This is a genomic window from Micromonospora sp. NPDC085948 (assembly GCF_040686315.1).
Taxonomy (GTDB): Bacteria; Actinomycetota; Actinomycetes; order Mycobacteriales; family Micromonosporaceae; genus Micromonospora.
Genome location: NZ_JBFBJW010000008.1, coordinates 1 through 113,057 on the forward strand (window position 1 = coordinate 1; position 113,057 = coordinate 113,057).

The window sequence follows — 113,057 nt, forward strand, 5'->3', positions numbered from 1 at the left end:
GGTGCGCGGCGCCGGGGTGCGCGGCGCCGGGGTGCGCGGCGCCGGGGTGCGCGGCGCCGGGGTGCGCGGCGCCGGGGTGCGCGGCGCCGGGGTGCACGGCGCCGGGGTGCACGGCGCCGGGATAGGCGGCGCCGGGGTGCGGAGGTGCGGGGCGCCGGGGTGCGGGGGCACCGACGGGTAAGAGCCGGACCCGTTCGGGTCCGGCTCTTACGCGTACACCTGGGGGGTCAGCGGCCCCGCGACTGGCGGGAGGCGCCCGGCGGCCGCATGTTCTTCGGGATCGCGCCCTTGGGCATCTGCGGACGGGCGGTGAGGGCCTTGAGCCGCTTGTCCAGCGAGTTGACGTCCTTGCCGGAGAGCGCGCGGGGCAGACGCAGCAGCGTCGTGCGGAGCTTGCGGATCGGCAGTTCGCCCTCTTCCTGCCCGATCACGTAGTCGTGCAGGGGCGCGGAGCCGATCACCTTCGACAGCCGCCGCTTCTCCTGCCCGAGCAGGCCGCGCACCCGCTGCGGGTTGCCCTCGGCCAGCAGGATCACGCCCGGCCGGCCGATCACCAGGTGGATCATGTCCATCTGGGTGGTCGAGCTGACCGCCGGGGTCACCCGCCAGTCGCCGCGCATGTTCTCCATGATCTGCGCCGCGGCGCCGGGCTGCCCCTCGGCGGCGTTCATCATCGCCTTGTTGGACCGCAGGTTGAGCACGATCAGCACCGCGAGCAGGACGAACAGGATGCCGATCGGCAGCCAGATCCAGCTCCAGAGGATGACCGCGACCACGGTGAGGGCGAGCGGGATGAGCACCGCGGCGGCGACCAACGGCGCGAACCACCGGTCCTGCTTGGCGGTGAACTGGAACACCATCCCGATCTGCTTCAGCCGTTGGCCGAACGAGACCTTCTCCTGGGGCTTTGCCATGTCGCAGAGTCTAGTGGTCGCCGCCCGCCCCGTTGATCCGCGTCCGGGTGCCGGCCGACTGAGTACCTTACGTCGCCTCGCCGCTGCCGCCTGGCCGAGTAAGGAGGGTGCCGGCGGTGAAGATCAGGCGCTGTGCCCATGCCCGGGTGGGGCCTTCGCGCGGAGAGTCATCGGCAGAGGACGACGCCACGACGAAGGAGACCGACATGTTCGGCAACGACGCGGAATTCCTGCTCTCCCTGCACCGTACGCACGCCGCCGAGCTGCGCGCCGAGGTGGACGCGGACCGGCTCGCCCGCGCGGTGTCGCGACGTTCCGGCCGCACCTGGCTGGGCCGCCGTCAGCAGACCCGCCGCCTCGGCGACGACCGCCGGTGAGCGCGCCCGCCCCGGCGGCCACGCCCGCGGCACCCGACCGCCGGGACGGCCGACCGCCGGCCGTCCCGCCGATCGGTGGGGCCGGCGCGGGCGGCCGTCATGGCATGCTCGCTTCCGTGACCGTACGCGCCGCCAGCTCCGTTATCGTCGGCCGCCAGCGTGAGCTGGCGACGTTGCGGGAGGCGCTGGCTCGCGCCGGGGCGGGGGAGCCGACCACCGTGTTGGTGGGTGGCGAGGCGGGGGTGGGTAAGACCCGGCTGTTGGAGGAGTTCTCGGCCGGGACCACCGACGGCGGGGCGCGAGTGCTTGTCGGCCAGTGCCTGGAGCTGGGCGAGGCGGGTCTGCCGTTCGCCCCGTTCGCCGCCGCCCTGCGCGCGGTGCTGCGCGTCGATGGTCCCGAGGTGTTCGCCGGGTACGAGGCGGAATTCGCCCGGCTGCTGCCGGAGCTGGGCCGGGCGCCGCTGGCCGCGCCGGGCGCCGCCCCGGTCGGTGACGCCCCGCGCGGCTACCTGTTCGACCTGGTCGCCGAGCTGTTCCAGCGGCTCGCCGAGGTCCGGCCGCTGGTGCTGATGATCGAGGACCTGCACTGGGCCGACCGCTCCACCCGCGACCTGATCGGCTTCCTGGTCCGGGCGGCCCGACCGGGCCGGCTGCTGCTGGTCTGCACCTACCGCACCGACGAGTTGCAGCGCGGGCACCCGTTGCGCCCGTTCCTGGCCGAGCTGGACCGGGTCCGTGGCGTGCACCGGGTCGAGCTGGGGCGGCTGGACCGCGACGGCACCGGCGCGGTCCTCGCGGATCTGCTCGGTGTCGAGCCGTCCACCCGTGCCGTCGACGACGTCCACGGGCGCACCCAGGGCAACCCCTTCTTCATCGAGGAGTTGGCCGTGGCCGGCGATCCGCTCGGCTGCGCGGCGCTTCCCGAGACCCTGCGCGACCTGCTGTTGGCCCGGGTGGACCGGCTGCCCGAGCCGTCCCAGCGGGTGCTGCGGATCGCCGCGGCCGGCGGCACCCGGTTCGCCCACGACCTGCTCGCCGAGGTCGCCGGCCTGCCGGACACCGAGTTGGAGGACGCGCTGCGTGCCGCCGTCGCCGCCCAACTCGTGGTAGCTGACCCGGACGGCGACTACGAGTTCCGGCACGCGCTGGTCCGCGAGGCCGTGCACGACGAGTTGCTGCCCGGCGAACACGCCCGGCTGCACGCCCGCTTCGCCGCCGCGATCGAGGCGCAGCCGCACCTGGTCGCCGTCGGCCGGGCACCGGCGGAGATCGCCCACCACTGGTACGCCGCGCACCACCACCCGCGTGCCCTGGTCGCCGCGCTCTCCGCGGCCCGCGACGCCGCCGACCGGTACGCCTACGCCGAGCAGCGTCGACTGTTGGAACGGGCGCTGGAGCTGTGGGAACTGGTGCCCGATGCCGCCGACCTGCTCGGCATCGACCACCTGGGGCTGCTGGAGCAGACCCTGGACGCCGCGATCACCGCCGGGGACTTCAGCCGGGCCATCACCCTGACCCGGGCCGGGCTGGCCGAGGTGGACGCCGACGCCGCGCCGCTGCGTGCCGCCCGCCTGCTGGACCAACGGGGTCGACTGATGGCCCTGCTCGGCAAGAGCGACGGCAGCCGTGAGCTGGACGAGGCGTACCGGCTGGCGGCCGGCGGCCCGATCGGCGTGGAGCGGGTCCGGCTGCTCGCCGACATCGCCACCCACCTGGCCAAGATCGCTCCTCAGCGGGCCGCCCAGGTGGCCGCCGAGGCGGGTGCCGCCGCCGCGGCCCTCGGCGAGGAGTTGGCCCTGCTGCCGACGCGGATCGCCATGCTCTGCCACGGTGAACGGGATCTGGAGGATGGGCTGGCCGGGCTGGCCACGGTCGAGGCCGCCGCGCGTACGGCCGGGGACACACCGACGCTCGTGCTCGCCAAGGTGTTCCAGTCGGACATGCTCTGCGAACTGGGCCGCTACGCCGAGTCCGCGCAGGCGGCGGAGGCCGGTGTGGCCGAGGCGCGGCGGGTGGGGATCAGCCGCTCGACCGGGGCGTACCTGCTGTCGAACCGGGCCGAGGCGCTGATCGCGCTGGGTCGGTGGGACGAGGCCGAGGGGGTGTGCGCGGAGGCCGCCCGGATCGACCTGTCCGGCGTCACCGGGCTGCACTGGCTCCAGGTGGGCGCCGGGCTGCGGCTGGCCCGCGCCCACCCGGGGGCCGAGGAGTTGGTCGACCGGGCGTTGGCCTTCCTGGGCCGGCCCTACCTGTGGCCCAACCACCGGCTGCCCCTGCACGAGCTGGCGATCGAGGCGGCGCTGGCCGCCGACGACAAGATCGAGGCGGTACGCGCCGCTCGCGTCGCGGTGGCCGACGCGCATCTGCCGCAACTGCCCCGGGAAGGCTGGCCGGTGCTCAGCGCCGTCGCCCGTACCGCCGCCCGGGTTGGTGATCGGGACCTGGCCGCCGCCGTCAGCGCGCTCGCCGCGGACCTGCCGGTCCGGCACCCGGCGGCGCGGGCGCACGCCGCCCAGGTCACCGCGCTGCTGGCGATCGGCGACCAGGCGCTGCCGGCCTGGCGGGCGGCGGTGGACGCGTGGCGTGCCGACGGGCAGCCCTACCCGCTCGGTCGGGCGTTGTTGGCGCTGGCCGAGACGGCCGCCGCCGGCGGCGAGCGGGACGAGGTGTCGGCGGCGGTCACCGAGGCCACGGAGATCGCCCGGCGGTTGGGCGCGACACCGCTGGCCGAGGCGGCCGCGACCCTGGCGCGGCGGGTCGGCCTGCGTGGGACGGGTCAGGGTGGGGCCGGCGCCGATCTGTTGACCGCCCGGGAGCGGGAGGTGCTGCGGCTGGTCGCCGAGGGGCACAGCAACAGCCGGATCGCCGAGCAGTTGTTCATCTCCCCGAAGACGGCAAGCGTGCACGTCTCCCGGATCATCGCGAAACTCGACGTGACGAACCGGGGGGAGGCCGCCGCGCTTGCCCACCGCCTCGGCCTGCTCGCCGAGCCCGCGCCACCCCGCTGACGAGCGCGCCAGCGGTCACCGCCGGGCCGGATGACCACCGACGGGCCGCATCCGGCGGTCAGGCCGACGGCAGGTAGATCCGCCAGCCGTCGATCGTGACCAGGTCCAGGCTGCCCGGGGCGGCGTGCAACCGCTCGTCGAGCGTGTGCGCCAACGGCGAGCCGGTCGGTGCGACCCAGGCGGGCGCCGCCGCGCCGTCGACCTCCCGCCGGTACGCGGGGTAGCGGTCGAAGCCGGGGCGCAGCGCGTCGTCGACGACCGCGCAGACCACCTGCTCCGCCGTGGCGAAGGTGAGCCGGTTGCAGGTCCAGTAGCCGGCGCGGACGTGTCGTACGCCGAGCTGACGCAGGGTGGTCACCAACTCGGTGTGCCGGGCCTCGGCGGTCCGGGTCGCGGGCGCGGTCCGCGCCGCCTGCCAGGTGGCGTGGCCGGCGGTGCCCAGGGTGGCCACGAGCAACGCCAGCGCGACCGGGCGGGCCAGCGCCGACCCGACACCGCGACGGTCGCCCGCGGACCGTCGGAGACCGCCACGGGCCGCCGCCCAGACCGGCCACAGCAGTGCCGGCAGGGAGATGAGCAGGCAGGACAGATAGCGGGAACTCTCCACCGGCGTGAGCCCGGCGGAACTGCTCACGGTGTACGCGCCGAGGGTGCCGACCGCGGCCAGCACCAGCGCCAGCCACACGGCCGCCGCCACCCGAGCCGGGACCTCGGCGACGCCCCCGGGGCCGCCGGCGGCAGGGACCGCGGGGTCGGTCGGGATGGCGGACGCGCGGCGCAGGGTGTGCCAGGCGGTGGCGGCGGCGAGGGCCAGCAGCAGCGGCAGGGCGAGCGCCCACCACAGTTGCCAGGTGGCGCACCGCCCGGGACCGCAGAACCCCATGCCCAGCGCAGGGCCGAGCACCAGGCCGCCGTGCAGCCGGTCCGCCCATCCCGCGCTGGCGTTCGCACCGCTGGCGGCAAGCACCGCGTGCAGCGGGTTCCGGCCGGTCAGCAGGCTGTCCAGCAGCAGCGGTGCGGCGCCCACCACGGCGGCGGCCCCGAGCAGCGCCCCGGCCGCGCCCCGCATCTCCCGACGGCAGAACCCGACGAGCACCGCGCCGAGCGCCACGACGTACGGCAGCACCAGCGGGTCGACCCAGACCATCAGGCCAGCCAGGAATCCCCACACCGCCCAGCGGGTCAGCCGCCGCCCCGGTCGCCCGGTGGCCAGATCCACCGCGAGTACGGCCAGCGCCATCCCGGCCGCGTTCATCTCCGGATAGCCACCACCGGCGATCAGCTGGTTCTTCACCACCCGGTCGGAGCCCAGCGCCAGCAGCGCCACCACCAGCAGCCCGAACCACCGGTCCCCGGTCAGCCGCAGCGTCAACCGCCAGGCCAGCAGCAGGAACAGCACGTACAGCGCGAGCGTGGGCAGCCGCAGACCGAGCAGCGACGGCCCACCGGCCAGGGCGAACACCGGCGCGGCCAGGTACGCCTCCAGCGCGCCCATGTACTGCTGGCCGTAGAACCAGACCGGGAAGTCCTCAGCGCGGGCGATGTGCAGCGCGGCCAACCCCATGGCGGCCTCGTCGCTGTTGGTGGGCGGCGCGGCGTGACCCAGCAGCCAGAGCCGGTAACCCACCCCGACGAGTACGACCAACCCGGTCAGCCAGCCGACCAACCCGAGGCGCGAGCCGGGCCGTGGGTGCGGGGAGCCCGCGCCACGCGGCTGCTGGCGTACGCCGAGGGTCATCGCACGATCATGACATCCGGACGCCGAACGGCCGCGCGGCGCTGCCGGCGGGGTCAGCCCGCGGTGGTGGCGACCGGGGTGGCGGCGCGGGCGTCGAGCGCCTGCTTGTAGAGCCGCCCCGCCCGGTACGACGAGCGCACCAGCGGCCCGCTCATCACCCCGGCGAAGCCGATCTCCTCGGCCTCCTCGCGCAGCTCCACGAACTCCTCCGGCTTGACCCAGCGGGTCACCGGGTGGTGCCGGGGGGTGGGACGCAGGTACTGCGTGATGGTGATCAGCTCGCAACCGGCGTCGTGCAGGTCGCGGAGCGCCTGGGTGACCTCGGCGCGCTCCTCGCCCATGCCCAGGATGAGGTTGCTCTTGGTGACCAGACCGTCGGCGCGGGCCTGGCGGATCACGTCCAGCGAACGGTCGTAGCGGAACGCCGGCCGGATGCGCTTGAAGATGCGCGGCACGGTCTCCACATTGTGGGCCAGCACCTCCGGGCGGGAGCCGAAGACCTCGGCGAGCTGCTCGGGCACGGCGTTGAAGTCCGGGATCAGCAACTCGACGCCGCAGCCGGGCTGGAGGAGGTGGATCTGTCGGACGGTCTCGGCGTACAGCCAGGCGCCGCCGTCGGGCAGGTCGTCACGGGCGACACCGGTGATGGTGGCGTAGCGCAGCCCCATCGCGACCACCGACTCGGCCACCCGACGCGGCTCGTCGGCGTCGAACTCGGCCGGCTTGCCGGTGTCGATCTGGCAGAAGTCGCAGCGCCGGGTGCACTGGTCGCCACCGATGAGGAAGGTGGCCTCCCGGTCCTCCCAACACTCGTAGATGTTGGGGCAGCCGGCCTCCTGGCAGACGGTGTGCAGCCCTTCGCGCGAGACGAGCCCGCGCAGCTGGGTGTACTCCGGTCCCATCTTGGCCTTGACCTTGATCCACGGCGGTTTGCGCTCGATCGGCGTCTCGGCGTTGCGCGCCTCGATGCGCAGCAGACGCCGCCCCTCGGGGGCCGCCGTTGCGGTGCGCGCTGCCTGGCCGGTCGTCGGCGCGGAGTGCTCGATCGTCACGAAATTGAGCCTACGCTGGACGGCAGGCGTCTATGTACGCCAGGCGACCGGCGTCACGCTCCAAACGTTGTGACGCCGGACACCGGATAGTCGAAAATGAGCGTCACACACGTGGGGATCTGGTGCTACGGTCTCCGCCAACAGCGACGACGGAGCCGAGTAGCGCGCCGACCCGCCAGTGCAGAGAGCCGCCGGTGCTGAGAGGCGGTCTGGCGCCGGTGCGCGAAGACCCTCCCGAGCTGCGGGAAGAACGGTTGCGGGTCACCCGTGCCCAGTAGAGCCCGCCCGGCTGGCCCCGGTCATCAGGCGACGAACGAGGCCCCCGCTTCGGCGGGGGTGAAGGTGTGGTGGCACCGCGAGGTTCCCGCTCGCCCACACCTCCCTGGGGCTGATGCGACGCGTCGCCACCGCAGGGCGGCGACGGCGTGGCGATCGACCGAGGAGCAGCCCGCCATGCAACGAACCCTGTCCCACCACCTGCCCACCCGGATCGGCACGACCGTGCGGATCGCCGGGTGGGTGCACCGACGCCGACTGTTGAAATCGGTGGCCTTCCTGATCGTGCGCGACGCCACCGGCCTGGCCCAGGTGGTCGTCACCGACCCGGCCATCCGCGCCGAGCTGGAGAAACTCCCCGAGGAGACGGTCGTCGAGGTCACCGCGACGGTGACCGCGAACGACACGGCGCCCGCCGGGGTCGAGCTGACCGACCCGGAGGTACGCCCGCTCGGGCCGCCCGCCGTGCCGCCACCGTTCGACCTGTACCGTCCGACGCTCACCGCGAGCCTGCCCACCCAACTCGACAACGCGCCGACCGCGCTGCGCCACCCCACCCGGTCGGCCGCGCTGCGGATCTCGGCGGCGGCGGTGGCCGGCTTCCGGGCCGCACTCGACGTCCACGACTTCGTGGAGATCCACACTCCGAAGGTGGTCAGCTCCTCCACCGAGAGCGGGGCGAACGTGTTCGCGCTGGACTGGTTCGGCGGTCCCGCGTACCTGGCCCAGTCGCCGCAGTTCTACAAACAACTGATGGTCGGCGTCTTCGAACGCGTCTACGAGGTGGGGCCGGTGTTCCGGGCCGAGCCGCACGACACCGTCCGGCACCTCGCGCAGTACACGTCGCTCGACGCCGAGCTGGGCTTCGTCACCGACCACCGCGACGTGATGCGGGTGCTGCGCGACACCCTGGCCGGGATGCTGGGCACCGTGGGCGAGCGGGCCGGCGCCGCCCTGGCGACGCTGGGCGTCACACCACCGGAGGTGCCCACGGAGATCCCGGCGGTGCACTTCACCGAGGCGTTGAGGATCGCCGGCGCGCCCGCCGACGAGCCGGACCTCGCGCCCGCCCACGAACGGGCGCTGGGCGAGTGGGCCCGCCGCGAACACGGCTCGGACTTCCTCTTCGTCACCGGCTACCCGATGGCGAAGCGACCGTTCTACACGCACCCGGACCCGGCGCGGCCGGCGTACTCGAACGGTTTCGACCTGCTCTTTCGTGGGTTGGAGCTGGTCACCGGCGGGCAGCGGCTGCACCGGCACGCCGACTACCTGGCGGCGTTGGCGGCCCGGGGTGAGCCGGTCGAGCCGTACGCCGGTTACCTGGACGCGTTCCGGCACGGCATGCCGCCGCACGGTGGCTTCGCCATCGGCCTGGAGCGTTTCGTGGCCCGGCTGGTCGGCGCGGCCAACATCCGGGAGGTCACCGCGTTCCCGCGCGACCTGCACCGGCTGACCCCGTAGGACCCCGTGCCGGCTGCGCGCCTGATGCCGGTGAGTCATCTTGATGACTCACCGGCATCACAGCCGACACCTGTCGACAGTCGGCGAGTCGATCGCGCAGCCGGGCCGCCTGCGGGCCGTTGGCGCGCGTGCCTCGGCGGTCACAGCCCCTTGAACAGGTGGGAGGTGGTGATCAGGACGGTCCGATCGCCAGCCGGGATGACGTCGCGTCGCCGGAGGACGTCGTAGGCGGCCAACACGGTGCAACTGCTGATCTCCCAGGTGTGCCCGTGTCGGCTCGCCCGCTCGTACCAACTGGTTGCCACGTCCTCCCGCACCACCACGACGCTGCCCGCACTCCGGGTCACCGCGGCCCGGGCCTGGACGGTCGTGCTGTCCCCGGCGATCGAGTGGAGGCTTCCGGCGCTGTCGGAGAAGCGCGTGGTGATGTCCTGGCCGGCCAGTACGGCGGACAGCCTGGGGAAGGGTTCGACCAGGTGAAGGCGTGGCAGGCGGCCGCCGGTCAGGGCGGACCACTGGGCGAACCCGAGGTGGATGCCCCAGGCCAGATCGCCACGGCTCGACGGGATCACGACGTGCTCCACCCCGGCGGGTACGGCGGCCGCCATCTCCCAGGCGATGGCCTTGTAGCCCTCGATCCCGAAGCAGCTACTGCCGATGACGATGTCGGCGACGTTGGAGACGGCCAACGTGTCGGGACGGTCGGCCGCCTCCTTGACGTACCGGATGCGTTCCTCGTCGGTGTCGAAGGTGCGCAGGTCCGCTCCGAGCCTGCGCAGCGGCTCCGCGAGCGATTCGGGCAGCCAGGTGAAGCCGGCCACCACGGCCCGGAGGCCGACGGCGGCGGCGAAGGCGGCGGTGGCCAGCCCGGCGTTACCTGACGATCCGACGACGACGCGCTCGTAGCCCGACGCCTTCGCGTGGGTCACCGCCATCGCCGCGAACCGGTCCTTGTGGGATCCGGTCGGATTCGCCGCCTCGTTCTTGACGAGCACCCCGTCGAGCCAGGGCAGCGGGAACAGCGGTGTGCGCCCCTGGCCCAGATCCGGAACGACGGGGTACGGCACCAGTTGGTCCTGGCGTACCGCCTCGGCGGGGTAACGGCAGAACAGGTTCGAGCCGTGGCCGGCGGCCGCGCAGGAGGGGCACCCGAGCGGGTAGTCGCCGACCGGATGGTGGGCACCGCAACGAACGCACTCCAGGGACGTGACCGCGGTACCGGTCGGTGGTCGTACCGCGTCCGTCATGTCACGTCCCGGCAGCGTGGGTGCCGCGCGTCGGTCAGGCCGCGACGAGGGTGGCGAGTCGGCGCTCGACCACCGGGAGCACGTCGGCGACGGTGATCGGGCGGCCCAGTTCGGCGGTGAGCGAGGTGACGCCTGCGTCGCGGATGCCGCACGGCACGATCCGGTCGAAGGAGGTCAGGTCGCAGTCGCAGTTGATCGAGAAGCCGTGCAGGGTGACGCCCCGGGCGACCCGGATGCCGATGGCGGCCACCTTGCGGGCCGGCCCCCGGTCGTCCTCGGGCACCCAGACGCCGCTGCGCCCCTCGACCCGGCCGGCGGTCAGCCCGAACTCGGCGCACACGTCGATGAGCAGCTCTTCGGTGCGGCGCACGTAGGCGATCACGTCCACCGGGTCGGGCAGCCGCAGGATCGGGTAGCCGACGAGCTGCCCCGGCCCATGCCAGGTGATCTTGCCGCCGCGGTCCACGTCGACGACCGGGGTGCCGTCCGTCGGCCGGTCCCACGGCTCGGTGCGCTTGCCCGCGGTGTAGACGCTCGGGTGCTCCAGCAGCAGCACGGTGTCGCCGCGCTCGCCAGCCACCACCGACTCGTGCAGGCGTCGCTGCTCGTCCCAGGCGGCCCGGTAGTCGAGCAGGCCGGCGCGGACGGCGGTGAGGCCGGAGATCGTCGTTGTCACGGTGTCCAGCCTAATCCCGCTCCCGGCGATCGTCCCTGGTGAGCCGTCTCACGAGGAACGCGGCGCGGCGGCGACGAACGACGAAGGCGGTGGCGAGCAGCAGCGGCACGGCCAGCGTGAGGTAGACCCAGAGCGGGGCGGCGAACGGTGACGGACGGGGCTCCGGCCCACCGAACGCGGCCCGGGTCAGCAGGTCGCCCGGCACCATCAGGTCGGTCGAGCCGACCGGCGTGGTCACCAGCACCTCGCGACCACCGTCGGGCGACAGCGCGGCGAGAACAGCCTGCCGGTCGGTGTCCTGCTCCGTTGCGCTGACGTACCGCAGGACGGGGTCGTCGCCGCGCCAGCCGATGACCTCGCTGACCGAGGTGCCGGCCGGCAGGGCCCGGCCGACGGCGCGGCCGGTGGCCGTGTCCAGGAACTCGATCCGCCAGGTGCGCGCCGCCGCTTCCTCGGATGTGCACCGGGGCCCGGCGCAGCCGTCGAAGGCGAGCAGCGCGAGCCGCCGACCGTCGGGATGCCAGGCGGCCGGGCCGGCGAGTTTGCGTCGGTCGCCCAGGTCGACCTGCCAACGAGGGCCGCCGCCGGCCGGGTCGACGACAACCAGTCGCCCGTGTTCGGCGAGCTGGGCCGGCACATCCGGCGAGCCGGTGACCGCCACCAGGTCGCCACCGGGTGACCAGGCCGCTGCGGTGTGCGACGCGAAGGTGCCGACGTCGAGCGTCCGCTCGGTGTCCCGGAACGGGTCGACGACGAGCAGGTCGTCGGGCTTCTCCGGGTCGTTGAGCTGCTGATTGTCCGGCCCGTAGGTGATCACGTCGTCGTCGTTGTTGCGGGTGATCAGCACGTGTTGCCCGTCCGGTGCCCAGGCCATCGGGTAGACGCCGGTGCTCCTCGTGCGGCGCTGCCGGCCGGTGGTGAGATCCAGCAGCTCGCCGGAGTACGGCCGCAGGTAGTGCCGTCCATCCGGGGAGAGCAGCCCGTGCCCCTCGCCGATGGGGATCGGGATCAGCCGGTACGCGCCGTTCCGGTCGACGAGCACCCCTGTCGACTCGAAGTAGCGGGTGCGGTCGGTGAAGAACACCAGCGCGGCCGGGCCGGCCGGGCGTTGCCCCACGGTGGCCTGCCACAGCCACGGATCGTGCACCCGGGTCGGCACCACGCCGGCCGTGCTGCCGGAAGCCGTGGTGCGGCCGGTGACAGTGCCGTTCGCGGCCGTGGCGGCCGGCGCGCTGACGGCCACCAGCCCGAGCGCGACCCCGGCCGCAGCGGCGCGCCGCAGTCGCCTGCCGATCTCTCCCATCAGCCCATTAGACGCGACGCAAGCCGGACACGATGCCCCACTCGGTCGTGCCGCGCGCTACCGGTCGGCCGGTGGGATGCGCCAGAGCCAGACGTCGTCGACCCGCTGCGGCTCGCCGAACAGGGCGGTGCCGGTACGCAGCAGCGCCTCCTCGTCGACCTCGAACTTCGCACCGTGCACCTGGTCGGCGAGCACCACCGTCTCGATCCGCCAGTGCCGCAGGTCCGACTGCACCTCGCGGATCGTCCCGTCGGTGACGATCGGCACCAACCCGGTGCGGCCGGCCTGGTCCATCAACGCGCTCAGGGTGCGCGGCACCGGGCCGATCCGGCCGCGCCCGTCCGGTCCGCCGGGGCCGAGGAAGAAGCCGCCGGGGATCTCGAACTCGCCCTGCCGGTGCGACAACGCGTACGCCTGCCAGCGCTGACCGTCCGGGTAGATGTCCACGGTCAACGGCACCGGGGTGAGCACGCCGTCCGGTGAGACGTAGTCCCGCCAGGTGCCGGAGGTGATGAACTCCGGGATGGGCTCCCGCTCGTCGGTCAGCAGCGGGGTGGGCAGCAGCGGCACCAGGGCCGCCGCGAACCCGAGCACCCAGGCCAGCTCGGTGGGGCGGTACCGGGGTGGCGCGGCGCGCAGTTGGTCGACGGCGTACGCCAGCAGCACGCCGATCACCGGTGCGACCACGAGCGCCAGCCGGGCCGGCAGCGCGGCGTTCACGACCGGCAGTTGCCCGAGCAGGTCGAACGGCATGGGCAGGTCGGTGCGCTGTCCGTCGACCTTGGCGACCGGCCCGAAGGAGAGCACCGTGAAGATCAGCGCGACGACACCCAGCGCCCAGAGGGTGGCCCGGCGGCCGGCGTCGGCCCACCGCCACAGCGCGACGAAGCAGACCACGGTGAGCACCAGCAACGGGATGCCGAAGAACGAGTTCTCCTCGGTCGGGTTCGGTGCCAACGAGGTGCCCAGCCCCGCCTCGCCGGCGAGCGAGCGGCGCGGGAAGGCGGCGAACGCGGCGATGTCCTCGGAGTGGATCACCGGGTCGAAGCCGGTGCCGTGGAACCGTTGCGGCCCGGCGAAGTGCAGCCACAGCGGGTAGGACAGCAGTACGCCGGCCACCACGGCGGTCACCCCGAGTCCGCGCAGGAAGGTGGGCAGCGCGGCGCGGGCCTCGGCCCGGTTGGCCGGGTGCAGCGCCCAGATGGCGACGAACACCCCGAGCGCCAGCGCCGTGAAGAAGAGCCCCTCGGCGGCGATCGAGAACGCCACCGCGACCAGCACGCCGAGGATCACCCCGTCGCGCAGCCAGTGCCCCGCTCGGCGCAGCGCGAACAGCCGCCAGATCAGCAACGGCACCAGCCAGCCGGCGGTCCAGTTCAGGTGGGCGTTGGCGTGCGAGACCATGCCGGGGGAGTAGGCGATGAACAGGCCGCCGACCCCGGCGGCCAGCCGACTGCGGACCAGGTGCCGGGAGAGCAGCCAGTACCAGGCCAGCGCGGTGGCGAGCAGGTTCAGGGTGAGGATCACCAGGAACGTGGCGGGCGGCCCGATCAGGTACGTGAGCGGAGCGAAGACCACCGCGTACACCGTGATCGAGGTGTTCACCGCGAGGTTCACGCCGTCCGGGACGTTGATCAGATACGTGAAGAGCGGGTTGTCCCCGTGGGTGACCGCGTGCCCGCCGAACGCCAGCAGCCACTCGAAGAGCGCCTGGTCACTGGAGTTGACGGTGATGGTGCGGACGTTCGGGTCCCGCCACAGCCCACTCGTCACCCAGACGGCGAGCGCGAGCGCCACCAGCACGACGATCAGGTCGGCCCGGCGGTCCCGGACGACGCGCGGCGGTGACGCGGGTGCGGGCCCGGTGGCCAGCGACGGGGAGGACGGCACGCAGCGGACGTTACCAACCGGACCTGGACAGGCCGGTCAGACCTGCAAGGAGGGGACCGTTGTTGTCGCGTGGGGTTGGGGAGGACTCGCGTCGACGGTCCGGCGTACACCTCGGCGGCCGTGAATGTGTGAGCGCGCCCCATGTCATGGCGGCGACACATCGTCGTAACGTCACGGCAATTCGACCGTGACCCAGTTCACAGTCCGCCCCTTCCAGGAGGCCGCCGTGCGCCGCTCCTCGTCCATCCTCACCCGCCTGATCGGCGTGGGCGCCGGGCTCGTCCTCGCCGCAGCCGGCGCGGTCGCCATCGCCGCACCCGCCCAGGCCGCGACCCTCACCCAGGTCACCGGGTTCGGCTCCAACCCGGGCAACCTCGCCATGTACGCCTACCGGCCGGACAGCCTGCCGGCCAACTCCCCGGCCGTGGTGCTGCTGCACGGCTGCACCCAGACCGCCGCCGGTTACTTCTCCGGCTCCGGCTGGCAGAAGTACGCCGACCAGTGGAAATTCTCCCTGATCGTCGTCCAGCAGCCGTCCGGCAACAACGCCAACTCCTGCTTCAACTTCTTCGAGGCCGGCGACACCGCGCGCGGCCAGGGTGAGGCGCTGTCCATCAAGCAGATGGTCGACCACGCCAAGGCGAACTTCGGGGTGGACGGCTCCCGGGTCTTCGTCAGCGGGCTGTCCGCGGGCGGGGCGATGAGCGCGGTCATGCTCGCCACGTACCCGGACGTCTTCTCCGCCGGATCGATCATCGCCGGCATCCCGTACCGCTGCGCCACCAGCATGGTCAACGCCTTCAGCTGCATGAACCCGGGCGCGGACAAGACCCCGGCCGCCTGGGGCGACCTGGTGCGGGGGGCGTACTCCGGCTACACCGGTCCGCGGCCCCGCGTCGCCATCTGGCACGGCACCTCGGACCCGACGGTCGCCCCGCTCAACGGCACCGAGTCCCGCGACCAGTGGACGAACGTGCGCGGCATCTCGCAGACCCCGACCAGCACCTCGTCGCTGCCCGCCAACACGAGCCTCGAGGTGTACGGCAACGACGAGGTACGGCTCTACCGGGTCTCCGGCATGGGCCACGGCACTCCGGTCGACCCGGGTTCCGGGGCGGACCAGTGCGGCACCGCCGGGGCGTACTTGCTCGACACCATCTGCTCGACGTACCGCGACGCGCTCTTCTTCGGCCTGAACGGCGGCGGCACCACCCCGACCCCCACTCCCACGGCGACGCCCACGGCCACCCCCACCCCCACCCCGACGCCGACGGCGACGCCCACGACGCCCCCGACCTGCGTGACGGCCAGCAACTACGCGCACGTGGCGGCCGGTCGGGCGTACCAGTCCGGTGGCTACGCCTACGCGAACGGCTCCAACCAGCGCATGGGCCTCTACAACACCTTCTACACCAGCATCCTCAAGCAGACCGCCCCCAACCACTGGGTAATCGGCTGCTAACGCCCCCACCGCACTGTTGCTCCTGTTGATCAAGAGGTTTGCGTCATCCGGAAGCCGGGATCTGACGCAAACCTCTTGATCAACAAGGTGGGTGCGGGCTCAGGGCAGGCGGGCGGCCCGGCCGGCCGCGCCGGCGGCCACGCAGGCCAGCTGCGCCTCGATCTGGTCGGCCCGCCACCGCGCCTCGTGCTGGTGGCCGTCGGCGAGGGTACGCCCGAACCCGGTCAGCCCGACCACGTCGGCGTGTGCGCCTGCCCAGCGCAGCAGCGTCGAGTTCGCCGTACCCATCGTCAGTGGGATCCGGTCCTGCACCGGCCGGGGTACGCGCAACACCGCCTCGCGCATCGTCAGCTCCACCGAGTCGACGGTGACCGAGGCGCCGTCGAGCAGGGCACGGACCGCCTCGGCGGCGGCCACGCAACGGCGGACCCGGCCGGCCACGTCTGGGCGTTCCCGGCCCACCGCGCGCCACTCCGCCGGGGTGTGACCGGCACCGACACCGAGCCGCGCCCGGCCGCCGGAGATCAGGTCGAGGGTGGCCACGTCGGCCGCGAGCAGCATCGGCTCCCGTACTCCGAGGTTCGATACGTACGAACCGAGCCCGATCGTCGAGGTGACCGGGGCGGCGGCCGCCAGCGCCACGAACGGTGACGTCACGTCGCCGGGATGGTCGGCGGCGAGCAGGGCGTCGAAGCCGGCGGTCTCGGCTCGGCGGGCCAACGCGGCCCAGCTCGCCGCGTCGGTCGGGGTGGCATGGAGGGAGAAGGTCGCCATTGGTCCAGCATCGGTCGACGCCAGCCCACGGGCGACCCGCCGACCGCCGATTCTGCCGAGGGCCGAACCGCCCTCAGGGCGTCAGGGCTTTTTCAAGGGCTTGGGGGAGGGTGGGGTGCTGGTACGGGTAGGCCGCGCGGGCCAGGACGCCGGGGAGGACTCGGGCGCTGGTGAGGGCCTCGTGGGCGAAGCCGCCGAGCGCCACCTTGAGCGCCAGTGCGGGGATCGGGACGATCGCCGGGCGGTGCAGTTGTCGGGCCAGCTCTCGGGTGAACTCGGCGTTGGTGACCGGGTTGGGTCCCACCACGTTGACCGGGCCGGCGATGTCGTCGTGGTCCAGCAGGAAGCGGGTTGCGTCCAGCCAGTCGGCCATCGAGATCCACGGCAGCCACTGCCGGCCGCTGCCCAGCCGGCCAGCGATGCCCAGCTTGAACGGCAGTAGCTGCGGCTTGAGCAACCCGCCGTCGCGGTCCAGCGGCAGGCCGGTGCGCAGCCGGACGACGCGTACCCCGGCGTCCTCGGCCGGCCTGGTCGCGGCCTCCCACACCCGGCAGACGTCGGCCAGGAAGCCCTCGCCGGCTGGCGCGTCCTCCTCGACGGCCCGGTCGCCGGTGTTGCCGTACCACCCCACGGCCGAGGAGTTCAGCAACGCCCGCGGACGGTCGGCGGCGGGGAGCCCGGCGATGGTGGCGGCCAGGATGGTGGTGCTGTCCACCCGGCTGGTTCGGATCAACCGCCGGTAGTCGTCGTTCCAACGCTTGTCGCCGACGCCCGCGCCCGCCAGGTTGACCACCGCGTCCGCCTCGGCGACCACGGCCGGGTCGAGCTGCCCGGCGGCGGGGTCCCACCGCCGTTCCTGCGGATCGCGCGGTGACCGACGGACCAGCCGGGTGATCTGGTGCCCGTCCGCCGTGAGCCGGTCGGCCAGCCGGGTGCCGAGGAAGCCGGACGCGCCGGCCAGAAGGATGCGCATACCCCCATCTTCGTCCAGAACGCCACCGACGGATGCGTCGAGCCGGCGACGGTGGGGGTGTTCCGGCAAGAAATCTGCGCCCCCACGCCGTGCCGCACGGAAAGCGCAGGTCAAGGGGCTTCCGGCCAGCGAAAAAAGGCTTCCACGCAGATTCGACGGTCACCGCGTTTCCGCAGGTCAGAGCGAACGTGAATGCAGTGTTCACGATTGCTTCCGGCATCGATCTGGCTGACCATGAGTCATCCGAGAGCGCTCCCGATTGGCGGGGTCGACTCGCCGTGCCCGCCGTCGGGCGGAACCTGAGGAGGAACCATGCCGATCCTGGTGACCGGAGCGACCGGGACCGTCGGCGGCAGCCTGGTTCGGCAACTGGTGAGCGCCGGGCACGACGTACGCGCGCTGACCCGTGACCCCGCGTCGCCGGCGGCCACCGCGCTGCCCGGCGGGGTGGAGGTGGTGGCGGGCGACTTCGCCAGCCCCCAGACACTGGTCGCGGCGCTGCGCGGCGTGACGCGGATGCACCTGGTCGCGATGGACGGATACGGGCCGCTGACCACCGGCGCGGAGATCCTGGAGCTGGCCCGGCAGGCCGGTGTGCGTCGGGTCACCCATCTCGGCCACAACGATCCGAGCCGGGCGGACGACGACCCGATCGAGGCACCCCACCGGCCGCTGCACCGGGCCGTGGAGAACTCGGGCCTGGAGTGGACGCACGTCTTTCCGGGCGAGTTCATGGCGAACACCCGCGATTGGGCGGCCGACATCCGCACCGAGGGGGTGGTGCGGGCGCCGTTCGGGGACTGGAACAGCGCGCTGGTCCACGAGGCGGACATCGCCGCGGTCATCGTGGCCGCGCTGACCGAGGACGGCCACGCCGGTCGGGTGTACCAGCCGACCGGGCCGGAACCGGTCCGCCGCCGGGACGCGGTCCGGATGATCGGTGAGGCGATCGGCCGTCCGGTGCGCTTCGACGAACTGACCCCGGAGCAGGCCCGCGAGCACTGGAAGGGCCTCTACCCGACCGAGGTGATCGAGTGGTTCCTGGAGATGGGTAGCTATGCCGAGGACAGCGGCTGGGTCGCCCCCGACGTCGAACAGGTGACCGGACGCCCCGGGCGCACGTTCCGGCAGTGGGCCGCCGAGCACGCGGACGACTTCCGCTGACGACGCCCGGGGCGAAAGCCGGCAGGTGGTCCGGCTACGCGGACCGGCCTGAGGGGTCAGGCCGCGTGGACCGGGCGCAGGTCGGCGAGCAGTCGCTCCACCTCGGCGTACGCCTCGGCGCTCAGCGGGCCGAGCGCCAGGGTGGCCAGGTTCTCCTCGGCCTGGGCCACAGTGCGCAGGCCGGGGATCGGGACGGTACGCGGGCTACGCGCCAGCAGCCAGCCGAGCGCGCCCTGCGCGAGGGTCCGCCCGTCGGCGGTGAGCGCCGCCCGGACCTGGTCCACCCGGGCCGCCCAGCGCGGCGTCGGCCGACCGTCGGTGAACCACTCCAGCCACTCCGGCGCGCGCCCGCGCACGTCGTCCGCCCCGACCGCCCGGGTCGACCCGGTGAGCAGACCCATCGCCAGCGGCCCACGGTTGAGGCTGGCCAGCTCGTGACTGTCGCAGACCGCCAGCACCCCTGCGTTGTCGCGCAGCACCGACTCGTCGTGCTGGATCGCGGCGCAGTGCGGACCGGCGGCGGCGAACGCCTCCGCCGAGGCGGGGTTGTCGGTGCTCCAGCCGTACGCCCTGATCTTGCCCTGGTCGACAAGGCCCTCCAGGGTGTCGACCAGGTCGAGCGCGGCGGGCACCGGTAGCTCGTTGATGTGCAGTTGGTACAGGTCGACGTGATCGGTGCCGAGCCGGCGCAGCGAGTCTTCCAGGCTGCGGACCGCGAACGCCGGGCTGGCGTCGGTGCCGAGCGCCCTCCGGGTGCTCTCCTCGCTGACGTTGCCGAACTTGGTGGCGATCACCGCGCCGTCCCGCCGGCCGGTCAGCGCCCGGCCGAGGATCCGCTCGCTGTGCCCGGCACCGTAGTTGCTGGCCGTGTCGAAGAAGGTCACGCCGAGATCGAGCGCCCGGTGGATGGTGCGGATCGATTCGTCGTCGTCCACCTCACCCCAGCCGTACGGCTGTCGGTCGTCGCCCCAGAGCGGTCCACCGATCGCCCAACACCCCATGCCGATGGCGCTCACCTCGATGCCGCTGCGTCCCAGCGTCCGTGTCGTCGTCATGGCGACCAGCCTCCAACCTGGAGCGCGCTCCAGGTCAAGCACTACGATCTGGCACATGAGCGGTTACGCCCCCTCGGAGGCCGCCCGCCGCAGCGGCTTCAGCCTGGACACCCTGCGGTACTACGAGAAGATCGGCCTGCTCGCCGACGTGGAGCGGACGGCGGGCGGGCAGCGGGTCTTCACCGATGACGACCTCGGCTGGCTGGTGCTGTTCCGCTGCCTGCGCGACACCGGGATGCCGATCGCGCAGATGTGCCGCTACGCGTCTCTGGCCCGCGAGGGCGAGCACACCGTCGCCGAGCGACGCGAGCTGCTGGAACAGCACGCGGTGCGGGTGGAAGAGCAGATGCGCCTGCTCCAGCGCCAGTACGACCACCTCCGGGAGAAGATCCGCTTCTACGAGCGGCTGCCCGAGCCGGTGCCGGAGGCCGAGCACCCCGCCGCGATCGGCTCGGCCGTCAGCCGGTGACGCGCCTCGACCCCTTCCAGGATCCCTGCTGTCCCCGCGCCTTCATGCCCACGACGGCCTTCGTGCCGGGTACACCGCGACGCTGCGCCGGAGTCTATCGGCGAACCGGTCACGGCGTGGTGGGCTCGTCGGTCTCCCGGACGTCGTGCCACCGGGCACGCCAGGCGGCCTCGTGGGCCTCGTGGGTGGTGCGCTCCTGGAAGACGGCGGCCCGCAACGCGTGCCGGGAGTCCGACATCACCATCACCTCGACGGCTACCAGCGCCACGCAGATCACTGTCGCGAGGGTGAGTGCCCCCAGCGCCGGCAGGTGCTGCCCGACCGGCAGGGCCGCCGTCAGCACCACGATGACGCCGACCCGGGTCCAGGTGACGGTGTGCAGCGTCCGCAGTTGGAACAGCATGTTGACGGCGAAGTAGCAGACCAGCCCGCCGAACAGCATCGGCACGGCCGGTCCCTCGACCCGCTCGGTGATCCCGCCGGCCGGGTCGGTGATCTTGTGCAGGACCTCCTCGTTGCCGATCGAGAACAGGATCACCCCGGCGATCATCGGCAGGTAGAGGTACGCGTACGCGTCGCGGGCCATCGCCACCCGGGGGGCGCCCTCCGCCGCGTGCAGGGCGATCCGGGCGGCCGGCCCGACGAAGTCGAAGTGCGCCCACCAGAGAGCGGCCGTGATCACGATGCCCAGTGCCGCGGCCGCCACCGCCGGCCAGGTCACCGGCTTGCCGAGCAGGTTGCCGCCCACTCCGGTGGAGATGATGGACTCACCCAGCGCGATGATCAGAATGAGGTCGTAGCGCTCCGTCCAGTGCTCGGCACTCGTCACCCCCCAGCCCCAGGTGCCGACGATGAAGCCAGTCGCGTACTGCACCACCACCACGGAGATCCACAACGCGTCGCGGATCAGCGCGGCCTGGTCCGGATCGGTGATCCGCGGCGGGATCAACGCGGCGGCCAGCAGCAGCACGATGCTCACCGCCAGCTCCGGGGCGAAGCGGCGCAGTTGCCGCCGCTCCTGCGGGCTGTCCCGCACCACGTGCTGGTAGAGGATCATGTGGACGGCCCGGACCACGACGTAGCTGACGGCCACCAGCATCGGGCCGCCCGCGCTCTCCTTCGGATCGCTGAACGCCTGCGGCAGCGCCAGCGCGAACGCGAACAGGGCCACCATCGCGATCACCATGAGCACCGGCACGTAGCCCTCGCCGAGCCGGACTCGCGTGGCGACCAGGCTGTGCACCACCCAGATCCACCAGAGCACGGCGAGCACCAGAGCGGCGTGCAGCAACTGTCGGCCGGAGATATTGGCGGCGGTCGCCCGGGTGATGATGAAGAACGAGAAGACGAAGACCAGGTCGAAGAAGACCTCGAACTTGTCCACCCGGGCACCGGGGGCGATCGGGACGGCAGGACCCAGTTGCCCACCCCGCCGGTAGCTGCCCACGGTCCCACTCTGGCAGCGTCCGGCCTGGTCCAAGGCCCGAACAGCAATGGCGGGGCGGTCGAGCGTTACCTCCGGCCCGGGGCGGGAAAACGCCTGGACCGGCCTTCATTCGGTCCGGAGCGCCGTCGGTCGGCGCGGAGGCCGAATCATGGTCGCCAGCGGCCCCGGCAGACGGGCCGGCCGGTCCGACCCACCCTGGACAAGGATGGATCATGACGACGAATAACCCGATCACCACGTCATTCGCCCATACCTCCACGGCCATGGACGTGATCCGGGGCGTGGACCTCGTCGGCCGGCGGGCCATCGTCACCGGCGGATCGTCCGGCATCGGCGTGGAGACCGCCCGTGCCCTGGCCAGCGCCGGCGCGGAGGTCACCCTGGCCGTCCGCAACCCCGACGCCGGCCAGCAGGCCGCCGACGACATCACCGGCACCACCGGCAACGACCGGGTCATGGTCGCGCCGCTCGACCTCGCCGACCAGGGGTCCGTCGCCGACTTCGTCGCCAACTGGGACGGACCGCTGCACATCCTGGTCAACAACGCCGGCATCATGGCCGCGCCCCTGAGCCGGACTCCGCAGGGCTGGGAGATGCAGTTCGCCACCAACCACCTCGGGCACTTCGCGCTCGCCACCGGGCTGCGCCCGTCGCTCGCGGCCGCCGACGGGGCCCGGATCGTCTCAGTCAGCTCCGCCGCCCACCTGCGCTCACCCGTGGTCTTCGAGGACATCCAGTACGACAGGCGGGAGTACGAGCCGTGGCAGGCGTACGGGCAGTCGAAGACGGCAAACGTGCTCTTCGCCGTGGAGGCGAGCCGCCGCTGGGGCGACGACGACATCATGGCGAACTCGCTGATGCCCGGCGCGATCCGGACCAACCTCCAGCGCTACGTGAGCGAGGAGGAGCTGAACCGGCTGCGCGCCGGGAACGCGGCGGCCTGGAAGACCGTCGAGCAGGGTGCCGCCACCTCGGTGCTGGTCGCCGCGTCACCGCTGCTCGACGGTGTGGGTGGGCGCTACTTCGAGGACTGCCAGGAAGCCGCCCCGGCCACGCCGGGCGGTCGGACGGGCGTCGCGGAGTACGCGTTGGATCCGGAGGCCGCCGAGCGGCTCTGGAAGGTCTCGACCGATCTGCTCAAGAGCTGAGGACCGCAGACGGAAGGGCGCCCCGGTCGATGACCGGGGCGCCCTTCTCGGCGTTGTCGCTAAATCAGGACAGGCCCAGCTCCGCCTCGAAGTTGCCGGCCTCCAGCCGCTCCTTGATCGCGCTCAGGAAGCGGGCCGCGTCGGCGCCGTCGATCAGCCGGTGGTCGTAGGACATGGCCAGGTAGACCATCGACCGGACCGCGACGACCTCGCCCAGATCCGGGTCGTTGACCACGACCGGCCGCTTGACCACGGCACCCGTGCCGAGCATCGCCGACTGCGGCTTCGGCACGATCGGGGTGTCGAAGAGCGCGCCCCGGCTGCCCGTGTTGGTAAGCGTGAAGGTCGCCCCGGCGATCTCGTCCGGGCTGATCTTGTTGGTCCGGGTCCGCTCGGCCAGATCCGCGACCCGCTTGGCGATGCCACCGAGGTTGAGGTCACCGGCGTTGTGGATGACCGGCACCACCAGGCCCCGCTCGGTGTCCACCGCGACGCCGAGGTGCTCCGCGGCCGGGTAGGTGATCGTGCCGCCGTCCAGGTCGAGCTGGGCGTTGACGATCGGGTACGTCTGCAGCGCCTCGACGGCGGCGAGGGCGAAGAACGGCAGGAAGGACAGCTTCACGCCGTGCCGCTGCACGAACGAGTCCTTCGCCTGCGCCCGCAACTTGGCGACCCGGGTGACGTCCACCTCGACCACCGTGGTGAGCTGCGCCATCTCGTGCAGCGACTCCTGCATCCGCTTGGCGATGGCCTTACGGATGCGGGGAAGCTTCTCGGTGCTGCCCCGCTTGCCGCTCGGCTGCGGCTTCGCGGCCGGCTTGGCCGGGGCGGCCGACGGTGCGGCGGCCGGCTGCGCGGCGGCGGGAGCGGCCTTGGCGGCCTTCGCCTTCTCGGCCGCCTCGAGGACGTCCTGCTTGCGGATCCGGCCACCCACGCCGGTGCCGTTGAGCGAGGACAGGTCGACACCGTGCTCGCCGGCGAGCTTGCGCACCAGCGGCGTGACGTAGCCGGCTGCCTCTTCGCCACCACCCTGCGCGGGGGCGGACGGGCGCGGCGGCGTCGAGGTCGGCGCGGCCGGCTGCGCAGCCTGCTCGGTCTTCGCCGGCTGTGCCGAGCTCTCGGTCTCGGCCGCCGGCTCGTTGTACGACATGCCCGGCGTCGGCTCCTCGACCTTCGGCTCCGGCTTCGGCTCGGCCTTCGGCGCCGGCGCGACCTCCGCCTTCGGCTCGGGCTTCGGCTCGGACTTCGCCGGCGCGGGGGCGGCGCCGGAAACGCCGATGATCGCCAGGTCGGCGCCGACCGCGGCGGTCTCGTCCTCGGCGACCTTGATCTCCAGCACGGTGCCGGCGACCGGCGACGGGATCTCGGTGTCCACCTTGTCGGTGGAGACCTCGAGCAGCGGCTCGTCGACCTCGATGGTCTCGCCGACCTGCTTGAGCCAGCGCGTGACCGTACCCTCGGTGACGCTCTCACCCAGGGCCGGCATCTTCACCGCGGTGCCCTCGCCCGACGAGGCGGCGGCCGGAGCCGGGGCCTCGGCCGGGGCCTCGTCCTGGGCCACCTCGTCGGCGGTGCCCTCGGCGGCGGCCGTCGGCTCGGTGACCGGCTCGACCGACTCGGCCGGGGCCTGCTCCTGCGGGGCGGCCTCGCCACCGCCGGTCGACTCGCCCTCACCGGCGATGACCGCCAGCTCGCTGCCGACCTCGGCGGTCTCGTCCTCGCCGACCACGATCCGGCTCAGCACGCCCGCAGCGGGCGACGGGATCTCGGTGTCGACCTTGTCGGTCGAGACCTCGAGCAGGGGCTCGTCGACCTCGACGGTGTCGCCCTCCTGCTTGAGCCAGCGCGTGACGGTGCCCTCGGTGACGCTCTCGCCGAGCCGGGGCATGGTGACCGATACCGGCATGTTCTCCAGACTCCTTCATTCCCCTGGGGGGATCTTCGCCCGTCGCCGGACGCCGCGGTTGTGGGTGATCAGGCGTGCGCGTGCAGCGGCTTGCCGGCGAGGGCCAGGTGCGCCTCGCCCAGGGCCTCGTTCTGGGTCGGGTGGGCGTGCACGAGCTGGGCGACCTCCGCCGGGTAGGCCTCCCAGTTGTAGATGAGCTGCGCCTCACCGATCAGCTCACCGACCCGCGCGCCGATCATGTGCACGCCGACCACCGGGCCGTCCTCGACCCGGACCAGCTTCACGAATCCGGTGGTCTTGAGGATCTGGCTCTTGCCGTTGCCACCGAGGTTGTAGTTGTACGTCTTGACCTTGTCGGCGCCGTACTGCTCCTTGGCCTTCGCCTCGGTGAGGCCCACCGACGCCAGCTCCGGGTCGCAGTAGGTGACCCGCGGGATACCGACCTCGTCGATCACGGCGGGGGTCTGCCCGGCGATCTCCTCGGCGACGAAGATGCCCTGCTGGAAGCCGCGGTGCGCGAGCTGGAGGCCGGGCACGATGTCGCCGACCGCGTAGACGTTCGGCACGCTCGTGCGCAGCCGCTCGTCGGTCAGCACGTAGCCGCGGTCCATCTTGACGCCCTGCTCCTCGTACCCGAGGTTGGCGGTGTTCGGGCCGCGACCGACCGCGACCAGCAGCAGCTCGGCCTCGACGGTCTCGCCACCCTGGATGGTCAGCTTGACGCCGTTCTCGGTCTTCTCGACCTTCTCGAACGGCTTGCCGACCTTGAAGTTGATCTTCCGCTTGCGGAACGCCCGCTCCAGCGCCTTCGACGACTCCTCGTCCTCGGCGGCGACCAGCCGGGGCAGCGCCTCGACGATCGTCACGTCCACGCCGAAGGACTTCCACACGCTGGCGAACTCGACGCCGATCACGCCGCCGCCGAGCACGATCACCGACGACGGCACCCGGTCCATCGTGAGGGCGTGGTCGCTGGTGACGATCCGCTCGCCGTCGACCTCCAGGCCGGGCAGGCTCTTCGCGTACGAGCCGGAGGCCAGGACGATGTTGCGGCCGGTGTAGCGCTTGCCGTCCACCTCGACCACGTTCTTGCCGACCAGCTTGCCGTGGCCCTCGATGATGGTGATCGCCTTGTTGCTCTTCAACATGCCCTGCAGGCCCTTGTAGAGCCGGGCGATCACGCCGTCCTTGTACGAGTTGACCCCGGCCATGTCGATGCCGATCAGCTCGGCCTTCACGCCGAACTGCTCCGACTCGCGGGCCTGGTCGGCGATCTCGGCCGCGTGCAGCAACGCCTTGGTCGGGATGCAGCCGTTGTGCAGGCAGGTGCCTCCGAGCTTGCCCTTCTCGACCAGCGCGACCTTCAGGCCCAGCTGGACGGCGCGCAGCGCGGTCGCGTAGCCGCCGCTGCCAGCTCCGAGAATGACAATGTCGAAGGTCGCTTCGTTCGGCTCGCTCACGTCCAACTCCCAGGTCGCGTCGCTGCAATGGGGGGTCACGGGGGTGTAACACAGACACACCCCACCTCGGTCATCTTGTCACCACCGGGCACAGGGTGCGTACCGAGGTGCCCAACGACACGTCATCGACACGTACCCTTGGCACCGTTGTCGATGACGCACGGTGGGGGAGAGATCCGTTGGGCTTGTTCCGGCGCCGCAAAAAGGCGGCTGTGCCGAGCCATGACCGTGCGGCGAGTCGCGGCGACCTGGACCATTTGGAGAACTTCATCCGGAGTCGGCGCGGCGTCGAGGCGTTCATCGAGCCGCGGACGACGGTGACCGAGACCACGGTCATCCTGATCGCCGACGACGGGGAGTGGACCCGGCGCCGCATCGACGGCCCGGACGGCGCGCGGCGCTTCGCGTACCGGATGGGCATCCCGGTGTACGACGTCCGGCTGATGGGCTACCCGCAGCGGATGCGCGACTTCAACGAGCGGCGTAAACGCCGCCCCGAGCGGTAACGAGCGGCGTACCCGCCGCCCTGAGTTGTCCTGAACGCGACCGGGGCGCCCTCCGGGAGGAGGACGCCCCGGGTCGGCGGATCATCAGCCGTTGGCGGCGACGTCCTCGACGAGCTGCACCAGCGTGCGGACCGGGACGCCGGTGCCGCCCTTGGTCCAGTAGCCGGTCGCCTCACCGGAGTGGTAGCTCGGTCCGGCGATGTCGATGTGCGCCCAGGCCACGTCGTCGGCCACGAACTCGCGCAGGAACACCCCGCCCTGCAACATGTGACCGGCCCGGTCCATCCCGGCGTTGACCTGCGAGATGTCCGCCACGTCGGACTCCATGCCCTTGCGCACGTCGTCGGGCAGCGGCATCGGCCAGGCCGGCTCGCCGACCGCGTCGCCGGCCACCTGGACCCGCTCGCACAGCTCCGGAGTGCCCATCACGCCCGCCACCCGCTTGCCGAGCGCGACCACCTGGCCGCCGGTCAGGGTGGAGGTCTCGAACAGGTAGTCGGTGCCGTCCGCGCAGGCGCGGGCCATGGCGTCGCCCAGGACCATCCGACCCTCGGCGTCGGTGTTGAGCACCTCGACCCGCTTGCCGTTGAACATGGTGATCACGTCACCCGGCCGGTAACTGGTGCCCGAGGGCATGTTCTCCGCCATCGGCAGGTAGGCGCTGACCGCCACCGCCGGCTTCAGCGCGGCGATCGCCAGCATGGCCGCGCCCACCGCGGCCGCGCCGCCCATGTCGGACTTCATCTCCCACATGCCCTGCGCCGGCTTGATCGAGATGCCGCCGGTGTCGAAGGTGATCCCCTTGCCGACCAGGGCGACCCGCTTGCCGTTGCCGCCGTCCTGCGGCGTGTAGGTGAGCTTCACCAGCCGCGGCGGGGCCTCCGAGCCCTGACCGACCGCCACGATGCCGCCGTAGCCGCCGGCGGCCAGCTCCGCCTCGTCCAGCACCTCGACGCCGAGGCCCGCGTCCCGGGCGGCACCGGCGACCGCGTCGGCGAACGACGGCGGACGCAGCTCGTTCGGGGCGGTGTTGACCCAGTCCCGGGTGAGCCGGACCGCACCCGCCACCACCTGTGCCCGGGTGACCTCCGCCTGCGCGCCCGCGTCGCCCGCGTCCGGCACCGCGATGAGCACCTCGGTCACCGGCTCGCGCCGGGTCGGCTGCGGCCGGGTCTTGTAACCGGCGAACCGGTAGCCACCGAGCAGCGCGCCCTCGGCGACCGCGCGCAGCTCAGCCGACGCGTCCGTGTCGTCCGGCAGCGGCATCGCCAGCGCGACCCTGGGCGCTCCCGCCAGGGCCCGGATCGCCGAACCGGCGGCCCGGCGCAACGTCTCCGGGGCCGGGGCGGCACCCGACGGCTCCGGGCCGAGCCCCACCGCGGCGACCAGTGGGGCGGTCACGGTGCCCAGCGTGGCCAGCTTGATGACCTCACCCGGCCCACCGGTCGCGCCGAGCAGCGCCAGCGTCTCGGTCAGCTTTCCGTCGAACGCGGCGGCGATGCTCTCCGCGCCGCTGGCGAGCAGCAGGGTGCCGGCGAGGCCGCTGGTGGCGCCCTGCTCTCCGGTCTGGCTGTGCACGCCGATCACGATCGCGTCGACGGCGAGCTCGGCCGGGTCGGTGTCGACCAGGCTCAGGTTGGTCGTGCGGGGTGATGTCACTGAAGCTACTCCGGGCGGGCCGGGCCGGTCGCGACGTCGCGTACCAGCGGTGAAGGTCTCCGGCGGAACGTACCCGCCGAACGTCATGGCTGTCCCGCCGACAGCGCCAGCGGGCTCCCGCCGATGCTAACCAGCGACGTTGCCCCCGGTAAGTTGCCACCCATGACCGACGTGACCTTCGACGCCGCCGCGACCCGGCTGCGCCGTTCCCCGCTGCACGAGCGGCACATCGCCGCCGGCGCCAAGTTCGCCCCCTTCGGGGGCTGGGAGATGCCGCTGGAGTACGCCGGCGGCGGGGTGCTCAAGGAGCACACCGCGGTGCGTACCGGGGTCGGGGTCTTCGACGTGTCGCACCTCGGCAAGGCCCGGGTGAGCGGCCCCGGCGCGGCCGACTTCGTCAACTCCTGCCTCAGCAACGACCTGGGCCGGATCGGTCCCGGCCGGGCGCAGTACACGCTCTGCTGCGACGACGCCACCGGCGGCGTCGTCGACGACATCATCGCCTACCTGTACGCCGACGACCACGTCTTCCTCATCCCCAACGCGGCGAACACCGCCGAGGTGGTGCGCCGGTTGCGCGCCGCCGCGCCCGCGCAGGTCACCGTCACCGACGAGCACGAGGGGTACGCCGTGCTGGCCGTGCAGGGTCCCCGCTCGGCCGAGCTGCTGGCCGCCCTCGACCTGCCCACCGAACACGGCTACATGAGCTTCTCCGCGGCGAGCCTGGCCGGGGTGGAGCTGACCGTCTGCCGCACCGGCTACACCGGCGAGCTGGGGTACGAGCTGGTGGTGCCGGCGGAGTACGCGGTGACCGTGTGGGATGCGCTGTTCGCCGCAGGCGAGGCGTTCGAGTTGCGGGCCTGCGGGCTGGCCGCCCGGGACACGTTGCGTACCGAGATGGGGTACCCGCTGCACGGGCAGGACCTCTCGCTGGACATCACCCCGGTGCAGGCCCGCTCGGGCTGGGCCGTCGGTTGGGACAAGCCGGCCTTCTGGGGCCGCGACGCGCTGCTCGCCGAGAAGGCCACCGGCCCCCGGCGTACGCTGCGCGGCCTGGTCGCCGTCGACCGGGCCATTCCGCGCCCGGGGATGACCCTGCACGTGGGCGACAAGCAGGTGGGCGAGGTGACCAGCGGCACCTTCTCGCCGACCCGCAAGCAGGGCATCGCGCTGGCCCTGCTGGACACGGACGCGAACCTGTCCGAAGGCGACGAGGTCGAGATCGACATCCGAGGTCGCCGAGCCCCCCTGAAGCTGACAAAACCCCCCTTCGTAACCCCCTCAGTCAAGTAACCTGCCTTGCCTTGCCTTGCCTTGGTGATCAAGAGGTTTGCGTCATCTTCGGACGAGATTCTGACGCAAACCTCTTGATCAACTAGGGTGGGGGGTTAGGGGGCGGGGGTTGGGGGTTCGCCGGAGTCCAGGACTGCCTGGGTCCAGCCGCCCTCGATGACGCCTGTCGCATCCAGGATGGCCCAGTCGACAACGTCGGTGGCCTCCACCACGACCGGGGCGCCGATCCGCACGCTGGGGTCCGTGCTGGCATCGCTGGCGCTCACGCCGACGATCCGTTCCGGGGTCTCCCACGAGGTGACGCCCGCCCAGACGTACTCCGGACCGTCGTCGCCGGGCAGGCCGTACTTGACCACCAACTGCGACTCGGCGGGCAGCTGACCGGCCACGAACCGGGCCCGCGCCTCGCCCAGCGCCGCCCGCGCGGTGGCGACCGCCCGGCTCATCGCGTCACCGGAGCGGGCGTAGCGCACGTCCGGCTGGATCCCGGAGAACAGGGTGGCGCAGGCGGCGGCGAAGTAGCGCCCGTCCGGACCCGGGTGCCCGGCCGGCGGGCGCAGGCTCAGGAACGAGTCGGCCTCCGGGTCGGTCGCCGGGTCCAGCTCCAGGCGCAGCAGCACCGGGGCCGTCGCGCCGTGCTGCTCCGGATTGCCGTACGCCACCGCGATGTCGTGCCCGGTGACGGTGGCCAGCACCGGCAGCTGCACGAACGCCGGGACCTCCTCGCCGGTGAGCCCGTCGGTCCAGTCCCGCAGCAACCGACGGGCCGCCCCGGTCATCACCGCACCCCAGGCGCGGGTGAGGTGGTCGGGCACCCCCTGGGTCTGCAACTCCAGCAGCCCGAAGCGGCGCAGTCCCTTGGTGGTGAACCACAGCCCTTCGCTGTCCGAGGAGTAGGGCACCAGCACCCAGTCGACGAGTCGGATGCGGCCCTGCTCGTCGGGGAGGGAGCGCAGCGCGGTCGCCGGGTCGAGGAACTGCAGACCGAAGACGTCCACCACGTCGCTGTCGACGGATTCCGCCACCGCGGCCGCGACCGCGCGGGCCGCCCACTCGTGCGCGGGCGGCCAACCGGGCCGGTACTCGGCCTGCACGACCACCAGGTGGGTCGCCGCGGCCAGCCGGGCCAACTGCTCCTCGGTGGCGCCGAACGCGGTGAGCAGGTCCGGCGGCAGCTCGGGGAAATCGGCGATCGGCCGGGTGTCGACGCTCATCAGCGGGCTGTCCAGCATCTGCCGGGCCAGCCCGTGCACCGGCTCGGCCAGCCGGCCGCTCAGCGCCGCCACCGCGGTCTTCGCGCTGACCTTCGGCAGCCCCGCCATCGGCACCAGGTAGGTCGCGCTGAGCGACTCCGGCACCGGTACGGGCAGGAAGTCGTCCGTGATGAGCATGCTGGGTCCCCCGGTGGCCGTGCCGGTGCTGTCGAGCCGAACGCTACCCGGCCCGCCGCGCCCGGTTCAGGCGGACAGCACCAGACCCAGGTAGACCAGCGTGGTGACCACCTCGACGGTCGCGCCGAGCACGTCGCCGGTGATCCCGCCGAGCCGGCGTACCACGTGGGTCAGCAGCGCGAGCGCGACGGCGAGTGCGGCGGCGACGGCCAGCGGCCCCTGCCACGGGCGGCCCGGCACCGCGGGCACCGCCAGCAGCACGACGGCGACCGCGCCGACCGCCAGTGCCATCGGGCCGACCGTGCCCGCCACCAGCGCGCCGAGCCCGTCCGGCCGGGCCGCCGGCACTCCCCGCCGGCACGCCAGCGTGACGCCGAACCGCCCGGCGGCGGTCGCCGCGACCACGGCCGCGAGACACGCCGGCCCGGACCGTCCCACCAGGTCGGCCAGCACGGCAGCCTGCACCAGGAGTACGACCACAAGGGCGACGACCCCGAACGGGCCGACGTCCGGCTTCTTCATGATCTCCAGTGCGGCCGCCCCCCGCCGGTACGAGCCGAGCGCGTCCACGGCGTCGGCCAGCCCGTCCAGGTGCAGCCCGCGGGTGAGCAGCGCGGCCACGCCGACCGTCACACCCGCGGCCACCAGCGGTGGAGCGAGCGCGCCGGTCAGCAGCAGCACACCGGCCAGCAGGGCGCCGAGCAGCGCGCCGACGGCCGGGGCGAGTGCCATCGCGGTGCCGGCGACCGGGCGGTCGATCCGCCCGGCCCGCACCGGCAGCGTGCTGAACGTGGTGAGCGCCAGCCGGGTTCCCGCGAGGAGCCGCGACTCAGCCGGCACGCCAACCCGACGCCGGCTGCTCGTCCACCCCGGTGCTGGCCGGGCCTGGACCGGCCGGCTCCGGCTCGGCGAAGTCGGACTCGTCGAGGGTCTCGTCGAGGTGGTCCGGCGCGTCGGCGTCCGGGTCGTCGTCGCTGCCGAGCGACGGGTGGACCGGCAGGGCGGCGGCCAGGGCGAGCACCGAGCGCAGCAGCGGGAGCGCGACAAGGGCGTTCGCGCCCTCGCCGAGATCCATCCGCAGGTCGAGCAGGGGAGTGAGGCCGAGCACGTCGGCGGCGAGCCGCACCGCCGGGTGACCGCCGTGGTCGGCGAGCAGGCACCAGTGCCGCGCCTGTCCGGCCAGATCGCGGCTGACCATGCCGGCGGCCAGCCCGACCGGCCCGTCGAGCAGCACCGGGACCCGGCGGGCGGTGGCGCCGAGCAGCACACCGCTGGCCACGGCCACGTCGCCGCCGCCCAGCTCGGCCAGGATGTCCTTGGCCCCACGCGACGAGCGGCGGGTGCGGTGCAGCGCGTCGCGGACCGCCGCGCAGCGGACCATCCACGCCGCGTCGTCGATCTCGCCGGAGCCGGTGATGACCCGGCCCAGCACGGCGGGCGGCTCCGCGCCCGCGGTCGCCGCGAGCACCGCCGCGGCCGCCGCCTCGGTGCCGGCTCCGCACGCCCCCAGCACCAGCAGCTGTACGCCCGCGTCGGCGGCCTGCTCGGCGAGCCGCCAGCCGTAGCGCAGCGCGGATTCCACCTGGTCGAGCGAGAGCGCCGGCTGGTCCTCCATCGGGGCGGCGGCGGGAGTGTCCACCACCTGAAGGCTGGCCCCACTCTCGGCGGCGAGTCGCGCCAACGCGCCCCGTCCGGCGCGAGCCTGCGCGGCCCGCCGCGCCGACTCACCGGCGACGGTGCCGGCCGACGCCCCGCCGGCGTGGTCGCCGTGCAGCAGCAACACCCGCACCGAACCCCAGGCCTGGGGGGTGACGGTGCCCTGGGTGGCGGCGGCGAAACCGACCACCCGGTCCAGCACGCCCAGCCCGGCGCCCGGTACGTCCAGCGTGGCCAGTCGGTCCACCGCCTGCGGGCCCGCGTACTCGTCGGGCATCGGCAGCTCCATGCCCGGCTGGATGACCAGCCCGGTGGCCACCATCGGCAGCGCCATGGTCGGGGCCGCCCAGGGGTTGCCGGGCTCCTGGTTCGGCACGACCGGCGGTTTGTGCGTCAGCACGTCGGGCAGCTGCACCTCGGGGGTGGGTTCGGCGTCGGCCAGGCTGCCCGGGATGGCCGGTGCGGTCGCGCTGTCCGCAGCGGCCGGGACGGCGGTGCTGTCGGTGGTGGCCGGGACGGCGGTGCTCCCGAGGGTGGCCGGGACGCTCGCGCTGGCGGGGGCCGCGGGGGCCGTCGCGCTGGCGGGGGCCGCAGGGGCGGTCGCGCTGGCGGCCGGCTTCAGCCAGACCGGCTGGCCGGCGACCACGAGCACCACCGCGTCGCAGGCGTCGGCGACCGCGCGGTTGGCCGCGCCCAACGCGTCGGTGAACGCCCGACCCAGCGGGGTGGTCGGCACCAGCGACAGCCCCACCTCCGGGCTCACCAGCACCACCCGGGCCGAGCAGGTGCGGATCGCCTCGGCCAGCTCGGCGATCGTCGCCACGTCGTCGGCAGGCTGGTAATCCGGGTCGAGCAGCACCGTCACCCAGCCGCCCAGGTCGTCGACGAGCAGCGTCTCGTTGGGCTCGGCGGAGGCGAGCACGTCAGCCAGCCGGCGCGGGTCCTCGGTGGTCTCCTCGGTGGTCCAACTGCCCGGCCGTCGGGCGCGGTGCGCCGCCAGCCGGGTCGCCCACTCGGTGTCCTCCGGGTCGCCCTCGGGCGCGGTGGCGACGTAACGGACCACCGGCGCGTCGGTGACCAGGGACTCGGCGAACTCGGACTTGCCAGATCGGATACCGCCGAGCACCAGGACCGTGTTCCACCCGTCTACGGACATGCCCGTACCTTAGTTCGCCTCGTCCGAGTCCGGGCACGTCGCCCCAGCCCTAGCGAAGATCGAAAACCCGCCCCGACTCCCGTCCCGCCTCCAGCCGCGCCGATCTTGCAGTTTCTGTCGCCGTGATGCGTGGAATGCCTCCTATGTCGCGGCAGAAACGCAAGATCGCGGAGGGTCGCGGTGGTTCCACGCCGCTGCCGGGATGATCTGGCCCGGGGCGAGCGAGCGGCCGTCACGCGCTGGGCCGACTACGCTTGCGAGGGTTCGTCCCACGGGGACATCAGCGGCGAGGGGAGACGCGGCATGGCGTGGAGCTGGCGGTACGAGGGCACGGACGGCCAGACGGTCGAGGGACCGGCGGAGTCGTTCAGCAGCCAGGCCGACGCCGAATCCTGGATCGGTCAGACCTGGCGGGAGCTCGCGGCGTCCGGCGTCACCTCGGTCGCACTCGTGGAGGACGACCGGGTGGACTACCGGATGAGCCTGCTGCCCACGGCCGAGTGATGGCCTACGACCGGCCGGGCGCCGACGGGCTGGTGCTCGGCGTGCCCAAGGCGGCGTTCCGGCCCAGCCCGGTCTTCCTCGGCCTGGTCGCCCTCTTCGCGGTCAGCGGGGTGCTGGCCTGGAACGAGTACGGCAACGCCCGATTCAACGTGTTCCTGTTCGTGGTGTCCGGCTGGCTGGTCTCGCTGTGCCTGCACGAGTACGCCCACGCGGTGGTCGCCTACCGGGCCGGCGACCGGGACATCGCCCACCGGGGCTACCTGACGCTCAACCCGTTGAAGTACACCCACCCGCTGCTGTCGATCGTGCTGCCGGTGGTGGTGCTGCTGCTCGGCGGCATCGGTCTGCCCGGCGGCGCCGTCTGGGTGGACCGGCACTCCATCCCGGGTCGACTGCGGCACACCCTGGTCAGCCTCGCCGGCCCGGCGACAAACGTGGTGTTCGCGCTGGTGTTGGTGGCGGTGCTGCGGATCGGCACCGAGTCGGCGGGCGGCCCGGTGGAGTTCTGGGCCGGCGTGGCCCTGCTCGCCTTCCTGCAACTCACCGCGAGCGTGCTCAACCTGCTGCCGGTGCCGGGCCTGGACGGCGGCAACATGATCCAGCCGTGGCTCAACCCGCAGTGGCGCAAGATGTACGACCTGTTCGCCCCGTACGGTTTCCTGCTGCTCTTCGCGCTGCTGTGGAACCCGCGCATCGGCGGCTGGTTCTTCGACGCGGTCTTCGCGATCGGCGACGCCCTGGGCCTGCCGTCCTGGCTCTACGCCACCGGCCTCGACCTGATCCGCTTCTGGCAGGGCTGACCCGGTCCGGCCGGCGCGAACCTCTCGCGCCGGCCGGACCGCAGCGGCGTCAGGGACGCTGTGCGGGGGACTCGGTCTTCGCCGGGTCCCGTTCGGTGACCGGCTCGACGATCTCGTCGATGGCCTTGAGTAGCCCGGCGTCGAGCTTCACCCCGGCCGCCTTGACGTTGTCGTGCACCTGCTCGGGGCGGGACGCGCCGATGATCGCCGACGAGACGTTCGGGTTCTGCAGGACCCACGCCACGGCGAGCTGGGCCATGCTGAGCCCGGCCTGCTCCGCGAGGGGCTTGAGCTGCTGGACCCGGGTGAGCACGTCGTCGTTCATGAACCGGGAGATGAAGTTCGCACCCGACTTCTCGTCGGTGGCCCGGGAACCGGCCGGCGGCGGCTGCCCCGGCAGGTACTTGCCGGAGAGCACGCCCTGGGCCATCGGCGACCAGACGATCTGGCCGATGCCCAGCTCCTCGCTGGCCGGCACGACCTCGGTCTCGATGACCCGCCACAGCATCGAATACTGAGGCTGGTTGGAGACCAGCGGGATGTGCAGCTCACGGGCGAGCGGGTGGGCGGCGCGCAGCTGCTCGGCGGTCCACTCGGAGACGCCGATGTAGTGCGCCTTGCCGGAGTGCACGACGTCGGCGAACGCCTCCATCGTCTCTTCCAGCGGGGTGCTGTAGTCGTACCGGTGGGCCTGGTAGAGGTCGACGTAGTCGGTGCGCAGCCGGCGCAGCGAGCCGTTGATCGACTCCATGATGTGCTTGCGGGACAGGCCCCGGTCGTTGCGGCCCGGCCCGGTCGGCCAGTAGACCTTGGTGAAGATCTCCAGACCCTCGCGACGCTCGTTCTGCAACGCCCGGCCGAGCACGTCCTCGGCCCGGGTGCCGGCGTACACGTCGGCGGTGTCGAAGGTGGTGATCCCCGCGTCGAGGGCGGCCCGGACGCAGGCGTTCGCCGCGTCCTCCTCGACCTGTGAACCGTGGGTGATCCAGTTGCCGTACGAGATTTCACTGACCAGCAGGCCTGAACGGCCCAGGTGTCGGAATTCCATGTACCCGACCCTAGCCCCGGTGGATCACCATCGTCGAACGGCCGCTCAGAGCACCGGGTTGGCATCGGTCAGCAACCGATCGATCTCCGCCAACACCTCGTCGCGATCGCGGTGCACCAGGTCGATCAGTGGCTCGCCGCGCCGGTCCAGCGCACCCCACCGGCCGCCGCTGCCGACCAGGAACGCCACCGGGTGGATGACCAGCATCGGGTGCGTCGGCGGGACCAGCACCGCGCCGGTGCGATCCACCACCCCGCGCCGGCCCGCCACGTCCACCACGGCGAGCCCTTCGTCGGTGAAACCGTCGACCCGCTGGCCGTCGGCCAACTCGGTGACGAACCCGTGGTAGCGGGTGGGCACGACGATCCGGCCGGTCCGGTCGACCGCCCCCCACCCCTCGCGCCGCACCGCGGCCAACCCGCGGCGGAACTGCCGTACCTCGGCGAAGTTGGGCGCGACCTGCACCGCGCCGGTCGCGTCGATGGCCGTCCAACCGCCCTCGCCGACCACCCAGGCCAGGCCGTCGCTGAAGGGGTGCGCCGTCCGGTAGGACGGCGGGATCACCGTCGTACCGAGCAGGTTGATCAACGACCACCGGTCGGTGTCCGGCCGACGAACCCAGGCCAGACCGTCGTGGAACGGCTGCGCCTCGGCGTAGCGGGCGGGGATGACCAGGTCGCCGTCCTGGCCGGTGTAACCCCACAGCGGCCCGTCCCGCTCCGGCACCGGGGGTCGGTCCCGGTCGAGCACCTCGTCCCGACCCCGGCGGTACGGCCCGAAGCCGTCGGCCGTGGCTCGGACGGCCACCGCGTCGAGGGCCACCCGGACCCGGTCCAGCAGTTCGGCGTCGCCGGCGCCACGCAGGTCGAGCGCCTGCTCGAAGTGCTGGCAGGCCTCCATGAGCCGTCCCTGGTCGTAACACGACCGTCCGGAGTGCTCGTGTAGTGCGGCCCGCAACCGGTCGGGTAGCTCGACCGAGTTGGCCTGGGCGAAGAGTTGGTCAGCCTCGGCGAAGTTGCCCCGCCAGCGCAGGACGTGGGCCAGCCGGGCCTGGGCCAACGAGGTCCGGCGCAGCTCGCCGGTCGCCTCGGCGTAGGTGAGGGCGAGCCGGCCGTCGGCCAGCGCGTCGTCGAGGTCGCCGAGGATCCGCGAGGCCACCGCCCGCAGGCTGAGCAGCCGGGCGCGGGCGCGGTTGTCGATGGCCGAGCCCAGCTTCTCGGTCAACCGCCGCCGGATGGCCCGCAGGTGGTCCGGCTCGGTCAGCTCCTCGCGCAGGGTGACCGGGTCCAACCGCCAGCGGTACGCCGCGAGGACCTGCTCCGGATCACCCGGGTCGGCCAACGAGGGGCGGTTCGTCGCCGGTGCGGCGTCGCCGGGTGGTGCGGAGACCGGCGCGTCCTCCCCGCGCGGGCCGATCCTCGGGCCGGGAACGCTGGCCGCGGGTCCTGCGCGAGTCGGCGGTGTCGGCGCGGGCGGTGCGGAGATGGGCGGCGCGTAGGTCGGCTCTGCGGGCGCGGGCGGCGAGGAGACGGGCGGCGCGTAGGCCGGCTCTGTCGACGCGGGCGGTGCGGACACGGGCACGGGGGTGGCGGGTGGTGCGGAAACGGGCGGTGGCACCGACGCCGGTGGTGCGGACACCGGTTCTGCGGAGACTGGTGGCGCGGAGACCGGTGCTGCGGCGAAGGGCGGCGTAGGTGCCGGGGGTGCGGAGACGGGCGTCAGGGTCGACGGCGTGTGGTCGGCCGAGACCGGTGCTCCCGAGACCGGTGCATCGTTGTCATCAGACATCGCGGACGGGGCCGGTGGGGCCAAATCGTCCGGCCGGTCGTGGGTTCGCGAGCCGTCCGTCGAGGCGGTGGCGTGCGGATCGGCCTCGGCTTCGGACGGCCAGACGTACGCCTCGGCGTCGACAGTGGTGTCGTGCGCGACGGGATCGGTGCCCTCGACCAGTTGAGCGGTGACCATCGGCTGGTCGGCCTCGGCGATGACCTCTGCCTGCTGGTGCGACGTCGCGGTGGCAGGTGCGCCGGACACGGGTCGGTCGTCGTGCGCCGTGCTGGGTCCGCCAGCCGTCGGTGCATCGTCCTGCGGCTCGTCGGCCCGGGCGTCGACTGTCGGGCGTGCTGGTGGCGTGGACACGGGCTCGGGAGCGTCAGCCGGTGCCGACCCGCCTCCGTGCTCGTCACTCGGCTCGTGGGTGACGTCGGTGGGTGGTGCCGACGGGTCGTGGTCCAGCGGGTCCCGATTCACCGGGTCCCGATCCACCGGGTCGTGGTCCACCGTGGTCGGTGTCGTGGACAGGTCGGGCTCGCTCACCGTCGACTCGTCGTCGGCCGGCGCGGACGACTGCCGGTCCGGCGCGGGCTCGCGCGGATCCGGGTCGGCGGGCTGAGCGGGGCTGAACCACGCGTCCGGCCCGCGAACGCCCGCGACCTCGTCCGCGCCTCGAACGGGCGCGAGCGGCCCTTCCGAGGGTGGCGGCGGTACGTAGCGGCGTGGCGTGCCAGGGGCGAGCGGGAGTGCCGCCGCGTCGGCTTCCGGCACCGGGGGCTCCGGTGCGGCAGGCGTCGGAGCGGGCGGGGTCGCCGCCGGGTGCCGGACCTGCCAGGTGGGCGGCGGCGCGACCGGCGGGCGTGCGTCCGCCGAAGGGGCCATCCGATCCGCCGAGTCCGGGCGCTGCCCCGAGGCGGGCCGCTCCGTGGGGTGCGGCCGGTCTGCGGGGTGCGGCCGGTCCGTGGGGTGCGGCCGATCCGCCGAGTCTGGGCGCTGCCCCGAGGCCGGTCGGTCGGGAGAGTGTGGCGTCGGGCGGCGGTCGGTCGGGGTGGTGCTGCCCGAAGGGTCGCCGAACTGGCGGCGCTCCGGGGTGGGCTCGCCAGCTCGCCGCTGGTCCGTCGGGCGGGCGGTGGTGTCCGGGCCGGGGTAACGCGGCGGCGCGGTGGGGTGTGCCCCGACAGTCGGTGCCGGTTCGCCAGGCGTCCGGCGCTCCGGCGGAGGTGGCACCTCCGAACGCTCGTCGGGGGCGGGCGGGTCCACGGGCGCGGGCAGGTACTCCAGCCGAAGGCGTGCGGCTGGTGGACCCGAGACGGGCACGTCGGGGGCGGGGGAGATCGGAGCGGCCGGGACCTGTCGGTCCCGGTTGGGCGCGGCGGGGGAGACCGGTGACGGCGGTGGGGGGACGGGAGTGGCACGGCGAGCCGTCGACGGGGCCGTGGCGGCCGGGCGGGCCTGTCGCTCGTCGTAGCGGGACGGGGTGACCGCCTGTCGCTCGGGCCGAGCGTCCGGCCGCGACGGGGTGACCGGCTCGGCGCCGCGGTGTGGGTCCGCGCTGCGGTGCGGGTCGGTGCGCTGGCCCGGCTCCCGCGTGCGGTCCGGGCGCACGGGACCCGGCGGCGGCCAGGGCAGGCTGCCGTCCGGACGTGGGCCGGGCTGCGCACGAGACTCCCGGTACGCATTGCCGTCCGGCCGCTCCTCGCGGTACGCCTGGTCGCGAGGTCCGTCCTCGCGGTACGCGCCCGGTCGGGCCTCCTCGCGGGGACGCCGGTCCGGGTACGCCTCGGCGCGTGCCGCGGTCTCGCGGGGCTGCTGCCGGCGCGGGTCGCTGTCGGGCCGACGCCGATCGTCGTCGCGCCGGGGATGGTCGGGCAGGTCCGGCTCGGGCCGGTGCCGTCGTCCTCCGTTGGGCGACGGCGCTGCGCCGGCTCCCTCGTCCGCGCGGTAGCGCCGTTCCGGGCGGCGGCCGTCGTCGCCGGTCCGGTCCGGGTAACCGTCGGCACGGTGTCGCGTGTGGCCGTCCACGGGTGCCCACTGGTCGGCTCCGTCGGCGGTCCGGTTGTCGCCGGTCCGGCCGTCGGCCGTCCGGCCGTCGTGGTCCCGGGTGGCGCGGCCGGCGTACCCGTCGACGGGGTGGCGGTCGTAGCCGGCGGCCGGTCGCTCGTGTGTGCCGCGTCGACGCGGCACGTCGTCCGGCTCCGGCATCCAACCGGAATCGGAGCGGGGCGCGGGGGAGACCGGTGGCGTGCCGGGGTAGCCACGGTCCCGCTCGGTGGGCTCCGGGCGCTGGCGTCGCCCGTCGTACCGGTCGGGGGAGGGCTGGTCCCGGTGCCAGGCGGCCTCCCGCGCCGGACCTCGCTCGTCGCCGGGCCGGCGGTCGGACCAGGCGGTACGCCGGTCCGACTCGGCGGAGCGGCGATCGTCGCGCCGGGGCGGTTCGGGTAGTGGCCGGCGGTACGGCTCATGGTCGTAGGTGCGGGGGTCGGCGCTGTCGTTCCGGCCGTAGCTGGACGCGTCGACCGAGCGTGCGTCGCCCCGGGCTCGGCCGTAGCTCGGTGTCTCGCCCGGCTCGTCGTCGGCCCAGGATCGGCCGTGGACCGCCGGCTCCTCCGGCGGTTCGTCGGCCCAGGATCGGCCGAGGTACGTGCCGTCCGGACGGGTGGGTGCGAGCGGCGGCACCTCGGCCCGGCCGGTCACCGTCGCCCGGCCGCGCGGTGGCGGTTGGTGGGTCACCCCGATGTCGCCGGGATAGCGCTGGCCGGGGTACTGGGGGTGCCACTCGGTGGTCGGTTCGACCACCCAGGCCGGCTCGTTCGGGTCGGACCACCGGTCGGCGTAGCGGCCGCTCATCGGCCGCGCCCGTCGCCACACCCGGCCACTCGGCCGATTCTCGCCGGAGGTGAGCCGTCCGCAGCCGTCACGGACTGGTCGCCGGGCGTCCGGTCGCCGCCTGCCACGCCCCGGTGGCCGGCTCGCGTCCGCTCGCTCACGGCGTTGTCACCTCGTTGCAAATTGTCGTGCTGGGGCCTCGCGTGCCGGTCAGGTCGCCCGCGCCGGCAGGCCGTGGCTGCGGATGGAGGGTAACGGCGTGGGCTCGCTCACCGCCACTGTGGTGCCGCAAACAGGGCAAACGTTATCCGTACTGTTTCCGGCATTTAGTCCCATAACCGGACCTGGTCTCCGACCCTACCGCATTCGACGGCCGCCGGGCTCGGGCTGATCGTCGTCCTTCGGTCAGGGATGTTCGAGGATGAGGACGGCGAACGTGCCGGAGGCGAGCGCCTCGTAACGGTGCGGGGCGTCGCCGGGAAACGCCGCGTAGTCACCGGGTCCGAGCTCGATCGGGGTCGTCTCGGGGCCGACCCGCAACCGGCCGGCGGCGACCACCACGTGTTCGATGCTGCGCGGGGTGTGTCCGTCCGCGGTTCGGGCCGCTCCCGGCTCCAACTCGATCAGGTAGAGGTCCCGGCGCAGGTGCGCCGCCCCGGCGCTGAGCAGCGTGCCGGCGAAGTCGGCCTGCTCGGAGCGGACCCGGGGGCCGTCCCCGGCCCGGATCACCCGGACGGCGTCGTCGGCGGGTTCCACCAGTCGGCTGAACGGCACGCCGAGCGCCACGCCCAGCGCCCAGAGTGTCTCCACGCTCGGGTTGCCAGTGCCCGACTCCAACTGGGAGAGGGTGGATTTGGCCACTCCCGCCCGGCGGGCGAGCTCGGTCAGCGAGATGCCCACGCGTTCCCGCTCCCGGCGCAGGGCGGCGGCGATGGTGGCCAACGGGGCGGCCGGTTCCGGAGGCATGTGTCCGCTCCTCGGTTCGGCGTTCGTTGCGGCGAACAGCAGCCTGTCCAGCAGGGTGAACCCTGCGTACGGTACAACGAACAGCGCCCGCTCGGATGCCGCACGGGCGTGCTTGCCCCCGACCCGCCCGCAAACGTCAGTCGACCAGCGCAGCTACGGCGAAACCGCTGCCGTCGGGGGTGCCGGGGACAGCGGTTTCGCCGATGGTGGGGCGGGGGTGGAAGTCGGGCTCAGACCTTGTCGCCGAGCTTCACCTGCGGGGCCGGGGCGCGCATCCGTCGGAAGGTGATGGACCGCATGACCGCGTAGAGGTAGAGCGAGCCCATCCGCTGGCCGGTCTTCGGGAAGCGCTCCCGGACCAACTTGCCGATCTTGCGGCAGATCAGCACCGAGTCGATGATCAATCCCAGGGCCAGCACGCCCCAGAGCACGTTGGAGATCAACCGGACCAGCGCCGGCATCTGCCCGTTCGATCCGATCAGCACGATGAACGCACCGCCGAAGAACCAGGTGCCGACGGTACGCCGTGAGTCGACCACGTTGCGGGCCAGCAGCCGCTCCGGGCCGCGGTCGCGGGGGCCGCCCTCGCGGCGGAACTCCGACGCGGCCTCGGCGCGCAGTTGGCGGCGACGTTCCCGCTCCTCCTCCTTGGTGAGGGGGCGGCTGGGACCGGCCGGGCGGCGACCGACGGTCGGCCGCTTGGGCGTCTCCCGACCCTTGGCCGGGGTGTAACCCCGGGACCGCTCGGCGGTCTCCTCGGGGGTCACCGAGGAGACGGCCTCGTCGACGAGGTCGGTGGACTTGCGGCGAAAGAGCGACGGCACGCGGCAAGGGTAGCCAACGGTCCGCGCCCGGTGCACATCGCGGTACAACGGCCGACGGCTCCAGGTCGCAGCGCGACCTGGAGCCGTCGTGGTCGAACGTCGGGGTGAGCGGGTTACGGACGCTCGGCGTGCGCGCCCAGGTCGGCGAGCTTCGCCTCGAAGTCCTCGTAGCCCCGGTTGATCAGGTCGACGCCGTACACCCGGGAGGTGCCCTCGGCGGCGAGTGCCGCGATCAGGTGGCTGAACCCGGCCCGTAGGTCCGGGATGACCAGGTCGGCGGCGTGCAGCTTGCTCGGCCCGGCGATCACCGCGGAGTGCTTGAAGTTGCGCCGGCCGAAGCGGCACGGGGTGCCACCGAGGCAGTCCCGGTAGACCTGGATGTTGGCGCCCATCGAGTTCAGTGCCTCGGTGTAGCCCAGCCGCTGCTCGTAGACCGTCTCGTGGACGATCGACAGCCCGCGGGCCTGGGTCAGCGCCACGACCAGCGGCTGCTGCCAGTCGGTCATGAAGCCGGGGTGCACGTCGGTCTCCAGCGCCACCGCGTTCAGCTCGCCACCGGGGTGCCAGAAGCGGATGCCGCCCTCCTGGCCCGGGTCGCCCAGCTTCGGCGCACGGGCGTCGGTGACCTCGTACTCGCCGCCGACCGAGCGGAAGATGTTCAGGAAGGTCATCATGTCGGCCTGCTGCGCGCCGAGCACCTCGACGTGACCACGGGTGGCCAGGGCGGCGGCCGCCCAGCTCGCCGCCTCGATCCGGTCCGGGATCGGCCGGTGGGTGTAACCGTGCAGCTTCGGCACACCCTGGATCTCGATCACCCGGTCGGTGTGGACCTTGATGATCGCGCCCATCTTCTGCAGGATGCAGATCAGGTCGATGATCTCCGGCTCCACCGCGGCGTTACGCAGCTCGGTGACGCCCTCGGCCATGACCGCGGTCAGCAGCACCTGCTCGGTGGCGCCGACGCTCGGGTACGGCAGGGCGAACTTCGTGCCGTGCAGCCCGTTCGGTGCGGACAGGTGCAGACCCTCCGGCCGCTTCTCGACCGTGGCACCGAACTCGCGCAGCGCCTGGAGGTGGAAGTCGATCGGGCGCGGGCCGATGTGGCAGCCGCCCAGGTCCGGGATGAACGCGTGCCCGAGCCGGTGCAGCAGCGGGCCGCAGAACAGGATCGGGATCCGGCTGGAACCGGCGTGCACGTTGATCTGGTCGGTGCTGGCGCTCTCCACGTTCGCCGGATCGAAGACGAGCTCGCCGTCCTCGGTGCCGTCGGTGACCTTGACGCCGTGCAGACCGAGCAGACCTCGGACCACCTCGACGTCGCGGATCTTCGGCACGTCGAACAGCCGGCTCGGGGTGTCGCCGAGTAGCGCGGCGACCATCGCCTTCGAGACCAGGTTCTTCGCGCCGCGCACGCGGATCCGCCCTTCGAGCGGAGTGCCTCCGTGAACGACCAGGACGTCGTCGGTCAACGCAACCTCCAGCGCGTCGGTGCTGCAGTGTTATTGGTGGGGCGCCTGAGCTTTCTCGCTACCCCGGATGCGGCCATGTCGAAACGGCCCGCTTGTGTCGTCGCTCCGGGCAGCATAGCCCTCGGTGACGAAAAAGGACTCGGTCACATCGGCGTGTGTGGCATTAATCGGTGATCCGGCACTTTTGCGTACCAAGAACGCTACTGACCGTGATCAGGGCGCCGTGGGTGGTGGGGTGTCCGCGCCGGGCAGGGCGAGCATCTGGTCCAGTGCCACCCGGGCGTGGTACGCGGTGTCGGGGTCCACCGTGATCTGGTTGGCGACCCGGCCCGCGACCAGCTCCTCCAGGGCCCAGACCAGGTGCGGCAGATCGATCCGGTTCATCGTCGAGCAGTAGCAGACGGCCTTGTCCAGGAACATGATCTGCTTGTCCGGGTGCGCCAGCGCGAGCCGGCGGACCAGGTTCAGCTCGGTGCCGAGCGCCCATGCCGAACCGGCCGGAGCCGCCTCGATGGTCTTGATGATGTATTCGGTCGAGCCCACGTAGTCGGAGGCGGTGACCACCTCGTGCCGGCACTCCGGGTGGACCAGGACGTTGACCCCGGGCACCCGCTCGCGGACGTCGTTGACGCTGTCGAGGGTGAACCGGCCGTGCACCGAGCAGTGCCCCCGCCAGAGGATCATCTTGGCGTCGCGCAGCTGCTCCGGGGTGAGCCCGCCACCGGGCTTGTGCGGGTCGTAGAGCACGCAGTCGTCGAGCGACAGGCCCATCTCCAGCACCGCCGTGTTGCGGCCCAGGTGCTGATCGGGCAGGAAGAGCACCTTCGACCCCTGCTCGAACGCCCAGTCCAGGGCGCGCTTGGCGTTGGACGAGGTGCAGACCACGCCGCCGTTGCGGCCGACGAAGCCCTTGATGTCGGCCGACGAGTTCATGTACGTCACCGGCACGGTCTCACCGGCGATCCCCAGGTCGGAGAGTGTGTCCCAGGCGGCCTCGACCTGATTCAGCACCGCCATGTCCGCCATCGAGCAGCCGGCCGCGAGGTCGGGCAGGATCACCCGCTGGGCGTCGGTGGTGAGGATGTCGGCGCTCTCGGCCATGAAGTGCACGCCGCAGAACACGATGTACTCCGCGTCCGGACGGGCCGCGGCCTCCCGGGCCAGCTTGAACGAGTCGCCTGTCACGTCGGCGAACTGGATCACCTCGTCGCGCTGGTAGTGGTGCCCCAGCACGAAGACCTTGCTGCCCAGCTTCGCCTTCGCGGCCGTGGCGCGGGCCACCAGATCCGGGTCACTGGGCGCCGGAAGGTCGCCCGGACACTCGACGCCGCGCTCGGTGTCGGGGTCGCTGCCCCGGCCGAGCAGCAGCAGAGCCGTCGCGGTGTTGGAGGGTTCCAGCCAGGTCGAAGTCACGTAGCCCATGGTCCCACAGCACGAGCGCGCCGCAGCTCCGCTCGGTGTGGGCTGCCACACTGCTCGGCATGCGCGTGCTGCTCTGCCCGGACAAGTTCGCCGGCACCCTGTCCGCACCGGAGGTGGCCGCCGCGGTGGCCGACGGCTGGCGCACCGTCACCGACCGCGACGAGCTGCTGATCCGGCCGCTCGCCGACGGTGGGCCCGGCTTCGTGGAGGTGCTCGCCGGAGCCCTCGGTGGCCGGCGGGTGCCGGTGGCGACCGTCGACCCGCTGGGCCGGCCGGCCGCCGGTGAGATCCTCCTCACCACCGACGGCGCGACCGCCTATCTGGAGAGCGCGCAGGCGTGTGGGCTGCACCTGCTCAGCGCCGCCGAACGGGACCCGAAGACCACCACCTCGTACGGGCTGGGCCTGCTGGTGGCCGCCGCGGTGGAGAGCGGCGCGCGGACCGTGGTGATCGGGCTGGGCGGCTCCGCCACCAACGACGCGGGAGCCGGAATGCTCACCGCGCTGGGCCTGACCCCGCTGGACCCGGGCGGCGCGGCGCTGCCGTACGGCGGGGCGGCGTTGGCCCTGGTCGACGCCCTCGACGGCGTACCCCGGCTGCGGGGCGTTCGGCTGGTCGCGGCCACCGACGTGGACAACCCCCTGCTCGGCCTGCACGGGGCGAGCAACGTGTTCGGCCCGCAGAAGGGCGCCGACCGCGCGGACGTGCTGCTGCTCGACGCCGCGCTGGAGCGCTTCGCGGAGGTGCTGGAGCGGGATCTGCCCGGCTGCCCGGCGGGGCTCGGCACGGTGCCCGGAGGTGGGGCCGCCGGTGGCATCGGCGCCGCCATCCTCGCCCTCGGCGGCGGCTGCGAGTCGGGAATCGGCCTGGTCACCCAGGCCACCCGACTGGACGCCGCGCTGGACAGCGTCGACCTGGTGATCACCGGTGAGGGGTCGTTCGACCACCAGTCGCTGCGCGGCAAGGTCGTCGCCGGGGTGGCCGGCGCCGCCCGCGACCGGGGAGTCCCCTGCGTGGTGGTGGCCGGGCAGGTGAGCACCGGCCGGCGGGAGGCCGCCTCGGCCGGGGTGACCGACGCGTACAGCCTGGTCGAGCAGTTCGGCGGTGAGGAGCGCGGAGGGCTCGACGCCGCCCTGAGCCGGCCCGCGGCGGGGCTGCACGAGCTGGGCGCCCGGCTGGCCCGGCAGTGGAGCCGCTGAGGCCGCCGACCGCCCACCACCGGGGCCGACCTGCGGCGGCGATCACGCCACGCGGGTGGGTCCGGCCGAGGCGGCGTAGGATCGGAAGCGGACCACAACCGGGAATGACTGGACGGCGCACGGCGTTGGCCAGTGCGTCCGGACCCACACCGCGCAGGGAGACTTCCACGTGACCACGCCAGCGCAGACCGAGTCGACCGAGGCCAAGGCCCCTACTTCCGTCGTCCTCACCGACGTCGCAGCGCAGAAGGTCAAGGCCCTGATCGAGCAGGAGGGCCGCGACGACCTGCGGCTCCGCGTCGCCGTGCAGCCGGGCGGCTGCTCCGGCCTGCGGTACCAGCTCTTCTTCGACGAGCGTTCGCTCGACGGTGATGTCGTCACCGACTTCGACGGTGTCGGGGTCGTCGTCGACCGGATGAGCGCCCCGTACCTGTCCGGCGCGACGATCGACTTCGCCGACCGGATCGACGCCCAGGGCTTCACCATCGACAACCCCAACGCGGGCAACTCGTGCGCCTGCGGTGACTCGTTCAACTGAGTCACACCACACAGCAGCACTGGCGGGGCCGTCCTTCGGGGCGGCCCCGCCGCGTGCTGGCCGGGAGCGGTCCCGGAGCTGGTGACGACCGGTCACCGATGTCCGACCGACGGGACGCGGACGCCGCCGGATGGCCGGGCCGGTAGGCTGACCGCGCCCTGCTCCCGACCCCGAGGGTTGACATGAAGATCGCCGTGACCGGCTCGATCGCCACCGATCACCTGATGAGCTTCCCCGGTCGCTTCGCCGACCAGCTGATCGCCGATCAGCTGCACAAGGTGTCGCTCTCCTTCCTGGTGGACGATCTGGTGCTCCGTCGCGGCGGAGTGGCCGCGAACATCTCCTTCGGCATGGGCCAGCTGGGCCTGCGCCCGGTGCTGCTCGGCGCGGTGGGCGCGGACTTCGCCGATTACCGCTCCTGGCTGGAGCGCCACGGCGTCGACTGCGACTCCGTGCACGTCAGCGAGGTGGCGCACACCTCCCGCTTCGTCTGCACCACCGACACCGACATGTGCCAGATCGCGTCGTTCTACGCAGGTGCGATGAGCGAGGCCCGCAACATCGAGCTCGCTCCGGTCGCCGACCGGGTCGGCGGACTGGACCTGGTGCTGGTCGGTGCCAACGACCCCGAGGCGATGCTGCGGCACTCGGCCGAGTGCCGCACCCGCGGGTACGCGTTCGCCGCCGACCCGTCGCAGCAGCTCGCCCGGATGCCCGGCGAGGACGTCGTGGCGCTCATCGAAGGCGCCGACTACCTGATGACCAACGACTACGAGAAGTCGCTGTTGCAGAGCAAGGCGAAGCTGAGCGACGACCAACTGCTGGACCTGGTCAAGGTCCGGGTCACCACGCTGGGCAAGCACGGTGTGGAGATCGCCGGGCGGGGCATCGACCCGATCCACGTACCGATCGCGCGGGAGATCCGGGCGGTCGACCCGACCGGGGTGGGCGACGGCTTCCGGGCCGGGTTCTTCACCGCGCTGTCCTGGGGGGTCGGGCTGGAGCGGGCCGCCCAGGTCGGCTCGCTGCTGGCCACGCTCGTCCTGGAGACCGTCGGGACCCAGGAGTACGACGTCCGCCGCGACCTGTTCGTCAAGCGCCTGGCCGAGTCCTACGGCGACGAGGCAGCAGAAGAGGTCCGCCCCCACCTGCTCCCGGCCTGACCCAACCCCCCACCCTCGCCGATCTTGCACTTTGTGTCGCCGGATCGCGACTTCTGCGCCCTTTGTCGGGGCAGAAAGTGCAAGATCGCGGGGGCGGACGGGTGCGTCAGTGGAGGCGGCGGACGTCGTAGGCCGGGCCTTCGGGGCCGTTGACGGCTCCCAGATACTCGTGGCCGCGCATCCGGCACCAGGCGGGAATGTCGACCGCCGCCGCCGGGTCGTCCGCGAGCACCCGGACCACCGTGCGCACCGGCACCTGCGGCAACCGTCGGGCCGCCGCGATCACGGGCAGCGGGCACCGCTGTCCCCGACAGTCGATCACCTCGTCCGGCATCGTCACAGCCCCACCACCCCCGCCTCGGCGCGCAACTCGGCGACGATCCCGGGCAACTCGCCGAGGAACCGTTCGACGTCCGCGTCGGTCGTCTCCCGATGCAGGCTGACGCGCACGTTGCCGTGCGAGAGCACCCCCATCGCCTCCAGCACGTGCGACGGCCGCAACGTGGACGACGTGCACGACGAACCGGACGACACGGCGAAGCCCCGCCGGTCCAGCGCGTGCAGCAGCGCCTCACCGTCGACGTAGAGGCACGAGAAGGTGACCAGGTGGGGGAGTCGGAGCACCGGGTCGCCGACCACCTCCACGTCGGGCACCTCCACCGCCACCCGCGCCCGGATCCGATCCACGAGCGCGGCCAGCCGGGTCGCCTCGGCCGCCGCGTCCGCCGCCGCCGCGCGCAGGCTCGCCGCCGCCGCCACCACCGCCGGCAGGTTCACCACCCCGGGGGTACGACCACCCTCCCGCTCGTCGGCCGGCCAGGGTGACTCCCAGCGGGTGCCCTTGCGCACCGCCAACAGCCCCACCCCGGGAGGGCCGCCCCACTTGTGGGCGCTCGCGCTGAGCACCGACCAGCCGGCCGGCAGGGGCACCCGGCCGACCGACTGCGCGGCGTCCACGTAGAGCGGCACCCCCACCTCGGCGCAGGCGGCAGCCGCCTCGGTGACCGGTTGCACGGTCCCCACCTCGTGACTGGCAGTGATCAGCGCGGCCAGCGCGACTCCGGGCGCGCGAACGGCGGCCGACCACGCTGCCAGGTCCAACCGGCCCAACCGGTCGACCGGCACGCCGGTCGCGGTCCCGCCCGCCGCCACGTGTCGCTCCGCCGCGTGCAACACCGCCGAATGCTCGATCGCGGAGTGCACGAGCGTCGACCCGACCCGGTGCCGGGCCGCCAGGCCGCCGAGCACCGCGCCGTGGGCCGCGGTCGTACCGCTGGGGGTGAAGGACACCTCGTCCGGGCGGACGCCGAGCGTCAGCGCGGTGGCCTCGCGGGCGGCGTCGAGCAGTTGTCGTGCCCGGCGGGCCTGGGCGTAGAGCTTGCCCGGGTCGGCCCAGCCGTCGTCGAAGGCCGCCAGCAGCGCCTGCCGCGCGACCGGATGCATCGGCGCGGCGGTCGCCGCGTCCAGGTAGACCGGGGATGCGCTCACAGATCCGCCTCTTGTTCGCGACTGCGGGGCTCGCAACCCCGGCTCACTCCTCGCGCTCACAGATCCGCCGTTTGTTCGCGACTGCGGGGCTCGCAAACCCGGCTCACTCCTCGCGCTCACAGATCGACACGGTATCGCGGCGGTATGCCCATCATCCCCCCAATGGGGGGTGGACAGTGACCCCACCACGGCCGAGCCCGTCATGGTCGAGTAATCTGCGACCGTCGGTGACGCCTTTGCCGCCGGTGCTGAGGAAAGACGCACCGCGGCGCGCTAGGGAGGCAGGACCAGGTGGTCGCAAGGAGTTCGGAGGTACGGCCGTCGGCCGTACGGCACAGCGCTTCGCCAGGGGTCGGTGGACGCCGGGGGCGTGGTGCTGGTCGGTTGGCCGGGCTCGGTCTCAGTGGCGTGGCGCTGCTGATCCTGCTCACGGGCTGTGATGTGGGCCAGGCGTTTGACGGCTTCGGTTGGCCGCAGGGCGGCATCTCGCCGGAGTCCAAGCGGATGTACGACCTGTGGATCGCCTCCTGCATCGCCGCGCTCGCGGTCGGCGTCTTCGTGTGGGGCCTGATCTTCTGGTGCGTCGTGCGCTACCGCAAGCGTGGCAACGCGCTGCCGGTGCAGACCCGCTACAACCTGCCGATGGAGTTCCTCTACACCATCGCGCCGATCCTGATCGTCTCCGTGCTCTTCTACTACACGGCGATCGTGCAGACCGACGTCGACAAGTTGTCGAAGAACCCGGACGTCACGGTCGAGGTCGTCGCCTTCAAGTGGAACTGGCAGTTCAACTACCGCGACGGCCAGGGCACGGAAGCCCGCACCACCGCGTCGACGCTCGGCACCAGCGAGGTCATCCCGGTGCTGGTGCTCCCGACCGGCCGGTCCATCCGCTTCGAGGAGACCAGCCGCGACGTCATCCACTCGTTCTGGGTGCCGGAGTTGCTGTTCAAGCGGGACGTCATGCCGGGCAAGATCCGCAACGTGTTCGAGGTGTCCAGCCTGGACGCCGAGGGCGCCTACGTCGGACGCTGCGCCGAACTGTGCGGCAGCTACCACGCGTTCATGAACTTCGAACTGCGGGTGGTCTCGCCGGAGAAGTACGACCAGTTCCTGGCTGCCAAGCAGAGCGGCAAGTCGACCCAGGACGCGCTGACCCAGATCGGTGAGCAGCCGTACGCGGAGACCACGCAGCCGTTCGACACCCGGCGGACGCAGGACAACTTCAACCCGGACAAAGTTCCGGCCCGCACGGGAAGCTGAGGCAGCCGCATGAAGACCGAGTGGCGTATCTTCCTGATCATCGCCGGGTTCCTCTTCGGTGCCACCATCCTCTACGGCGCCTGGACCAACGGTGCGTCCGGTGGCATCGAGTGGGTGGGCACCGTGGCCCTGCTGCTGTCGTTCCTGCTCTGCTCGATGTGCGGCGGCTTCTTCTGGTTCGTCTCCCGCCGCATCGACCTGCGGCCCGAGGACCGACCGGACGCCGAGATCGCTGACGGCGCCGGTGAGGTCGGCTTCTTCAGCCCGGGCAGCTACTGGCCGTTCGGTCTGGCGCTGGCCGCCGCGATCGCCGCGCTCGGCATGGTGTTCTGGCAGTTCTGGCTGATCGGTGCCGGTCTGTTGGCGGTCATCTTCTCCGCCTGCGGGTTGCTGTTCGAGTACTACAGCGGCACCCGGCGCACCGCCGAGCACTGATCCACCCGGTCGCCGTCGCGACCGACCCGTACGCCACGAAGGCCCGCCTCCCACGGGGAGCGCGGGCCTTCGTCGTGGGGGTGCTCGTCGTGGCGCCTTGGTCGTGGCGTTCGCCGGGCGGTGCCCAGGTGCGTGCGGTCTGGGTGCTGCGGCGCGGGTGCGGGGCGGTGCCGGTGGTGTGGTGCCGGTGCTGGGTGGTGAGTGTCAGGCGGCGTGGCGGTGGGTGGGCTGGTGGCGTCGGCGCTCAGCCAGCCGGGTGACCGGAAAGGTGAACGTGGCGATCACCACGGCGACGCCGCAGCCGGTGCAGATCAGCTCGGGACAGTCGGTGTCGTGGCCGTCGACGCAGGGCGGCATCTCGAACGGCGTCACGTCCTGGCAGACATCGCAGTAGAGCTCGCGGTGCGACACGGGTGTCTCCTTCTCACTCCAGGTGAACCACCCCCGGATGCGACAACGACGCACAACGGAAGCGGAGAAGTACTCGCCTGTAGTTTTCCACCCGGGTCCGACAAATCTCCGCCGGGTGCCGCCCGGGAGGCCAACGCAGGCTCGCCGCTGCCGCATGATCAACTCGAAATCATTGCGGTCGGGGTGTCCAGGGCTGCCGGACAGCACCGGTCAGACGGGCGCCGGCCCGAGGGCGGCGGCGGTCTTGATCCAGCGGTCCAGGGTCGCGGCGGCCGCGCCGGAGTCGATCGACTCGGCCGCGCGGCTCATGCCCGCTCGAAGCGCCTCGGTCAGGTCGCCGTCGAGCGGACCCTGGGTGGCCAGCGCCGCGGCGGCGTTGACCAGCACCGCGTCCCGGACCGGACCCGTCTCACCGGCCAGCAGGCGACGGGCCACACCGGCGTTGTACGCGGCGTCACCGCCCCGCAGGTCCTGCAGGGTGGACCGGGGTACCCCCAGGTCCGTCGCGTCCAGCACGGCCTCGCGTACGGCGCCGTCCTGGGCCACCCAGACGCGGGTCGGTGCGGCCGTCGTGAACTCGTCCAGGCCGTCCTCGCCGCGCATCACGATCACCGAGTCGCCGCGGGCGGCGAAGACACTCGCCATCACCGGGGCCATCCGGGCGTCGAAGCAGCCGACCGCGCCGGCACGGGGGCGGGCCGGGTTGGTCAGCGGGCCGAGGAAGTTGAAGAAGGTGGGCACTCCCACCTCACGGCGGACCGGGCCGGCATGCCGCATGCCGGGGTGGTGTCGGGCCGCGAAGCAGAACCCGATGCCCGCCTCCTCGACGCAGCGGGCCACCTGTTCGGGGCCGAGATCCAGCGGGATGCCGAGGAACTCCAGCAGGTCGGCCGTGCCGCAGAGGGAGGAGGCGGCCCGGTTGCCGTGCTTCACCACGCGTACGCCCGTGCCCGCGACCACGAGCGCGGTCATCGTGGAGATGTTGACCGTGTGGGCGAGGTCACCGCCGGTGCCGACGACGTCGAGCGCGGTGCGGCGCACCTCCTCAGGAAGCACCACCGGCACGGCGCGACCCAACATCGCCTCGACGAGACCGGCCAGCTCAGCCGGGGTCTCACCCTTGGCCCGCAGCGCGATGGCGAAGCCCGCGATCCGCGCCGCGCTCGCCGAACCGGTCATGATCTCGTCCATCGCCCACGCGGTGTCGGCGGTGGACAGCTCCTCGCCGTGCAGCAGCGAGCTGAGCAGGTGCGGCCAGGTCCGATCGCCCATGGCGGGCCTCCCGAGCGTGCGAAGTGCGGGTGGGCTGGAACGGGCGCCGGCGGATCCGGCGCCGCGACGGTGCCGGACAGCTGGGAGACGTCAGGCGGGTGCGTGCGTCCGCAGCAGCTCGGCCACCGTACCGCCGGTGGTCACCGGGTCGAGCGGGTGCACGAGCGTGGCGTCGACCTCGGCGTACGCGGCGAGCCATCGGTCGGCGGCGCGGGCGATCACCAGGCAGGTCGGAGGAGCGTCGTCCCGGTCGTCCTTGATCTGGCGGGCGATGCCGATGCCGCCACCCGGGCTCGCCTCACCGTCGAGCAGCAGCAGGTCGATCTCGTAGTCGTCGACCAGCCGGATGGTCTCGGCGTAGGTCGACGCGTCGACGAACTCGATCTGCAGACCGGGCGCGGGCCGGGTGCCGACGGCCATCCGCATCCGATCACGGACCTGCGGGTCGTCGCTGTAGAGCAGGACGGTGCAAAGACGATCGCTCATGCCGGCACTCCGCTTCCAACCTCGTAGCTGCCCGCCGATCGTACCGGTCGACGTGACGTAGCCGACATCCCGCCCGGCGGCACCCGTCGGGCGTACCGTCCGGGCAGCTCAGGCGGGCGCGGCGTCGGCGGCGCGCTCGCGGGCCTCCTGGCGGTCCAGCTCGCGGTCGACCCGGCGGGCCTCCCGTTCGGACTGCTTGACCCACTGCACCACCAGCACCGCGAGCATGGTCACACTGACGAACTCACCACCGGCCCAGAGGATGCCGCCGGCGACCACCTGGTCCGCCTTGGGGTCGGACCAGCTCAGGTTGAGCGACGGGTACCAGTCGCCGCCGAAGAGCGTGGTGCTCTGCATGATGGTGAGGCCGAGCACCGTGTGGAACGGCACCGACAGCAGCATCAGGAGCGCACGCGCCGGGTACGGCCAGCGGCCGGGCAGCGGGTCGAGGCCGAGCAGCGGCCAGAAGAACACGCAGCCGGTCATGATGAAGTGCGCGTGCACCAGCTCGTGCGCCCAGGCGTGTTCGAGGGTGAAGCGGTACAGATCACTGAAGTACAACACGAACGGGTTGACCACGAAGATGGCGAACGCCACCAGCGGGAAGCTGTAGACCCGGGCGACGCGGCTGTGCACGATCGCCAGCAGGCGCTTGCGCGGCCCGACCGGCAGGGTGCGCAGGGCCAGGGTCATCGGCGCACCCAGCGCCAGGAAGATCGGCGCCACCATGGACAGCACCATGTGCTGGATCATGTGCACGGACAGCAGCGCGGTGTCGTAGGCGTGCAGCCCGCTGACCGTGACCAGCGCGATGCCGCCCAGCCCGGGGCCGAGGAAGAACACGGTACGGGCGACCGGCCAGCGGTCGCCCCGCAGGCGCAGCCGGTACACCCCGTAGAGGTACAGGCCGGCGGCGAGCACCAGGCCGAGGGCCAGCCAGCTGTCCAGCCGGGTCTCGGTCAGCACCGCGCCGACGGTGAACGGCGGCGGGGCCGAGGTGGCGGCTAAGATCGAATCGACGTGCAGCACGCTTTTCAGGCTAGGCCAGGCGAACCGGACCCCGTCGGTCGGGCCACGGAAGGCGCAGGTTTGCCACCCCGCTGATGGGCGGCCCCGGTCAGGGGCAATAATGACGGCGTGACTGCGGCCCCAGCCATTGACAAGAGCCGGATCCACTCTCTGACCCGACCGAACATGGTCAGCGTCGGGACGATCGTGTGGCTCTCCAGTGAACTCATGTTCTTCGCGGCGTTGTTCGCGATGTACTTCTCGATCCGCGCAGCTGCGCCGGAGCAGTGGGAGAAGCACACCGAGGCGCTGAACATCCCGTACGCGACCACCTTCACGGTGATCCTGGTGCTGTCCTCCGTGACCTGCCAGCTCGGCGTCTTCGCGGCGGAGAAGGGCGACGTGCACGCGCTGCGGCGCTGGTTCACCGTCACCTTCGTGATGGGCCTGATCTTCGTGCTCGGCCAGCTGAACGAGTACCGGCACCTGGTCGAGGACGGCATCAAGATCAACGGAGACGGGTACGGGTCGGTGTTCTACCTGACCACCGGCTTCCACGGCCTGCACGTGACCGGCGGTCTGATCGCCTTCATCATCTTCATGGTCCGTACGACCATGGGCCGGTTCACTCCGGCGCAGGCGACCTCGGCGATCGTCGTGTCGTACTACTGGCACTTCGTCGACGTCGTGTGGATCGGCCTGTACGGCATGATCTACTGGCTTCAGTGATCTTGCGCGTCACGTTCCGTGCTGCTGCTCCGTCCCCTGAGACAGGTCCAACCGGTTAAGGACACCGCTCATGACTTCTGACAACGACCGCCGACGCGGTCTGCTCGCGCGGTTGCGTGAGCGGCCCGCCGCGCGCAGCAGGGGCCGCCGCCGGCTGGGCGCCGCGGTCCGGCTGATCGCCGCGCTGATGCTCGCCGGCGGCGCCTACACCGTCTTCGCTCCCGGTGCCCAGGCGCAGGACAATCCGCAGCTGACCGGCGCCGCCGCCGAGGGCAAGGCGCTGTTCGACGTGAGCTGTGTGACCTGCCACGGCCGTAACGCCCAGGGCGTGGAGGGTCGCGGCCCGAGCCTGATCGGCGTCGGCGCGGCCTCGGTCGAGTTCCAGGTCAGCTCCGGGCGGATGCCGCTGGCCCGCCAGGAGGCCCAGGCGCACCGCAAGCCCCCGGTCTTCACCCCGGATCAGGTCACCCAGCTCGGCCAGTACATCCAGGAGCTCGGCGGCGGTCCGGTCGTGCCGGGCACCGAGGAGAACCTCCACGAGAACGGCAACGTCGCCGCCGGTGGCGAACTGTTCCGGATCAACTGCTCCCAGTGCCACGCCTTCGGCGGCGGCGGCGGTGCGCTCTCCTCGGGCAAGTTCGCCCCGAGCCTGCACCCGGCGACCGACCGGCAGATCTACGCGGCGATGCTGAGCGGCCCGCAGAACATGCCGGTGTTCGGTGACAACCAGATCACTCCGGAGCAGAAGGCGAACATCATCGCCTACATCCAGGAGACGCTGAAGCACGACCAGGACCCGGGCGGTTTCAACCTCGGGCGGTACGGCCCCTCCACCGAGGGTCTGGCGATCTTCCTGATCGGCATCGTGGCGCTCGTCTTCGCCAGCCTGTGGATTGCGGGCAAGTCGTGACCGAGCGGATCATCCGATTCAGTGCTGTGGCGCCGCTCGGCGCCACCCGTAGCGAGGTGACGGCATGAGCACCCACACCGAGCACCAGGCCCCGCAGGGCCAGGAGCCGCTCGACGTGAACGACCCCAAGCTGACCCGTTTCGACGTCGTTCGCGAGGGCGCGCGTCGGGACGACATCGAGATCGTCCACTACGAGCCGCAGGTGCTGCCGGGCACCAAGGCGGAACGTCGGCTGACCCGCGTGGTCGCCGGGTTCTTCCTGATCACCGGCCTGGCCGCGACCGCTTTCCTGGCCATCTACATCTGGTGGCCGTGGCAGTACGAGGCGGGCCGTGGCGGCGACAAGTGGTACACGCCGCTGCTGGGCGCCACCCTCGGCATCGCTCTGCTCGCCGTCGGCTTCGGCATCCTGACCTGGGGCAAGAAGTTGCTGCCCAAGGAGGTCTCGATCCAGGACCGGCACGAGGGGCAGGTGGACTCCGAAGGCCGCACCATCACCGGCCAGACCATGCTCTACATGGCCGACGAGTTGGGTGTGAAGCGTCGTCCACTGCTCGGCATCTCGTTGCTGGCCGGCCTCGCGCCGGTCGCCGCGGTCGCGGCGGCGCCGCTGGTCGGTGGACTGATCTCCCAGCCACACAAGAAGAACCAGATGTTCACCACCGGGTTCGCCTCGGCCGACGGCGGCGAGCCGATCCGCCTGGTGCGCGAGGACGGCCGGCCGGTGCGCCCGGCAGACGTCAGCGTCGGTGGCCAGGTGACGGTCTTCCCCGGCATCGAGCACGGGGTGAGCAACACCCACGCCGACTCCCCGACGCTGCTGATCCACCTCCGGGACTCCGACGCGCAGGAGTCGCGTCAGGCCAACGAGAGGATCGGCCACGGCGACTACATGTGGGGCAACTACGCGGCCTTCTCCAAGATCTGCACGCACGCCGGCTGCCCGGCCAGCCTCTACGAGCAGCAGACCAACCGGCTGCTCTGCCCGTGCCACCAGTCCCAGTTCCTGATCACCAACAACGCCAAGCCGGTCTTCGGCCCTGCCAGCCGGCGGCTGCCGCAGCTGCCGATCGAGGTGGACGCCGAGGGTTTCTTCGTGGCGAAGTCCGACTACACTGAGACCGTCGGGCCTGATTTCTGGGAGCGGCCATGAAGCGTCGAAAGTTCGACCTGGCGGCGACGCCGGGCAAGGCTGCGGTGGGAGTGGACGACCGCTTCCAGGTGGCCACCCCGCTGCGCAAGCTGCTGAACAAGGTCTTCCCGGACCACTGGTCCTTCCTGCTCGGCGAGATCGCGCTGTTCTCGTTCATCGTGCTGCTGCTGACCGGTGTGTTCCTCACCTTCTTCTACGAGCCGGCGATGACCGAGGTGGTCTACAACGGCAGCTACGCGCCGTTGCAGGGCACGCCGATGTCCGCCGCGTACGCCTCCAGCCTGGACCTGTCGTTCGACGTCCGCGGTGGTCTGGTGATGCGGCAGATGCACCACTGGGCGGCGCTGCTGTTCATGGCCGCGATCGTCGTGCACATGCTGCGGGTCTTCTTCACCGGCGCCTTCCGCAAGCCGCGCGAGACCAACTGGATCATCGGTTCGCTGCTGTTCTGGGTCGGCTTCCTGGCCGGCTTCACCGGCTACTCGCTGCCGGACGACGGCCTGTCCGGCACCGGTCTGCGGATCGCCTCGGCGATCATGCTGTCCATCCCGGTGATCGGCACCTGGGTCACCTCGTCGATCTTCGGTGGCGAGTTCCCGGGCACGATCATCATCAGCCGGTTCTTCATCGCCCACGTGCTGCTCATCCCGGGTCTGCTGCTGGCGCTGATCAGCGTCCACCTCGGCTTGGTCTTCAAGCAGAAGCACACCCAGTGGCCCGGCCCCGGCCGGACCAACAACAACGTGGTCGGCGAGCGGATGTTCCCGCGGTACGCGCTGAAGCAGGGCGGCTTCTTCATGGTCGTCTTCGGCGTCATCGCGCTGATGGGCGGTCTGTTCCAGATCAACCCGATCTGGTTGTTCGGCCCGTACGAGGCGTGGGTGGTCTCCGCCGCCAGCCAGCCCGACTGGTACGTCATGTTCCTCGACGGCTCGACCCGACTCATGCCGGCCTGGGAGATCAACATCCCGCTCGGCGACGGGTACGTGATTCCGCCGCTGTTCTGGCCGACTGTCGTGCTGCCCGGCATCCTGGTGGGCCTGTCGACGATGTACCCGTTCCTGGAAGCTCGACAGCTCAAGGACCGCAAGAACCACAACCTGCTCCAGCGTCCCCGGGACGCTCCGGCGCGGACCGCGGTCGGCGCCATGGCCGTCTCGTTCTACGTCGTGCTGACGCTCTCCGGCGGCAACGACGTGATCGCCGACAAGTTCCAGATCAGCTTGAACGCGATGACCTGGGCCGGCCGGATCGGTCTGCTGGTGGTTCCGCCGCTGGCGTACTACGTGACGTACCGGCTCTGCCTGGGCCTGCAGCAGCACGACCGGGAGGTGCTGGCGCACGGCGTGGAGACCGGCATCATCCGGCGCATGCCGGACGGTCGGTTCGTCGAGGTGCACCAGCCGCTCAGCGCGTCGAACGGGCACGCGGACGGCCACGGCGAGCTGGAGTACGTCGGCTGGGTCGTGCCGAAGAAGATGAACCGGCTCGGGGCACTCGGCCCGGCCATCCGGGGCTTCTTCTACCCGATCGAGAAGCCGGTCGAGGCGCCGGTCTCGCCGGGGCACCCGCCGGTCGAGCCCCGACCGGAACGCGAGGAGATCGCCAGCGGCGACAGCCGCCGCTGACCGCCCAGACGCACCGTCACGGGGCGCCCGCCGGATTCCGGCGGGCGCCCCGTCGTATCCGTACCCCCCCCCGCCCATCCGACCAGGAGTCGGACGGCCCTGATCGGACCGGTCGACCCCGCGCGACGGGCGATCGCAGGAATAACCCCGGTGAGCCGGGTATCCGTGCGGTCCAACGTCTCAAGGGGGGGAAGCATGTTGGGTATCAAACGCCTCGGCCTGTTGGCCGCGCTGGTACTTGTCGGTGTCGCGCCGGCTGCGGCCGCGCAGGCCGCGGCACAGCCGTCGACGCAGGACACCCAGTACCTGCAGGCGGTACACCAGGTCAACCTGTTCGAGATCACCGCCGGTGACCTGGCCCAGCAGAAGGGTCAGGACCAGGGGGTCAAGGACCTGGGCGCGATGCTGAAGACCGACCACACCCAGCTGGACCAGACGGTGCAGCAGACCGCGTCCCAGCTCGGGGTGGACCTGCCGAACGAGCCCAGTGCCGATCAGCAGGCGGTCATCGACAAGCTGAACAACGCCAGCGGGGCGGAGTTCGACCGGCTCTGGGTGACAAGTGAGCTGGCCGGCCACGTCCAGGCCATCCAGGCCACCCAGACGGAGATCTCGCAGGGCTCCGAGCAGTCGGTGGTCCAGTTGGCCCAGACGGCCCTGCCGACGCTGCAGGCGCACTATGACGAGCTGGTGCAGCTCGCCAACAAGCTGGGCATCCCGGTTCCGCAGACCAGCGCCAGCGGTACACCCAGCCCGGGTGGCACTGGCACCGAGTCCCCGGCTCCGGGTGGCACCGGCACCGAGTCCCCGGCTCCGGGTGGCGGCAGCACCGAGGCCCCGGCTCCGGGCACCACCGAAACGCCGGCTCCCAGCGTGAGCTGACGTAGCGACAGCAGACGGCCGGTCCACCCCTGCGGGTGGACCGGCCGCCGTGTGTGCGGTGGTCAGTCGGCGCTGGAGAGGCCGATCGCGAACGCCTCCTCCAGGTCGTGCTGGGAGTACGCCCGGAACGCGATGTGCGACTCGGTGTTGAGCACGCCCGGCACCTTGGAGATGCTGCCCGCGATGACCTGGGCGATCTGGTCGAACTCGCGGACCCGGACGATGGCGATGAGGTCGACGTGCCCGGCCACCGAGTAGACCTCGCTGACACCGGAGAGGCTGGCCAGGGTCTCCGCCACCTCGGGGATCGCGTCGGTGGCACAGTCGATCAGCACGATGGCGGTGATCACGGGACATTTCTCCGTTCGTCGGCGTCGTCGCCCATGCTAGATGCTCCCCGGCGGCTCGGAGACCGGGTGTGCCCGCCGGCCCGCGCCGGACTCGGCTCAGGCGTGAGCGGTGGCGGCCACGGTCAGGTCGTTCCCGGCCCGGATCGCGTCCTGAAGCCGTTCGCCGTCGCGAACGGTCGCGCCCGGCCACACCACGCTGCGGAACACGTCACCGTCCACCCGTGCGCCCGCGCCGACCACCGACTCCACGCAGCCACCGGTCACCGTGGCGGACCTGTCGACGAGGGTGCCGCCATTCGCGGCGTGCAGGTTGGCGGCCAGGTAGTCGGCGGGGGTGCCCGTGTCGTAGAAGGTGCCCGGGTAGGGCACCACCTCCAGCGCGCCCGCCGCCTCCGCCGGGCGCCAGAGGGCGCGGACCAGGTCGGAGAAGACGACAGGCAGATCGCGGACGAGCCGCCAGGGCAGCAGCGAGAAGCCGGTGAAGTTGTGCCCGGCGAAGGTGCCCGGCGCCGCCGGGTCCGCGGCGGGCTGACCGAGCAGGCGTACGGTGTGCCCGTCCCACCCGTCGAGCAGGGCGGCCACGTCCGGGCCCGGCGCGGCGGCCGGGTCGGCGAGGTACGCGTCGGCGTTGCCGACCAGCACCGGCCGCCCGCCGATCCAGTCCCGCAGGTTGGCCACGCCACCCGCGGTGCCCAGTGGCTCGCCCGGCTCGACGGACAGGTGGGCGCGGTCGCCGACGTGCGCGACCACCTGGTCACCGAGATAGCAGGCGTTCACCGCGACCCGGGCGGGGCCGACCAGGCCGAGCCCCGCGACCCGGGCCAACGCCCGATCCAGCAGCGGGACGTTGCCCACCGGGCAGAGCGCCTTGGGCACCCGTTCGGTGAGCGGACGCAACCGGGTGCCCGCACCGGCGGCGAGCACCAGCGCGCACAGCTCCGCCGGCACGGACGCCATCCCGGTCACGGCAGGTCGTCGGGGATCGGGGGCGGGAACTGCCCGGCCAGCGGCCCGATGTCGTAGTAGGCGAGCAGCCGGGCCGTCGGCCAGGTCAGCTTGGGCAGGTCGTCCAGCGGGTGCCACGCGGCCTCGAAGACCTCCGCGCCGTCGACCGCCAGCTCGGTGCCGGACGCCGGCACCTCCGCCTCGAAGACCACGTCCACCCAACCCTTGGCGTGCACGATCGCGTTCGGCACCGCCGGACGGAGCCGGGACGGGGGGAGTCGGACGCCGGACTCCTCGAACAGCTCGCGCGCCGCGCCCACCACCGGGGCCTCGCCGCGGTCCAGAAGGCCGGCGGGCAGTGACCAGCCCTTGCCGGGCGGCTGGCGCAGCATGAGCAGCCGTCCTGCGCCCGGTGCCTCGGAATCGCGGACCAGGGTGACCGCACCGACGATGTACTTCGGCATCGCCAGCTTGACCAGGCGCCGGCGCACCGGCAGCGGCAGCCGGTAGAAAGCCTGGTAGAAGATGGCCCGACCGGTGGCGCGGGAACGGGGGATCATGACTCCAGGCTAGTGGTCACGAATGTTCCTCGGACGCGCTGGGCCGGTCCCGGTCACTGTCGATGGTCGACCAGGTCGATGAGCTGGCGTACCACGGTGTCCGGTTCGATCACCCGGTCGAAGACCGCGACCAGCAGGGTCTCCAGGTCGGGATAGCCCAACTCCTCCGAGAGGCGCAACAGCGGCAGGTCGCTGGCGAGACCCCGGTTGTGCTGACGCAGGGTGAGCCCGATGGTCGCCCGACCCAGACGGACCTTGTCGCTGATCGTGATGCCCGGCTCGGTGTGCTCGGCGAACCACCTGTTGATCTGCATCTGGGCGTGTGGCGACTTGACGAAGCTCAACCACTCCCGCCGCGGGCCACGCGAGGCGACCCCGGCCTCGAACCCGTTGTCGCCGTCGTTCTCGGTGAAGATCTCCACCACGTCGCCCTCGTCCAGCTCCGAACTCAGCGGGGCCAGCCGACCGTTGATCCGCGCCGCGAGACAGTGGTCGCCCCGCTCGTTGCCCAGTTCGTACGCGAGGTCGACCGGGGTGGCGCCGCCCGGCAGCACGACCTGCCGACCCTCGGCGAAGACCTGGATCTGACCCTCGGCGAGGTCGCAGCGCAACGACTCGAGGAACTGCGCCGGGTCGGCCGCGTCCGGCTCCCAGTCGAGCACCCGGCGCAGCCAGTCCAACTGCTCGGCGCGGGCCGCGGCGCTGCTGCTCCCCGAGCGGGGGAAGCGGAAGTCGGCGGCGATGCCGTACTCGGCGGAGCGGTGCATCTCCTGGTTGCGGATCAACACCTCCACCGTACGGTCCTGGGGGCCGCGGACGCTGGTGTGCAGCGAACGGTAGAGGTTGTTCTTCGGCGAGGCGATGAAGTCCTTGAAACGCCCGGGGATGGGTCGCCAGGTGCCGTGGATCGCGCCCAGCGCGGCGTAGCAGTCGGTGGCCGGGCCGTCGACCACCACCACGATGCGGGGCAGGTCGAACGGGGCGGTGTGGCCGCCGGCGATGGTGTCCTTCCAGATCGAGTAGAGGTGCCGGGGGCGCGGGCTCACCTCGGCGTCGACCCGGCTGCGCTTCAGCGCCACCTTGGTCCGGGTGACCACGGCGTCGAGGTAGGCGTCCCAGCCCGGCCGGTCGTGCACGTGCCGGGCCAGCCGGGCGTGCTCGTCCGGCTCCAGGTGCAGCAGCACCACGTCGTCCAGCTCGCGCTTGAGGGTCTGGATGCCCAGCCGGTCACAGAGCGGGACCAGCACCTCCTGGGTCTTGCGGGCGATGCGCTCCCGCGACGACGCCGAGCGCACCCCGAGGGTGCGCATGTTGTGCAGCCGGTCCGCCAGCTTGATGATCAACACCCGGACGTCCTTGGCGGCCGCCACGATCATCTTGCGGATCGTCTCCGCCTCGGCGGCCTTGCCGTAGAACGCCTTGTCGAACTTGGTCACCCCGTCGACCAGGTGGGCCACCTCGCCGCCGAAGTCCTCGGAGAGCGCCTGGAGGGTGTAGCGGGTGTCCTCCACGGTGTCGTGCAGCAGCGCCGCGACCAGAGTGGTGGTGTCCATCCCCAGCTCCGCGCAGATCTGCGCCACCGCGAGAGGATGGGTGATGTACGGCTCACCGCTCTTGCGGAACTGCCCGCGGTGCATGTTTTCCGCGATCGTGTACGCACGTCGCAGCACCGCGGGATCGGTGCCGGCGTGGATGCCCCGGTGGGTGCGCACCAGTTGGGTGACCGGGTCGGAGTCGGTGGTCGGCCAGCTGAGCAACGACCGCAGCCGGCGGGCGAGCGGCAGCTCACCCGGCTGTGTCGGCAGGGCGCCCCCCAGGGCGGCGCCGTGTCCGGCGTCGACGTCCACGAGGGACACCTCCTCACCCCGGCTCCGCGACGCCGGAACCCGGCGGCGGGAGCAGGCCCACGAATCGGGCAGGACTGCACTCCTCTAACAGCCTAAGCGAGTCGACGTAGTCCGATCGGTCAGTTGGTCATGAGCGTTCGGTCGAGAGTTGGTGAGACGCGCCGTTCTCGGCCTTCGCCAGCAGGTCACGGAACCGCCCCGCGCCGCCCACCGGGGACGACCAACCGGAGGACATCTCGACCAGTCGGGTCTCCGGTCGTTCCAACCAGGACAGGATCCGCTCGGACTCCTCGGCGGTCGCCGCCGGCACCGGGCCGTGCCCGCCGGCCACCGTTTCGGCGGTGGCCCGGATGGTGGCCAGCGTGGGTCGCGGGTGCGCGCCGGGCGGGGACACCCCCGCGCCGGCCAGCCGGCCGTGCCGCACCAGCGCCAACTCCCAGCCGCCCCGGGCGGCCGGCCGGGCCGCGGCCAGCTCGACGATCCCGGTCAGCGCGGCCAGCCGCTGCATCCGCACGGTGGCCCGCAGCACCGCCGCCAGCCGGGACCGCACCACCGCGGCCTCCTCGTAACGCTGGTCGGCCGAGAGCACGTCGATCCGGGCGAGCAGTGCGTCCACCACCGGCTGCGGGTCACTTGTCGTGGCGGTGCGGAAGGGCCGGGCCGCTCTGTCGTCGTACTCCTCGGGGGTGATCTTGTGCTCGCAGGGCGCCGGGCAGCGACCCAGCTCGGCCAGCGCGCAGGCCGGCGTGACGGTGCGCAGCGAGAGCCGGTGCGTGCACTGGCGCAGCGGCACGGCGTCGTGGAAACCGGCGGCGGCCAGCTCCGCGGCCCGCCGGGAGGTGAACGGGCCGAGGTACGCGGTGTCGGTGGGGGAGAGGTCGCGGACGATCGAGAGCCGGGGATAGGGACCGTCGGTCAGCTTGAGCCAGACCATCCGCTCCGGGTATTTCGACCGTCGGTTGTACGGCGGGGCGTGCGCGGCGATCAACCGCAGCTCGCGGACCTCCGCCTCCAGCGAGTGCGCGCACTCCACCGCCTCGACCCGCTCGGCCGCCGCCAGCATCTCGGAGATCCGGGCGCGCTTCTCCCCGGCGGTGAAGTAGCTGCGCACCCGGGTGGCGATGTCGACGGAGGTGCCCACGTAGAGCGGGCGGTCGTCGGCGGCCCGGAAGATGTAGACCCCCGGGACCTTGGGCAGCCCCTCGGCCAGGTGCCGTTTGCGGCGTTGGGTCGGGGTGACCGCGCGGGCGAACTCGATGGCGTCGCCGACCGTGTCCACCCGGTGCCCGCCGAGCCGACCGATCAGCCCGTGCAGCACGTCGACCGTCGCCTTCGCGTCGTCGAGGGCCCGGTGGGTGGGCTGGGTGGCGGTGCGGAAGTAGGCGGCCAGGGTGCCCAGCTTGCGGTTGGGCACCTCGTCGCGGGTCAGCACCCGGCGGGCCAGCGCCGCCGTGTCCAGGACCCGGGGGTTGGGCCAGCGGTAGCCGTGCTTGGCGCAGGCCGCCTTGAGGAAGCCCACGTCGTAGGGGGCGTTGTGGGCCACCAGCACCGCGTCGGCGATGAACTCCAGGAAGCTGGGCAGCACCTGCTCGATCGGCGGCGCCGGCACCAGCATCGCCTGGGTGATGCCGGTCAGCACGGTGATGAACGGCGGGATCGGCTGCCCCGGGTTGACCAGGGTGGCCAACACCCCCAACTGTTCGCCACCGCGCACCCGGACCGCCCCGATCTCGGTGATGCCGCCGCCGTCCGGCGCGCCGCCGGTGGTCTCCAGGTCGACCACCACGAAGGTGGTCGCGTAGAGCGGCAACGCCGGGTCCACCCCGCCCACCGTCGGGTCGAGACCGGCCAGTGACTCCTGGACGTACTCCGCCTGTGCCATCGGCGGCACGCTAGCGCGTCGGTCCGACACTCGCGTCGCAGCCGTCCCACCAGTCACCATGGGGCTAGGATGAGAGATCGGCTCACTCACCGGGCGGTGGGCCCGGCCGCGGTGGGAGACTTGCCACATGCCCCTCACCGAGCCGTCCGACGACCACCTCCCGCAGGAGGATCTGGTCGCGCTCGACGGGGCCGCCAGCAACCCGGACGACAACGTAGTCAGCGCGACATCCGACGCATCCGACCCGACCACGGCGGGCGACGGCGCGGCTGGTGAGCCGGAGCCGACGCTGCCCGAGCCGACGCTGCCCGAGCCGGTCCGGCAGCGGATCGTGACGCTGACCGCCACGGTCCTGCCCACCCTGCCCGCCGACGAGGTGCCGGTGCCGTTGCGTCGGGTGGCCAAGTTCGCCCCGAACCGGCGTGCCCGGCTCGGCGCGCCGGCCATCGCCGCCCAGCTCACCGCCGACCCGCTGTTCCGGCAGCGGGTCACCGCCCGGGTCCTGGCCGACGCCGGCGACCTCGGGGCCGCCGTCGTCGAGGGCACCGCGCCCGCCGCCGCCGACCCGGTCGAGGTCGCCGCGCTGGCCTACCTGGCCCGGCCGCGCGGCTGGCGGGAGCTGATCGACGCCAGCGGTGCCGCCGTGCGTGCCGAGGCGGACAGCGCGGTCGTCGCCGAGCTGGTCCGCGAGGCCGAGCAGCGGGCCACCCGCGCCGAACACGACCGGGCGGTGGCCCGGGTCGAGGCGGAGAAGCTGCGCGACGAGCTGGCCCGCGTCCGCGAGGAGCTGGGTCAGCTCCGTGAGGAGTCCCGGCAGGTCGCCCGCACCCTCCGGGAGACCCAGGCCCGTGAACGCAAGGCCACCGAACTGCTGGCCACCGAGCGCGGCCGGGCCGCGCGCGCCAGCGCCGACGTCGACGCCGAGCTGCGCCGCGCCCGCGCCCGACTGGCGGAGGCGGAGGCCGCCGCCGGGGTGGCCCGGGCCAGCGCCAAGGAAGCCCGGTCGGTCGACGACGCCCGGCTCTGGCTGCTGCTGGAGACCATCGGTCAGGCCGCCGTCGGGCTGCGCCGCGAGCTGGCGCTCGACCCGGTCGACAAACTCCCCGCCGACTTCGTCGCCGACGCGTTCGCCGAGCAGCCGGGCACCGCTCCGGCCAGCCCCGCCGCACGTGCCCGCGACACCGACGACCCGGCGCGGCTCGACCAACTGCTCGCTCTGCCCCGGGCACACCTCGTGGTGGACGGCTACAACGTCACCAAGCGCGGCTTCGGCGAGATGTCGCTGGAGCAGCAGCGCAAACGCCTGATCACCGGGCTGGGCGGGATCGCCGCGCAGACCGGCGACGAGGTCACCGTGGTCTTCGACGGCGCCGAGCGGATGCACGGGCTGCCGCCCGCGCCGCGCGGCGTCCGGGTGCTGTTCTCCCGCAAGGGCGAGACCGCCGACGAGCTGATCCGGCGACTGGTCCGCGCCGAGCCGGCGGGGCGGCCGGTGGTGGTGGTCTCGTCCGACCGTGAGGTCGCCGACGGGGTACGCCGGCACGGCGCCTACCCGCTGGGTGCCGACTCGCTGCTGCGGCGGCTCGCCCGCTCCTGACCGCCGTCGACTCGAGTTCCATGATGTCGGGGTGTCCGACCGCGTGGGATGGCCCGTTTTCGTTGATCTGGAGTGGATCTCGCCCCCAAACGGACGGTCGGACGCGGTTTCTGTCGTACCCGGTGGTTAGCGTCGATGTGACCGACGGTGCTCGGTCGGCGACGGCAGGGTGCGCCGACCGTGCGTCGCGAGCGATCAGGAGGCGTGATGCTCATCGACTGCGACGGGTGCGCGAAGCGGGACGCCGGCTGCTCCGGCTGCCCGCTCACCGCCCTGTTCGACGAGACGTCCCCGGCCGCAGGGCTGGTCGCCGCCGAGGTGGAGGCGATCGAGGTGCTCGCCCGCGCCGGTTTCGACGTGGAGGTGTTGGCCGCGCCCACGCGTACCGCGGCGGCTCGCCGCCGTGCTGTCCGCCGGATCGCCTGAGCGCGACACCGTGCCCGGAAGCGGGCTTCTCGCGGACCATAGGATGAGCGGTCACGGCGGGAGGAGTGGCGCGATGAGCGGGGTACGACGGGCGGTGACGCGGTGACTCCGCGCGGGTGGGCGCTGCTGACCCTGGCCGGCCTGACCATCGCGCTTGTCGTGATCGCCGCGCTGCTCATCCCGTGGCACCGACCGCCGGCCCCGCGGGCCGACCAGCTCGCCGCGCTGCGTGACCTGCCGGCGGAGCAGGTGGCCAAGGGGCGGGAGTTCCGAGCCGCGCTGCGCCCGGGCGGTTACACCGCGCTCGCCGTGGGGCTGCTCGTCGCTCTCGCGCTCGGGCTGACCCCGCTGGGCAGTCGCCTGGTCGAGCTGGTGGGCCGGCCGTTCGGGGGGCACTGGGTCGCGCAGGCGGTGCTCGGTGGGCTGGCCGTGATGCTCGTCGCCGACCTGGTGACGCTGCCGTTCGCCGCCTGGCGCCAGAGCGTACTCACCCGCTACGGGTTGAGCACCAACGGCTGGAGTGGCTGGGCGGTCGACCTGCTGAAGTCGTACGCGGTCAGCGCGGTGATCGGCGCGGTGGCGCTCGTCGGCTTCTACGCGGTGATCCGGTTCGCGCCGCGCTGGTGGTGGGCGTTCGGCGCGGCGGGTGCGGCTCTGCTGGTGGTGCTGCTGTCGTTCGTGCTGCCGGTGCTGGTGGAGCCGGTGTTCAACAAGTTCACGCCGATGGAGCAGGGTCCGCTGCGTACCGAGCTGATGAGCATGGCCGCCCGCGACGGGGTGCCGGTGCGCGACGTGCTGGTCGCCGACGCGTCCCGGCGCACCAAGGCGGTCAACGCGTACGTCTCCGGTCTCGGGCCGACCCGTCGGGTGGTCGTCTACGACACGCTGCTGCGCGAGGCGACCCCGGCCGAGGTGACCGCCGTGGTCGCGCACGAGCTTGGGCACGCGAAGGACTCCGACGTGACGGTGGGCACGCTGACCGGGGCGCTGGGCGCCGCGGCGGCCGTGGTGGCGCTCTATCTGCTCGGCTCGTGGGGGCCACTGTTGCGGCTGGCCGGCGTCGACTCGGTCGCCCAGCCACGCGCGTTTCCGTTACTGCTGGCACTCGTCACGGTGGCCGGCCTGGTCGCCGCGCCGGTGCAGGCGCTGATGTCGCGACGGGTGGAGGCGCGGGCCGACGCACACGCGCTCGCGCTGACCCGTGACCCGCAGGCGTTCGAGTCGATGCAGCGCCGGCTCGGCTCGGTCAACCTCGGCGACCCCGATCCGCCACGCTGGGAATACCTCTACTCGGCCTCGCATCCGTCCACCGTCGAGCGGATGGCCGCCGCGCGCGCGTACGCCCGGGAGGCCGGCCGATGAGCCGCACACTGTTGATCACCAACGATTTCCCGCCCCGTCCGGGCGGCATCCAGTCCTTCGTGCACAACCTCGCGGTGCGGCAACCGGCCGGTTCGGTGGTCGTCTACGCGTCGAGCTGGCGGGGGGCCGAGAAGTTCGACGCCGACCAGCCGTTCGAGGTGATCCGGGAACGCACCCGGGTGCTGCTGCCCACCCCGTTGATCGCCCGCAGGGCGGCGCGGTTGGCGCGCGCGTACGACTGCGACACGGTGTGGTTCGGTGCGGCGGCCCCCTTGGGGTTGCTCGCCGCCGGCCTGCGTCGGCGTGCCGGCGTACGCCGGGTGGTGGCGCAGACCCACGGCCACGAGATTGGTTGGGCGGCGTTGCCGGCCGCCCGGCCGGCGCTGCGGCGCATCGGTCGGGGTGTGGATGTCACCACCTATCTCGGCGAGTACACCCGCAGCCGGCTGGCCCGCGTGCTGGACGGGGTGACCGAGCTGCGCCGGCTCGCCCCGGGGGTCGACGTGGACACCTACCACCCGACCGTGGACGGCGAGCAGGTCCGGGCCCGGCTCGGGTTGACCGACCGTCCGGTGGTGGTCTGTGTGTCCCGGCTGGTGCCGCGCAAGGGTCAGGACATGCTGATCCGGGCGCTCCCGGAGATCCGCCGCCGGGTGCCCGAAGCGGCTCTGCTGATCGTCGGCGGTGGTCCGTACCGGGCGACCCTGGAGAAGCTGGCCCGACAGACCGGTGTGGAGCGGGACGTGGTGTTCACCGGCTCGGTGCCGTCGGCCGAGTTGCCGGCGCACTACGCGGCCGGCGACGTCTACGCGATGCCGTGTCGCACCCGCAACCGGGGGCTCGACGTGGAGGGGCTGGGCATCGTCTACCTGGAGGCGTCCGCGACCGGCCTGCCGGTGGTGGCCGGTGACTCCGGGGGCGCACCGGACGCGGTCCGTGAGGGGGAGACCGGTTACGTCGTACGCGGGCGCGACGTGGCCCAGCTCGCCGACCGGGTGGCCCGTCTGCTCGCCGATCGGGACCTGGCCCGCCAGCTGGGCGCTGCCGGCCGGGCCTGGGTGGAGCGGGAGTGGCGCTGGGAGGCACAGGCGGAACGGATGGCGGCGCTGCTCGCCGGTTGATCGCCGTTCAGCTCTCCCGGGCCGGCGCGTAGTGCGGCACGTACTCCTGGCCGGTGAGTTTCTGGATCTCCGCCATCACCTCGTCGGTGACCGTCCGGACGTCCCGCGGCGCGTGGATCCGGTCGACGACCGGGATCGGCGGGCCGAACCGCAGGGTGACCGGATGTCGACGGGGCAGCCGTGCGTCGACCGGCAGCACCTCGGCGGTGCCGAGCACGCCGACCGGAATGATCGGCACTCCGGCGTCGCGGGCCAGCCGGGTCATCCCGACGCGGCCCCGGTAGAGCCGTCCGTCCGGGGAGCGGGTGCCCTCCGGGTAGATCGCGACCAGGCCACCGGCGCGCAGCACCGGTACGGCGGCGTCGAGAGCCCGCAGGGCGGCCCGGCCTCCGGCGCGTTCGACCGGGATGGCGCCCATCCCGGCGACGATCCGCCGGTTGAGCCAGCCGCCCGGACCGCGGCCGTTGAAGTACTCGACCTTCGCCCAGAAGGTGACGTGCCGGGGCGTCGAGGTGACAAGGAACCACTCGTCGGCGACGGACAGGTGGTTGCCGGCGAGGATGGCGCCGCCGTGTCCGGGCAGATGCTCAAGCCCCTCCACGTGGGGCCGCCAGCCCATCCGGAGCGCGGCGCCGACGGTCAGCTTGGCGACGTCGTACAGCAGGGGCACGTGTCCTCCGGGGTCGAGCTTCAGGCTCGCGCCGGGCCGAGGTGGGCCTCCAGCGCGGCGTGCAGCAGGGTGTCGTCGTCGGTGACGCCGGTGGCCAGGGGCAGGCTGCCCCAGGCCCAGAGCTGGGCGATGCCGTGCAGGTTGGCCCAGAGCGCGCCGGCGAGCACCGGCGCGGGGGCGTCGGTGGGCCGACGCACCTGCGCCACCAGGTCGGCCAGCGCGGTGAACAGCGGCAGGCTCGTCTCGCGCAGCCGCAGCCGGCCGCTGTCCAGCAGGTCGTGGCGGAACATCAGCTCGAACATGCCGCGGTGGGCAGCCGCGAAGTCCAGGTACGTCCGGGCCAGCGCGGCCAGTCGGGTACGCGGGTCCGGGTCGACATCGCGCATCGTCTGCTCGACGCGGGCGGTGAGGTCGGCGAAGCCCTCCCGGGCGATGGCGGAGAGCAGGTCGACGTGGGTGGGGAAATAGCGGCGCGGCGCGCCGTGCGAGACGCCGGCACGGCGGGCGATCTCCCGCAGTGACACCGCCGCCTGACCCTCGTGCAGCACCAGGTCCACCCCGGCGGCCACCAGCCGACCGCGCAGGCCTGCCTCGTCCGCGTCCATAGACATTGTCTACCAGTAGCGGTAGACGCTGTCTATCTCGGTCGGCGTGGTGCTGCGCTCGTTCACCTCGTCGGTGGGCCTGTTGGACTGTCGTCGGGCGTGTCATGACCTGCCGAGTGCCGCAGGTTAACGTGATGCCTGTGAGTCATCAAGATGACTCACAGGCATCACGCTCGATGGAGATACCGGGACGGGCTCAGCCTCGCGCCGTCGAGAGTCGCCGCCCGTGCCAGGCATGCCCCGACTTCATGAAAGACGAGTGGATCATGCTCGCGCCCGGGCTGGGCCGCGCCCGGGGTTCAGCGGATGCGGGCCAGGATCCGGTCGGCGGGGGCCGGACGCCCGAAATGCCAGCCCTGGCCGGCGTCGCAGCCGATCGCCCGTAGCCGCTCGGCCTGCCCGGCGGTCTCCACCCCCTCGGCGGTGACCGTCAGGTCCAACGCGTGCGCGAGCGAGACCAGCGAGGCGAGGATCCGCTCGTCGGTGCGGCCGACCGAGGGCGACCGCAGCCCGGCGACGAACTCCCCGGCGACCTTCAACTCGGTCACCGGCAGATCCCGGAGGTACGCCAGGTTGCTGTAGCCGGTGCCGAAGTCGTCGATGGCGATCCGTACACCGAGGTCGGCCAGCACCCGCAGGGCGCGGACCGGCTCCTCGGCGGTGCTCATCATCGTGCTCTCGGTGATCTCCAGTTGGAGCCGCTCCGGCGGCAGGCCGGTCTGCCGCAGGAGCGCACGAACCTCCTGCACCAACCCGGGCCGGTGTACCTGCCGTACCGCCAGGTTGACGCTGATGAAAGGTGCGGCGACGGTACCGCCCGCCCACGCCTCCGCCTCGCGGCAGGCCTCGGCCAGCACCCAGCCGCCCAACTGGATGATCAGGCCGGTCTCCTCGGCCAACCCGATGAAGCTGTCCGGACGCAGCACCCCCAACTCCGGGTGACGCCAGCGGACCAGCGCCTCGACGCCGACCAGGCTGCCGTCGCGCAGTGAGGTCAGTGGCTGGTAGTCCAGGTAGAACTCGCCCCGCTCCAGCGCGGCGGGGATCGCCGCGGAAAGCGCGTACCGGGCCAGTTCGCGTTGGTTGCGCTCGGCGTCGTAGAGCGCCCAGCGCGCCCCGCCGGCGGACTTCGCCCAATGCAGGGTGCTGTCCGCGGCCCGCATCAGGTCGCTGGGGTTGGCCCCGGCCACCTGACGCTCGACGATGCCGATGCTCGCCGAGATCTGCAGCTCGTGCCCGTCGACGAGCGCCGGTGTCCGGACCGCGGCCAGCGCGCTCTCGGCCAACGCCACCATGTCGTCGGTGCCGCCGGTGTGTTGCACCAGGATGACGAACTCGTCCCCGCCGAGCCGGGCCACCAGATGCTCACCCATGGCCCGACACAGCCGTTCGGCCACCGTGACCAGCAGCCGGTCACCGACCTGGTGCCCCAGGGTGTCGTTGACGACCTTGAAGCGGTCCAGGTCCAGGAAGCACACCCCGACCCGCTGCGCGCCCCGGCCGGGCTCGTTGAGCGCCGCGGTGAGCCGCTCGGTGAACAGCGTCCGGTTGGGCAGACCGGTGAGCGGGTCGTGGGTGGCCTGATGCCGGAACCGGGCCTCGCTGGCGCGCAGCGCCCGCTCGGCCTGCGTCCGGGCCCGCATGGCGGCCCGGCGGATCGACTCCTGCTCGTCGAGAGTGCGGTCGCGCAGCGCGCGGGCGTAACCGGTCGCCACGGCCGCCAGCAGCCGGGCCATCCGGTCCTCGACCTCCTCGGCCACCAACCCCAGGTCGCGCACCAACCGAAGTTGGATGACCTCGACGGTACGACCAAGCCCCTCCGCGGAGGCGATGTGCGCGGCGACCAACTCGGCACCGACCCGGTACCCGGCGCGCAGGTCGAACGGCTCCGTGAGCAACGCGCCGGCCAGTTGTGCGGTGAGCCGGTCCAGCATGGTTTCCAGCTGGGCCTGGGTCATCGGCAGGTAGCTGGTGCCGGAGACCGCCTTCGCCCAGGCGCGGGCGAAGGTGCCCGGACGGGTGGCCGCCTCGGGCGTCTCAGTCACCGAGTCGCCCGACGCCGCCCATGAAGACCGCGCGCTCGGCGTCCTCCGCGCTCTCCGGGGTGTCCGGTCGCCACTGGGGCACCCACACCACGCCGGGGTCGAGCAGCTCGAACCCGTCGAAGAGTGCGGTCAGCTCAGCTCGATTACGGATCCACAGCGGATTGTCGGTGCGTCGGTAGACCCGTTCCGCCTCGGCGCGCTCGTCGTCGCTGCGACCGTCGTCGCTGGCCTGCGACAGCACCAGATAGCTGCCGGGGGCCAAGGCGTCACGCAGCGTCCGCAGCAGCTCTGCCGGTCGGTCGTCGTCGGAGACGAAGTGCAGGACGGCCACGACCATCACGGCCACCGGTTGGCTCAGGTCGAGCAGCTTGCGGACCTCCGGGTGGGCCAGGATCGCCTCCGGGTGCCGCAGGTCCTCCTGCACCACCACCGTCCGGTCGTTGCCGGCGAGGATCTCGCGGCTGTGCGCCACCGCCACCGGGTCGACGTCCACATAGACCACCCGGGACCGCGGGTCGAGCCGCTGGGCGATCTCGTGCACGTTGCCGACGGTCGGGATGCCCGAGCCGATGTCCAGGAACTGCCGGATTCCGGCCTCGGCGAGGTGGTGCACGGCCCGGCGCAGGAACGCCCGGTTGGCCTGGGCCATCAGCGGCGCCTCCGGCACCGCCGCGACCATCGCCTGCGCCGCGGCGCGGTCCGCGGCGAAGTTGTGCGAGCCACCGAGGTAGTAGTCGTACATCCGCGCGACACTCGGGCGCTCGATGTCGATGGTGTCGGGTGCCCAGTCCGGCCGCTGCATGCGATTCACCCCTCGAGTCCGCGACGCGGGCGTCGTCGCCCGCGCGGGTATTGTGCACCCGCCACGCACGCCAGACCATAGCGTGCGGGAGGTTACCCGCCGACGTCGGTCGATACGCGACGGCCCGCGCTGGCCGAAGCCGGCGCGGACCGTCGGTCGTGCGGTCCCGCTGAAGGAGCGGGGGCGGGTCAGAACTTCGGCGCGTCCGGTGCTTCGAGCAGGCCGAGCCGCAGCGCGGTCATCAGCGCCTGGGCCCGGTTGGCCGCGCCGAGCTTCTCGTAGAGCTTCGAGATGTGCGTCTTGGCCGTGGACTCGCTGACGAACAGCTGCTTGGCGATGCCGGCCACGCTCATCCCGTCGGCGAGCAGCCGCAGCACCTGCCCCTCCCGGGGAGACAACTGCGGGCCGGACGGCGCGAGCCGGCGCTTCATCGCCTCGGCCAGGTCGGCGGCGGTGAACGCGCTGGGGGAGGAGGCGGCGTGCCGCGCGGCGGCCACCACCTCGTCGGCCGGGGCGGTCTTCGGCACGAAGGCACTCGCACCGGCCTCCAGAGCACCGAAGAGCTGGTCGTCGCCGGCGTACATGGTCAGCACCACGATGCCCATCGACGCGCTGGACTTGCGCAGCGCGCGGGTGGCCTCCAGGCCGCTGCCGTCGGGCAGCCGCAGATCCATGATCACCACGTCCGGCTGCAGGGCACCGGCCTGGCGTACGCCCTCCGCCGCCGTGGCGGCCTCACCGACGACCTCGAACTGCCGGTCGCGCTCGAAGGCGTGGCGCAGGCCCTTGCGAATCAGGTCATGATCGTCAACAAGGAGGACCTTGGTGCGGGTGGCCGGTGTCGGACTTGTGGTCATCCTCGGGTTACTCCCCTTCTGGTGCTGCGCTGTCGCGCACGTTATCTCGGCGGGACGAGGTGCCAACAACCACGGCCACGGTAGTGCCGCTGGGTTGCCGCGGCCTGATCTCCAACCGGCCCCGGATACGTTCCGCCCTCTCGGCCATGATCGCAAGACCGTACCGTCCGTCGGGGCGCTGGTCAGCCATCCCCTGACCGTCATCCGACACTTCTATCTGGGCGTACGGGGGGTCGACCTCGCACGTGACCCACAAATTCGAGGCGCCGGCGTGCTTGCGCGCGTTGGTCACCGCCTCCTGGGCGATGCGCAGCAACTCGGCCTCGGTGGCGGCCGGCAGCCGGGCGGTGGACTCGTCCAGCGAGAGGTGCACCCGCAGTCCGCCGGACGCGCCCACGGTGCGCGCGTACTCGGCGATGGCGGCGGCCAGCCCGCCCTGCCGGTCCACCTCACTGCGCAGCTCGAAGAGGCTCAGCCGCAGCTCCTGGATCACCCGGGTCACCTCGGTGCGCAGCGTACGCAGGGCCTCGGCGGTCTCGTCGGCGTCGTCGAAGACGGTGGCCATGGCGTTGTCGATGCCGTAGCCGACCATCACCAACTCCTGCGCCACCCCGTCGTGGATCTCCCGGGCCAGCCGCTGCCGTTCCTCGTTGGTGGCCAGCGAGCGCACCTCGTCGAAGAGCAGCGCCGCCTCCAGCCGCAGCGCGGCCGGGCGGGTCAGCGCGGTCACCCGGGACACCACCGGAGGTGGGTACGCGTGCGCGGCGTCCGCCTCCAGCACCACCAGCCCGACCGTGCGGACCCCGGCGACCAGCGGAACGATCAGCGCGGACACGTCGCCGCCACGGTGTGAGCGGGACTGCGAGCGCGCGGCCGTCGTGGCCTGCTGGCTGGCCCAGGCGTCGGCGATGGCCGAGTCGGCGTCCAGCGTCGTCTCCCAGTCCACCCGGTCGACGCCGGCCTGGGCGAGCACCACGAGCCGGCCGCCGCCACTGGCCGAGAGCACCGCGCCCCGGTCGGCCTGGGCCACCGTGCGCAACTCCTCCAGCAGGTGCTCGGAGATGCCGCCCGGGTCCAGGGTGGCGCCGGGCAACTGCCGGGCCACCGTCCGCAGCTGGGTCAGCAGCCTGGTCGCCTCGGCGTACGGCTGGGGTTTGCCCTCGTTACGGACGGCCATCACCCGGTGCAGGGTGCCGGCGGCGTAGAGCCCCAGCGCCGCCAGGATGAGCCACTGCGCGCAGACCGCGAGGTAGCCCGGCTGGCCGAGCTGGAGCTCTCCGCCGACAGTGGTGAGCGCACCGCTGACCAGCAGGGTGGCTGCGGTGACCGCGAGCAGGGCGGTGCCCTCGGAGAAGTGGCGGCGCAGCGCGGTGACGGTCACCGGGACCGCCAGGTAGGGCAGCACCGCCGAGGCGCCGAGCCCGGCGACCGTGCCGATCGACGCCACCGCGGCCACCTGGCTCGCGGCCAGGCCCAGCACCACCACCTCGGCCACCCGGCTCAGCGGCGCGATCAGCCGGTGCTGCGGGGCCAGCAGGGACGGGAGCCCGGCCACCGCCAGGAGCGCGATCCACCACAGCTGGCTGAGGTCGCGGGTGGCGAAGATGGTCAGGACGGCGATCAGCGCCAGCATCACCAGGCGGGCGGCCGCGGCGAGGGGATGCGGGTGCGGTGCGGTGGCTGTGGATGCGGGCACGTGACGGATGGTAGTCAGCCTCGGTAGATCTCGGCGATGTCCGCCGCGTACGTCGTGTGGACGACCTGGCGCTTGACCTTGAGCGACGGGGTCAGCTCGCCGGTCGCCTCGGTGAAGTCGCGGGGCAGGACCCGGAACATCTTGATCGCCTCGGCCTTGGACACGGCCTGGTTGGCGGTGTCGATGGCGGTCTGGATCTCCCGGAGCAGGGCCTCGTGCTCGCGGAGCTGCTCGACGGGGGTGTCGGCGGGCATCCCGACGCCTTCCAGCCAGGCCGGGAGCGCCTCCTCGTCGACGGTGACAAGCGCCGCGATGAACGGCTTGCGGTCACCGACGACGACGCACTGGCTGATCAACGGGTGTGCCCGGACCAGGTCCTCCAGCACCGCCGGGGCGACGTTCTTGCCGCTGGCGGTGACGATCAGCTCCTTCTTGCGCCCGGTGATGCTCAGGTAGCCGTCGGCGTCGAGGTGGCCCAGGTCGCCGGTGCGGAACCAGCCGTCGGTGCTGAGCGTCTCGACGGTCGCCGTCTCGTTGCGCCAGTAACCCTGGAAGACCAGCGCGCCGGAGATCAGGATCTCGCCGTCGTCCTCGATCCGTACGGTCACGCCGGGCAGTGGGCGGCCGACGGTGCCGATCCGGGTGCCGGTCGGCAGGTTCGCCGCGGCGGCGGGCGAGGTCTCGGTCAGGCCGTAGCCCTCCAGGACCGTCACGCCGATGCCGCGGAAGAAGTGACCGAGCCGGGCGCCGAGCGGCGCGCCGCCGGAGATGGCGTCGCGGCAGCGCCCACCGAGCGCGGCGCGCAGCTTGCCGTAGACCAGCCGGTCGAAGACCACGTGCTGGGCGCGCAACGCCAGACCCGGTCCGCCCGGGGTCTCCAGCGCCTCGCTGTACGAGATGGCGACCTGCTCGGCGCGGGCGAAGATGCCGCCCTTGCCGTCGGCCTCGGCCTTCTGCTTGGCCGCGTTGTAGACCTTCTCGAACACCCGGGGTACGGAGAGCACGAAGGTCGGCCGGAACGCCTGCAACTCGGCGACCAGGTTCTTGGTGTCGGCGCAGTGGGCCATGGTGGCCCGCGCCTGCACGACGCCGATCTGGATCAGCCGGGCGAAGGCGTGCGCCAGCGGGAGGAAGAGCAGGGTGGACGCGCCGGCGTGGAACAGGTTCGGCAGCACCGGCACGGCGTTGGCGATGTCGGCGTACATGTTGCGGTGGGTGAGCACGCAGCCCTTGGGGCGGCCGGTGGTGCCGCTGGTGTAGATGATCGTGGCCAGGTCGTCGGCGCCGACCGCCTTGCGTCGCCGTTCGACCTCGGCCAGCTCGACCGTGGCGCCGGTGCTGACCAGTTGGTCGACCCCGCCGAGGTCGATCTGCCAGACGTGGTCCAACTCGGGCAGCCGGTGTCGGACGCCGGCGATCAGGGCGGCGTGCGCGTCGGTCTCCACCACGACGGCGACCGCGTTGGAATCCTCGATGATCCACGCGGCCTGTTCGGCGCTGGACGTCTCGTAGATCGGCACGGTGACCGCTCCGACGGTCCAGATGGCGTAGTCCAGCAGCGTCCACTCGTACCGGGTGCGGCTCATCAGCCCGACGCGGACGCCTGGTTCGATGCCGGCGGCGATCAAGCCACGGGCCACCGCGGCCACCTCGTCGCGGAACTGCCGGCAGGTCACCTCGGCCCAGACGGTGACGGCGCCCTCGGCGCCGGGGGTGGGGCGGGCGAACTGGACGGCGTCGGGCGCGACCTCGGCGTTGTCCCAGACCGGATCGGTGAGGTTGGCCGCGTCGCCAACGGTGACGATCGGCGGGACGGAGAACTCGCGCACCTGCACTCCTTCGTGCTCGCACTGGCCGGGCCGGCACCGCCGACGGGCGGTGGCTGTGTCGAAACCTACCCGGTGAGCACGGGCACACCGCTAACGCCCGGCGCTGTCCTGGCCCCCTGCGGGCCGCTGGCGGCGCGGCGGGGGCGGCGCGGCGTGCGGCCGCGGCCCGCCGGGTAGCCTCCCCCCATGGCGGACTCCTCCACCCAGTCGATCATCATCGGCGCCGCACCGGATCGGGTGACGGCGGTCATCTGCGACTTCGCGGCATACCCGGAGTGGACCGACGCGGTCCGCCGCGCCGAGGTCGTCGAGGAGTACGAGGACGGCTACGCCAGCCAGGTGCGCTTCACCATCGACGCCGGGGTGATGGCCGACGAGTACGTGCTCGCCTACGAGTACGCCGAGGACCTCTCCCGGATCGAGTGGCACCTGGTCGCTCCCTCGAAGATGCAGAAGTCACAGCGCGGTTCGTACGACCTGGTGGGTAACCCGGACGGCAGCACGACGGTGACCTACACGCTGGAGGTCGACCTGTCGGTGGGGATGCTCGGGATGTTTCGGCGCAAGGCCGAAAAAGTGATCATGGATACCGCGTTGAAGCAGCTCAAGCGCCGGGTAGAAGCACCCGGTGCGGCGCACTGACGGGGTCGGTGGCACGGTGGAGGAGCCGAGGGTGGGCGGAACAGATCCGGGTTCGGCCCGGGAAGAGGCGGAGCGGTTGGTAGCCACCCTGCTCGCGGGGGCGCGACTGGCCTCCGCCGGCTCGGCGGGCGGCGCGTTCGGCTCGCTGGGCGGGATGCTGTCCGGTGTCCTCGGTCACAGTAACGACGCGGGAGGACGTCCCGGCGCCGGCGGTGCTTTCGCCACCGGATCGGCCGAATGCTGCGTCTGCCCGGTCTGTCGGGGCATCGCCGCGTTACGAGACCCGAGTCCGGAATTCGCCGAACGGCTCGCGACCGGCGCCGGAGACCTGGCAGCGGGCGTCGCCAGCCTGCTCCGCGCGTTCTCCCCGGCGCAGCCGTCCCCGACGAGCCCCTCCGGTGGGACCTCCGAACCCTCCTTCGCGCCACCACCGGCACCTGGCGCGAGCACCGACGATGTGCTCCCCGAGCCAGCCCCCGGCGACCCGTCCAGCGCGACCGGCGACGAACACGTGTGGCGCGATGCCACCCGCAGCGGGCATGATTCTCAGCCGGCGCCGGAGCGGGATGTCTGGTCGGTCGCCACCCGGACGGCGGACCCACTCGCCCCGGCCGCCGTACCACCCGTCGACGACGCCGGGCCGGCGACCGTACCGGCACCGACCACTCATCCCGCGGTGCCCGCTTCGCGGGTGCCGGACGACACCGGTGCGCAGGCACCGGGCGACGGCGCCTGAGCGCGGGACATCCCGACCCGGACCGGCATGCCGCCGGGACCGGGCCGGACAGTAGAGGGGAGCGGCAGCGGTGACGCTGACCATCGGAGTCGACGTCGGTGGCACGAAGGTGGCTGGCGGTGTCGTGGACGACACCGGCACGGTGCTCGTGCAGACCCGACGGGACACCCCCGCCGATGACGTCGGCAAGACCCGCGACGTCATCATCGAGCTGGTCGGCGAGCTGGCGGCCGGGCGGACGATCGAGGCCGTCGGTATCGGCGCGGCCGGTTGGATCGACGCCAGCCGCTCGACTGTGCTCTTCGCTCCGAACCTGGCCTGGCGGGACGAACCGCTGCGGGAGTACGTCAGCGAGGCCGTCGGCCTACCCGTGATCGTGGAGAACGACGGAAACGTCGCCGCCTGGGCCGAGTTCCGCTACGGCGCGGCCCGCGACGCCGACGATTCCATGATCATGTTCACCATCGGCACCGGTGTGGGCGGCGGCATCGTCCTCGGCGGTGACCTCATGCGCGGCGCGCACGGCATCGCCGCGGAGCTGGGCCACATGCTGGCCGTGCCGGACGGGCACCAGTGCGGCTGCGGCCGGCTCGGCTGCATCGAGCAGTACGCCAGTGGCAGCGCCCTGGTGCGATTCGCCCGGGCCGGCGCCCGGCAGGAGCCCACCCGGGCCACCGCGCTGCTCGACCTGGCCGGCGGTGAGGTCGAGGCGATCACCGGCCCGATGGTGACCGCCGCCGCGCAGGGCGGTGACCCCGTCTCCGCCGAGGCGTTCGCGCAGATCGGTCGATGGCTGGGCACCAGCCTCGCCGACATGGCGCAGATCCTCGACCCGCAGACCCTGGTGGTCGGCGGCGGTGTGATCGACGCAGGTGACCTGCTGCTCGGCCCCACCCGCCGCTCGTACCTCGACGCGCTCGCCCAGCGCGGTCGCCTGCCGGTGGCCGAGGTGCTCCCGGCGGAGCTGGGCAACAGCGCCGGGGTGATCGGCGCCGCCGACCTGGCCCGCCGGATCTGAGGCGGTCCGGGATGGGTGTGCCGCTGCGCGTGGTGTCGTACAACATCCACAGCCAGCGCGACGACACCGCCGCGCTGGCGGCGGTCGTCCGGGCGGCGCGCCCGGACGTGGTGATCGTGCAGGAGGGGCCGCGCCGGTTCCGGTGGCGGCAGAAGTCCGCCACGCTGGCCGAGTCGTTCGGCCTGGTGGTGGTCGCCGGTGGGCTGCCCGCGCTGGGCAACCTGCTGCTGACCAGCCTGCGGGTACAGGTGCGGGGCACCCGGTGCCAACGCTTCCCGCTCACCCCCGGTCGGCACCTGCGCGGCGCCGCGTACGCCGACTGCCGGGTTGCCGACGCCCAGTTCACCCTGGCCGGCTCGCACCTGTCCACCGACCCGGCCGAGCGGCCCTCCCAGGCCGCCGAGTTCAAGCGTGGCCTGGACGCGGCGACCAGCCCGGTGCTGGCCGGGGCGGACCTCAACGAGGGTCCGGACGGACCCGCCTGGGCCACCGTGTCGCGTGGGCTGACCGACGCCGCGGTGGCAGCCGACCGGGCCGAGCGGCTCACCTACTCCTGCGCCGACCCGCGCCGGCGCATCGACGCGCTCTTCGTCGACCCGCGGATCACCGTTGTCGACTACGACGTGGTGGACACCCCGCAGACGCGTCGGGCCAGTGACCACTTCCCGGTCCTGGTCGACCTGCTGCTGCCCACCACCGGCTGACCGCCCGACCCGGTCCGAGCGTCGACGCGTCCGTTCCAGGACTGGACATCCGGCTCGGTTGTGGAGAGGATTTCGCGGCGACCGGCACGCCTGCCGTACCAAAAGGAGATGTCCCGGTGTCCACCTCCACCGACCACGGCCGGCCCGACCCGGAGGCGACCTCGTCCGCGCACAGCGGCGACGGTCGCCCGGTCTCCGACCGGGGCGACACGGTCTGCGTCATCGGGGCCGGGGCCAGCGGCCTGACGGCGATCAAGAACCTGCGCGAGCACGGGTTCGGCGTGGACTGCTACGAACGGGAGACGGGCGTCGGCGGCGCCTGGAACTGGCGGCACGACCGCAGCCCGGTGTACGCCAGCACCCACCTGATCTCGTCGAAGCCGTTCACCCAGTTCCCGGACTTCCCGATGCCGGACTCCTGGCCGGACTACCCGCACCACAGTCAGCTGCTGTCGTACTTCGAGCGCTACGCCGACCACTTCGACCTGCGCTCGCACATCTGGTTCGGCACCGAGGTGGTCCGGGTCGAGCCCGCCGAGGGTGAGCGGTGGGACGTGACCACCCGCTCCACCGGCGGGTACGGCCCGGAGCGCACCTCCCGGTACGCCGCCGTGGTGATCGCCAACGGCCACAACTGGTCGCCGAAGCTGCCCCGCTACGAAGGGCTGGAGGAGTTCCGCGGCGAGATCATGCACGCCTCGTCCTACAAGGACCCGGCGCAGCTGCGCGGCAAGCGGGTGCTGGTGGTCGGCGCCGGCAACACCGGCTGCGACATCGCCGTCGAGGCCGCCCAACAGGCGTCGCGGTGCTGGCACTCCACCCGGCGCGGCTACTGGTACGCCCCGAAGTACGTGCTCGGCCGCCCCGCCGACCAGGTGAACGACAGCCTGTTGGCGCTGCGCGTGCCGCTGCGGGTGCGGCAGTGGCTCTACCACTGGACGATGCGGTTGACCGTCGGCGACCTGACCCGCTTCGGCCTGCCCAAGCCCGACCACCGGGTGTACGAGACGCACCCGATCGCGAACAGCCAGCTCGTCTACTACGTGGGCCACGGCGGGATCGGCCCGGTGCCGGACGTCGCCCGGTTCCGCCCGTACGCCGTGGAGCTGTCCGACGGCCGCGAGATCGACCCCGAGGTGGTCGTCTTCGCCACCGGTTACCTGCCGCGCTTCGAGTTCCTCGACGCGTCGGTGTTCGGTGACAGCGCCGGGGCGGGCCGACCCACGCTGTGGCTCAACGCGTTCACCCCGGGGCACCCGACGCTGGCGGTCGCCGGCCTGGTGCAGCCGGACTCCGGACTGTTCACCCTGTCGCACTGGCAGACGGTGCTCTTCGCCCGGCTGCTCCAGGCCCGCCGGGATCGGCCGGAACGGGCCACGGCGTTCGCGCAGCGGGTGCGGGACCGGGCGGGGGAGCGGTACTCCGGGCCGGTCAAGGAGAGCAGCCGGCACTGGTTCGAGGTCGGTCACGCCGACTACCTGCGCGCCATCCAACGCGCCCTGGTCGAGTTGGAGGGCAAGTGAGCCGCCCGGTAGCCGCGAATGGAAGGCAGACCAGTGACTGAACTGCGGATCATGCGGGGTCGGGAGTGGTCGCGTCCGGTCCGACCGGCCCGGCGGGAGGTGCTCAGCGCCGTCCCCGCAGCGGAGGAGGGGCGACCCCCGCTGCTCTTCGTCCCCGGGTTCGGGCACGGCGCGTGGGCGTTCGCCGAGCACTGGCTGGGTCACGCGGCGTCGCGGGGCTTCCCGGCGTACGCGGTGAGCCTGCGTGGGCACGGTGCCAGCGAGCCCGCGCCGGAGGCGACACTGCGCGCGTACGCGCACGACGTGGTCCAGGTGGCCGCGAGCCTGCCGCGGCAGGCGGTGCTGGTGGGGCACGGCGCCGGGGCCCTGGTGGTGGCGCACGCGTTGGCCCGCTATCCGGCGCGGGCCGCGGTGCTGGTGGCGCCGGTCTTCGGCGGCTGGGGAGTGCTGGGCGCGGCGTTGCGCCGTAACCCGGGGGGCACGTTGCCCGCGGTGTTCGGTGGGCCGTTGCGGCTCAACCGTGGGCAGTTGTTCAGCCGCGAGTTGCCCGACGAGGAGGCCCGGCGGTACGTCGGGCGACTCGGCCGGGCGGGCCGGCGGGCGCAGTGGGCTCTGCTGGGCGAGCCGGAGGCCGAGCCGGCGGTGGGCGCACCGCCGGTGCTGGTGCTGGGCAGCCCGGATGACCGGGTGGTGCCGGCGTCGACGTTGACCGGGGTGGCCCGTCGGTACGATTCGGCCCCGCTGCTCTTTCCCGGAATGGGCCACGACCTGATGCTGGACGCGCGGTGGGCGGAGCCGATCGACGCGATCCTGGACTGGCTGGAGAAGGAGCCCACGGCGCGCTGAGCACCCGGACGCTCGCCGCCTTGGGGCGTCGCCGGTCCGGGCGGGGTGGGTCGTGCTCGGCGACGCCCCCGACTGGTCAGCCGCTGGTCTGTCGGGTGGTCGAGGCGGCGGTGGGGGTGGCGGGTCGTGGCACCCGAGCACCGTCGGTGGAGGTGGCGGCGTCCGGGTTGGCGTCGCTGGGAGAGGTGTCGTTGCTGGTCAGGCGACTGACCAGGGCGCCGTGCTCGTCCAGCGCGTGCAGGTAGGAGCGCGCCCAGGCCCGGATGTCGTGCTCCTCCAGGTGCGCACGCATGGCCCGCATCCGTTGCGTGGTGTCGGCCGGTGCGGCCCGCAACGCCGCACAGAGGCCCTGCTTGAGCCCCTCCAGGTCGTGCGGGTTGACCAGGTACGCCTGGGAGAGTTCGGCGGCGGTGCCGGCGAACTCGCTGAGCAGCAGGGCGCCCGTGTCGTCCACCCGGGCGGCCACGTACTCCTTGGCGACGAGGTTCATCCCGTCGCGCAGCGGGGTCACCGCCATCACGTCGGCGACCCGGTAGAGCGCGGCCAACTCGGCCCGGTCGAAGGGCTGGGTGAGGTAGTGGATCGCCGGCTCGCCGACCCGGCCGAACTCGCCGTTGATCCGGCCCACCTCGCGCTCGATCCGCTCACGCAGGATCTGGTACTGGCCGACGCGCTCGCGGCTCGGCATCGCGACCTGCACCAACACCGTGTCGCGGACCTTGACGTCGCCGCTGGCGAGCAGCTCGCTGTACGCCTTGAGGCGCTGCTCGATGCCCTTGGTGTAGTCCATCCGGTCGACGCTGAGGATGACCTGCCGGGGGTCGCCGAGGTCCTGGCGTAGGCGGCGGGCTCGGGCGGCCACGTCCGGGCGGGCGGCGAGCGCGCCCATCTCGGCGGTGTCGATGGAGACCGGGAACGCGCCGATGCGGACGACCCGGTCGTCGATGCCGATCCGCCGGTCGGTGGCCGGCAGGTCCAGCACCCTCGTCACCAGTTGGGCGAAGTTGTGCGCCGCCTGCACCCGCTGGAAGCCGACCAGGTCGGCGCCGAGCATCCCGCGCAGCAACTCGGCCCGGCGCGGCAACTGCATGAAAAGCTCCGGCGGTGGGAACGGCACGTGCAGGAAGAAGCCGATGCGTAGGTCCGGACGGAGCGCGCGCAGCAGACCGGGAACCAGTTGCAGGTGGTAGTCCTGCACCCAGACCACGCCGCCCTGCTCGGTCACCTCGGCGGTCGCCTCGGCGAAGCGTTTGTTGACCCGCTGGTACGCCTCCCACCACCGCCGGTGGTGCTGCGGCTGCTCGACGGCGTCGTGGTAGAGCGGCCAGAGGGTGGCGTTGGCGAACCCCTCGTAGTGGTCGCGCAGGTCTTCGGGGCTGAGCGCGACGGTGTGCATCCGGACGCCGTCGACGTCCGGTAGGGCGGGGGGAGGCCCGGTGCCGCCGGCCCAACCGACCCAGGTCGCCGGGGTGTGTCGCAGCAGGGGGTGCAGCGCGCTGACCAGCCCACCCGGGCTGCGCCGCCACTCGCAGGCCCCGTCGGGCGCCTGACTGTCGTCGATGGGGAGGCGGTTGGCCACCACCACGAGAGAACTCTGTCGCATCTCGGGCATTCCGATCAGCAGAGGACTGACCGCCACGAGCAAGGAAAAACCGGTCAGTCAGCGGGGGAAGTGACGTACAGCGGTATTCCTACTGACAGTAAGTTACACCACTGTTACGCGCTCGGCGGGTCGGCGCCGTCCCGGGATGCGGGCCAGGATCAGACGACGGCGCCGTTGTCCGGGTCGTCGTCGTCCTCGTCGCCAGGGCGCAGCCGCCAGATCAGCGTGACGAAACCGGCAAGGATGCCGGTGAACCCGAACAGGGTGACCGCCGAGCGGTCCACCGGAATCAGCGACGGGAAGAGGAAGAGCACGAACCCGACGACCACGCCGAGCACACCGACCACCGCGTACTTGCTGACCCGGGGCAGCGGCGGCGGCGGGGGCGGGTGGTAACCCTCGTCGTCCTCGTCGTCGGGCAGGTCGGCCCCGAAGGTGTCCAGCCCGTCCAGCAGCGACGGCTCGTCCGGCCGGGTGCCGCGACCCACGGAGATCCCGGAGATGTCGGTGGCGTAGGGAAGCCGACGGGTGTCGGTGGCGGTCGGACCGGGCTCGTCGGTCCCCGAGCGGGCCAGCGGGCCGGCGGTCGGCTCGTCGCGCGCCTCCCGCTCGTCCACGTCCTCCGAGGCCGGCCACGGGCGGTCGCCGACGGCGGAGGAGGTGTGGAAGCCGGCCACGATCCGCGCCCACTCGGCATCGATGTCCGGTTCGTCGCGTGCGGGCGGCTGCTCCGGGCTGCTCTCGTCGGCGAGCTGGGTCAGATAGTCCCGGGCGGTGGTCAGGTGTGAGCGGTCGACGTAGAGCCGGTCGACCGGTCGGGCCGGGACGGTGGTGGTGCGGGTGACCGGGTTGAGGTCGGCCGAGGGCTGGAGGTAGGCGGCGATCCCGCCAGCGGCCAGCACGTCGAGCAGGTGCTCGCCGACGCGCGGATCGACGTCGCCGACGACGGCGTACTCGTTCGCGTCGAGCCCGTTGTCCCGCCGTCCCCGGCGGGCACCACCCGCTGACACCCGGACATCCCCCTTAAGCGCCTCGCGGCGCGACCCTCGACGCCCGTCCGCACGCCGTGCTCTGAATCGTGACACGTCCGGGCACCGTTCCGGGAGTGCGTTGTGTCGCGTCTTCCAAAGTCACGACTGCCGCCGCAGGTCGCGACCGGGGTTCTATGTCCGTTCTTGCGCGACCAGCGCCATCTCGGTGATCGTCGGCATTCGGGGACCCGATGGGCCTCCCGCTCAGCAGGCCACCGCGGGCCCGGTCGGGCTGATCGGCCGGCCCGCGAGCGCCAGTAGGCCGGGGGCGTCGTTGCGCAGCGCGAAGGTGCGTACCTCCGCGCGGGTCGCCCGCGCGCCGGTCCGGTCGCCGGCGCGGGTCAGCTCCGCCGCCGCGAGCGCGAGCGCCAACACCTGGTCGCTGACGTCCGGGATCCGCCCGTAGGTCTCGGCGGCGGCCAGGTGCAGCTCGGCGGAGCGCCGGTGGTCGCCGTCCGCGGCGGCCAGGGCCGCCGTGACGGTCCGCAATGCCGCCTCGGACCAGGGCGTGCGGTGCCCGACCCGGCCCAGCATCGTGCGGACCCGCACCGCCGCGCTCCGACCACTCAGGGCGGCGGCGTACGCGGCTGCGGCGATCCACTCCCCGCTGGCCAGCGCCGGCACCGCCGACCAGCTCGCGTCCAGCTCCTCGATCAGCTCCGCCGCCTCGGCGTCGCGCCCCTGCAATCCCCGGCACAACGCGGCCATGCTCAACATCGTCCAGAGCAGCCGGTGGAACCCGCTGCGCCGCGCGGTGTCCAACGCGTCGGTCAGGTCGGCCGGGTCGTCGTCGTCGCGCAGCACCAGCAGACAGCAGCGCAACCCGCGTACCTGCATGTCCCAGCTCCCGGTGGGCGTGTCCACGAACGCCTCCGCCGCTGCCAGGAGCCGGCCGAAGTCGCCGTCGAACCAGGCGCGCATCGCCTCCGCCGAGTAACTGGTGGTCAGGGTCTGACCGCTGGCGGTCCGCGCCGGCGCGGCCGAGAGCAGGGCATTGGACCGCAGCCAGTCGCCCTCCTCCCGGATCGCCCAGGCGAGGTTCTGGGTGGCCCGGGGCAGCGCCAGCAGTTGACCGGCCCGGGCGAACTCGACGATCGCGTGCAGCTCGTCCAGGCCGACCCGGTCCCCGGACTGGTAACGGGCGGTGGCCGCGGTGATCCGGGCGTTGGTGCGGGTCTCGGTCAGGCCCAACTGCTCGGCGATCTCCGCCGCCGTGTCCGCCGCTGACACGGCCGGGTCCCGCTCGTAGTTGAGCATGTGCAGCCGGCCCATCTCGGCGTACGCGTCCGCCTTCTGCGGGGTGTCCGGTAGGGGTTCGAACAGCTGCACCGCGCGGTCCAGGCAGGCCAACGCGTCGCCGCGGTCGGCCCGCAGCCAGGCGGCCTGACCGAGCAGCGTCCACGCCCGCGCGGCGCAGGCGTTGTCGCCGTGCGACAGCAGTTGGTCGGCGAGCGTGTGCACCTGCTCGGGCCCGCCGCCGGAGAGGAACGCGTTGCCGTCGCGGTAGAACGAGATCTCCGTGCTCAGCAGCTCCAACTGGAGCCGGCCCACGGGGTCGCTGTCGTCGGCCAGGCCGAGTGCCCGGCCCGCGTGGCTGGCCGCCGCGTCCAACCCGTGCAGCGCGTACGCCCGCCGGGCGGCCCGGTGCAGTGCCTGCCGCGCCGGCCCGGCGTAGCGCCGCACCTGCATGCCCAGCGAGCGGGCGATCTCGTGCGCCGCCCAACGGTGGTGGGCGAGCACCTCGGCCAGGTCGGTGTCGCGGGAGTGCGACAGCGCGTCGAGCCAGTCGGCGGCGCGCTCGTGCCGGGCCACCCGCTCGGTGCGCGGCAACCGCTGGTAGCAGACGTCGCGGACCAGCACGTGGCGGAACCGGAACTCCGCCTGCCCGGCCATCGTCGACGCGGCCTGCTCGTGCACGAAGTCGCGTTGTTCGAGTCGGCGCAGCGACCGCTCGACCGACTCGACCTGTTGCCCGAGCGCGGTGGCGACCGCGCCGGGCCAGAACTGCACCCCGACCACCGACGCGGCCAGCAGCACCGCGCGGTCCTTGGCGTCCAGCAGGTCCACCCGGTTGGCGATCACCGCGTGCACGCTCTCCGGCATGGCCAGCTCAAGCTGCTTGTCCAGCGACCACCCCCGCCCCGACTGGCGCAGCGCCCCCTGCTCGATCAGCATCCGGACGTACTCGTGCGCGTAGAGCGGGTTGCCGCCGGCCACCTCGATCAGCGGGGACAGCATGTCGGCGGAGAACGCCGCCTGGCCGAACAGGTGCGCGTACAGGGCGGCGATGCCGGTGTCGCGCAGTGGCGGCAGGGTGATCGTCACCGAGCCGGTGATCGTCCCGGCCCAGCTCGGGTCCCGATCGACAAGCTCCGGGCGGGCGGTGCAGAGCAGCAGCAGCGGCACGTCGCGGGCCGCCGCCCCGAGCAGCTCCACGAAACGCAGCATCGCGTCGTCGGCCCAGTGCAGGTCCTCGAAGACCAGCACGGTGGGCCGCTGGGCTGCCAGCGCCAGCAGGAAGCGACGCCACGCCGACTCCGCCTCCTCGGCCGGCAACGGCGTGCCGGGCAGACCGACCAGCGGGCGCAGCGCGTCCACCACCCGGTCCCGTTCGCCCGGGCCGATCAACTCGCCCACGGCGGCGGCGAGCCGTTGTGCGGCGCTCGTCGCCGGGTCGGTGTCGAGGATGCCGGCCTCGGACTTCACGATGTCGGCGAGCGCGGCGAAGGTGACGTTCTCCCCGAACGGCGGGCAGCGCCCGGTACGCCAGGTCAGCGGCTCGTCGACCAGCCGGCCGGTGTGCCGGTAGAGCTCCCGCAACAGCCGGCTCTTGCCGATGCCGGCCCGGCCGAAGATGGTGACCACCTGCGGTCGCCGGTCACGCAGCGACCGGTGCAGGGCGTTGACGAGCATCCCCAGCTCGTGTTCCCGATCGACCAGCGGTGTGGTGTCCGGCTCCCGGTCGGTGGGTTGGCGACGCAGCGGGGACAGGGCGAGCCACACCTCGGTCGGCGACGACCGGCCGCGCAGGGTGACCGGGGGCTGCTCCTCGTAGCGGATCGCGTCCTTGGTGAGCGCGTGGGTGCTGCCGCAGACCAACACCCCGCCGGGTGGCGCGACCGACTGCATCCGGGAGGCCGTGTTCACCACGTCGCCGGCCACGATGGCCTGTCCGCCGTCGCGCGCGGCGGCCACGTCGACGAGCGCCTCGCCGGTGGCCACCCCGACCCGGAACCGCAACTCGGCGCTGCCGGTCGGCGCGAACCGGGTGAGCACCCGTTGCAGTTCCAGACCGGCCCGTACGCAGCGCAGCGCGTCGGTCTCGGTGGCGATCGGGGCACCGAAGAGCGCCATCACCGCGTCCCCGATGTATTTCTCCACCACCCCGCCGTACTGGCCGACCACGCGGCGGGCGGCGGAGAAGAACCCGGTCTGCATGCCACGGACCTGCTCCGGGTCGGTGCGCTCGACGTACGGCGTGAAGTCGATCAGGTCCACGAAGAGCACGCTCACCCGGCGGCGGTCCTCCTGCGGGGTGACCGCGGCCGGTCGGTCCGCGCCCGGTCGGGGCGACCCGCAGGACGTGCAGAACGTGACGTCCGCGGCGAGTGGGCGCAGGCAGTGCGGACACACGGCGCCCAACTCGGCGCCGCAGCCACCGCAGAAGCGGTCCCCGTCGGCGGCCGTGCGTCCACAGCGTCCACACTGCGCGGCGATGACATCCCCCCAGGAGACGAGCGGGTCGACGCCGATGGCGTCCCCTGACCGGAATTATCGCCCCCTGCGGCCGATGTCAGGTACCGGCCTGTTGGCTTGTGGACAGTCACCGACGGTGCCGACCGACTAGATTCAGGCGGCCAGATATCGAGCAGGGACCAAGGGGGACAGGTCAATGGTGTACGTCAAGTTGGAGAGCGACTGGACCGACGGCAACGGGGTCAGCCACTCCGCGGGCGACTCGGTGGACGTCGACGCCGCCACGCTCGCCACGCTGCAGGCCGAGGGCATCGTCAGCGAGCCGGTGCACGGCCCGGGTGGCGACGGCAAGGGCCCGGACAAGTGGGCCGGGCCGGGCAGCTCCGGGGTGTGACCCCACACCGATGACGCCGAAACGGCCGGGTCGCCCACTGGCGACCCGGCCGTTTCGTGTTGTTCGTGGGTGTCAGCGGTCGTTCATGCCGGCGCGGCGGCGCAGCGCGGCCACGTCGGTCACCACGATCCGACGCCCCTCCGTACGCAGCCAGCCGCGGCTGGCGAACGAACCGATCGCCTGGTTGACGCTCTGCCGGGAGCCACCTGCCATCTCGGCCAGTTGACTCTGGTTGAGCTCGATCGTGATCATCGGTGCCTGGCTCTCGCCGGCCAGCCGCACAAGCGTCTTGGCGACCCGACCTGGCAGGTCGAGGAAGACGTGGTCGGCGTTCTGCTCGGTCAGCCGGCGGATCAGCCCGCCCAGCGAGCGCATCACCGCGTCCAGGATGCGCGGGTTGGAGTGCACCAGCTCCATGAACGCGCCCCGCGAGAGGGCGAGCGCCGCGCAGTCTTCGATGGCCTCGGCCGAGGCGGACCGGGTGGACGCGTCGAGCAGGGAGACCTCGCCGAGCACGTCCGGTGGACGGATCACCGACAGCACGGCCCGCTCACCCGTGGGTGCGGTGCGGAAGACGGCCACCGCGCCGCGGCGCAACACGATGAGCGACTCGCCCGGGTCGTTCTCCACGAAGAGCAACTGGCCCTTGCGGTAGGTACGCGGAACGGCGGCGGCGATGACGCGCTGCCGCACCTCGGGCTCCAGACCAGCGAACATCTCGACACCCGTGAGCGCGTCACCCGGCTCCGGCAGGCGCATCTCCACGGCCCAACCCCTCCCCGGTCATGGACCACACACTCGCTCACCGGGTGAACCTGATGGCCCTGACAAGGTGAACTGACACCGATTCGGCATCCGGTAGCGGTACACATCAGATCATGACGGTCCGGTCGCTTGCTGTACACCCCTCGAAGCACTTCCGTGACCGTCGCGAGCTGCGGCGTACCGTCATGGAAGTGCCGCTCAGGCCCGTCACCAGCGGTGCGGCGGCCCCCGCCGGGCGGGGCCGGGCGGCCGTGGGCGAGGATGGCCGGAATGGTCTACCGCTATTTCTACGACTGCGAGTTCATCGAGGACGGCACCACCGTCGACCTCGTCTCGATCGGTGTCGTCGACGAGTACGGCCGCGAGTTCTACGCGGTCTCCACGGAGTTCGACGACTCCCGTGCCGTGCCCTGGGTCCGGCGCAACGTACTGGACAAACTGCCGTCCCCGGCGGACCGGGCCTGGCGGTCGCGCGAGCGCATCCGCGACGACCTGTTCGACTTCCTGGTCGAGCCCATCCGGGACCGGCCGGGGGAGCAGTTGGAGCTGTGGGCCTGGTTCGCCGCGTACGACCATGTGGTGCTCGCCCAGCTCTGGGGTGCGATGCCGGCGCTGCCCCGGGAGATCCCCCGGTACACCAAGGAGCTGCGGCAGCTCTGGGACGACCGTGGTCGGCCCACGCTGCCGGACGCGGACGCGGCCCGGCACGACGCTCTGGTCGACGCTCGGCACAACCTGGCCCGCTGGCGGGCGATGACCGCTGGCGGGCGATGACGATCCGCCGAGCGGCGGTCGTACCGTCGTAGGTTTGACCGGTTCTGTCCCGGGCATCGGTTCGACCAGCCGATCCGAGGGAGAGTGCCATGAGCAACCAGCCGACCAGCGCCGCCGAGGCTCGGGTCCGGGTCACCGAGCTGGCCCGGGCAGCGCGGATCTGCATGCTCACCACGACCGCTCTGGACGGGCGGCAGGTGAGCCGGCCGATGGGGCTCCAGGAGGCCGAGTTCGACGGCGAGCTGTGGTTCTTCGCCTCCGCCGAGTCCGCCAAGGTCCGCCAGCTCCGGGTCAACCCGGAGGTCAACGTCGCCTTCTCCGACCAGAAGCACAACGCCTGGGTGTCGATCTCCGGCACCGCCACCGAGGGGTTCGACCGGGAGCGCGCCGAGCGGCTGTGGAACCCGCTGCTCAAGGCGTGGTTTCCCGATGGGCTGGACACCCCGGGACTCACCTTGATCAAGGTGCACGCCAGCTCCGCCGAGTACTGGGACTCGGCGAACAGCGCCGTGGTCAACCTGCTCGGCTTCGCGAAGGCCGCCGTCACCGGGCGGCCTCCGAAGGCCGGGGAGAACCACGAGGTGACGTTCTGAGCAGCGCTCGCCGGCCCGCCGCCCCGGGGCGCGCTGTCGTCGTACCGGCGGGCCGACTACAGTGCGCAGTGACGGCCCGCCCCGGGCCGGCAACGGCGCCGATGGTCTGATCTGACACATATCCTGGGGCAATTCGGGCTTTACCTGATGCTCCAGGAGGATGAGCGGATCATGCGTATCGGCGTGCTCACCGGCGGCGGCGACTGCCCCGGTCTCAACGCGGTCATCCGGGCGGTGGTCCGCAAGGGCGTCGCCACCTACGGTCACGAGTTCGTGGGCTTCCGGGACGGCTGGAAGGGCCCGCTGGAGGGTCTGTCCCGGCCCCTCGGCATCGCGGACGTCCGCGGCATCCTGCCCCGCGGCGGCACCATCCTCGGCTCGTCCCGGACCAACCCGTTCAAGATCGAGAACGGCGTCGAGCGGATCAAGGACAACCTCGCCGCCCAGGGTGTCGACGCGCTGATCGCGATCGGCGGCGAGGACACCCTCGGCGTGGCCACCAAGCTCTACGAGCTGGGCGTGCACGTGGTCGGCGTGCCGAAGACGATCGACAACGACCTCGGCGCCACCGACTACACCTTCGGCTTCGACACCGCGGTCAACATCGCGATGGAGGCCATCGACCGGCTGCACACCACCGCGGAGAGCCACCACCGCACCCTGGTCGTCGAGGTCATGGGCCGGCACGCCGGCTGGATCGCCCTGCACGCCGGCCTGGCCGGCGGCGCGAACGTGATCCTGCTGCCCGAGCGGCAGTTCGACGTCGACCAGGTGGCCGGCTACGTCGAGAAGCGCTTCCAGCACCAGTACGCCCCCATCGTCGTGGTCGCCGAGGGCGCCCAGCCGCTGGACGGCCAGATGGTCCTCGCCAACCAGGAGCTGGACTCGTTCGGCCACGTCCGCCTCGGCGGCATCGGCCAGTGGCTCGCCGAGCAGCTGGAGGCCAAGACCGGCAAGGAGGCCCGCACCGTGGTGCTGGGTCACATCCAGCGCGGTGGCACCCCGACCGCCTTCGACCGGGTGCTCGCCACCCGCCTGGGTCTGCAGGCCATCGACGCGGTCAACGACGGCGACTGGGGCAAGATGGTCGCGATGCAGAGCACCGACATCGTCCGGGTGCCCCTCGCCGAGGCCACCCGCGAGCTGAAGACCGTGCCGCTGGAGCGGTACGTCGAGGCCGAGGTCTTCTTCGGCAGCTGATCGACGGTTGACGGCACGGCGGGCCCGCGGGTCCGCCGTGCCGCGACCAGACGTTCGACGGCGTACCGGGCTCGCGGCCCGCTGCGCCGCAGCGCGACGCGAGGGGGAACGGCCGACATGTCCGCCGGGGTGCACACGGTCGCGGTCATTGGCGCGGGCAAGATCGGTGAGCTGATGCTCTCCGGGCTGCTGCGCTCGGGATGGCCGGTGGACCGGCTGCTGGCCACCGCCCGCCGGCCGGCCCGCGCCGAGGAGTTGACCGCCCGCTACGGCGTACGGGTCGTCGACAACCTGACCGCGGTGGACGAGGCGGCGGTGCTCGCGGTCTCCGTGAAACCGCAGGACGCCGCCGCGCTGCTCGACGAGATCGGCCCCAAGGTGCCGGCCGACAAGCTCGTCATCTCGCTCTGCGCCGGCCTGCCCACCAGCTTCTTCAACCGCCGGCTGCCCGACGGCACCCCGGTGGTCCGGGTGATGACCAACACCCCCGCGCTCGTCGACGAGGCGATGACGGCGATCTCGGCGGGCGCGCACGCCACCGGGGCGCACCTGGCGTTGGCCGAGGAGATGTTCAAGCCCCTCGGCCAGACGATCCGGGTGCCCGAGTCACAGCAGGACGCCGTCACGGCGCTGTCCGGCTCCGGGCCGGCCTACTTCTACCTGCTCGTCGAGGCCATGATCGACGCGGGAATCCTGCTCGGGCTGCCCCGGCAGGTGGCGCACGAACTCATCGTGCAGACCGCCATCGGCTCCGCGGTGATGTTGCGGGACTCCGGGGAACACCCGGTCAAGCTGCGCGAGGCGGTCACCTCGCCGGCCGGCACCACCATCTCCGCGATCCGCGAGTTGGAGAAGCACGGCGTACGGGCGGCGCTGCTCGCCGCGCTGGAGGCCGCCCGGGACCGTGCCCGGGAGCTGGCCGCCCAGGCCGACTGACCGTCGCGCGCCGCTGTCCGGTTGGTCCGTCTCCGCCCGTGGAGCGCTCACCGTTCTGCGCCGGTGGCCCTCGGGGTGCGTCATGGGGCCGTGTGTGCCGCATACTGGCCCGGTGTTCACACTTGCCCAGGCCCGGCACCTGGTGGCCACCCTGCAGCCGCGCGTCGACGAGTTGATCCGGGTCCGGGCCGACCTGGCTGAGCTGCAAGTCGACCTGGCCGACCACGGCGTGAGCGCGCTCGGCGGGCTGGCCGAGGTCAAGGGGCTGGAAGCTCGACTGCACGCAGTCGTCGACGAGCTGCACCAGCACGACATCCAGGTCAAGGGCATCGCCCCGGTCCTGCTTGACTTTCCCGGCGAACGCGCCGGCCGCGCCGTGCTCTGGTGCTGGCTGGAGGGCGACTCCGACGTGCGCTGGTACCACCGCGCCGAGTGCGGCTTCGCCGGCCGCCGCCCGCTCTGACCCGGCCGTCACGCTGGGTCGAGCGCTTGATCCACTCGGGGTTCTGAAAGTCGCGGCATCAGGGCGCGCCGGACACCGCGACTTCCGGGAAACCGAGTTGATCAAGCCGCACGGCGGGCGTCGGGGCGTGCGCGGGCGTCAGGCCGTGTGGTCAGCCTGCGGCGGAGTCCGGCAGTACCGGGCTGGCGGCCTCGGTCACCGCGAACACCACGACGTTGTCGCGGTAGTGCCCGCTCCGCCGGTCGAAGTCACCCCCGCAGGTGACCAGCCGCAGCTCCGCGCCGGGCGTCGGCCCGTAGACCGCCTCCGTCGGGAAGTGGTCCTTGCGGGTCCGCAGCGAGCCGGTCACCCGGAACGGCAGCCGCTGCCCGCCGCGCCACACCTCGACGCGGTCACCGGGGCGCAGCTCACCGAGCCGGGCGAACACCGCCGGTCCGCTCCGCGAGTCCAGGTGCCCGGCGAGCACTGCCGGCCCGGTGTCGCCCGGGGCCGGGCCGCCGCCGTACCAGCCGGCGGTGCCGAAGTCACTCGGCGGGATCAGCGCACCGGCCTGGTCCAGGCCGAGCACGGTGAGGGTGGAGTCGACACCGATGCGCGGTACGCGTACCCGCGTGGGTGGACCGTGTGGCGCGGGCGCGGCGGCCGTCGGTGGGCACTCGTCGGTGCAGCCGGGGTGCCAGGTCGCCGCCGGGGGCGGCGGGTCGGCGTCGGCCAGCCCGATGCCGGCGCCGGCGGTCAGGCAGACCGCCGCGCCGGCCGCGACCAGCGCGGCCGGCAGTATCCGGCGGTCACGATGCCGCCGGATCGACGGATCGGCCCGGGTGGTCACCAGGTGGTGCGCCGCCGCCGGCGCCACAGCAGCAGGGTCACCGCGACGGCCGCCGCGGCCAACCCGCCGGCCACCAGGGGGTACGCGCCGAGCCCGTTGCTGGCGGTGCCGCCGGCGCCGGTGTCCACCCCGCCGGCGGGAACGACGGTGCCGCCCTCGGCGTCGCGGCGCAGCTCGGCGGTGAGCCCGCCCTGCTTCGCGTCGAGCACCAGCAGCGAGTAGACCGCGCCGCCGGTGAGCCGCACCTCGGCGTTGGTGCTCGGCCCGTCGGCACCCGCCAGCCGCAGCCGCCAACTGCCCGGCTCGACCTGCTCATACTCGGTCGTGGAGGCGAACTGCACGTCGTTGGCGATCACCGGGCCGTCCGCGGCGGCGACGTCCAGCACCGGGGTACGCACGGAAGCCTGCACGACACGCACCTTGGCGCGGCCCTGCGTGGGCGCGCTGAGGTCGTCGTTGAGCACCCGCAGGCCCAGGTCCGCGTGTCGGCCGACACCGGCCACGGTGTACGCGTCACCGCTGGTGACCGCGACTTCGGTGGTGAGCACCGCGGGTTCGGTGGCGGGAGCGCCGGCCTCCCGCATCGCCACCGCGTACCGGCCGGGCGCCAGCTCGAAGTAGTCGGAGACCACGCCGTAGCCGACCCCGGGGAAGACCCGCGGTTTCGCGGCGCCCGGCGCGGCCAGGTAGACGTCGACGGCCGGGGTGTCCGGGGAGAGGTGGGCGAGCCGGACGTAGCCGACGGTGTCCGCACCGGTCGCGGCGCTGGCCGGCATCGGCGTGCCGGCTGCGGCGAGGGCGGTGCTGAGCAGAAGAGCGCCGGAGCCGGCCAGCAGCCGGCGGGGGGCGGTACGGAGCGTGAGCATCTCGCCTCCGGGAGCACGTTTGGTGAGCGGGCGGCAACCCAGAGAACAGGGTCCCGTGTGCGGGACTGCAACGCAAGTTGCCGCATCGATGTTTTCTGTCGCCGTCCCGACCCTCGCGTGGGCTCGGGCGGCCTGTCGCTACCGCTCCCGGACGGCGAGGAGGCCGAACAGGTCGGGAACCCCCGGGCCCGCCTCGGCGACCCGGAGCAGCCGGAGACCGGCCGCCACTGTCGCGTTGACCAGGTCGGCGAGAGGGATGTGCCAGGCGCCGACGCGTACCCGAACGCCATTGGTGTTCCAACTGTCGAAGGTGCGCGACCGGTCCGCGTACCGCGCGTCGACGACGACCCTGGGGTGCTGGCCCCGGTCGGCGAACGCGCCCACGAAGCACGGGTGCACGCCTACGTGTGCGAAGCGTCCGCCGGGGCGCAGAACCCGGGCGACCTCTCGCAACACGGCCGGGTAGTCGGGCAGGTCGGTGCTGGACAGCACACACATCGCGGCCGGCAGCGACGCGTCGGCGTACGGCAGGGCTGTCGCATCGCCCCGGGTTACCGGCAACCGCCCGCGCGCGTGCCGCAACTGCCCGCCGGACAGGTCCACGCCCACCGGCGTCCACCCCAGACCCGCCGGCACCGACGCGTGCGCGCCGGTGCCACAGCAGATGTCCAGGCAGAGGCCATCGCCCGCGCCGAGGAGGTCCGCCACGATGGCGTGTACGCGCCGGAGATAGTCGCCGCCGCCGGAGATGAAGTCCTCGTACCAGTCCGCGTGGGCGTCGTACGCCGGTGTGCTCGTCGTTCCCATCGGTCGATGCTAGGAAGCGGAGCCGTTCGTGCCGTGCCCGTTCTGCCGAGGGCAGAGACTGCCGGCGTCTGCCACCGCGGGGGCCGATGCGGGCGGCCGCGCTCGCCTATTCTCGGGCGATGCGGGATCGCCGGGTGGCGCTGGTGTGGACGGCCTTCGCCGTCGTCGCGTCGGTGTCCTGCGTGCTCGTCCTGCGGCGCGAAGACCGCCTCTCCGACCTGCACATCTACTACGGCGCACTGTCCGATCTGCTCGCTGGTCGTCCGCTGTACGGGTTCCGGGCGGCCAATGGCGGGCCGTTCACGTATCCGCCGTTCGCCGCGCTCGTGCTGGGTCCGATCACCGCCGTGAGTGAGGGCGTACTCCAGGGGATCTGGCTGGTCGCGACGTGCGCGGCGGTCGTCGCCATCGCCGGGGCGGTGGGTGTCGCGCTGACCGCCCGGCGGTCCCGGCGGCCGCTGGTCGTGGCGGTGGCCGCCACGGTGCTGATGCTCTCCGCGCCGGTGCAGAGCAATCTGCGCTTCGGTCAGGTAAGCGTCTTCATCGTGTTGATGGCCCTGCTCGACGGGATGGGCGTCGGCCCGCCCCGGCTGCGCGGGATGCTGGTGGGGGTCGCCGCGGCGATCAAGCTGACCCCGCTGCTGTTCGTGGTCTACTTCCTCGCCACCGGCCGCTATCGCGACGCCGGCCGCGCGGTGGCGAGTTTCCTGGCCGGTGCGGGTCTCGCCGCGGTGGTGCTGCCCGCCGAGAGTTGGACGTACTGGACCGAGGCCGTCCGGCAGACCTCGCGGATCGGCAACCTCGCCTCGCTGGGCAATCAGTCCCTGCACGGGATGTTGCTGCGCGTCGGTGTGGACGAGACGACGTTGCCCCTGCTCTGGGGCGCTCTGGTGGCGCTCGTGTGCGCGGCGGCGTTGCTGCGGGCGCGACAGTTGGCGGTGCGGGGCCGTCCGGGGCACGCGGCCGTGCTCGTCGGCTGCGCCACCGTCGCCGCGTCCCCGGTGTCCTGGACCCACCACCAGGTGTGGCCGGTGCTCGCCGCGATGCTGCTGATCGGCGCGTCCGGTGTCACCCAGCGGGCCGCCGGCGTGGGGTTGCTCGCCGCCATGGTCGTCTCGTTGGGTGCGGTCCTCAGCCCGGTGTCGACACGGCCGGGGGTGCAGTTCCTCTTCGAGAACGCCCGCGCGATCGGCGTGAGCCTGCTGTGTCTGGTCGGCTTCGGCGGTGTCGCGGTCGCCGCCAGCCGGACGGCTCGGCGGCCGGCCGGCGGGCGGGGCTGGGTGCGGGTGGGCGTCACGGCGACGGTGGCGCTCGCGTTCTTCGCCGTGCAGCCGCTGCCCGCCGGGGCGGACCCCACCTTCAAGGCGTACGCCCTCGACGACGTGGTCAACCCGCGCTACTTCTTCGTCTGCCGTGGCCCGGCCGAGTGCGCCGCCTACGGCACCGACGCGCCGGTCACCTTCGGCACCCGCGCCGAGAAGACCAAGGTACGGGTCAACGGCGTGGTCTCTGCGCAGGTGACCCGCCTGGAATACTATTCCGCGCCCGGTGGGGCGCCCCGGGCCATCCCGCTGCTGGACGCGTACCCGGGCAGTCGCACGTTCTCGTTCCGCTCGGCGAACATGGCCCAGGGGAGGCTCGTCGCGTACGCCTCGGGCGGTCAGCCGATCGCCAGCTACGACGAGGAACTCGCCGCCGCCCTCCGGACGGCCACCCGGTAGGCGGTCGCGGGAGGGCGGCGGGTCAGCTCAGCGGGTCGCGGCGGCCAGGGCGGCGCGCAGCTTGTCGGCGTCACCAGGTGCCGGGTGCTCCCAGTCGGTCGGGCTGGCGGAGTAGAGCGTGCCGTACGCCGGGGTGTCCGGCTGGTAGCGCCACCCCTCGGCCAGCGGGCCGACGTCCACCGCGTCGTAGCCGATCCGGTCGAGGAAGGCGGTCACCTCGGCCTTCGCGGCGGCGTCGTCGCCGGCGATGGCGAGGGCGCTGCGATCGGCGGCACCGGACGGGCGGGGGAGCGCGGCCAGGCCCTTGTAGTAGATGTTGTTGAAGACCTTGACCACCCGGGAGTCCGGCAGGTGCCGCTGGAGCAACTCGCTGCTGGTGGTCTCGCCCGAGTCCAGCTCGGGGAAGGTCCCGTCGCGCTGCGGGTAGTAGTTGTTGGTGTCGATGACGACCTTGCCGGCCAGCGGCTCGACGGGCACCGCGCGGTACGCCTTCAGCGGCACGGTGACCACCACCAGGTCGCCGACCTGCGCCGCGTCCTGTGCCGTGCCGGCGCTGGCGTGCTCGCCCAACTCCTCGACCAGGTCCTTCAGCGTCTCCGGGCCGCGTGAGTTGCTCAGCACCACGTCGTAGCCGGCGTCCACCGCCAGCCGGGCCACGGTGCCGCCGATGTTGCCACTGCCGATCAGTCCCACAGTTGTCATGTTGGTTCCCAACTCCGTCCACCCACGACGCATTCCCAACCAGTCCGGTGGGTTATTTTCGATGGCCCGCTGGCGGGTAGCCGCGCGCCCTTCGTCGTTCCGGTGGGTGCCTGGTCGCGCCGCGAGCCCGCCCCGCACAACGTACTGCTCGCGCTTGTCGCCGACCGGCTTCCCGCAGACATGCCACCCGACGGTGACGGGCGGTCCGTGCGGCCGGGCGCGGTGATCGCCGGTCGTCCTGCGGCGCGGACAACCCGGCAACATCGCGCTGGATCCTGGATGTAGTGGCATCCGCACTCACCGAGGCCACTAGATCCAGGATCGAGCGTGATCAAGGGGGTGCCGGGCGAGCCGGGGCGCGCCCGGGCGCTTGGGCCTCAGGCGGGGAGGGCCTTGTCGATTGCCGCCTGGAGGTCGGTGTCCTCGGGGGTGACCGTGGGGGCGAAGCGGGCGGCGACCGTGCCGTCCGGGGCCACCAGGAACTTCTCGAAGTTCCACCGGACGTCCCCAGTGTGCCCGTCGGCGTCCGGGGTGTCCACCAGCGCGGCGTAGAGCGGGTGCCGGTTGGGGCCGTTGACGTCGACCTTCTCGGTCAGCGGGAAGGTCACCCCGTAGTTGACCTGGCAGAAGTCGCTGATCTCGGCGGCGCTGCCCGGCTCCTGCCCGGCGAACTGGTTGCACGGGACACCGAGCACCACCAGACCGCGCTCGGCGTAGGTGTCGGCGAGTGTCTGCAGGCCGGCGTACTGCGGGGTGAGGCCGCAGCGGGAGGCCACGTTGACGACCAGCAGCGCCTTGCCGCGGTAGCGGGCCAGGTCGGCGGGCCCACCGTTGAGGGCGTCGATCGGAATGTCGAAGACGGTCATGGCCCGAGGCTACGCGCCGACCGGGCGGTGGCCCGGAGGCGGGCGGAGCGGGTGCAATCCACACATCAAGGGAAATCGAAACATGCACATCTTGACGAAGTGATGACGCCGTGAGTACCGTCTCACCATCTCTTTTGGAAAGTTTCCTAACAGTTCGGGAGACGCCTTATGAAAAGATCGCTCCGCCGGGCCCTCTGGGCCGGTGCCGTGGTCGCCGTGACTGTCGCCGCGGTGCCGATGACCACCGCGTTCGGCGCCGGCAGTGTCACCACCACGTTCACCAGAGCACAGGACTGGGGGACCGGTCACGAGGCGAGGGTGACGGTCACCAACGGGTCGAGTGCCACCGTCACCACCTGGCGCATCGAGTTCGACCTGCCGTCGGGCACCACCATCAGCAGCGCCTGGGACGCCGACGTGACCAGCAGCGGCAACCACTACGTCGCGGTCAAGAAGAGCTGGGCCGGTGGCCTCGCCCCGGGTGCCTCCTTCAGTTGGGGTTACAACGGCACCGGCGCGTACAAGGCGCCGCTGAACTGCACCGTCAACGGCGCACCCTGCGGCGGCGGCACCCCGACCAGCCCGCCGACCACGAGCGCGCCGACCACCGCCCCGCCCACCACGGCGCCGCCCACCACCGCGCCGCCCACCACGGCACCCCCGACCACCAACCCGCCGAACCCCGGTGGCAAGAAGGTCGTCGGCTACTTCGCCGAATGGGGCGTCTACGGGCGCAACTACCACGTCAAGAACATCCAGACCAGCGGCTCCGCCGCCAAGCTGACCCACATCCTGTACGCCTTCGGCAACACCACCGGCGGCCGCTGCTCCATCGGGGACAGCTACGCCGACTACGAGAAGGCGTACACGGCGGCGGAGAGCGTGGACGGCGTCGCCGACACCTGGGACCAGCCGTTGCGCGGCAGCTTCAACCAGCTGCGCAAGCTCAAGCAGCTGAACCCGCACCTCAAGGTGATCTGGTCGTTCGGTGGCTGGACCTGGTCCGGCGGCTTCACCCAGGCCGCGCAGAACCCGGCCGCGTTCGCGGAGAGCTGCCACAACCTGGTCGAGGACCCGCGCTGGGCGGACGTCTTCGACGGCATCGACGTCGACTGGGAGTACCCGAACGCCTGCGGTCTGACCTGTGACACCAGCGGCCCGAACGCGTTCAAGAACGTGATCGGCGCGCTGCGGTCGAAGTTCGGGTCCAGCGCCCTGGTCACCGCCGCCATCACCGCGGACGGCAGCAACGGCGGCAAGATCGACGCCACCGACTACGCCGGGGCCATCGGCAACCTCAACTGGCTGATGCCGATGACCTACGACTACTTCGGCGCGTTCGCCGCCCAGGGTCCGACGGCGCCGCACTCGCCGCTCACCTCGTACACCGGCATCCCGCAGCAGGGCTTCAACTCCGACGCGGCGATCCAGAAGCTCAAGAGCAAGGGTGTCCCGGCCAGCAAGCTGCTGCTCGGGATCGGCTTCTACGGCCGCGGCTGGACCGGTGTCACCCAGGCCACTCCGGGTGGCAGCGCCACCGGCGCGGCGCCGGGCACCTACGAGGCGGGCATCGAGGACTACAAGGTCCTCAAGAACACCTGCCCGGCCACCGGCACGGTCGCCGGCACCGCGTACGCCAAGTGCGGCAGCAACTGGTGGAGCTACGACACCCCGTCGACCATCAACGGCAAGATGACGTACGCGAACAACCAGGGCCTCGGTGGCGCGTTCTTCTGGGAGCTCTCCGGTGACACGAGCAACGGCGAGCTCATCGGCGCCATCAAGGGCGGCCTCGGCTGAGCCGAAGGTCGACGCACCACCCACACGGCGGGGAGGGGCCCGCACCGCTCCTCCCCGCCCGTGAGACGACGGCCCGGTCGACGCCCAGCGTCGGCCGGGCCGCCGTTCGTTGGGTCGGACCAGCTCGATGTGGCAGACTCGCGGCTCGGCAGGTCTCGATCGCACCGTCGACGGAGGTGGTCATGCGCCCGATCCGCCGCAGGCTGGCGCCAACCGCCGCCGGGCTGATGCTGCTGCCGGTCGTCCTGGTCGGCTGCGGGATCGGCGACGACGACGCCAAGGAGAAGCCACCGGCCAAAACCGCGCGTGCCCCCGCCGAGGAGGCCGCCGCCCGCTCCCGGGAGCGCGTGCAGGCGTACCTCGACGCGATGACCGCGAAGGACGTCGCCGCCGGCCGGAGCCAGCTCTGCGCCGTCCTGCACGACGGCTTCGACCTGGCCGCCACCGGTCCCAACGGCGACTTCGCCGATCACTTCCAGGTGCCCGAGGCGGCCATCACCGCCATCCGGTCCGGGCCGCTGGGGCAGGAGGTGAGCGTGTCGGTCTCGGTCACCTCCGGCAAGCGCACCGTCGCCCGGCCGCTGGTGTTCACCGTCACCCGCCAGGGCAGCGACTGGTGCATCGCCGGAGAGGCGCCGGGTGAGCCGGACGCTTCGTCGCCGAAGGCGTCGCCTCCACCCCGCCCTGGGTCGAGTCCGGCGGGTTGATCTCCCATCTGCCGGAACCGTCCCCCTCGCCGCCCGGTCACCCCGACCGTCGCCGTACGCTTTCTGTCATGCGCCATGAGTGGCATCAGCTGAGCCATCCCGCGGTGGGCAGCCCGGGCCTGCAGACCAGCCGACCGACAGTCGACTCCGCCGAGGACGCCGCGCTCGGCCTGGATCGATGGCGGGAGCTGCCCCGCGAGCAGGTCCCGCCGTGGTCCGACCCGGCGGCCGTGGCCGCGGTCTGCAAGGTCCTCGACACCGTGCCGTCGGTCGTCGCGCCCTACGAGGTGGACCAGCTCCGGCAGAAGCTCGCCCTGGTCTGCGAGGGCAAGGCGTTCCTGCTCCAGGGCGGTGACTGCGCCGAGACGTTCGTGGACAACACCGAGAGTCACCTGCTGGCCAACGCCCGCACCCTGCTCCAGATGGCGATCGTGCTCACCTACGGCGCGTCGCTGCCGGTGGTCAAGGTCGCCCGGGTCGCCGGTCAGTACACGAAGCCGCGCTCGCTGCCCACCGACGCGCGCGGCCTGCCCGCGTACCGCGGCGACATGATCAACTCGCTGGAGGCCGACCCGGCCGCCCGGATCGCCGACCCGCAGCGCATGATCCGCGCGTACGCCAACTCGGCGGCGGCGATGAACATGCTCCGGGCGTACCTCGCCGGCGGGCTCGCCGACCTGCACGCCGTACACGACTGGAACAAGGGCTTCGTGAAGAGCTCCCCGGCCGGGGAGCGTTACGAGGCGATCGCCCGGGAGATCGACCGGGCGCTGGCCTTCATCCGGGCCTGCGGCATGACCGACGACGAGGCGCTGCGCACCGTCACGCTCTACTGCTCCCACGAGGCCCTGGCCCTGGAGTACGACCGGGCGCTCACCCGGGTCTCCGACAGCCGGGCGTACGGGCTCTCCGGGCACTTCCTCTGGATCGGCGAGCGCACCCGGCAGATCAGCGGCGCGCACATCGACTTCATCTCCCGGATCGCCAACCCGATCGGCGTCAAGCTCGGCCCGACCACCTCCCCGGACGAGGCGATCGAGCTGTGCGAGAAGCTCAACCCGGACAACATCCCCGGCCGGCTCACCCTGATCAGCCGGATGGGCAACCACCGGGTGCGCGACGCCCTGCCGCCGATCGTCGCCAAGGTCACCGCCGCCGGCGCCAAGGTGGTCTGGCAGTGCGACCCGATGCACGGCAACACGCACGAGTCGTCCAACGGCTACAAGACCCGGCACTTCGACCGCATCGTCGACGAGGTGCTCGGCTACTTCGAGGTGCACCGGGGGCTGGACACCCACCCCGGTGGCCTGCACGTGGAGTTGACCGGCGAGGACGTCACCGAGTGCCTGGGCGGCGCCCAGGGCATCGAGGACCTCGACCTGCCCGACCGGTACGAGACCGCCTGCGACCCCCGCCTGAACACCCAGCAGTCGTTGGAGTTGGCGTTCCTCGTAGCGGAGATGCTCCGTGGCTGACGCGAGGAGTGAGCTTGCGAGCCCCGCAGTCGGCAGCCGAAGGGACAACAGTGGCTGAGCTTGCGGGCCCCGCAGTCGGCAGCCGAAGGGAAGATCATGGCTGATCTGTTCGTGGACCTGCGTTCCGACACGGTGACCCGACCTACGGCCGGGATGCGGGAGGCGATGGCCACCGCCGAGGTCGGTGACGACGTCTACGGCGAGGATCCGACGGTCAACGCGCTGGAGGCCGAGGTCGCGGCGCTGTTCGGGCACGAGGCGGCGCTGTTCGCTCCGAGCGGGTCGATGGCCAACCAGATCGCCCTGCAACTGCTGGTGTCACCCGGCGACGAGTTGCTCTGCGACGCCGACGCGCACGTGGTGACGTACGAGATCGGCGCCGCTGCCGCGTACGGCGGTATCTCCTCGCGGACCTGGCCCGCGGTCGGCGCGGACATCGAGCCGGAGAGGGTGGCCGCGATGATCCGGCCGGACGGCTACTTCGCCGTCCCCACCCGCGCGATCGCCGTCGAGCAGACCCACAACCGTGGCGGTGGCGGGGTGATCCCGCTGGCCACCCTGCGGGACCTGCGCGGGGTCGCCGACGACGCGGGCGTCGCGTTGCACTGTGACGGCGCCCGGATCTGGCACGCGCACGTCGCCGACGGGGTGCCCCTGATCGAGTACGGCCGGCTGTTCGACACGCTGTCGGTGTGTCTCTCCAAGGGCCTCGGCGCTCCGGTCGGCTCGCTGGTGGTGGGCAGTGCGGAGAAGATCGAGCGGGCCCGGATGATCCGTAAGCGGATGGGCGGCGGCATGCGTCAGGCCGGCATCCTCGCCGCCGCCGGCCGGTACGCGCTCGCGCACCACATCGACCGGCTGGCCGATGACCACGCGAGGGCGGCCCGGCTCGCCGAGGCCGTCGCGCCGTTCGGTGTGCTGGCCACCACGGTCCGCACCAACCTGGTCGCGCTGGACCTGACGAAGCACGCACTGGACGCGCGTGCCCTGGCCGCCGCCGCGCGTGCCGAGGGCGTACTCGTGTCGGTGCTCGGCCCCCGTACCGCCCGCCTGGTCACCCACCTCGGCCTCGACGACGCGGACATCGACCGCGCGGTAGCGGCCCTGCCCCGCATCCTCACCGCCTGAGCCCGCTCCTGGTGATCAAGAGGTTTGCGTCAGATTCCGGCTTCCGGATGACGCAAACCTCTTGATCAAGCCGGCGGAGGGCGGGGCGGCGGGGCGGCGGGGGCGGGCTTGGTGGGGCTTGGTCAGGTTGGCGGGGCCGGGCGGAGTCGGGTGAGGGTTTCGATGTCGGCCTCGTGGCCCTCATGTTTGTCGCCGCTCGGGGTCTCCACCACGATCGGGACGCCTGCGGTCGCCGGGTGGGTCATCAGCTCGGCGAAGGCGGGCTCGCCGATGGTGCCCTTACCGATGTTCTCGTGCCGGTCCCGGGTAGAGCCGCACAGATCCTTCGAGTCGTTGGCGTGGACCAGCCGCAGCCGGTCCGCGCCGACCGTGGCCACCAGGGTGTCCAGCGTCGCCGTCATGCCGCCCTCGGCAGCCAGGTCGTGGCCGGCGGCCCAGGCGTGGCAGGTGTCGAAGCAGACTCCGAGCATGGGGTGCCGGTCCACCGCGTCCAGGTAGGGTCCGAGCTGCTCCACCCGGGAGGCCAGGGACCGGCCGCCGCCGGCGCTCGGCTCGACGAGCAGCATCGGCCCACCGGCGTCGGCGGACCAGTCGAGAAGCGGCAGCAACTCCCGGCGGACCTGTCGCATCGCCGCCTCGGCGTGCCCCTCGTCCACCGAACTGCCCGCGTGGAAGACCACCGCCCGTGCGCCGATCGCGACGCCCCGACGCAGGGCGTGGGCCAGGGTCTGCGCCGACTTCTCGACCGTCGCCGGGGTGGGCGAGCCGAGGTTGACCAGCAGCGAGGCGTGGATGAACGCCGGAATGCCCCGCTCGGCGCAGCCGTCACGGAACAGGGCGTCCTGCACGGGGTCACCGCTGGGCAGCGCCCAGCCCCGTGAGTTGGAGACGTAGACCTGCACCACCTGGGCGCCGGTCGCGTCGACGTACGGCAGGGCGGCCTTGGCCAGCCCACCGGAGGTCGGCGTGTGCGCGCCCACCGGACGCGAGGTGACCGCCGGCATCAGAAGCACGTGAGGGTGACCGGGGTGCCCGGCGGCACCTGCGAATTCTCGCCCGGAATCTGGATCCGGACCACGGCGTTGGGGTTGACCGCGACCGTCACCGGGAAACCCTGGCTCTCCAACGCCTGCTTGGCCTGCTGACACGGCAGGTCGACCACCCGGGGCACGACGATCGCCGCCGGGCCCTTGCTGACGTCCAGCTTGACCTGGGTGCCCTTCTCCACGCCGGCACCATCGGCGGGGCTCTGGCCGAGGATCTCGTCCCTGGGCTTGTCGGAGTCCTTGTAGGTCTCCACCAGCACCAGGTTGAGCCGGGCCAGGGTGGCGCGAGCCTCGTTGAGGTTCTTGCCGACCAGGTTCGGCACCGTCACCGGTGCCCTGCCCCGGCTCAGGATGACGGTGATCTTCGCGCCGGGTTTGACCTCGGCGCCCACCTTGGGGGAGGTGTCCAGCACGACCCCGGCCGGCAGGTTGTCGTCGTAGCGGGAGGCACCCTTGGCCACCACCAGCTTCACGTTGACCAGGTCCGCCTCGGCGAGCTCGAACTCCTTGCCGATCACGTCCGGCACGGGGAAGCGTTCCGGGCCGAGGGAGAGGGTCAGGGTGATCGCGTCACCCTTGACGATCTTGGTGGAGGACGCCGGTTTCTGCTCCAGCACGCTGTCCTTCGGGGCCTGCTCGTCGAAGCGTGGCTCACCGTACTTCAGGGTGAGCCCGGCACGCTCGGCCTGCGTCTGTGCCTCGGCCTTGCTCAGGCTCACCAGCTGCGGGGCGTCCGTGTAACGGCCGACGCCGAACCACCAACCCCCGATCGCGGCCACCAGGCCGAGCGTCACCACCACGGCCGCGACGGCCAGCCGGCCGCGCGGGCTGGCCAGCAGCGTGCTGCGCAGCGCGGTGAGCCGGGATCCCAGCCCCGCTTCGGGCTCCGGGGCGGCCCGTCGCCGACCCGGCCCCTGGGCGGCGCCCTCGGGCAACCGCGCCCAGGACGGGCGGTCGGAAGGGCGGACCGTCGCGACCACCATTGTCGGCTGGGAGAGCGGCTCGCCGCTCACCGGGCGGAGCACGGCGGTGTGGCTGTTGGCGTCGCCCAGGCGATCCCGGGCGACCTGCACCTCGGCCAGCAGCGCGCCGGCGTCGGCGGGCCGCGCGTTGGGATCGCGCCGAGTGGCCCGCTGCACCAGGTCGTCGAGGACCGGCGGCAGGCCGGGCACCAGCGTCGAGGGTGCCGGTACGTCCCGGTCGACGTGCTGCCAGGCGACGTCCACCGGGCGATCCCCGTCGTACGGCACGCGGCCGGTGAGCATCTCGAACAGCACGATGCCGGCCGAGTAGACGTCGGTACGGGGATCGGCGCGGCCCTCGGTGACCAGCTCCGGGGCGACGTACGCCACGGTGGCCATCAACTGGTTGCCCTGCTCCTCGTCGGCGCTCGCCTCGACCGCCCGGGCCAGCCCGAAGTCGGCCACCTTGACCACGCTGTCGACCAGGTTGGCCACACCACCGGTGGGGGCCTCGGCCACCAGCACGTTCTCCGGCTTGACGTCGCGGTGCACCAGGCCGGACCGGTGCGCGGCGGCGATCGCGGCGAGCATCTGCTCGGCGATGGCCAGCGCCTCGTCCGGGTTGAGCCGGCGTCGCTCGGCCAGCACGTCGCGCAGCGTACGGCCGCGGACGTACTCCATCACCAGGTACGGCAGACCGGCGTGCGTGCCCTGGTCGTAGACCGCCACCACGTTCGGGTGGGTCAGCCGGGCGATGGTCTTCGCCTCGTCGGTGAACCGGGCCACGAAGTTGGCGATCCGGGCCCTGGCCTCGGGGGCCTGGGTCGGATGGATGATTTTGACAGCGACGGTGCGCTCAAGGCGCTCGTCGGTGGCGGTGTACACGGTCGCCATGCCACCACGGGCCACGCGACCGCGAATGCGGTAGCGCCCGTCGATCAGCGAGCCCAGCAACGTGTCGGCGACCTGAGTGTCCATCGGCAGGGAGTCTATGTGTCCAGGGGGTGAAGGTTGAACAGGATGCTACAGCCGGACGTCGAACGGGTCCGTCCCGCTGCGCTCACCGCTGCCTTATCCGCGGGCCAGCGGCGCCACGAGAGCGGTCGTCCGGGGTGCCGGTGGCCCGTTGCGACGGTGGCGTGGCAGGGTGGTCGGGTGACCGAACCCGTACCCGACCAGGCCGTGCCCAGCCTGGAGCTCGCCGGACCCGCCGACCCGGCCGGCTGGCTGACCCTGCCCGACGTCGCCGAGCGCCTCGACGTGTCGATCAGCAAGGTGCACCAGATGATCCGTGACCGGGAGTTGCTGGCGGTCCGCCGCGACGGCATCCGCCGCATCCCGGCGGACCTGGTCGCCAACGAGACCGCGCTCAAGCACCTGCCCGGCGTGCTCAACCTGCTCACCGACAACGGCTACGACGACGAGGCCGCCCTGCGCTGGCTGTACGAGCCGGACGACACCCTCCCCGGCAACACGCCGGCCGCAGCCCTCTCCGGCGACCAGGCCCGCGAAGTAAAACGCCGAGCCCAAGCCCTAGGCTTCTAGCCCCCCCACCCCACCCGGCCGCCCCCGGCTGTTTCTGCGCGTCGATCATGAGGTTATTGCCCCGCCGAGGCGAGTGGCGATGACTCCATGATCAATGCGCAGAAACGGGCCAGGGGCCGGGACGCGGGGTTAGTCGGCTCGGCGGGTTGCGGCTATGGCCAGGTCTACCAGGGCCTGGCGGGCCTCGGTGTCCAGGTCGACGGCGGTCAGGGCCGCCAGCGCGGCGTCGGTCAGCGTGACGATCCGCTGCTCGGTGCGGGCCAACGCCCCGCTCGCGGTGATCAGCTCGCGGAGCCGAGCCACTCCCCGCTCGTCCAGCTCAGGGTCGCCGAGTTGGCCCAGCAGCAGCTCACGCCCGGCGTCGTCGGTGGCCTCCACGGCCGCCGCCACCAGGTAGGTGCGCTTGCCCTCGCGCAGGTCGTCCCCGGCCGGCTTGCCGGTCAGCGCCGGATCACCGAAGACACCCAGCACGTCGTCGCGGAGCTGGAACGCCTCACCCAGCGGCAGCCCGTACGCCGAGTAGCACGCCCGTACGTCTGCCGTCGCGTCGGCCAGCGCGGCGCCGAGCAGCAGCGGACGCTCGACGGTGTACTTCGCCGACTTGTACCGGGCGACCTTGCTGGCCCGTTCCACCGAGGTGTCGCCGGTGACCTGCGTCAGCACGTCGAGGTACTGCCCGACGGTGACCTCGGTGCGCATCTCGTCGAAGACCGGTCGGGCCCGCGCCAACGACCACAGGTCCAGCCCCGCGGAGTGCAGCAGCTCGTCGGACCAGACCAGGCACAGGTCGCCGAGCAGGATGGCGGCGGCGTCGCCGAAGCCGTCCGGGTCACCGCCCCAGCCGGCCTCCCGGTGCCGTGCGGCGAACCGCCGGTGCACCGCGAGCTCGCCGCGTCGGGTGTCGGAGCGGTCCATCAGGTCGTCGTGGATCAGGGCACTGGCCTGGACGAACTCCAGCGCGGCCAGGGCGGTGAGCACCTCGTCGCCGTCGAGGCCGCCCGCGCCCCGAAACCCCCAGTACGCGAATGCCGGGCGGAGCCGTTTGCCGCCGCCGAGCACGAAAGCCTCGATCGCCTCGGCCACCGGGGCCAGGGCGTCATCCACGGCGGCGAGTCGCACGCGTTGGCCGGTCAGGAACTCGCTGAGGGCTTTGTCGACGCGCTGCCGTAGGCCGGCACGGTCGACGGGAGAGACGGGGGCAGCGTGGGTCACGTACCGACGCTAGCCGGTCGCTCCGGTCCGCGCCCCGGTGCCACGCGTAGGGCCGGTGTCAAAGCCTCTTGCCGGACCGCCGTCTGGCCTCCGCCTCGGCTCGACCGAGGACTGTGCCACCGGCCCTGGTCCCGTCGGTGCGACCGGGACCGGTGCGCCCCGCCGGTCGCGTGCCGGCCGCCGCGGTGCGGCCCGGTCCGGGGGCGCGCGTGGCGCCGGCCCGGCGGGTGCCCGCGGCGGCCTCGGTGAGGGTCACCAGCGGCACGTCCAGGACGACGGCGAGCCAGCCGAGCCAGAACCCACCGGGAACACGACGCTGTCGTTCCCACCGGGACACCTCGTGCCGGCTCAACGTCGGCACCCCGGCGGCGGCGCACAACTCGGCGGCGGCCCGCTGCTGGCTCCAGCCACGGGCCAGCCGGCACCGGGCCAGCAGCGGGCCGAGCTGCGCCGGGCGCGGCGATCGGGGCGCGGTCATGGGTCCTCCTGGCGGGCGTCGGTGCGGGTGACGACCCGCCCCGACCGGACGGGACCTGCGTCACCGCGTGTGGCTGACCCCCGCGCGGGACCCGGGCGCCGCCCCCGCCGCCCCTCCCACGCCACCCATTCCTACCTCCGGGGTACGACGCCCTCCGGTCGTCGGACCCGGCGGACGGTGCGGTAGGGGACCGCCAAGTGGAAAGCGTCTGGGTCGTGGTGGCGTCGCCCGCTAGAGTCGGGTCGTGGCGCTCGGTCTTCCCTCGGTACTCCCCAATCCGCAGCCGGCGATCGGGGAGCTCATTCGTGAGCGCCAACCGACCTTCTCGTTCGAGTTCTTCCCGCCCAAGACGGAGGCGGGGGAGACGCTGCTCTGGCAGGCCATCCGCGAGCTGGAGTCGCTGCGCCCGTCATTCGTGTCGATCACCTACGGTGCGGGCGGTTCGACCCGGGACACCACCGTGTCGGTGACCGAACGGATCGCCACCGACACCACCCTGCTGCCGATGGCCCACCTGACCGCGGTCAACCACTCCGTCGCCGAGCTGCGACACGTGATCGGCCGGCTCGCCGGGGTGGGGGTGCGCAACGTGCTGGCGGTGCGCGGTGACCCGCCGGGCGACCCCGGCGGGGAGTGGGTCCGCCACGCCGAGGGCGTCGACTACGCCGAGGACCTGGTCCGCCTGGTCCGCGACGCCGGTGACTTCAGCGTGGGCGTGGCGGCCTTCCCGTACAAGCACCCCCGCTCACCCGACGTGGCCAGCGACACCGCGCACTTCGTCCGCAAGTGCCGGGCCGGCGCCGAGTTCGCGATCACGCAGATGTTCTTCGACGCCGACGACTACCTACGGCTGCGCGACCGGGTGGCCGCTGCCGGCTGCGACACCCCGATCCTGGCCGGGGTGATGCCGGTGACCCAGATCGGCACCATCGAGCGGTCCGTGCAGCTGTCCGGCGCGCCCTTCCCGCCGGCGCTGGCGGCCCGCTTCGAGCGGGTCGCCGACGACCCGGAGGCCGTTCGCCAGCTCGGTGTCGAGCAGGCCAGCGAGATGAGCCGCCGACTGCTGGACGAGGGTGTGCCGGGCATCCACTTCATCACCCTCAACCGGTCCACCGCGACTCGTGAGGTCTGGCAGAACCTGAAGGTCGGCGCGCGGGTGTGAATGTCCCACCTGCGACACCTGATGCCCGGCACGACGGTTGATCCGTGGTGGGCACACAGCTGAACTGGGACCAGTACGCCACGGCATGGGCGCGGTTGCACGGCGGGTTCGACCCGCGGGTCGCGGCGCCGGTGGTGCGCGCCTGGCTGCGGTTCGCCTACCACGTGGGGTACGTGCTGGGGCGGCTGCGGGTCAGCCCCACCGCGGTCACCGTGGCCGGGGTGGTGCTCTGTTTCTGCGTACCGTTGCTGGTTACCCGGCCGGGAGACGGGCCGTTCCTCGGTGCGTTGTTCGTGCTGCTCGCCGCCGTGGCGGACAGCGTGGACGGTGCGGTGGCGGTCGCCACCGGCCGCACCACCCGGCTCGGCTACGTCTACGACTCGGTCGCCGACCGGCTCGGTGAGGTGGCCTGGCTGCTGGCGTTCTGGCTGGTCGGCGCGCCGGGAGCGCTCGTCGTCGCGGGTGGCGCGCTGTCCTGGCTGCACGAGTACGTGCGGGCCCGGGCGGTCGCCGCCGGCATGCGTGACATCGGCGCGGTCACCGTCGGGGAACGCCCCACCCGGGTCTCGGTG

General features: G+C 72.5%; 100 protein-coding genes (1 of these 100 running past the window's edge). 46 read left to right on the forward strand and 54 right to left on the reverse strand.

Translation table 11 applies throughout. The annotated features are described in order from the left end of the window. Positions 1-181, forward strand: a 181-nt coding sequence (locus AB0O48_RS20985; RefSeq protein WP_365067714.1) for a hypothetical protein, incomplete at its 5' end; no start/stop codon positions are given. Positions 182-227: 46 nt separating this feature from the next. Here AB0O48_RS20985 and AB0O48_RS20990 read toward each other — a convergent pair. Then, entirely contained in the window at positions 228-914 is a 687-nt protein-coding gene (locus AB0O48_RS20990; protein ID WP_357245035.1) for a DUF4191 domain-containing protein, read from the reverse strand. A 206-nt stretch (positions 915-1,120) separates the two neighbouring features. Here AB0O48_RS20990 and AB0O48_RS20995 point away from each other — a divergent pair, with 206 nt between their 5' ends. Both AB0O48_RS20995 and AB0O48_RS21000 read left to right on the forward strand, forming a co-directional pair. Further along, the gene (locus AB0O48_RS20995) at positions 1,121-1,291 is read left to right on the forward strand and encodes a hypothetical protein (RefSeq protein WP_357245037.1); all 171 of its coding nucleotides are present in this window, start codon (positions 1,121-1,123) and stop codon (positions 1,289-1,291) included. A gap of 116 nt (positions 1,292-1,407) precedes the next feature. Beyond that, positions 1,408-4,299 (forward strand): AAA family ATPase, encoded by a 2,892-nt coding sequence (locus AB0O48_RS21000; RefSeq protein WP_365067717.1) that lies wholly within the window; start codon positions 1,408-1,410, stop codon positions 4,297-4,299. A gap of 58 nt (positions 4,300-4,357) precedes the next feature. On the opposite strand, the gene AB0O48_RS21005 is transcribed toward AB0O48_RS21000, so the two are convergent. Together AB0O48_RS21005 and lipA are read right to left on the reverse strand one after the other, a co-directional pair. Next, positions 4,358-6,037, reverse strand: a complete 1,680-nt coding sequence (locus AB0O48_RS21005; RefSeq protein ID WP_365067720.1) for a hypothetical protein — start codon at positions 6,035-6,037, stop codon at positions 4,358-4,360. A gap of 53 nt (positions 6,038-6,090) precedes the next feature. Further along, positions 6,091-7,089 (reverse strand): lipoyl synthase, encoded by a 999-nt coding sequence (lipA, locus tag AB0O48_RS21010; RefSeq protein WP_357245043.1) that lies wholly within the window; start codon positions 7,087-7,089, stop codon positions 6,091-6,093. A 453-nt stretch (positions 7,090-7,542) separates the two neighbouring features. On the opposite strand from lipA, the gene aspS reads away from it, so the two are divergent. Beyond that, positions 7,543-8,829, forward strand: a complete 1,287-nt coding sequence (gene aspS, locus AB0O48_RS21015) for an aspartate--tRNA(Asn) ligase (RefSeq protein ID WP_357245045.1) — start codon at positions 7,543-7,545, stop codon at positions 8,827-8,829. Positions 8,830-8,969: 140 nt separating this feature from the next. On the opposite strand, the gene AB0O48_RS21020 is transcribed toward aspS, so the two are convergent. Genes AB0O48_RS21020 through AB0O48_RS21035 form a run of 4 tightly spaced genes read right to left on the reverse strand, consistent with a single transcriptional unit; the run spans position 8,970 to position 13,945 of the window. Continuing rightward, positions 8,970-10,076, reverse strand: coding sequence for a pyridoxal-phosphate dependent enzyme (locus tag AB0O48_RS21020; RefSeq protein WP_365067725.1), 1,107 nt, complete (start codon positions 10,074-10,076; stop codon positions 8,970-8,972). A gap of 34 nt (positions 10,077-10,110) precedes the next feature. After that, positions 10,111-10,752 carry a lipoyl(octanoyl) transferase LipB gene (lipB, locus tag AB0O48_RS21025; RefSeq protein WP_357245049.1) on the reverse strand — a complete coding sequence of 214 codons (642 nt, stop codon included), beginning with the start codon at positions 10,750-10,752 and terminating at the stop codon, positions 10,111-10,113. Positions 10,753-10,762: 10 nt separating this feature from the next. Further along, positions 10,763-12,055, reverse strand: a complete 1,293-nt coding sequence (locus AB0O48_RS21030) for a hypothetical protein (protein WP_365067728.1) — start codon at positions 12,053-12,055, stop codon at positions 10,763-10,765. 57 nt (positions 12,056-12,112) lie between these two features. Continuing rightward, entirely contained in the window at positions 12,113-13,945 is a 1,833-nt protein-coding gene (locus AB0O48_RS21035) for a DUF2079 domain-containing protein (protein WP_365067731.1), read from the reverse strand. Positions 13,946-14,171: 226 nt separating this feature from the next. Here AB0O48_RS21035 and AB0O48_RS21040 point away from each other — a divergent pair, with 226 nt between their 5' ends. Beyond that, a complete protein-coding gene (locus AB0O48_RS21040) occupies positions 14,172-15,407 on the forward strand; it encodes a PHB depolymerase family esterase (RefSeq protein ID WP_357245206.1) in 1,236 nt (411 codons plus the stop codon). 99 nt (positions 15,408-15,506) lie between these two features. Here AB0O48_RS21040 and AB0O48_RS21045 read toward each other — a convergent pair whose 3' ends face one another. Together AB0O48_RS21045 and AB0O48_RS21050 are read right to left on the reverse strand one after the other, a co-directional pair. Beyond that, positions 15,507-16,181 carry an LLM class flavin-dependent oxidoreductase gene (locus AB0O48_RS21045; protein WP_365067734.1) on the reverse strand — a complete coding sequence of 225 codons (675 nt, stop codon included), beginning with the start codon at positions 16,179-16,181 and terminating at the stop codon, positions 15,507-15,509. Positions 16,182-16,254: 73 nt separating this feature from the next. Further along, a complete protein-coding gene (locus tag AB0O48_RS21050; RefSeq protein WP_365067737.1) occupies positions 16,255-17,154 on the reverse strand; it encodes a TIGR01777 family oxidoreductase in 900 nt (299 codons plus the stop codon). 312 nt (positions 17,155-17,466) lie between these two features. Here AB0O48_RS21050 and AB0O48_RS21055 point away from each other — a divergent pair, with 312 nt between their 5' ends. Further along, entirely contained in the window at positions 17,467-18,318 is an 852-nt protein-coding gene (locus AB0O48_RS21055; RefSeq protein ID WP_365067740.1) for an NAD(P)H-binding protein, read from the forward strand. Positions 18,319-18,374: 56 nt separating this feature from the next. Here the strand turns inward: AB0O48_RS21055 and AB0O48_RS21060 are convergent, their stop codons facing one another. Next, entirely contained in the window at positions 18,375-19,373 is a 999-nt protein-coding gene (locus AB0O48_RS21060) for an aldo/keto reductase (protein ID WP_365067743.1), read from the reverse strand. Between the two features lie 55 nt (positions 19,374-19,428). Here AB0O48_RS21060 and AB0O48_RS21065 point away from each other — a divergent pair, with 55 nt between their 5' ends. Then, positions 19,429-19,842, forward strand: a complete 414-nt coding sequence (locus tag AB0O48_RS21065; RefSeq protein WP_365067746.1) for a MerR family transcriptional regulator — start codon at positions 19,429-19,431, stop codon at positions 19,840-19,842. A gap of 109 nt (positions 19,843-19,951) precedes the next feature. On the opposite strand, the gene AB0O48_RS21070 is transcribed toward AB0O48_RS21065, so the two are convergent. Beyond that, complete coding sequence (locus tag AB0O48_RS21070) at positions 19,952-21,289, reverse strand: low temperature requirement protein A (RefSeq protein WP_357245067.1); 1,338 nt, start codon at positions 21,287-21,289, stop codon at positions 19,952-19,954. A 212-nt stretch (positions 21,290-21,501) separates the two neighbouring features. Here AB0O48_RS21070 and AB0O48_RS21075 point away from each other — a divergent pair, with 212 nt between their 5' ends. Continuing rightward, positions 21,502-22,437, forward strand: coding sequence for an SDR family NAD(P)-dependent oxidoreductase (locus AB0O48_RS21075; protein WP_357571444.1), 936 nt, complete (start codon positions 21,502-21,504; stop codon positions 22,435-22,437). 64 nt (positions 22,438-22,501) lie between these two features. On the opposite strand, the gene sucB is transcribed toward AB0O48_RS21075, so the two are convergent. Continuing rightward, positions 22,502-24,343: a 2-oxoglutarate dehydrogenase, E2 component, dihydrolipoamide succinyltransferase gene (sucB, locus tag AB0O48_RS21080; protein ID WP_365067751.1), complete on the reverse strand. Its 1,842-nt coding sequence runs from the start codon at positions 24,341-24,343 to the stop codon at positions 22,502-22,504. A gap of 68 nt (positions 24,344-24,411) precedes the next feature. Then, complete coding sequence (lpdA, locus tag AB0O48_RS21085) at positions 24,412-25,842, reverse strand: dihydrolipoyl dehydrogenase (protein ID WP_357571446.1); 1,431 nt, start codon at positions 25,840-25,842, stop codon at positions 24,412-24,414. Positions 25,843-25,982: 140 nt separating this feature from the next. On the opposite strand from lpdA, the gene AB0O48_RS21090 reads away from it, so the two are divergent. Next, the gene (locus tag AB0O48_RS21090) at positions 25,983-26,309 is read left to right on the forward strand and encodes a hypothetical protein (RefSeq protein WP_357245075.1); all 327 of its coding nucleotides are present in this window, start codon (positions 25,983-25,985) and stop codon (positions 26,307-26,309) included. An 84-nt stretch (positions 26,310-26,393) separates the two neighbouring features. Here AB0O48_RS21090 and AB0O48_RS21095 read toward each other — a convergent pair whose 3' ends face one another. Beyond that, a complete protein-coding gene (locus AB0O48_RS21095) occupies positions 26,394-27,968 on the reverse strand; it encodes a leucyl aminopeptidase (RefSeq protein WP_365067755.1) in 1,575 nt (524 codons plus the stop codon). A gap of 162 nt (positions 27,969-28,130) precedes the next feature. On the opposite strand from AB0O48_RS21095, the gene gcvT reads away from it, so the two are divergent. Beyond that, complete coding sequence (gene gcvT, locus AB0O48_RS21100; protein ID WP_365067758.1) at positions 28,131-29,261, forward strand: glycine cleavage system aminomethyltransferase GcvT; 1,131 nt, start codon at positions 28,131-28,133, stop codon at positions 29,259-29,261. A 95-nt stretch (positions 29,262-29,356) separates the two neighbouring features. Here the strand turns inward: gcvT and AB0O48_RS21105 are convergent, their stop codons facing one another. The 3 genes from AB0O48_RS21105 to AB0O48_RS21115 all read right to left on the reverse strand — a co-directional run bounded on the left by AB0O48_RS21105 (position 29,357) and on the right by AB0O48_RS21115 (position 33,464). Continuing rightward, the gene (locus AB0O48_RS21105; protein ID WP_357245081.1) at positions 29,357-30,652 is read right to left on the reverse strand and encodes a DUF2314 domain-containing protein; all 1,296 of its coding nucleotides are present in this window, start codon (positions 30,650-30,652) and stop codon (positions 29,357-29,359) included. A 66-nt stretch (positions 30,653-30,718) separates the two neighbouring features. Continuing rightward, the gene (locus AB0O48_RS21110; RefSeq protein ID WP_365067761.1) at positions 30,719-31,492 is read right to left on the reverse strand and encodes an adenosylcobinamide-GDP ribazoletransferase; all 774 of its coding nucleotides are present in this window, start codon (positions 31,490-31,492) and stop codon (positions 30,719-30,721) included. After that, the gene (locus AB0O48_RS21115) at positions 31,482-33,464 is read right to left on the reverse strand and encodes a bifunctional adenosylcobinamide kinase/adenosylcobinamide-phosphate guanylyltransferase (protein ID WP_365067764.1); all 1,983 of its coding nucleotides are present in this window, start codon (positions 33,462-33,464) and stop codon (positions 31,482-31,484) included. The genes AB0O48_RS21110 and AB0O48_RS21115 overlap by 11 nt, the downstream gene beginning before the upstream one ends. Positions 33,465-33,767: 303 nt before the next feature. On the opposite strand from AB0O48_RS21115, the gene AB0O48_RS21120 reads away from it, so the two are divergent. Next, the gene (locus AB0O48_RS21120; protein WP_357010793.1) at positions 33,768-33,968 is read left to right on the forward strand and encodes a hypothetical protein; all 201 of its coding nucleotides are present in this window, start codon (positions 33,768-33,770) and stop codon (positions 33,966-33,968) included. Then, positions 33,968-34,768, forward strand: coding sequence for a site-2 protease family protein (locus tag AB0O48_RS21125; protein ID WP_357245089.1), 801 nt, complete (start codon positions 33,968-33,970; stop codon positions 34,766-34,768). Before AB0O48_RS21120 ends, AB0O48_RS21125 begins: the two co-directional genes overlap by 1 nt. Before the next feature lie 49 nt (positions 34,769-34,817). Here AB0O48_RS21125 and AB0O48_RS21130 read toward each other — a convergent pair whose 3' ends face one another. The 6 genes from AB0O48_RS21130 to nadA form a co-directional block, all read right to left on the reverse strand. Further along, positions 34,818-35,816 carry an aldo/keto reductase family protein gene (locus tag AB0O48_RS21130; RefSeq protein ID WP_357245091.1) on the reverse strand — a complete coding sequence of 333 codons (999 nt, stop codon included), beginning with the start codon at positions 35,814-35,816 and terminating at the stop codon, positions 34,818-34,820. A gap of 45 nt (positions 35,817-35,861) precedes the next feature. Continuing rightward, on the reverse strand, positions 35,862-40,436 hold the full coding sequence (locus AB0O48_RS21135; protein WP_365067770.1) for a WG repeat-containing protein: 4,575 nt from the start codon (positions 40,434-40,436) through the stop codon (positions 35,862-35,864). 384 nt (positions 40,437-40,820) lie between these two features. Beyond that, positions 40,821-41,381 carry an XRE family transcriptional regulator gene (locus AB0O48_RS21140; protein WP_357245094.1) on the reverse strand — a complete coding sequence of 187 codons (561 nt, stop codon included), beginning with the start codon at positions 41,379-41,381 and terminating at the stop codon, positions 40,821-40,823. Positions 41,382-41,611: 230 nt separating this feature from the next. Beyond that, positions 41,612-42,205 (reverse strand): DUF3043 domain-containing protein, encoded by a 594-nt coding sequence (locus AB0O48_RS21145; RefSeq protein WP_357245096.1) that lies wholly within the window; start codon positions 42,203-42,205, stop codon positions 41,612-41,614. 113 nt (positions 42,206-42,318) lie between these two features. Beyond that, positions 42,319-43,674, reverse strand: coding sequence for a UDP-N-acetylglucosamine 1-carboxyvinyltransferase (murA, locus tag AB0O48_RS21150; protein ID WP_357245098.1), 1,356 nt, complete (start codon positions 43,672-43,674; stop codon positions 42,319-42,321). Between the two features lie 213 nt (positions 43,675-43,887). Further along, positions 43,888-45,087 carry a quinolinate synthase NadA gene (gene nadA, locus AB0O48_RS21155; RefSeq protein WP_357571451.1) on the reverse strand — a complete coding sequence of 400 codons (1,200 nt, stop codon included), beginning with the start codon at positions 45,085-45,087 and terminating at the stop codon, positions 43,888-43,890. Positions 45,088-45,155: 68 nt separating this feature from the next. On the opposite strand from nadA, the gene AB0O48_RS21160 reads away from it, so the two are divergent. From AB0O48_RS21160 to AB0O48_RS21170, 3 genes are all read left to right on the forward strand, one after another. Further along, a complete protein-coding gene (locus AB0O48_RS21160) occupies positions 45,156-46,295 on the forward strand; it encodes a glycerate kinase (RefSeq protein WP_357571452.1) in 1,140 nt (379 codons plus the stop codon). A 169-nt stretch (positions 46,296-46,464) separates the two neighbouring features. Further along, on the forward strand, positions 46,465-46,833 hold the full coding sequence (erpA, locus tag AB0O48_RS21165; protein WP_357245104.1) for an iron-sulfur cluster insertion protein ErpA: 369 nt from the start codon (positions 46,465-46,467) through the stop codon (positions 46,831-46,833). Positions 46,834-47,015: 182 nt separating this feature from the next. After that, positions 47,016-47,996, forward strand: coding sequence for a carbohydrate kinase family protein (locus AB0O48_RS21170; protein ID WP_357245106.1), 981 nt, complete (start codon positions 47,016-47,018; stop codon positions 47,994-47,996). A gap of 106 nt (positions 47,997-48,102) precedes the next feature. Here the strand turns inward: AB0O48_RS21170 and AB0O48_RS21175 are convergent, their stop codons facing one another. After that, positions 48,103-48,336 carry a sulfurtransferase TusA family protein gene (locus AB0O48_RS21175; RefSeq protein WP_357245108.1) on the reverse strand — a complete coding sequence of 78 codons (234 nt, stop codon included), beginning with the start codon at positions 48,334-48,336 and terminating at the stop codon, positions 48,103-48,105. Then, complete coding sequence (locus AB0O48_RS21180) at positions 48,333-49,484, reverse strand: aminotransferase class V-fold PLP-dependent enzyme (RefSeq protein ID WP_357571453.1); 1,152 nt, start codon at positions 49,482-49,484, stop codon at positions 48,333-48,335. Before AB0O48_RS21180 ends, AB0O48_RS21175 begins: the two co-directional genes overlap by 4 nt. A gap of 291 nt (positions 49,485-49,775) precedes the next feature. Here AB0O48_RS21180 and coxB point away from each other — a divergent pair, with 291 nt between their 5' ends. Beyond that, positions 49,776-50,747 carry a cytochrome c oxidase subunit II gene (coxB, locus tag AB0O48_RS21185; protein ID WP_357245111.1) on the forward strand — a complete coding sequence of 324 codons (972 nt, stop codon included), beginning with the start codon at positions 49,776-49,778 and terminating at the stop codon, positions 50,745-50,747. Positions 50,748-50,756: 9 nt separating this feature from the next. Further along, positions 50,757-51,182, forward strand: a complete 426-nt coding sequence (locus tag AB0O48_RS21190) for a cytochrome c oxidase subunit 4 (protein WP_357245113.1) — start codon at positions 50,757-50,759, stop codon at positions 51,180-51,182. A 204-nt stretch (positions 51,183-51,386) separates the two neighbouring features. Here AB0O48_RS21190 and AB0O48_RS21195 read toward each other — a convergent pair whose 3' ends face one another. The 4 genes from AB0O48_RS21195 to AB0O48_RS21210 all read right to left on the reverse strand — a co-directional run bounded on the left by AB0O48_RS21195 (position 51,387) and on the right by AB0O48_RS21210 (position 54,389). Next, positions 51,387-51,593 (reverse strand): hypothetical protein, encoded by a 207-nt coding sequence (locus AB0O48_RS21195; protein WP_357245115.1) that lies wholly within the window; start codon positions 51,591-51,593, stop codon positions 51,387-51,389. Between the two features lie 210 nt (positions 51,594-51,803). Further along, a complete protein-coding gene (gene trpD, locus AB0O48_RS21200) occupies positions 51,804-52,865 on the reverse strand; it encodes an anthranilate phosphoribosyltransferase (protein WP_357245117.1) in 1,062 nt (353 codons plus the stop codon). 90 nt (positions 52,866-52,955) lie between these two features. After that, positions 52,956-53,351 carry a hypothetical protein gene (locus tag AB0O48_RS21205; protein ID WP_145779657.1) on the reverse strand — a complete coding sequence of 132 codons (396 nt, stop codon included), beginning with the start codon at positions 53,349-53,351 and terminating at the stop codon, positions 52,956-52,958. A gap of 108 nt (positions 53,352-53,459) precedes the next feature. Then, on the reverse strand, positions 53,460-54,389 hold the full coding sequence (locus AB0O48_RS21210) for a cytochrome c oxidase assembly protein (RefSeq protein WP_357245208.1): 930 nt from the start codon (positions 54,387-54,389) through the stop codon (positions 53,460-53,462). Between the two features lie 99 nt (positions 54,390-54,488). Here AB0O48_RS21210 and AB0O48_RS21215 point away from each other — a divergent pair, with 99 nt between their 5' ends. From AB0O48_RS21215 to AB0O48_RS21235, 5 genes are all read left to right on the forward strand, one after another. Then, positions 54,489-55,088 (forward strand): heme-copper oxidase subunit III, encoded by a 600-nt coding sequence (locus AB0O48_RS21215; protein ID WP_357245119.1) that lies wholly within the window; start codon positions 54,489-54,491, stop codon positions 55,086-55,088. Between the two features lie 70 nt (positions 55,089-55,158). After that, positions 55,159-55,998, forward strand: coding sequence for a cytochrome c (locus tag AB0O48_RS21220; protein ID WP_357245121.1), 840 nt, complete (start codon positions 55,159-55,161; stop codon positions 55,996-55,998). Between the two features lie 64 nt (positions 55,999-56,062). After that, positions 56,063-57,151 (forward strand): Rieske 2Fe-2S domain-containing protein, encoded by a 1,089-nt coding sequence (locus AB0O48_RS21225; protein ID WP_365067787.1) that lies wholly within the window; start codon positions 56,063-56,065, stop codon positions 57,149-57,151. Beyond that, a complete protein-coding gene (locus AB0O48_RS21230; RefSeq protein ID WP_357245125.1) occupies positions 57,148-58,779 on the forward strand; it encodes a cytochrome b N-terminal domain-containing protein in 1,632 nt (543 codons plus the stop codon). Before AB0O48_RS21225 ends, AB0O48_RS21230 begins: the two co-directional genes overlap by 4 nt. A 195-nt stretch (positions 58,780-58,974) precedes the next feature. Beyond that, positions 58,975-59,661, forward strand: coding sequence for a DUF4142 domain-containing protein (locus AB0O48_RS21235; RefSeq protein WP_357245127.1), 687 nt, complete (start codon positions 58,975-58,977; stop codon positions 59,659-59,661). A gap of 62 nt (positions 59,662-59,723) precedes the next feature. On the opposite strand, the gene AB0O48_RS21240 is transcribed toward AB0O48_RS21235, so the two are convergent. From AB0O48_RS21240 to AB0O48_RS21260, 5 genes are all read right to left on the reverse strand, one after another. Next, positions 59,724-60,011, reverse strand: coding sequence for an Lrp/AsnC ligand binding domain-containing protein (locus AB0O48_RS21240; protein ID WP_355033408.1), 288 nt, complete (start codon positions 60,009-60,011; stop codon positions 59,724-59,726). A gap of 96 nt (positions 60,012-60,107) precedes the next feature. Then, complete coding sequence (locus AB0O48_RS21245) at positions 60,108-60,968, reverse strand: sugar phosphate nucleotidyltransferase (RefSeq protein WP_357245129.1); 861 nt, start codon at positions 60,966-60,968, stop codon at positions 60,108-60,110. Between the two features lie 5 nt (positions 60,969-60,973). Further along, complete coding sequence (locus tag AB0O48_RS21250; protein ID WP_357245131.1) at positions 60,974-61,516, reverse strand: NUDIX domain-containing protein; 543 nt, start codon at positions 61,514-61,516, stop codon at positions 60,974-60,976. Positions 61,517-61,569: 53 nt separating this feature from the next. Continuing rightward, complete coding sequence (locus tag AB0O48_RS21255) at positions 61,570-63,363, reverse strand: HD domain-containing protein (protein WP_357245210.1); 1,794 nt, start codon at positions 63,361-63,363, stop codon at positions 61,570-61,572. A gap of 127 nt (positions 63,364-63,490) precedes the next feature. Continuing rightward, positions 63,491-65,245: a DEDD exonuclease domain-containing protein gene (locus tag AB0O48_RS21260; RefSeq protein ID WP_365067794.1), complete on the reverse strand. Its 1,755-nt coding sequence runs from the start codon at positions 65,243-65,245 to the stop codon at positions 63,491-63,493. 127 nt (positions 65,246-65,372) lie between these two features. Here AB0O48_RS21260 and AB0O48_RS21265 point away from each other — a divergent pair, with 127 nt between their 5' ends. From AB0O48_RS21265 to AB0O48_RS21280, 4 genes are all read left to right on the forward strand, one after another. Then, positions 65,373-66,842 (forward strand): NYN domain-containing protein, encoded by a 1,470-nt coding sequence (locus AB0O48_RS21265; RefSeq protein ID WP_357245135.1) that lies wholly within the window; start codon positions 65,373-65,375, stop codon positions 66,840-66,842. A 207-nt stretch (positions 66,843-67,049) separates the two neighbouring features. Beyond that, positions 67,050-67,268 carry a hypothetical protein gene (locus AB0O48_RS21270; RefSeq protein WP_357245137.1) on the forward strand — a complete coding sequence of 73 codons (219 nt, stop codon included), beginning with the start codon at positions 67,050-67,052 and terminating at the stop codon, positions 67,266-67,268. A 102-nt stretch (positions 67,269-67,370) separates the two neighbouring features. Then, positions 67,371-68,630: a M48 family metallopeptidase gene (locus AB0O48_RS21275; protein ID WP_357245139.1), complete on the forward strand. Its 1,260-nt coding sequence runs from the start codon at positions 67,371-67,373 to the stop codon at positions 68,628-68,630. Continuing rightward, positions 68,627-69,751 carry a glycosyltransferase family 4 protein gene (locus AB0O48_RS21280; protein ID WP_357571459.1) on the forward strand — a complete coding sequence of 375 codons (1,125 nt, stop codon included), beginning with the start codon at positions 68,627-68,629 and terminating at the stop codon, positions 69,749-69,751. Before AB0O48_RS21275 ends, AB0O48_RS21280 begins: the two co-directional genes overlap by 4 nt. Positions 69,752-69,758: 7 nt before the next feature. Here AB0O48_RS21280 and AB0O48_RS21285 read toward each other — a convergent pair whose 3' ends face one another. From AB0O48_RS21285 to AB0O48_RS21315, 7 genes are all read right to left on the reverse strand, one after another. Beyond that, positions 69,759-70,421 carry a lysophospholipid acyltransferase family protein gene (locus AB0O48_RS21285; protein ID WP_357571460.1) on the reverse strand — a complete coding sequence of 221 codons (663 nt, stop codon included), beginning with the start codon at positions 70,419-70,421 and terminating at the stop codon, positions 69,759-69,761. 20 nt (positions 70,422-70,441) lie between these two features. Then, positions 70,442-71,026, reverse strand: coding sequence for a TetR/AcrR family transcriptional regulator (locus AB0O48_RS21290; protein WP_357245145.1), 585 nt, complete (start codon positions 71,024-71,026; stop codon positions 70,442-70,444). A 299-nt stretch (positions 71,027-71,325) separates the two neighbouring features. Next, entirely contained in the window at positions 71,326-72,984 is a 1,659-nt protein-coding gene (locus AB0O48_RS21295; RefSeq protein ID WP_357245213.1) for a bifunctional diguanylate cyclase/phosphodiesterase, read from the reverse strand. Between the two features lie 79 nt (positions 72,985-73,063). Then, complete coding sequence (locus AB0O48_RS21300; protein WP_357245147.1) at positions 73,064-73,873, reverse strand: SAM-dependent methyltransferase; 810 nt, start codon at positions 73,871-73,873, stop codon at positions 73,064-73,066. A 188-nt stretch (positions 73,874-74,061) separates the two neighbouring features. Next, entirely contained in the window at positions 74,062-74,730 is a 669-nt protein-coding gene (locus AB0O48_RS21305; protein WP_007072219.1) for a response regulator transcription factor, read from the reverse strand. Positions 74,731-74,737: 7 nt separating this feature from the next. Then, positions 74,738-76,426 (reverse strand): GAF domain-containing sensor histidine kinase, encoded by a 1,689-nt coding sequence (locus AB0O48_RS21310; RefSeq protein ID WP_357245149.1) that lies wholly within the window; start codon positions 76,424-76,426, stop codon positions 74,738-74,740. 14 nt (positions 76,427-76,440) lie between these two features. Further along, the gene (locus tag AB0O48_RS21315) at positions 76,441-78,255 is read right to left on the reverse strand and encodes a long-chain fatty acid--CoA ligase (protein ID WP_365067802.1); all 1,815 of its coding nucleotides are present in this window, start codon (positions 78,253-78,255) and stop codon (positions 76,441-76,443) included. Between the two features lie 186 nt (positions 78,256-78,441). Between AB0O48_RS21315 and AB0O48_RS21320 the strand changes: the two genes are divergently transcribed. The 6 genes from AB0O48_RS21320 to AB0O48_RS21345 all read left to right on the forward strand — a co-directional run bounded on the left by AB0O48_RS21320 (position 78,442) and on the right by AB0O48_RS21345 (position 83,724). Beyond that, positions 78,442-78,897: an SRPBCC family protein gene (locus tag AB0O48_RS21320; protein WP_357245153.1), complete on the forward strand. Its 456-nt coding sequence runs from the start codon at positions 78,442-78,444 to the stop codon at positions 78,895-78,897. Between the two features lie 31 nt (positions 78,898-78,928). Next, on the forward strand, positions 78,929-79,633 hold the full coding sequence (locus AB0O48_RS21325) for a hypothetical protein (protein WP_365067806.1): 705 nt from the start codon (positions 78,929-78,931) through the stop codon (positions 79,631-79,633). 70 nt (positions 79,634-79,703) lie between these two features. Further along, complete coding sequence (locus AB0O48_RS21330) at positions 79,704-80,651, forward strand: ROK family glucokinase (protein ID WP_357245157.1); 948 nt, start codon at positions 79,704-79,706, stop codon at positions 80,649-80,651. Beyond that, complete coding sequence (locus AB0O48_RS21335; RefSeq protein ID WP_357245215.1) at positions 80,648-81,355, forward strand: endonuclease/exonuclease/phosphatase family protein; 708 nt, start codon at positions 80,648-80,650, stop codon at positions 81,353-81,355. The genes AB0O48_RS21330 and AB0O48_RS21335 overlap by 4 nt, the downstream gene beginning before the upstream one ends. Positions 81,356-81,471: 116 nt before the next feature. Beyond that, positions 81,472-82,878 (forward strand): NAD(P)-binding domain-containing protein, encoded by a 1,407-nt coding sequence (locus tag AB0O48_RS21340; RefSeq protein WP_357571464.1) that lies wholly within the window; start codon positions 81,472-81,474, stop codon positions 82,876-82,878. An 18-nt stretch (positions 82,879-82,896) separates the two neighbouring features. Further along, positions 82,897-83,724, forward strand: coding sequence for an alpha/beta fold hydrolase (locus tag AB0O48_RS21345; protein WP_357245161.1), 828 nt, complete (start codon positions 82,897-82,899; stop codon positions 83,722-83,724). Between the two features lie 76 nt (positions 83,725-83,800). Here the strand turns inward: AB0O48_RS21345 and AB0O48_RS21350 are convergent, their stop codons facing one another. The 3 genes from AB0O48_RS21350 to AB0O48_RS21360 form a co-directional block, all read right to left on the reverse strand. Then, the gene (locus tag AB0O48_RS21350; protein ID WP_357245163.1) at positions 83,801-85,327 is read right to left on the reverse strand and encodes a trehalose-6-phosphate synthase; all 1,527 of its coding nucleotides are present in this window, start codon (positions 85,325-85,327) and stop codon (positions 83,801-83,803) included. 158 nt (positions 85,328-85,485) lie between these two features. Then, positions 85,486-86,337 carry a DUF308 domain-containing protein gene (locus AB0O48_RS21355; RefSeq protein WP_357245165.1) on the reverse strand — a complete coding sequence of 284 codons (852 nt, stop codon included), beginning with the start codon at positions 86,335-86,337 and terminating at the stop codon, positions 85,486-85,488. A gap of 225 nt (positions 86,338-86,562) precedes the next feature. Next, positions 86,563-90,111, reverse strand: a complete 3,549-nt coding sequence (locus AB0O48_RS21360) for an adenylate/guanylate cyclase domain-containing protein (protein ID WP_357245216.1) — start codon at positions 90,109-90,111, stop codon at positions 86,563-86,565. 139 nt (positions 90,112-90,250) lie between these two features. Here AB0O48_RS21360 and AB0O48_RS21365 point away from each other — a divergent pair, with 139 nt between their 5' ends. Next, positions 90,251-90,448: a hypothetical protein gene (locus tag AB0O48_RS21365; RefSeq protein WP_357245167.1), complete on the forward strand. Its 198-nt coding sequence runs from the start codon at positions 90,251-90,253 to the stop codon at positions 90,446-90,448. 72 nt (positions 90,449-90,520) lie between these two features. Here AB0O48_RS21365 and AB0O48_RS21370 read toward each other — a convergent pair whose 3' ends face one another. Further along, entirely contained in the window at positions 90,521-91,213 is a 693-nt protein-coding gene (locus tag AB0O48_RS21370) for a Crp/Fnr family transcriptional regulator (RefSeq protein ID WP_007463121.1), read from the reverse strand. Positions 91,214-91,483: 270 nt separating this feature from the next. Here AB0O48_RS21370 and AB0O48_RS21375 point away from each other — a divergent pair, with 270 nt between their 5' ends. The 5 genes from AB0O48_RS21375 to AB0O48_RS21395 all read left to right on the forward strand — a co-directional run bounded on the left by AB0O48_RS21375 (position 91,484) and on the right by AB0O48_RS21395 (position 95,179). Then, positions 91,484-91,987 carry a polyadenylate-specific 3'-exoribonuclease AS gene (locus tag AB0O48_RS21375; RefSeq protein ID WP_365067814.1) on the forward strand — a complete coding sequence of 168 codons (504 nt, stop codon included), beginning with the start codon at positions 91,484-91,486 and terminating at the stop codon, positions 91,985-91,987. A gap of 89 nt (positions 91,988-92,076) precedes the next feature. After that, complete coding sequence (locus AB0O48_RS21380) at positions 92,077-92,580, forward strand: pyridoxamine 5'-phosphate oxidase family protein (RefSeq protein ID WP_365067817.1); 504 nt, start codon at positions 92,077-92,079, stop codon at positions 92,578-92,580. Positions 92,581-92,751: 171 nt separating this feature from the next. Further along, complete coding sequence (locus tag AB0O48_RS21385) at positions 92,752-93,780, forward strand: 6-phosphofructokinase (RefSeq protein ID WP_357251422.1); 1,029 nt, start codon at positions 92,752-92,754, stop codon at positions 93,778-93,780. 117 nt (positions 93,781-93,897) lie between these two features. Next, on the forward strand, positions 93,898-94,716 hold the full coding sequence (gene proC / locus AB0O48_RS21390; protein ID WP_357250930.1) for a pyrroline-5-carboxylate reductase: 819 nt from the start codon (positions 93,898-93,900) through the stop codon (positions 94,714-94,716). Positions 94,717-94,828: 112 nt separating this feature from the next. After that, positions 94,829-95,179 carry a DUF2203 domain-containing protein gene (locus tag AB0O48_RS21395; protein ID WP_357250933.1) on the forward strand — a complete coding sequence of 117 codons (351 nt, stop codon included), beginning with the start codon at positions 94,829-94,831 and terminating at the stop codon, positions 95,177-95,179. 151 nt (positions 95,180-95,330) lie between these two features. Here the strand turns inward: AB0O48_RS21395 and AB0O48_RS21400 are convergent, their stop codons facing one another. The 3 genes from AB0O48_RS21400 to AB0O48_RS21410 form a co-directional block, all read right to left on the reverse strand. Beyond that, a complete protein-coding gene (locus tag AB0O48_RS21400) occupies positions 95,331-96,035 on the reverse strand; it encodes a class F sortase (RefSeq protein ID WP_357250936.1) in 705 nt (234 codons plus the stop codon). Then, positions 96,005-96,874, reverse strand: a complete 870-nt coding sequence (locus AB0O48_RS21405; RefSeq protein WP_357250939.1) for a DUF4397 domain-containing protein — start codon at positions 96,872-96,874, stop codon at positions 96,005-96,007. The genes AB0O48_RS21400 and AB0O48_RS21405 overlap by 31 nt, the downstream gene beginning before the upstream one ends. A gap of 138 nt (positions 96,875-97,012) precedes the next feature. After that, positions 97,013-97,681 carry a methyltransferase domain-containing protein gene (locus tag AB0O48_RS21410; RefSeq protein WP_357571465.1) on the reverse strand — a complete coding sequence of 223 codons (669 nt, stop codon included), beginning with the start codon at positions 97,679-97,681 and terminating at the stop codon, positions 97,013-97,015. Between the two features lie 119 nt (positions 97,682-97,800). Between AB0O48_RS21410 and AB0O48_RS21415 the strand changes: the two genes are divergently transcribed. Then, on the forward strand, positions 97,801-99,402 hold the full coding sequence (locus AB0O48_RS21415; protein ID WP_365067823.1) for a glycosyltransferase 87 family protein: 1,602 nt from the start codon (positions 97,801-97,803) through the stop codon (positions 99,400-99,402). Between the two features lie 27 nt (positions 99,403-99,429). On the opposite strand, the gene AB0O48_RS21420 is transcribed toward AB0O48_RS21415, so the two are convergent. Together AB0O48_RS21420 and AB0O48_RS21425 are read right to left on the reverse strand one after the other, a co-directional pair. Beyond that, on the reverse strand, positions 99,430-100,104 hold the full coding sequence (locus tag AB0O48_RS21420; protein WP_357250945.1) for an NADPH-dependent F420 reductase: 675 nt from the start codon (positions 100,102-100,104) through the stop codon (positions 99,430-99,432). 377 nt (positions 100,105-100,481) lie between these two features. After that, positions 100,482-100,970: a glutathione peroxidase gene (locus AB0O48_RS21425; protein WP_357250948.1), complete on the reverse strand. Its 489-nt coding sequence runs from the start codon at positions 100,968-100,970 to the stop codon at positions 100,482-100,484. Between the two features lie 168 nt (positions 100,971-101,138). Between AB0O48_RS21425 and AB0O48_RS21430 the strand changes: the two genes are divergently transcribed. The 4 genes from AB0O48_RS21430 (at position 101,139) to AB0O48_RS21445 (ending at position 106,080) form a co-directional block, all read left to right on the forward strand. Then, a complete protein-coding gene (locus AB0O48_RS21430; RefSeq protein WP_357250951.1) occupies positions 101,139-102,770 on the forward strand; it encodes a glycosyl hydrolase family 18 protein in 1,632 nt (543 codons plus the stop codon). A gap of 182 nt (positions 102,771-102,952) precedes the next feature. Then, complete coding sequence (locus AB0O48_RS21435; protein WP_357250953.1) at positions 102,953-103,477, forward strand: hypothetical protein; 525 nt, start codon at positions 102,953-102,955, stop codon at positions 103,475-103,477. A 68-nt stretch (positions 103,478-103,545) separates the two neighbouring features. Continuing rightward, positions 103,546-104,952 carry a class II 3-deoxy-7-phosphoheptulonate synthase gene (locus AB0O48_RS21440; RefSeq protein WP_357250956.1) on the forward strand — a complete coding sequence of 469 codons (1,407 nt, stop codon included), beginning with the start codon at positions 103,546-103,548 and terminating at the stop codon, positions 104,950-104,952. A 96-nt stretch (positions 104,953-105,048) separates the two neighbouring features. After that, positions 105,049-106,080 carry a GntG family PLP-dependent aldolase gene (locus AB0O48_RS21445; RefSeq protein ID WP_357250959.1) on the forward strand — a complete coding sequence of 344 codons (1,032 nt, stop codon included), beginning with the start codon at positions 105,049-105,051 and terminating at the stop codon, positions 106,078-106,080. Positions 106,081-106,202: 122 nt separating this feature from the next. Here the strand turns inward: AB0O48_RS21445 and AB0O48_RS21450 are convergent, their stop codons facing one another. Both AB0O48_RS21450 and pknB read right to left on the reverse strand, forming a co-directional pair. Further along, complete coding sequence (locus AB0O48_RS21450) at positions 106,203-107,084, reverse strand: deoxyribonuclease IV (protein WP_357250960.1); 882 nt, start codon at positions 107,082-107,084, stop codon at positions 106,203-106,205. Further along, positions 107,084-109,066, reverse strand: coding sequence for a Stk1 family PASTA domain-containing Ser/Thr kinase (gene pknB, locus AB0O48_RS21455; protein ID WP_357571467.1), 1,983 nt, complete (start codon positions 109,064-109,066; stop codon positions 107,084-107,086). Before pknB ends, AB0O48_RS21450 begins: the two co-directional genes overlap by 1 nt. A gap of 177 nt (positions 109,067-109,243) precedes the next feature. Between pknB and AB0O48_RS21460 the strand changes: the two genes are divergently transcribed. Further along, positions 109,244-109,633, forward strand: a complete 390-nt coding sequence (locus AB0O48_RS21460; RefSeq protein ID WP_357250966.1) for an Rv2175c family DNA-binding protein — start codon at positions 109,244-109,246, stop codon at positions 109,631-109,633. A gap of 129 nt (positions 109,634-109,762) precedes the next feature. Here the strand turns inward: AB0O48_RS21460 and AB0O48_RS21465 are convergent, their stop codons facing one another. Both AB0O48_RS21465 and AB0O48_RS21470 read right to left on the reverse strand, forming a co-directional pair. Continuing rightward, positions 109,763-110,845, reverse strand: coding sequence for a polyprenyl synthetase family protein (locus AB0O48_RS21465; protein ID WP_357250969.1), 1,083 nt, complete (start codon positions 110,843-110,845; stop codon positions 109,763-109,765). Positions 110,846-110,903: 58 nt separating this feature from the next. Then, positions 110,904-111,323 carry a helix-turn-helix domain-containing protein gene (locus tag AB0O48_RS21470; RefSeq protein WP_357250972.1) on the reverse strand — a complete coding sequence of 140 codons (420 nt, stop codon included), beginning with the start codon at positions 111,321-111,323 and terminating at the stop codon, positions 110,904-110,906. A 244-nt stretch (positions 111,324-111,567) separates the two neighbouring features. Between AB0O48_RS21470 and metF the strand changes: the two genes are divergently transcribed. Both metF and AB0O48_RS21480 read left to right on the forward strand, forming a co-directional pair. Next, positions 111,568-112,485: a methylenetetrahydrofolate reductase [NAD(P)H] gene (metF, locus tag AB0O48_RS21475; protein ID WP_357250975.1), complete on the forward strand. Its 918-nt coding sequence runs from the start codon at positions 111,568-111,570 to the stop codon at positions 112,483-112,485. Between the two features lie 44 nt (positions 112,486-112,529). Continuing rightward, positions 112,530-113,057, forward strand: partial view of a CDP-alcohol phosphatidyltransferase family protein gene (locus tag AB0O48_RS21480; protein WP_357250978.1) — the 5' portion only. It continues 162 nt past the right edge of the window; 528 of the gene's 690 nt are visible here — the first part of the coding sequence; it begins with the start codon at positions 112,530-112,532; its stop codon lies off the right edge, out of view.

What these genes read in the sequence shown, in the direction of transcription:
- AB0O48_RS20990 (WP_357245035.1), bottom strand. Translation starts at nt 914, where the DNA reads ATGGCAAAGCCCCAGGAGAAGGTCTCGTTCGGCCAACGGCTGAAGCAG.
- AB0O48_RS21160 (WP_357571452.1), top strand. Translation starts at nt 45,156, where the DNA reads ATGCGCGTGCTGCTCTGCCCGGACAAGTTCGCCGGCACCCTGTCCGCA.
- AB0O48_RS21140 (WP_357245094.1), bottom strand. Translation starts at nt 41,381, where the DNA reads ATGCCTCCGGAACCGGCCGCCCCGTTGGCCACCATCGCCGCCGCCCTG.
- AB0O48_RS21225 (WP_365067787.1), top strand. Translation starts at nt 56,063, where the DNA reads ATGAGCACCCACACCGAGCACCAGGCCCCGCAGGGCCAGGAGCCGCTC.
- AB0O48_RS21295 (WP_357245213.1), bottom strand. Translation starts at nt 72,984, where the DNA reads ATGACCCAGGCCCAGCTGGAAACCATGCTGGACCGGCTCACCGCACAA.
- AB0O48_RS21270 (WP_357245137.1), top strand. Translation starts at nt 67,050, where the DNA reads ATGCTCATCGACTGCGACGGGTGCGCGAAGCGGGACGCCGGCTGCTCC.
- sucB (WP_365067751.1), bottom strand. Translation starts at nt 24,343, where the DNA reads ATGCCGGTATCGGTCACCATGCCCCGGCTCGGCGAGAGCGTCACCGAG.
- AB0O48_RS21380 (WP_365067817.1), top strand. Translation starts at nt 92,077, where the DNA reads ATGAGCAACCAGCCGACCAGCGCCGCCGAGGCTCGGGTCCGGGTCACC.
- AB0O48_RS21190 (WP_357245113.1), top strand. Translation starts at nt 50,757, where the DNA reads ATGAAGACCGAGTGGCGTATCTTCCTGATCATCGCCGGGTTCCTCTTC.
- AB0O48_RS21130 (WP_357245091.1), bottom strand. Translation starts at nt 35,816, where the DNA reads ATGGAATTCCGACACCTGGGCCGTTCAGGCCTGCTGGTCAGTGAAATC.
- AB0O48_RS21205 (WP_145779657.1), bottom strand. Translation starts at nt 53,351, where the DNA reads ATGAGCGATCGTCTTTGCACCGTCCTGCTCTACAGCGACGACCCGCAG.
- AB0O48_RS21045 (WP_365067734.1), bottom strand. Translation starts at nt 16,181, where the DNA reads ATGGCGACCTTCTCCCTCCATGCCACCCCGACCGACGCGGCGAGCTGG.
- AB0O48_RS21120 (WP_357010793.1), top strand. Translation starts at nt 33,768, where the DNA reads ATGGCGTGGAGCTGGCGGTACGAGGGCACGGACGGCCAGACGGTCGAG.
- AB0O48_RS21280 (WP_357571459.1), top strand. Translation starts at nt 68,627, where the DNA reads ATGAGCCGCACACTGTTGATCACCAACGATTTCCCGCCCCGTCCGGGC.
- aspS (WP_357245045.1), top strand. Translation starts at nt 7,543, where the DNA reads ATGCAACGAACCCTGTCCCACCACCTGCCCACCCGGATCGGCACGACC.
- AB0O48_RS21065 (WP_365067746.1), top strand. Translation starts at nt 19,429, where the DNA reads ATGAGCGGTTACGCCCCCTCGGAGGCCGCCCGCCGCAGCGGCTTCAGC.
- AB0O48_RS21005 (WP_365067720.1), bottom strand. Translation starts at nt 6,037, where the DNA reads ATGACCCTCGGCGTACGCCAGCAGCCGCGTGGCGCGGGCTCCCCGCAC.
- AB0O48_RS21300 (WP_357245147.1), bottom strand. Translation starts at nt 73,873, where the DNA reads ATGCAGCGGCCGGACTGGGCACCCGACACCATCGACATCGAGCGCCCG.
- AB0O48_RS21435 (WP_357250953.1), top strand. Translation starts at nt 102,953, where the DNA reads ATGCGCCCGATCCGCCGCAGGCTGGCGCCAACCGCCGCCGGGCTGATG.
- AB0O48_RS21075 (WP_357571444.1), top strand. Translation starts at nt 21,502, where the DNA reads ATGACGACGAATAACCCGATCACCACGTCATTCGCCCATACCTCCACG.
- AB0O48_RS21410 (WP_357571465.1), bottom strand. Translation starts at nt 97,681, where the DNA reads ATGGGAACGACGAGCACACCGGCGTACGACGCCCACGCGGACTGGTAC.
- AB0O48_RS21405 (WP_357250939.1), bottom strand. Translation starts at nt 96,874, where the DNA reads ATGCTCACGCTCCGTACCGCCCCCCGCCGGCTGCTGGCCGGCTCCGGC.
- AB0O48_RS21050 (WP_365067737.1), bottom strand. Translation starts at nt 17,154, where the DNA reads ATGCGCATCCTTCTGGCCGGCGCGTCCGGCTTCCTCGGCACCCGGCTG.
- AB0O48_RS21440 (WP_357250956.1), top strand. Translation starts at nt 103,546, where the DNA reads ATGCGCCATGAGTGGCATCAGCTGAGCCATCCCGCGGTGGGCAGCCCG.
- AB0O48_RS21235 (WP_357245127.1), top strand. Translation starts at nt 58,975, where the DNA reads ATGTTGGGTATCAAACGCCTCGGCCTGTTGGCCGCGCTGGTACTTGTC.
- AB0O48_RS21125 (WP_357245089.1), top strand. Translation starts at nt 33,968, where the DNA reads ATGGCCTACGACCGGCCGGGCGCCGACGGGCTGGTGCTCGGCGTGCCC.
- trpD (WP_357245117.1), bottom strand. Translation starts at nt 52,865, where the DNA reads ATGGGCGATCGGACCTGGCCGCACCTGCTCAGCTCGCTGCTGCACGGC.
- AB0O48_RS21135 (WP_365067770.1), bottom strand. Translation starts at nt 40,436, where the DNA reads ATGAGCGGCCGCTACGCCGACCGGTGGTCCGACCCGAACGAGCCGGCC.
- AB0O48_RS21060 (WP_365067743.1), bottom strand. Translation starts at nt 19,373, where the DNA reads ATGACGACGACACGGACGCTGGGACGCAGCGGCATCGAGGTGAGCGCC.
- AB0O48_RS21430 (WP_357250951.1), top strand. Translation starts at nt 101,139, where the DNA reads ATGAAAAGATCGCTCCGCCGGGCCCTCTGGGCCGGTGCCGTGGTCGCC.
- AB0O48_RS21055 (WP_365067740.1), top strand. Translation starts at nt 17,467, where the DNA reads ATGCCGATCCTGGTGACCGGAGCGACCGGGACCGTCGGCGGCAGCCTG.
- AB0O48_RS21445 (WP_357250959.1), top strand. Translation starts at nt 105,049, where the DNA reads ATGGCTGATCTGTTCGTGGACCTGCGTTCCGACACGGTGACCCGACCT.
- AB0O48_RS21450 (WP_357250960.1), bottom strand. Translation starts at nt 107,084, where the DNA reads ATGCCGGCGGTCACCTCGCGTCCGGTGGGCGCGCACACGCCGACCTCC.
- AB0O48_RS21415 (WP_365067823.1), top strand. Translation starts at nt 97,801, where the DNA reads ATGCGGGATCGCCGGGTGGCGCTGGTGTGGACGGCCTTCGCCGTCGTC.
- AB0O48_RS21170 (WP_357245106.1), top strand. Translation starts at nt 47,016, where the DNA reads ATGAAGATCGCCGTGACCGGCTCGATCGCCACCGATCACCTGATGAGC.
- AB0O48_RS21345 (WP_357245161.1), top strand. Translation starts at nt 82,897, where the DNA reads ATGGAAGGCAGACCAGTGACTGAACTGCGGATCATGCGGGGTCGGGAG.
- AB0O48_RS21260 (WP_365067794.1), bottom strand. Translation starts at nt 65,245, where the DNA reads ATGGCACAGGCGGAGTACGTCCAGGAGTCACTGGCCGGTCTCGACCCG.
- AB0O48_RS21365 (WP_357245167.1), top strand. Translation starts at nt 90,251, where the DNA reads ATGGTGTACGTCAAGTTGGAGAGCGACTGGACCGACGGCAACGGGGTC.
- AB0O48_RS21425 (WP_357250948.1), bottom strand. Translation starts at nt 100,970, where the DNA reads ATGACCGTCTTCGACATTCCGATCGACGCCCTCAACGGTGGGCCCGCC.
- AB0O48_RS21470 (WP_357250972.1), bottom strand. Translation starts at nt 111,323, where the DNA reads ATGACCGCGCCCCGATCGCCGCGCCCGGCGCAGCTCGGCCCGCTGCTG.
- AB0O48_RS21420 (WP_357250945.1), bottom strand. Translation starts at nt 100,104, where the DNA reads ATGACAACTGTGGGACTGATCGGCAGTGGCAACATCGGCGGCACCGTG.
- AB0O48_RS21320 (WP_357245153.1), top strand. Translation starts at nt 78,442, where the DNA reads ATGGCGGACTCCTCCACCCAGTCGATCATCATCGGCGCCGCACCGGAT.
- AB0O48_RS21030 (WP_365067728.1), bottom strand. Translation starts at nt 12,055, where the DNA reads ATGGGAGAGATCGGCAGGCGACTGCGGCGCGCCGCTGCGGCCGGGGTC.
- AB0O48_RS21385 (WP_357251422.1), top strand. Translation starts at nt 92,752, where the DNA reads ATGCGTATCGGCGTGCTCACCGGCGGCGGCGACTGCCCCGGTCTCAAC.
- AB0O48_RS21250 (WP_357245131.1), bottom strand. Translation starts at nt 61,516, where the DNA reads ATGATCCCCCGTTCCCGCGCCACCGGTCGGGCCATCTTCTACCAGGCT.
- AB0O48_RS21115 (WP_365067764.1), bottom strand. Translation starts at nt 33,464, where the DNA reads ATGTCCGTAGACGGGTGGAACACGGTCCTGGTGCTCGGCGGTATCCGA.
- AB0O48_RS21265 (WP_357245135.1), top strand. Translation starts at nt 65,373, where the DNA reads ATGCCCCTCACCGAGCCGTCCGACGACCACCTCCCGCAGGAGGATCTG.
- AB0O48_RS21375 (WP_365067814.1), top strand. Translation starts at nt 91,484, where the DNA reads ATGGTCTACCGCTATTTCTACGACTGCGAGTTCATCGAGGACGGCACC.
- AB0O48_RS21290 (WP_357245145.1), bottom strand. Translation starts at nt 71,026, where the DNA reads ATGGACGCGGACGAGGCAGGCCTGCGCGGTCGGCTGGTGGCCGCCGGG.
- AB0O48_RS21230 (WP_357245125.1), top strand. Translation starts at nt 57,148, where the DNA reads ATGAAGCGTCGAAAGTTCGACCTGGCGGCGACGCCGGGCAAGGCTGCG.
- proC (WP_357250930.1), top strand. Translation starts at nt 93,898, where the DNA reads ATGTCCGCCGGGGTGCACACGGTCGCGGTCATTGGCGCGGGCAAGATC.
- AB0O48_RS21305 (WP_007072219.1), bottom strand. Translation starts at nt 74,730, where the DNA reads ATGACCACAAGTCCGACACCGGCCACCCGCACCAAGGTCCTCCTTGTT.
- AB0O48_RS21220 (WP_357245121.1), top strand. Translation starts at nt 55,159, where the DNA reads ATGACTTCTGACAACGACCGCCGACGCGGTCTGCTCGCGCGGTTGCGT.
- gcvT (WP_365067758.1), top strand. Translation starts at nt 28,131, where the DNA reads ATGACCGACGTGACCTTCGACGCCGCCGCGACCCGGCTGCGCCGTTCC.
- pknB (WP_357571467.1), bottom strand. Translation starts at nt 109,066, where the DNA reads ATGGACACTCAGGTCGCCGACACGTTGCTGGGCTCGCTGATCGACGGG.
- AB0O48_RS21020 (WP_365067725.1), bottom strand. Translation starts at nt 10,076, where the DNA reads ATGACGGACGCGGTACGACCACCGACCGGTACCGCGGTCACGTCCCTG.
- AB0O48_RS21105 (WP_357245081.1), bottom strand. Translation starts at nt 30,652, where the DNA reads ATGCTCATCACGGACGACTTCCTGCCCGTACCGGTGCCGGAGTCGCTC.
- AB0O48_RS20995 (WP_357245037.1), top strand. Translation starts at nt 1,121, where the DNA reads ATGTTCGGCAACGACGCGGAATTCCTGCTCTCCCTGCACCGTACGCAC.
- AB0O48_RS21350 (WP_357245163.1), bottom strand. Translation starts at nt 85,327, where the DNA reads ATGCGACAGAGTTCTCTCGTGGTGGTGGCCAACCGCCTCCCCATCGAC.
- AB0O48_RS21245 (WP_357245129.1), bottom strand. Translation starts at nt 60,968, where the DNA reads ATGGCGTCCGTGCCGGCGGAGCTGTGCGCGCTGGTGCTCGCCGCCGGT.